Here is a 94,939-nt window from a genome sequence, read left to right as displayed (position 1 = left end):
ATGGGTCGAATTTCCCGTGGGGGGGCTGTCGCAAGCGGGGGCGGCGGGCGGGGCGTGGACGATCTGCCTCGGGGTGCGACGCCAGGAGTTTGCGCCGTACGTGCCGGTGGGGACGAACGGGGCGCTGTACCAAAGCCTTCTCAAGGTTGAAGACACGGCGCAGAGCCTGCTGGTGCGGGTGCCGGTGACGGCGGAGAAGCCGGCCGGCCTGCTGGGGGCGGAGTTGGATGACCACCACGAAAGCGAAGGCCTGTGGGTGGGCGCGGCCGTCCTGGACCAGGTCAACGCCCCGGCCTACACGGGGACGAACCTGCTGCGGACCTCCGCGCCGCTGACGATGCGCCTGGTCGTGCACGTGGACGGCCTCGGCCAGGCGTGGTTGCTGCAGCAGGTGGTGCTGGCGTGGGACAGCAGCCTGACGAACGCGCCGCACACGAACGGGACGTACGCGTTGTTCGCGGACGCGGCGGACGTGCCGGGGGACGCGGAGGAGGCCAACCGGATCAGCGCGGCGGCCTTCCCGCTGATGCCGCCGCTGCTGCTGACCGGTGCCTTTTCGAATCGGCTGACGGGAACGGTCACGGTGAACTACGACGACCCGACCAATCCCTTCCTGCATCGCTATCACCCGATGCACGACAACAAGGACTGGGATTTCAACGCGTACACCAACGCGGTGGAGACCTACGCGGTGACGCGGGAGATCACGCTGGATTTCGAGGAGGCGCCGACGAACCTGGTGCATCACCCGTACTGGGGCGTGGACAGCGCGCTGGGGACGTACCGGGAGACGCTGACGGGCCTGCGGGCGCAGGCGATCCAGGTGGAGGGCGATTTCTATCTCGAGCGGATCAGCACGATCAACGAACTGCAATGAAGAGGGAGAGAGCCCGCGGATGACGCGGATAACGCGGATGGGAACGACCATCCGTGAAATCCGTGGTCAGTCCGGAGAGCGAAGAGAGGTGGCTATGAAAACGACCAGAACACGATTTCACGGGCGCGGTTTCGGCGGGATGATCATCCTGCTCTGTTCCGCGATCCTCGTTCCGCTTCCCGCGTTCTCCGGCGACGTGCCGTCGGCGATCAACTACCAGGGCAAGCTGACGGACAACCTGGGCAATCCCGTCACGGGCGGGTACTACCACATCACGTTTCGGATCTGGGACCACCCGACGCTGACCAATTCGGCGGACCTGATATGGGGCCGGACGTTTCCGCTGCACGTCATGGACGACGGGATCTTCAACATCCTGCTGACGGACGACGGCGGGACGGTGACGAACCCGGCGCCCCAGGTGCCCGACCTGCGCGACGCGTTCGCGGAGGAGGACCGGTACCTGGGCCTGATGATCACGCAGACACCCGCGGGGCCCGTGGGCAGCCCGACGGAGATCAGCCCGCGGCAGCGCCTGGTCAGCGCGCCGTACACCTTCCACGCCCAGCATGCGACGGACGCCTCGTCGGCGACGGAGGGGTTCACCGTGGACGACGGGCTGGTCATCAATTCGGGGGGGCTGAACGTGCACGGCCTGGCGGTGATGCACGACGGGCTGGTGGTGACCTCGGGCGTTTTCCAGGCCCACGGGGCCGCGGCCATGAGCGGGGGCCTGACGATTACCGCGGGCGGGCTGCAGGTCCATGACGCCGCCGTCTTTTGGGGGGCCACGACCATCAGCAACAGCCTGAAGGTTGCCGGGGCCATGACGGTCTCGGGCGCCGTGACGGTCAGTAACAACCTGGCGGTGGCCTCTCCCTCCGTGATCACGGGCTACGGCACAATTCCGATCGGGGGCATTGTCATCTGGTACGGTGCCACCAATGCGATACCCGACGGTTGGGCCCTTTGCGACGGGGGCACGTACTACGGCCATGCGACCCCCGACCTGCGCGACCGGTTCGTCGTGGGGGCGGGCCTGAATTACCCCGTCAATACCACCGGCGGCGAGGCGTTCCACCAGCTCACGCCGGGCGAGATGCCGAAGCATAGTCACACGCGCCGGGAGGGGAAATTCGAATCCTGGGGCGGACATGGCGCGTATTCCGACGTGTGGGTCAGCTATTCGGACAACACGTATTACACCGGCGACGCCGGCAACGACCAGCCCCATGAGAACCGGCCGCCGTACCACGCCCTGTGCTACATCATGCGGGTGAAGTAAAAGAACGCGAAACGAGGAACGAGGAACGATGAACGGAAGCGGCCAGCGGGAGCGCGGCAGGGCGGCGGCTCTTTCCCGCGTTCCGCGTTCCCTGTGCCTCGTTTTTGTCTGTTCCGCGTTCCTCGTTCCGCGTTCCTCGTTCTCTTCCGACTTCAACCTCGACACGGACTTCCGCAACCTCTGGCTGGAGCCCAATCCTTCCGGCGGGCCGTACTCGAATTACTTCGGGGTGTGGCCGTCGGAGGCGCGGACCAACGCCTCCACGGCGTTGTACCAGGGCCACGCGCTGGGCAACACGAACGCCGTGGCGCCGTCCAACTCGGCCTTCCAATTGATCTGGTCCTCGTTCGGCCAGACGGCGGAAGGCTTCAAGCCGGACGTGGCGCTGGGCGATATCATTGATCCCCCGCCGGGCGCCAACACGAACGTGCCGCCGGCGAACTTCGCGGCCGTGCGGGTGGGGGAGAACGCGGCGGCCTACTTCGAGTGCCAGGACCCCGTGGGCGGGGCGTTCTGGGTGCCCTCGACAAAGCAGGTGATCGCCGCGCAGCCGAACAATGTGGAGATCGACTGGATCATGACCAGCGGCGCGACCAACGGGATCGTGGTGTTCGTCGGCGCGGTGCCGACGGGCCGGCCCGTGCGGTTGTTCTGGACGGAATCGCCGTACGACGCGCCCGTGGTCAGCCTTCACGGCCTGTTCCCGGTGATCCACTACAGCAGCGAGGTGACCCGGCCGGTGTACCAGACGACGACCAACGTGTCCGGCGGCGTGACCAACTACTCGTCGAACGTGGTCAGCGGGGTCTGGGTGGACGACCAGAAGCAACTGCGCGCCCGGAACATCAAGGGCATGTTCATCCTCGAGTACTACGAGACCGGCACCTACAAGGAACAGATCCGGCCGAAGGGGATCGAGGTCGTCCAGGTGATGGAGCCGGACATCCTCTTCCAGACCGCGGACATCGGCGCGCGCCTCCTGCCGCAAGATTCGTACTGGAGCGAGGTCGAGGGCGACGCGGACCTCGACGCCGACATCACCGTTGGGATCAACGAGACGGCCTACCGGTTCGATCACGCGGGGCCGAAGCAGGGCTGGGCGTACGCCATCAAGAAGACCTCGGACGAGCCCTGGTCGCTCGAGATCTACTGGCGGCACACCGGCCTGATGGGTGTGCTGTGGCCCTTCGAGGTGGACTGGTACTCCTGCGACTGGCCGCGGCATCCCCAGTTGCGCGTGATTTCCGGCTCCACGCAGACCACCGCGGCCGTGCTGGTCCCGGCCGAGCTGACGGGCGAACTGATGGGCTACATGGAGCCGGCGCTCCACGCGGCGCTTTCGGCCAGCGGCAAGTCGCTGATGATGACCCAGCCGGGCTACTGCCTGATGAAGTACACAACCTACAACGACATCTGGTTCGAGGTGATCCAGTCCGTTTCGCATACCGACTCGACCTATTTCGACCTGGCCCCTACGCCGTGGGACATCGGCGAGGAACTGCGGCCCGCAGGCGAGGAGGCCCACGCCCTGAAGTTCGATGGGACCAACGATTACGTGGTCGCGGCCAAGAGCTGGCTGGACGGACTGGCCGACTGGACGCTGACCCTGTGGATCAATCCCTCCGAGACGTCCTTCGGAACGCTGTATGCCGAAGGCAACGAGGGCCCGACTCTTGTGCTGGAGCATTCCGGCGCGGGGCTCTGGTTTGCGGTGTGGAACAAGAACGTGCCCGGTCATTGGGTGGGCAGCACGATCCCCGCTGTCGTGGCGTCGAACCAGTGGCAGTACCTGGCGCTGACGCTCGAGGGCGGCGATGATACGTCGAACGGCACGCTCCGCGTTTACCTGGACGATCGGTCTTGGACCGTGACGAATTTCGTCCGTGAATATCACGGGGGCCAGGCCTACAGCTACCTGGGCGCGGATATTCATTGGCCGACCTATCAGCCGACGAACCTGTTCCACGGGCGGATGGACGAGGTGCGGATCTGGGGCCGGGCGCTGACGGAGGGCGAAATCCAGGCCAACCAGTACGAAACCCAGCAGGCTTCCCAGGCGGGCCTGATCGCAAACTACACGTTCGACGAGGGCACGGGGGATACCGTGCTGAACGAAGCCGGAGGCTACCACGGCGCGGTGCACGGCGGCGCGGTATGGTGTTACGGGCAGGTGGACCCGAACACGGACTACGCCGCCTTTCCCGGCTACATCTATGAGCCGTTGGGCAACCGGTACAACGTCAACCGGTACAACTACCCGACCGAGGAAAACCCGGAGGCCGAGTCCTATGTCTTTGCCGTCAACACGAACACGCTGGAGGTCTGGTGGGCCAATCCGAGCCGGCAGGACGGCATGCCGACGGTCTACTATCCTTCGTGGGTCAGCCAGTACGCCTGTGCGTGGCCGACGGGGATGCCCGAGATCGTGATCGCCAGCGGCCTGGGCAGCAACGGCGACCAGATCGAGGACACCGACGACGCGCTGGACTTCGACGGCGTCGCGGATGCCGTCGCGGTTCCCAACAGCCCGCTGTTCCAGCGTGAAAACGAGCTGACGGTCGAGGCGTGGTTCCGGCTCGACTCGATCGCCGGGCGCCGCGCCATCGTATCCATGGTCTCGACCGGCGTCGGCGCGGCCGGCTTCAGCCTGGGCACGTCGGACGATTCGCTCACCGCGGTATTCATGGACGCGGAGCACAACGCCCAGACGCTGACGTGGGGCACCCTGGTCACCGGGGAATGGATTCATGCGGCCGTGACCTACGAGGTGGGCGGCGTGATGGCCGGGTACCTCGGGGGCCGGTTGGCCGCCCAGCAGGCCGCCGGCACGCTCCCGCTCAACCCCTGCGACAGCAACCTTGTCATCGGCGCGGCGACGGCGATGAACGTGAACCACCTGGACGGGCGCGTGGCCGAGGTGCGGGTCTGGAGCGTCGCCCGGACGGCGGGCGATATCGGGGGCCTGTGGCTTTCCCGCCTGCAGGGGACCGAGGAGCACCTGGTGGCGTACTACCCGTTCGAGCGAGGCGTCGACGACGCGGTACTCCTGGACGGCGGCACCAATAACCTGGACGGCGCGGTCCTGGGGGCGGCCTGGGTCCAGCCCGGGCGGCCGGCGCCCGCGGATACGGTCACCGTGCTGGCTGACGACAGCATCTACTACCAGAACGATTCCTCGCGGCCCGGCTACAACCCGAACGAGGAGCACGCCCTGGTGCTCGGCGGCGTGGCCTACGCGCTGCGCGACGACCTGAACACGGCGGCCAGCTCGGCGCCGTTCGTGCTGGTGGACTACCTCGATCCCGACACCGCGCGGCCGAAGATGTCCCTGTTCGGCGTGGCGCGCACGAACCTGCAGTACCGGTTCGAGTATCCCCTCGAGGCCGGGCTGCCGATCCTGCCGCCCATGCCGCTGGCGGCCCTGCCGCCCTGCGCGAACACCTACAGCGACACCGAGCCGCCGGCCTGGCGCGACCGCAAGGACGAATGGTGGGCGCGCTCCGCGGGCGACGACGGCGGGACCGCCAACGCGCTCATGCATTTCTCCTACCAGATTCAGCCCGGCTTCTACTTCCCGGACCTCACCGCGTCGAACCAGCCCGCCGTGGGCGCCGTGCTGCCGTGGCTGCCGACGCCGTCGCAGTCCAACGGCACCACTGGCGTCCCCGTCACGGTGACCTACGCGATTTCCTGGCCGGCCGAGGTGCCCGAACTGAAGATCGCGCAGACGCTGACCACGCCGACGCACGGGCTGCCGGATATCTGGGATCAGTTGAGCGTCGAGGTGGTCTACCAGCAGTCCGTGCAGACCAACGCGGGCCCCTCGGTAACCCTGTTCGATCCCGTTGTGGAGCACGGCGCGAACTTGAGCAACCAGGTCGTGCAGACCATGATCGAAAGCGACGTGGCTGCGCGGGAACTGACGAGCAGCAAGGTGCGCTTCCCGGGCCTGCCGCCGTCGTTGTACGACCGGATCTACTATGACCCCGACGAGGGCTCGTACGGCCAGTTGATGATCGAGGGTCAGCTCGTGCAGCCGCTGACCGGCGACGCCTACCTGCTGCTGAACCTGCTGGAAGAATATGAACAGGCGCAGGCGCAGGGCGTCGCCGCGGGGCTGGATACCGACACGGTCCAGGCCTGGAATGCGGCGGTCAACGCCCTGCCGCAGGGTCTGACCTTGATCCAGCCGAACGGGCCGTACGTCAACGCGGCGCTCTACGCGGGGTTGAGCAACGGACTGGGCTACGTCACGCTGGCGTTCAACAACAGCACCAACGGCCAGCAGGTCCCGGAAGGCCTGCCGATCAGCCTGGAGATCATCCAGGTCGTGCCCGAACTGTACAGCGGGGCGATCGAGGTGCTCGAGCCCGAGGACGTGCTCGACGAGCAACTCACCCTGCGCGCCAGCCCGGACTTCGCGGGGCAACTGGAGGACTACGAGTTCCAGTGGCGCTGGGAGGAGCCCGAGGGCGGCCTGATCCCCAACACCAACTTCGCGACCTGGAACGCGTACGGCGCGGATGTCATTCCCGCGACCAACGAGGTGACGATCGCCGGGGCCAGCCCGTTCACGCTGGCGGACCACTACTTCGCCATGCGGTACCGGCGCATCGATCCGACCGGGCCGGCCGGCACGAACTGGAGCGACTGGACCTACAACCTCGCTCCCGGCTGGGTCCAGCGGGTGATGGACGGGATCAACCCGTTCGAGCAGTGCCTGGAAAACATGCTGGCGAACTCCGTGGACACGCGGGCGACGATGATCAGCCTGGCCGGCGCGCCGTACGAGGGGGACATCGCGCTCAACCTCCAGGCCGCCTGCGAGGCGGGGCTGATCCCTGTCTACCGGACCGTGCTCAACCGCGCCGAGGACTTCAGCATCCGGGCCGGGATCAGCGACAGCGGGGACAACGAAACGCTGCTGTTCGCCGCGAGCAAGCTGCTGGACCTGTACATGCTGCTGGGCAACGAGGCGTACGCCGACGCCCAGGACCCAACCATCGCCTTCCCGCGCGAGCTGTACGAGGACGAGCACGGCGCGGACGCCACGAGCCTCTTCTGCTTTATGAACCAGATGCCGAACCTGTTGCAGGAGGAACTGGCGCTGCTGCGCGGCCGGGACGACACGCTGGAGCCGTCGGTGGAGACCTCGCCGATCTACAACCGGCTGATCTGGAACTTCACCGCGGGGATCAACGGGGGCGAGGCGGCGTACGCCTACAGCTACAACATCCGCGGCTCGCCGACGAGCACGGTGGGCACGATCACGGCGGAGGACGCCAAGCGGCTGTACCCGCAGGGGCACGGCGACGCGTGGGGACATTACTTGAGCGCCTTGTCGGGTTACTACGAGCTGCTGTCGAACACCAACTTCGCATGGCACACGGAGCCGGGGGCGACGCTGCTGGGCAACGCGCCGGTGAGCACGGACTTCTTCGACGAGCAGAAGTTTGCGGAAGGGGCGGCGGCGAAGGCGCGGACGGGCGTGGAGATCGTGAACCGGGCCTACCGGATGGCGTACTCGGAGGATGAAACGGTCCGGTGGCCGGGTTACCGGGATTCGAACACGAACCGGGCGTGGGGCCTGGCGGGCTGGGCGAGCCGGGCGGGGCAGGGCGCGTTGTACGACTGGGCCGTGGCCAACTCGCTGCTGCTCGACCGGCTGACCAACATGACCCAGGTCGGCGGGGCGGACCAGCCGCCCGAGGGCATCCAGAAGATTGACCGGACCACGGTGCCCGAGCTCGACGAGATCGCCAATGGCCTCCACCAGGTCCAGGTACAGATGGACAACGCCGACCGGGGCATGAACCCGATGGGCGTCGCGCGGGACGTGGTGCCGTTCGACATCAGCCCGACGGATATTGACGAGGGCCAGACGCACTTCGAGCAGATCTACGACCGGGCTATGCAGGCGCTGTACAACGCCTGCGTCGCCTTCGACTATGCGCGCAACACGACGCTGAAAATGCGGGAGCAGTTCGACTCCGTGTACGAGCTGCAGGAGCAGCTCGCGGAGAACGAAACCGAGTTCCACAACCGGCTGATCGAGATTTACGGCTATCCGTACCCCGATGACATCGGGCCCTCCGGGACCTATCCCCAGGGCTATTCAGGGCCCGACTTGATCAATTGGCAAATCCTTGATCTCGAGAGCCTGGTTCACAGCGCGCCCACCGGCCAGCCGATGCAGGTGACACTCTATGACTACCAGTTCACGGCCGGCGTCTCGTGGACCGGGGTGAATTACGAGGATTATCTCATCCTGACGAACCATGACCCGAACACGTACGCCGTGGCCGGCACCACAACGGTCTACATCAGCGACAGCGGCCTGAAGGTCAAGCCGGCGTCCTGGACCGGCCGCCGGCCCGCGCAGGGCGAGTTGCAGATGGCCCTCTCGGAGATGATCCAGGGCTGGTACGCCCTGGAGGCCAAGCTGGCCGAGTACAACCAGACGCTATACGAGTTGGAAGTCGAGATGGAACACCGCCAGGCGGATTACAGCCGGTTCCCGAACGAATGGTCGAACGCCGTGGCGAATATCGCGGGCCAGAAGAAGACGGCCCAAGTCATTGCCGGCCTGAAGATCGCGTCCGAGATCGCGAATGTAGTGGCGGAAATAGTGGAGGCCAACGCGAAGGGCGCCGCGTCGTTCTCTCCGACCGTGTTCGATGGATGGGTGGGCGTGGAGGATCTTCTTGGAACGATGTCGGCGCCTCGCGAGATCGCATACGCCTGGGCGGATGCGGCGAAGTGGGCCAAGGTGCTCGTCAACCTGGGCAAGGAGACCGGCATTGACTCCCGCGAGCTGCAGCAGGCGCAGTGGGACGCCGATCTCGAGACGCTGCTCAAGAACAACGAGTACCAGGACATCCTGCACTGGGGGACGATGGAGACCCTCGCCAAGCTCAAGGAGCAGTACGTCAAGCAGGCGGAGCTCATGGAGCAGGTCCAGGCCCTGGCGCAGCAGGTCGAGCAGGTGCGAAAACTTCTCGCCGAGGGCGAACTGCTGCTGGTCCAGCGGGCGCAGGTGCGCGCGCGGGCGGCGCAGCGCATCCAGATGAACCGCTACCAGGACCTCGCCTTCCGCATCTTCCGCGACGACGGCCTGCGGCGGTACAAGGATTCCTTCGATCTCGCCGCGCGCTACGTCTACCTGGCCGCCAAGGCCTACGACTACGAGACGGGCCTGCTGGACTCCGATGCGCAGCTGACGCCCGGCAGCGAGTTCCTGGAGGACATCGTCAAGGCGCGGCTGCCCGGCCGGTTCTACGTGTGGCTGGGCGAGCCGGAGACGGGTATTGACGAAGGCGAGCCGGGCCTGGCGGACATCATGGCACGGATGAAGGCGGACTGGGACGTGGTCAAGGGCCGCTTCGGCTTCAACAACCCGGACACGGAGACCAGCCGGTTTTCCCTGCGGCAGGAGTGTTTCCGTATTTCGCCCTCGGCTGCCAGCGACGGGACGTGGGCCCAGGTGCTGGAGGATCACGTCAAAGAGGATCTGCGCACCGTGCCGGAGTTCAAGCGGTACTGCATCCCGTTCAGCGATTCCACGAACGCGGAGCCGGCCCTGGTGATCCCGTTCTCGACGTTCATCGTGGCGGGGAAGAACTACTTTGGTCATGACCTCGCGGGCGGGGACAACGCCTACGACCCGACGCACCAGGCCACGAAGATCCGGTCCGCCGGTATCTGGTTCACCGGGTACAACGTCACCTTTAACACCAACACCACGGGCGGGGGCCTGGCCAACGAGCCGCGGGTCTACCTGGTCCCGGTGGGGCAGGACGTCATGCGCTCGCCGACGCGGGAGGGGCTGGAGACGCGGAACTGGAAGGTGCTGGACCAGGCGATGCCGCTGCCGTACGACGTGGGCGGCATGGACATCGACAACCCGGACTACCAGCCGATCATGGACTCGCTGGCCGAGCCGCTGGCCTGTATCCGCCGGTTTGCCTCGCTTCGCGCGTACCACGACAAGGGCCAGTTCGACGAGGACGAGACGCACAACAACGGGCGGCTGGTCGGCCGGTCGGTGTGGAACACGCGGTGGCTGCTGATCATTCCCGGCCGGACGCTGCTGGCCGACCCCGATTTGGCGATCGAGCGGTTCATCCACGGCGACGGCTCGGGCAACGGGATCAAGGACATCAAGATCTTCTTCCAGACGTACTCGATAGCAGGTGAATGAAGGGAACGCGGAACAGGGAACGAGGAACGATGAACGGGGAAGAGGAGAAGCCAAGAGATCTGAAGAAGCGTATGCGGCAGTACTCGTTGGACATCATTGAGATGTACTGCGCGTTGCCGCAAAACGATCGTGTAGCTCAAGTCCTTGGAAGACAAGTGCTGAACAGCGGAACCTCGCCTGGCGCTCACCATCGGGAAGCTTCCCGCGCGAGATCGGATGCCGAGTTCATCAGTAAGATGGAAGGCGGCCTGCAGGAACTCGAGGAGACGGACTACTGGATGGACTTGCTGGTGGGCAGCGGCCGTGTTGTCCAAGAGCGAATGCGCGGTTTAATTGAGGAGACGAACGAGCTGATGGCCATCTTCGTGTCCTCGGTTAATACGGTGAAGAGAAGGAAGAAGCGGAAGGAGTAGGGTTGTGAGCCTTAGCAAGATTTCATGGAACAGGTTCTCCCGGCTTTTCGTTCCGCGTTCCGCGTTCCTTGTCCTTCTTTGTTCCTCGTTCCTCGTTCCTCGTTCCTCGTTTTCCGGCATGCCCCAGCCGATGGTCGTCTATTACGGCCAGGCGCTGGACGATTTCGGATGGCCGTACATGCGGGACGCGACGGTGCTGTTGCGGCGGGGGACGAACGACATCGCGGAGCAGGAGATCAACGGATCGCTGTCGCCGGGGGTGAACTTCGCGCTGTACGCGCCGCTGGACGACGGGCGGGACACGAACCGGTACGTGGGGACGGCGGTGCGGACGGGGGAGGTCGTCACCATCGTGGTCCAGGATTCCTGGGGGGAACGGACGCTGCTGGAGACCAATTCGATCCCGGCGGTGACGAAGCCGGGGGACCTGATCCTGGTGAACGTGACGGCGGGGACGGACTCGGACGGGGACGGGCTGCCGGACGAGTGGGAGCAGTGGCTGGTGGACCTCTCGACGAACCCGGCGATCGCGTCGGTGGCGGACATCCACGCGGAGGACGACTTCGACGGGGACGGCGTGCCGAACGGGGACGAGTACCGGGCGGGGACGTTCGCGTTCCTGGACTACGACTATTTCTTCCTCGAGCGGTCGCGCCTCTCGGCCCAGGGCTGGTGGCTGATTCAATTCTTGAGCGTGCCCGGCAAGGTATACCGGCTCTACGAGGCCTACCAGGTCCCGACGTATCCGGGCGATACCTGGTCGCCGGGTGTCTATTCGACCTCCGACGGCGGCGCCCTGGGCACGGGCGTCGTCGAGGGCGACGGGGGCTGGACCTCGCTGTATATCCCCATGACCAATTCGCCCCGCGCGTACAAGATGCACGTGGAATGACGCCCACCGCCCACAGGATCGCCTTCCTGCTGGCCGCGCTGTCGCTGGCCGCGGGCACGGCACGGGCCGACCCGGTGGCGTCCGACAACGCGGACAACGATCCCTATCCGTCCGGATGGAATCCGGGCGACAACCCGGGCCTGGGGTTCACGGAGTGGGTCAACCTGGAAGTCGGTTCGCCCGGCTCCATGTACGTCGAAAACCTGGCGCCGCTGGACGGGCTCTATTCCTGGGGCTTGAGCGGCACGTATGCCGTCGGGCGCGGCCTCTCCAACAGCCTGGCGGTCGGCCAGTGGACGTTCCTGGCCAACCACGGCTCCGGGATCGGTTCCTTCTGCGGCTTCAACCTGCGCACCTCGACCGATGACTCCTCGTTCGACACGGACGAAATCCTCCGCTTCGGCGTCGACTACGGGGAGGAGTTCGACGCCACCCGGATATACTTTTCCACCAACGCCGGCGCGGACTATGCCTACATTGACCTGGGCGACGACGACCTGCGAGACTCCGACCTGGAGTACAGCGTCTCGTGGTCCACGGTCAGCGGCTCGTTTACGCTGGGCGTTTATAATTCCGACGCCGACACCTACGGGGAAATCACCGCCGACCTGGCCTCCGGGTCCTCCGTGGCGATGTTCGGGGCCGGGATTTTCGAGGCCACGCTCGACGAGCAGATGACCTTCGACGACTACCAAGCCGGCGTCGTGCCCGAGCCCGGCGTGCTGGTGGCCCTGGTCCTGGGATGCGGCTTCCTTCAATGGTTCATGTACCGGCGGCTGCGAAAGGCGGCGCGCCTGCTTCCTTTCTAGTCTTTTTTTGCTTCATCCTGCCGCCTCCATCGTTCATCCTTGCCCCATGTCGCGGTTCATCATCCACGGCCAGAGGAAACTGGCCGGCGAGTATCGGCCGGTGGGCAACAAGAACGCCGTCCTGCCCATGCTGGCCGCCTGCCTGCTGACCGACGAGCCCGTGACGCTGCGCAACGTCCCCGACATCCGCGACGTCGAGGTCATGCTGGCCCTGCTCGAAGGCGTGGGCGTCGGGGTGGCCCGCGAGCGCGACCGGGTTACGCTCCAGGCCGGATCGATCCGCCGCCGGCGGCTGGACCCTGAACTCTGCCGCCGGGTGCGCGCCTCCATTCTCCTCGCCGCGCCCCTCGCGGCGCGGCATGGGAGCTGCGTGCTGCCGCCGCCGGGTGGCGACATCATCGGGCGTCGCCGGCTGGACACGCACTTCAACGGCCTGCGCGCGCTGGGCATCGCCGTCGAGGGCGGCACGAGCTATACCCTGCGCCGCCGTCAGCTCCGCGGCGCGGACTTCCTGCTCGACGAGGCCAGCGTCACGGCGACGGAGAACCTGCTGATGGCGGCCACGCTCGCGGAGGGCGAGACCACCCTCTTCAACGCCGCCTGCGAGCCGCACGTGACGGACCTCGGCGCGCTGCTGGTCCGGATGGGCGCGCGGATCGAGGGGCTGGGCACCAATTGCCTGCAAATCCAGGGCGTCAAAACGCTCCGCGGCGCGGAACACACGGTAGGCCCCGACCTGATCGAGGTTGGCAGCTTCCTCGCCGCCGCCGCGGCCACCCGTGGCGAGTTGCGCGTGTCCGCGCCGGGCAACCTCCGCGACCTGGAAGTGATTCTCCGGGTATTTGCCCGGCTTGGCGTGGAGACGGAGGCGAAGGCCGGCGACCTTCATTTGCCCGCGAGGCAGAAACGGCGCGTGCAGCGGGACCTGGGCCGCGCCATCCCGAAGATCGAGGACGGGCCCTGGCCGCAGTTCCCTTCCGATCTCATGAGCGTGGCCATTGTCCTTGCGACGCAGGCGAAGGGCACGGTCCTGTTTTTCGAGAAGATGTTCGAGAGCCGCATGTACTTCGTGGACCGCCTGATCGAGATGGGGGCGGACATCATTCCCTGCGACCCGCACCGGGTCGTCGTCAGCGGGCCCTGCCCGCTGCACGGCACCCACCTGACCACGCCCGACATCCGCGCGGGCATGTCCCTGCTCATCGCCGCCCTCTGCGCGAAGGGCCGGAGCGTCATTGACCAGGCCGAGGTCATCGACCGCGGCTACGAGCGCATCGATGAGCGCCTCCGCGCCCTCGGCGCGGATATCGTCCGCGAAGGATGATCCCGCGATGAGCAAGGATCTGGTTCCCGTCGAGCGCGTTGAGCAGAAGATTTTGCTGCTGCGGGGACAAAAGGTGATGTTGAGCGGCGACCTGGCTGATTTGTACGGAGTCCTGCCCAAGGTATTGATGCAAGCCGTCAAGAGAAACGCGGAAAGATTCCCGGCTGACTTTATGTTTCAGCTTGCACGGCAAGAGGTTGCAATCTTGAAGTCACAGTTTGTGACTTCAAGTTGGGGTGGAGTTCGGCGGGCCAGACCGTATGCCTTCACCGAACAGGGCGTGGCCATGCTCTCGTCCGTGCTTCACAGCCCACGCGCCATCCAGGTGAACATCGCGATCATGCGCGCGTTTGTCCGGCTGCGGCAGATGCTGTCCGCGCACGCGGACCTCGCCCGGAAATTGGAGGACCTGGAAAGGAAATACGACAAGCAGTTCCGCGCGGTCTTCGACGCGCTGCGGGAACTGATGAATCCCCCGGCCCCGCCGCGCAAGCCGATCGGTTTTCATATTCGGGATGCTCGCGCTGCGTACACGGCGCGCAACAGAAGGAGATAACCCCGTGTTGGATCAAGTCATTGTGGTGGCGTACCTGGTGGTCGTGCTGGTGGTCGGTTTGTGGGCCGGGCGGGGGATCCGGACCCTGCAGGACTACTCGGTGGTGCATCGAAGCTACTCCTCGTGGGTCATCTTCGCCACGCTGGCGGCGTCGTTCATCGGCGGCGGGTTCTCCAGCGGCAACGCGGCCAAGGTGTTCCTTTTCGGCATCGCCAACATCGTGGCCTTGTGGGGCTTCAGCTTCAAGGAACTGCTCATCGCGGCCTACGTCGCGCCGCGCAGCGGGGCGTTCCGGGACTGCATCTCCGTCGGCGGCATCATGCGCCGCCAGTACGGGAAGACCGGCCAGGTGATCACCGGCGTGCTGGGCGTGCTGGTCTGCGCCGGGATCACGGGGGCCCAGGTGGGCGCCATGGGCGCGGTCTTCAATACCTTCCTGGGCGTCTCGCGCGAAGCCGGGATCGCCATCGGCTGCGGCATCGTGATCGCCTACTCGACCGTCGGGGGCATGCGCGCCGTGGTCTTGACGGACGTGCTGCAGTTCGTCCTGCTCGGCGTGGGCATGCCGCTGGCCCTGTGGATCGGCATTCGGCACGTGGGCGGGTTCACGGCCCTGGAAGCGGCCGTCCCTGCCGGTCACTTGAGCCTGTTCAACGGACACATGACGCCCATCGCGCTGGTCTCGCTATTTCTCTCTTTCATGCTGGGCGAAACCCTGGTGCCGCCCTATGTCCAGCGGCTCCTGATCGGCAAGAACGCCCGGGCCACGGCGGAGGGCTCGCTCTACGCGGGCCTGTTTTCCATCCCCTTTTTCGCCATCACCGGCCTGCTCGGGCTCGTGGCCGTGGCGATCAAGCCGGACCTGGATTCCAACCAGGCCCTGCCGTTCGTCGTGAACACGCTGCTCCCGGTCGGGCTGAAGGGCCTGGTCATTGCCGGCGTGATCTCCATCGTGATGTCATCCGCAGACTCTTTTCTCAATGCCGCGTCGGTGGCCCTGATCGGTGACGTCATCAATCCCCTGCGCAAAACCGAGTTATCGGACCGCCACGGCATGCACGTGGCGAAAATCACGACGCTCCTCGTGGGGTTGGGCGCCGTGGTCTTCGCGATGAAGATAGACAACGTGCTCGACATCCTCCTGTTCACGTACAACTTCTGGGCGCCGGTGGTCCTGGTGCCGCTGGTCGCGACCATCCTCGGGGTGAAAGCCAACCGGAAGACCTTCCTGGTCGGGGCCTTCTGCGGTGTGGCGGCGCTCGCGATATGGCACTGGCTGCTCAAGGACCCGCAGGGGATCGACGGGCTGGTGATCGGCGTCGTCGCCAACCTGGTCGCGTTCAGCGCGATGCACCGGATCGACGTGCTGACGGGGCCGGAGGATTGACGGCCCGCCGGCCGGCTCATTCGCGGAAGCGCGGACGCAGCAGGGACAAACTGTTGCCCCGGAAATCGAGGAGCGAGACCGGTTCCGCCAGGTCGGGATCGAGGAACGCGATGCCGTCAAACCAATTACCCCGGCGCTCATCCCACAGCCAACTGTAACCGAGAAAGAAGGAGCTGTAGGGGTCCACGTCGCAGCCGCTGGACAGCATGGTCTCGCCGTTGCGGTCCTGTATGTCGTAGCGTCTCAACACGTCGCCGGCCGGGGTGTGGAGGGAGGTGCGGCTGGCGTCCTCCGCGAAGGCCGTCACCAGGATGTTCCCGCCGCGCGGGTCCACAGTCACGGAGGCGGTGGCCGGCGCGCTCGAACCCGGCCCGACGCTTAATACGGTCCCCGGCGCGTCCAGGGACAGGCGGGCCCAATGATCATAGCCGGCCAGCACCAGCGTGTTGTCCTGCGTATCCACGGCCAGCCCGATGGGCGTGTCCGCGCAGACGGTGGCGGAGGCCACCGGCAGGCCCGCGGAGGTGTAGAACCGCACGACGGCCTGCGTGTCGCCGCAGGAGACCGCCACCAGGCCGTCCGCGCGCACGACCTCGACATCGGTCAAGTCCGGGATGAACAGTTCCGCGGCGACCCGGCCGTCCAGCGTCAGTTTTGTGAGCCGGCCGATGGTGGGCTGCCAGGAGGGCTGGCGCGTTTCGGCCACCCAGCACGATCCGTCCCGCGGGTCCACGGACAATTCCACGTTCTGCCAGACATCCTGCGCGGGGTCAAAGCCCGAGAAGCGCTGGAGTTCGCGGCCCTGGCCGTCCACCGCGATGACCTGGCCGGTGGCGTTAAGAAAGCTGTTTGAAAACGTGGCGATCCACGCGCCGCCGTTGAACGGGTTGGCGCGGCAGAGGATCCCGTGAAGGTTGCTGTGGACCTGCATGATGTCTCCGCGCCCGTGGTCCACGTACAGGGCGGCCAGGCCCCGGTGTCCCATGGCCCAGCCCATGACCGGCTGGCGGGCGGGGCCACCGTACAGGCCCATGTCATTGCGCGTGCCGTCGAAATTTCGGTAGGGCGCGCTGGGCTCGCCGGCCTGCAGGCAGGGCGAGGCGGGCCCCGGATGGTAGTTGCCCGCCAGGTCGCCCGTGTTGGCGATGAGTTCCGGGTCCACCGAGATGTTCCCCTGCCGTCCGAGGGCGTTCGCGGCCAGCCCGCCGAAATGGCCGCCGGCGTTCTGGAAGAAGTCGTTATAGGCCAGCGCGCCGCGGAAAGGGCGGCCCTGGACCGCGAATCCTTGTCCCTCGTTGAAGGCGACGATGTTGTTCAGCACTTTGAGGTTCCGCGCGCCCCGCCAGGGCGTCAGCCGGATGCCCGCGCTGCTGTTCCGGAGCGCGGCATTGTTCGCCGCTTCCCCGGCCAGCGCGCTGTTCTTGAGCCGGCCCTCGATCAGCCACAAGCCGATGGTGTTGCCCATCAACAGATTGTTCGCCAGTTGCAGCGACCGGGCCTCGTGGATCACGGCGCCGTACGGCCGGTTGCCCTGGACCCGGTTGCGAAGCACCTCCAGGCGGCCGGGCGGGGAGGCGATCCAGAGCCCGGCGTACGCGTGGCCCGTCACGTCGTTGTCATGGATCCGGCAGGCGAGATCCGGGAAGGCCTGCCGGCCTGGCAGGGCCAGGAGGCCGATCCGGTTTTTCTCGATGCGGTTGTGCTGCAGGAGCCAGTCGCCGCGATGATTCCACGTTGTGCAGATCCCGTACAGCGCGTTACTCCGGATGTCATTGTTGAAGAGGCGTGTGTCCCGCGCCCCCTTGTTTTTCGCGGCATCAAATCCCAGGCCTGTCCCGCACCCCTCAATGAGGCAATCGCGGATCAGAAGGTTCCGGGTGTTGGAGGCCCATACGCCGACGCCGCCCTTGTTCCGGATGCATAAACCGATGAGGGCGATGTTGGATGAGTTGGCGAGCGTCACCGCCGGCCGGCGCCGGTCGCGCGGCCGGATGATCGGCCGGATGTAGCCCCCGTCCGCCTCGCGGTTCCAGGACAGCGTGACCGGCTTGGTCACCAGGATATTCTCCTCGTAGATGACCGGGTCATGCCAATCGTCCTCGGGGCCGAGGACCAGGATGGTATCGCCCGGCGCGGCGGCGTTCACGGCAGCCTGGATGCCCGGGAAATCTTGCGGCACCCGCCAGGTGGCGGCTTCGGCGCGACCGGAACCAAGTCCACAGAGCGCCATCCAGCCCACACCCGAAACCAGGCGAATCACCTCGGCCGCGGTTCTGCGCGCAGGATTGCTGTTCATGGCCCCTCCTGATGGCTTAAGCGTTTGAGTATTCGGCCGCGCAATTAGTATTGAGGAATCCTCCGGTCCTCGTCCAGTCTTTTTATTGTGTTCCGTTGCCAAGCGGGAAGGCGCCTCCGCGATATTGACATTATAATGATGGAGATGTAATATTTACATCATGATTAAGACGCAGGTCCAGTTGCCGGACGAGTTGTATCGGGTCGCCAAGGAGTTGGCGCGGAAGAAGGAATGGTCCCTTGCCGAGTTGGTGCGCCGGGCACTGGAGGCGGTGATTTGTTGCTTCCCTGATGTCGAGAGCGATCCGGGCCCATGGCGTTTGCCGGATCCGCGTCCGCTGGGAGGGGATGCCTTCTTCGAAAATCCCGACTGGCGGTATGACCTCCATGAGGCGCGCGGAATGGTTCGTGAGGCGCGCGGCAGGTACAAGTCGTCTCCAAGAAAGAAGCATCCATCGTGATTTCCTGCGACACGAACATCCTTTTCATGGCGTTGGATTCCGAGTCCCGCGGGCACATCGAGGTCCGGCAGTATCTCGCGTCGGTGGTGGAATCAGCGGACTTTGCGTTGTGCGAGCTGGTGTTGCTTGAATTGTACGGCTTGCTGCGTAATCCGGTGGTGTGCCGACAGCCCTACTCGGCCGCCGAGGCGGCGCAGGTGATCCAGCACCTCCGCGGCCATCGGCGCTGGGCTATCCTGGATTACCCGGGCCCGCAGGCCGGCCTCATGAAGAAAATCTGGGAGGCAGCCGCGCAGACGGCATTTCCCTACAAACGGATTTACGATCTCCGCCTGGCGCTCACCCTGCGCCATCACGGCGTCACGGACTTCGCCACGCGCAACGTGAAGGACTTCGAGGGCTTCGGCTTCCGGCGGGTCTGGGACCCGATGAAGGACGCGTAGGGGCGCCGCTCGCCGGCGCCCACACGGAGAGCGTTATTATACCAAATCCGGGTGAAGGCGGGTAGATTTCGGGCTCGCAGGAGCTCGCCCCTCCATGATTCCTGCAACTGGAGGGCGGAGCTCTGCGACGCCGTTCGTACCGCCTCTCACCCGTACATGGTATTATTCAGCGGCGCAGGTATCTTTGGCCCCAGGCAGGTGCAGCCGGAATACGCTGCCGCGGCTGGGGGCGCTGTCGACGGATACCCGGCCGCCGTGCCGCTCGATGATTTTCCGGACCAGGCTCAACCCCAGGCCCGTGCCCTCGGTCTCGCCCGCGGATTTGAGGCGGGTGAACGGCTGGAACAGCCGCTTCTGCTCTTCCGGTTCGATGCCCGGCCCGTCGTCCCGTACCTCGAAGAAGGCCTCGCTGTCCCGGAGTCCCGTCGCCACCTCGATGTGCCCGCCCGCCGGCGTGTACTTGACCGCGTTGGCCACGAGGTTGCCCATGGCCTGCCGGAGCAGCACGGGATCGCCCTGCGCGGTCGGGATGACGGCGGCCGGGCAGAACTCCAGTCGTTGGGAACGGCTCGCGGCGATCTCGCGGAGCGGCTGGACCGCCTCCTCGGCCAAGGCGTTCAGGTCCACGGGCTGCAAGGCCAGCTCGCCTTCCTCGGTCATGCGCTCGTAGTCCAGGATGCCGCTCACCAGGTCGCGCATCCGCATCAGCGCCTTGCGGACCTCCTCGAGCAGGGCGAGATGATCCTGCGGCAGGGCGGGGGAACTGGTGAGGGCAAGGTCGAGAAACCCTATGGCCGGGCTCAAGGGTTGGCGCAGGTCGTGGGCGGCCAGGCGCCGCAAGGCGTCCTTGAATTCATTCAGTTCCCGCAGCGAGGCCATCAGGCGCGAGTTCTGGATGGCGATGGCCGCCATGCCGGCGAGTTCCTGCATCCACTCCACTTCCTCGTCCGAGAAACCGCGCGGCCGGCGCGAGAGGACGTACAGCACGCCCAGGATCTCGTCGCCCTGCCGGATGGGCACGCCCGCGTAGGCCCCGATCCCGTTCTCGGGGATGATGGGGTTGGCCGTGAACGGGTCCTTCCGGGTGTCGGGCACGACGCAGGGCTCGCCGTGGTCCACGATCCAGCGGGTGGCGCCCCCGCTCTGCCGCACGCGCGCCGCCACGGTGTCGCCGATGCGCGTCGTGGAGGCGCCGGTCTCGAACTGCCTGCGCCGGGCGTCCCAGAGGACCAGGCTGGCGTCCTCGCAATCCAGGAGCAGGCGGGTGTGCCGGATCACGCCCGCGAGGACCTCGTTCAGTTCCAGCCGCGCGTTGATGTCCAGGCTGACGCGCAGCAGCGCCTCGTAGATGTTCTCCGGCCTGTCCGGTCCCGTCATATCCCGCTCCCGCGGACCGGCGGCCCGAGGGCCGCCGGAATCAGGCTTTGCCCTTGGCGAAGAACGCGTACTGCTGGGGATCGCCCATGAAGCACAGGCCCATGGTCTCGCCCTTGACGTCGTCGTAGCGGAGGCCCCGCAGTTCGAGCGCGACCTTCTCCGCCGTCAACGGCAACGACTTGATCCGCAACCCCGTGGCGTCCTCGATCGCGTTGGCGACGATTGGAGCGGACGGGATCATCGTGTGCTCGCCCACGCCGCGCGCCCCGAACGGGCCGTCCGGTTGCGGGGTCTCGATGATGATCGGCACGATCCGGTCCGGCAGGTCCAGCGCGGTCGGGATCTTGTAGTCCGTGAAGTTCGGGTTCAGCAGCTTGCCGGCCGGCGAGTAGCGGATGTCCTCGTAGAGCGCCGTCGCCAGCCCCTGCAGCATCCCGCCGACGACCTGGCCCTTGACCAGGTCGGGGTTGATCGCCTGGCCCACGTCCACGGCCAGCACGACCTTCAGGACGCGCATCTTGCCGGTTTCCTTGTCCACCTCCAGCACGAGGCCCGCCGCGCCGACGGTGTAATGGACGTTCGGGTGGCCGCCCTGGCTGGTCTCCGGGTCGCCCGTCGCGGAAGTGAACTCCGGCATGAACATCCCGCTGGACAGGATCGGTCCTCCGAGGAAATTGCCGCGCGGCGTCTGGATGCCGTTGATGACGAAATCCTTGAACGCCAGCGCGAAGTCCGGCTTCGTGCGGCACTTCACGCGCTCGTCCTCGAGGTAGAGGTCCTCCTTCGCGAACCCGTGGACGCGGTGGACGACCTCGATCATCTTCGCCCGCGCCTCCTCGGCCGCCGCCTTGACCGCGTTGCCGCAGCCCCAGGTCACGTGCGAGCCGACGGTCTGCCACTCGTAGGCGTTGCGGTCGGTGTCCGGCGTCTCGACGCGGATCTTCTCCGGCGGCACGGTGAGCACCTCGGCGGCGATCTGCGCCATGACCGTCAGGTAGCCCTGGCCGATCTCCATGCCGGAGACGCTGATGTTGAGCGAGCCGTCCTCGCTGAACTTCAGGAACGCCGCCGAGGCCGCGTTGGGCGGCATGGCGGGCGCCTTCCAGAAGCACGCGAAGCCCTTGCCGATAACCTTGTTCGGCGAGGCGGATTCCTCCTGCTTGCCCCACTCGATCTCCGCGGCGGTCTTGTCGATGGCCTCGACCAGCGCGCACGGGTTCATGTGCGCGCCGTAGGGCAGGGTGTCGCCCTCGCGGATCGCGTTGCGACGCCGGAACTCGACGGGGTCCAGCTCGATCATCTTGGCGATCCGGTTGATGTGCGACTCGAGCCCGAACATGAACTCGGAGTAGCCGAACCCGCGGTACGGCCCGCCCGGCGGCAGGTTGGTGTACACGCAGACGGAATCGATCTTCACGTTCGGCACGCGGTAGGGGCCGGTGGCGGAGAGCCCGACGGCGTTGACCACGTTCGCCCCGTACTCGACGTACGCGCCCGCGTCCCAGTGCAGCGTGTGCTCGATCGCGGTGATCGAGCCGTCCTTCTTCACGCCCATCTTGATGCGCGCGATCACGCCCTGCCGCTGGTAGGTGTTGTAGAATTCCTGCTCGCGTGTCCAGCGGACCTTGACCGGCGCGCCCTTGACCGCGAGCGCCAGCGCGGCGGCGATGATCTCCATGGAGACGCCCGCCTTGCCGCCGAACCCGCCGCCGACGTACGGCGTGATGACGCGGATGTCCTGGTGCTTCAGCCCGAGCGGCGCCAGCGCGGCCGCGAAGACGTGCCGCTGGGTGTGCGGCGACTGCGAACTCGACCAGAGGGTCAGGCGGCCGGAGAGGTCGCACTGGCCGACGATGCAGTGCGTCTCGATCGCGCAGTGCGCGTAGCGCGGCACGGTGTAGGTGTCTTCGAGCACCACGTCCGCCTCGCGGAACCCCGCGTCCATGTCGCCCTTCCGGGTCTTGCGCCAGTGGGCGATGTTCGTGTCCGGCACCGGGAAGAACCACGCGCAGTGGCCGTAGTTTTTCAGCTCCGGGTGGACGAGCAGCGCGTCCTCCTTCAACGCCTCCTTCAGGTCCAGGACGAAGGGCAGGGGCTCGTAGGTGACCTTGACCAGCCGGGCGGCGCGCTTGGCCGTCACCGGGTCGCGCGCGATCACGGCGGCGACCTGCTCGCCGACGAACCGCACGCGGTCGCGGGCGAAGATGAACCGGTCCTGCATGTACAGGCCGAACGTGTACGGGAAGTCCTTGCCCGTCACGACCTTGACGACGCCGGGCACCTTCTTCGCGCGCGAGACATCAATGCGCTTGATCAGGGCATGGGCGTGAGGGCTCTCGACCACCTCGGCGTGGAGGAGGCCCGGACCGAAATCCAGGTCGTCCAGGAACCGGGCCGCGCCCGTGACTTTTTCCCGCTCGTCGATTCGCGTGGCGGATTGTCCGACAAATTTCATGGCGGTCATGATGGGCCTCCAAAACTTTTTCGATCTCAACGCTCAACAATCAACGTTCAACGCTCAACGCCCAACAACTACGTTGATTCCGAATCTGCCGGATAGGTTTGGGGTGGAGCTTCCCTAAGGACTTTCTTTTCAGCCGTTCGAATGCTGGAAAAGAATATCTTTATGAGTTCCTCCGTCTCCTTGATCAGCGGATCAACTGTTGACGGCGGACGAGCAAGGGGAACTTTCTGCGTGAGTCGTAGCGCACGTCTGGTTTCCCGCAGTTCTTTTAAGCAAACGCCCATCTTGTGTACGAAATCCCTGGCGGACTCGGCAGCGCTTGCCTCGCCATGATTGAATAGCGGCGAGGTTCCTGACCGCAGAAGTTGACCGGCCACATGATTGCCAGCTCGTGTTTTATCCATTCCTTCCGTCAAGCGGATGATATCCGCCGAGTAATCCAACAGCCGCTCTTCCAGGTCGTACTTACTGTCCATGCCCATTTCTCCCTGATGTTCATTGTTGGACGTTGGACGTTGAACGTTGAGCGTTGAACGTTCGTCCTTTCTGTCTCACTCCATCCTTCTTCCGTCTGCCCTGGCGCCCCGCTTCCACCACCGACTCGATGATCGCCTCGTAGCCGGTGCACCGGCACAGGTTCCCGGAGATCGCCTCCTGGACCTCGTGCGCCGTGGGCTTCGGATTCTTCTCCAGCAGGGCGGTGGCGGCCAGGACGATCCCGGGCGCGCAGTAGCCGCACTGGAAGGCGTTGTGCCGGATGAAGGACTCCTGCAAGGGGGTCGGGCCGCTCCGCCCGATGCCCTCCAGCGTCGTGATCTCCTGGCCCTCGACCTCGACGGCGAGGATCAGGCAGCTGCGCACGGGCTTGCCGTCCAGCAGGATCGTGCACGCGCCGCAGTCGCCGCGCTCGCAGCCGGCCTTCGGGCTCTTGACGCCGAGCTTGTCGCGCAGGACGTCGAGCAGCACCTCGTGCGGCGCCGCGGCCACGGTCCGGGATTCGCCGTTCAGCGTGAAGGTGATCTTTTTCATCGCGCGTCCTCCTCCATCACGTTCACCCCGTACACCGGGCCCTTGCCGGCCAGCCGGGCGGCGGCGGTCTTCAAGCCCCGGCGGACCATGACCTCGACCATCAGCGACCGGTACTCCTTCGTCGAGCGGATGTCCGTGATCGGGACGACCTCCTCGACGGCCAGCTTGCCGGCCTCTTCCAGGAGGTCCGCCGAAAGCTTTCGCCCCTTCAGCAGGGCCTCGGTCCGGGGGCCGCGCACGGCGATGGGCGCCACGGCGCCGAACGCCAGCCGGTACTCGCCGCCCGAGAGCGCCAGCACGGCCACGCTGGCCTGGGCGAGGTCCTCGCCCCGGTAGCGCTTGAGTTTCACGAAGCAGCCGGCGGCCTTCTTCGCGGGGAGGGGGGCCGTCACCGACGTGACGATCTCGCCCGGCCGGATCGCCGTCTTGCGCGGGCCGACGAACCATTGGCCGATCGGCACCTTGCGCTTGCCGTTCGGGCCGCGGAGGTGGACGACGGCGTTGTAGACCTGGAGGACCGGCCCGGCGTCGCAGCAGGGGACGGCGGAGCAGATGTTGCCGGTCACCGTGGCCCGGTTGCGGACTCCGTTCGAGGCGACCATCCCGGCCATTTCGCGCAGCAGCGGGAACTTCTGCGCCACGAGGTCGGACTCCAGGACGTCCGAGAACGTCGCCAGCGCGCCGATGACCAGCGAGCGGTCCTTCAGCCCGATACCCTTCAGCTCTTCGAACCCCTTGATGTCCACCAGCAGGTCCGGGGCGACGAGCGAATCGCGGAGCCAGCCGACGAGGTCCGTGCCGCCGGCCAGCACGCGAGTCTGCCGCCCGCGCTTGGCCAGCAGCTTGATCGCCTTCGACAGCGTCTTCGGCTTCCGGTAGTCGAATTCACAGGCTATGGACATACAGCCTCCTTACTTCTGCGCTTTCTTGTAGGGGCGTCGCTTGCGACGCCCGTGAGCGCCGGCGAGCGGCGCCCCTACGTTCGTTATTTCGGCGGCGCGAGCGCGATGATCCGGCACTGCGCCGACTCCATCTCGATGCCCTTGATCGGGTAGCAGTTGATCCACACCCGCTGGTTGCTGATCTTGTCGATCTCGCCGCCCAGGTTCTCCGCGTGGACCAGCTTCTTGGGGAACAGCTTGAGGTGCATGATCTGGTAGTACTTCTTCGGCGGGAACAGCTCGTCCCAGGCCTTGCCGTAGGTGTCCTTGAGCTTCTGCTCCGCCTCGGCGAAGCGGGCGGGGTGCCAGGTGCGGATGATGGTGTTCATCGGGTGGTCCGCGCTGCCGCAGTCCACGCCGATCCACTTGATTTTCATCTTGAGCGCCCACTCCGCGAAGCCGGGGCCGGGGCCGGGGTGGCAGACGAAATAGCGCAGCTCGTCGGATTGCGGCTGGTCCCACGCGTAGCGATGGTAGCCGGTGTTGATGATCAGGATGTCCCCCTTGCGGATGTCCGCGCGCTTCATCAGCAGCTCGGGCGAGTAGAGGTCGTAGTCGCCGACGTCCTTCGAGATGTCCACGACCGCCGCCGGCCCGCACCACTCCTGGATCGGCACGGCGCCGATGGACCGCCCGCTGGCGTGGAAATGGATCTCGCCGTCCATGTGCGTGCCGACGTGGTTGCTCATGGTGATGATCTGGCCGTTGGCGCCCTGGCCCATGTGGGCGCCCGCGATGCGCTTGAAGTACTGGATGCCCAGCGGCATGTAGCTGGGCCAGGGAGGCGTATGGATGCTCAAGCGCTGGGTCAGGTCGTAGACCCGGGCGGTGTTCATCAGCTTGAAGAAGGCATCGGTAGTCATCGGGTGGGTCCTCCGTGGGTGGTCTGTTGGCCGATCATGGTTATTATTCAACTCCCTTGCGCCGAAATAGTAAACACCGGAATTGAGTCGCGACAGCCGGAAAAGGGGCGGGAGTCGTTCGACTCCCGCCCCTATTTCTCCTTGAACGGCAACGGAATGCGCTACGGAATCTTCTGCAGGCGGTCGGTGGGCAGGGGCGGCTCCTTCGGAATCACCGCCTGCATCGTATTGTTCAGGAACACGTTGGGCGAGGTGGTCCAGTTCCCGTTCTGAATGGCCAGGATCCGGCACCCCTTGCCGCCGTTGTTGTAGACCACCTGCTTGATGTCGTTCGCCGCGAGAAGGTCCTCCACGATGATGACATATTCGAAAGTGAGTCCTGGCGCGCTGTACACGTCGGTGACCCAGGCTTCGGCGCTCCAGATCTCGGCGTTCCCGTCAAAACGGACAAACTGGGCCTCTATTCGCTGCGAGGTCTTCCAGCCGTCCGTCGAATACCGGAGGCCCGCGACATGCCAGGGGCCCTTGTTGGACACCTTGAACTCCAGTTGCAGGATATTGTCCTGGTTGCCCCAGCCCCAGTGAGGAACCAGCACGGCTTTCTGCCGGAGGAAATCGACGGAGACGAGCGTCTCCGCCGCCTTCAGCAGGGAGGGCTGGATGAGCATTACGAATGCCGCAAGGATGAGCCATGTCTTCTTCATGATCTTCCCTTCATTGTTATGGGCTGCCCGAACGCCGGCGTCAGACCGGCCCGCGCGGGCAACCTTTCAACAGGTGAACCCCCGGCCGGACGTTTTTATTGCCGGCCCCGCTAAATCATTGACTGTTTTACGCTCCCGGAGGACGCTGGGATCAAACGGGGAGGGTGGCCATGGGCCGAAACGGTTGTGTGCTGATGCTTGCCGGCCTGCTCTGTTCCGCCGGCGCGGTCTTTCCGGATGCGGTCCGGGACGTCCAACTCGTGCGGATTGGGCGCGGGTTTGCCACGACCACCGAACTGCGCCCCGGCGATACCGTCCGCATCCGCGTGAAGGAAAAGGGCAACGGGATGAAGGACGCCGTCGTGCTGTCCGCCTTCACTCCCGCCCAGATCAAGCTGACGCGCGGCCCGGAGGCCGGCGCGGAACTCAAGCGCTGGTCCAAAGCCGAGGTCGAGGCGGGCCAGGTCCTGGTCTACACCGTCGAGGCGCCGGCCCATGTCGGCCTGGAACTGCAGGGCTCGACCAACAGCCGCATGGAAGTGGCCCGGCGCGGCGACGTCTTCGAGATGACCTTTTCCTCCATCACCGAGCGCTGGGTGCTGGAGGTGAAATTCACCGCGCCCGAATTCTAAAACGGGCCGGCCGCGCCTATCCGAGGGTGACGGCGCGCTTCCCCAGTTTCGCGACCCAGGGCGTGGTCGTGCGCTCGGCGGTGACCAGGAGCCCGTCGCAGGCCAGGGCCAGGGTGATGAAGGCCGCGTCATAGGCGGTGGCGTTGAACTCCAGGGCCGTGGCCAGGAGTTCGGCCCGCGGCGGCTCCATGACTTCCAGGGGCGCTTCCAGGTGCAGAGCGTAGAGTTCGGCGGCCAGGCCCGGGTTTAGCTCCCGCCGCAGAACGTACGTGCGCAGCACGTTGGCGAACTCCAGGTAGTGCAGGGCGGGGACCGCCGCGTGAACCCGGCCGGACAGGATCTTCTCCTGCCACTGGCGCGCCGGCCCGGAGCACGACTCGTTCAGGTACCAGGCGATCGCGACGCTGGTGTCGAGGATCACGTTCATGATGCACGGTCCCGGTCCGCGCGGATCAGTTCCCGCGAGGAGGTTTTGATGGGGGCTTCGGCGAGGCGCCGCCGGACCCCGGCCAGGCGGTCCCGGTAGGATTCGAGCTTCTGCTGCCGGGCCTTGACGCTTACGTAGGTCGCCAGCGCCTCCTGCACCACCGCCCGCTTGCTTCGGGCGCCGGAGTACTTCATGGCCGCCGCCAGCAATTCGTCATCGAGCACGATATTCGTTCTCATGTGTATAATAATGCACCTTACACAATCATGGTGTCAAATCCCGGGCTGATGGGCACTGGAGGGCGGCAGACCCTTGCCGCCGTGCCCGGCGCTTTTTCCAAACCCTGGAAAAAATTGCGCCGGATTTTCCAATGATTGGAAACCAGCGTTACAGCGTCCGCGCGAAGCCCTCGAAGGCCTTCCTGAAGGGCTCCAGCGGGGCGTTGAGGACGCCCGCGCCGACCTGGCCGACCCCCGCTTCCTTGTGGGCCACGCCGGTGTCGATGAACGGCAGGATGTTCTTCTCGACCACCTTGACCACGTCGATGCCGGTCGGCGTGCCGCGGAAGTTGAGCGAGGGAACCTGGTAGACGTTGTTCTCCGCCGCCGTGATCTCGTACATCTGCCGCGTGTAGTTCAGCGCGTCGTTCGCCGTGCCGCCGACGAACTGCACGATCGCCGGCGCGGCCGCGATGGCGAAGCCGCCCAGCCCGTTGGTCTCCGTGATCGCGCTGTCGCCGATGTCCGGGTTGGCGTCCGCCTTGGTGTAGCCGGGGAAGTACAGCGCGTCGGGCACGTCCGCCGGGCCCGTGAACCACGCGTCGCCCGTGCCGGCGAGTTGCACGCCGAAGTCCGTGCCGTTGCGCGCCATGACCACCGCGACGCTGCTGCCGGGGACGTTCCGCGCGGCGTCGAGGCCCGCCTTGCTCGCGGGCATGGACAGGTTCAGGAAGAAGTGGTCGTTCTTGTTGATGAACTCCAGCACGTCGGCCGTGGTCTGCGGGTCGCCCCCCGTGGTCACGATGGCCGGCGCGAGGGCGCGGTAGAGCAGCGAGGTCGCCGCGCGGTTGCGGTTGTGCACCTCGTCGCCCATGTGCAGGGCCTGCGCGATCAGGTTCTTCAGGTCCACCCGGCCGAGTTTCGCGACGGCTTTCTTCAGCGCCGGGTAGAGCACCTGCTCCATCCACTTCAACCGCTTGATCACGTCCTCGCCGTAGGCCCCGTAGCGCAGGACCTTGCCGAGGCCCTCGTTCAGCGTGCAGTAGGCCGTGTTGCCGTGCTCCTCGTTCTTGACAAGGAAGACCGGCATGGAGGCCGACACGATGCCGGCCATCGGGCCGACGGCGCTGTGCTCGTGGCACGGCGCGTACTCGATCTCGCCCGAGGCGGCGAGCTTCTCCGCTTCGGCCGGGGTCTTGGCCCGGCCCTCGTACATCAAGGCGCACATGATCCCGCCCCGCATCGGGCCGCACATGCGGTCCCACGTGATCGGCGGGCCGGAATGCAGGATCAGGTTGGGCTTCATGCCGGGAATAACGTCCAGCGCCTTCTCGAGCCCGACGAGGACGGGCTGGGCGGCCAGGATCTTCGCCGTGACTTTCCGGTTGGCCTCCTCGATCCGCGCGCGGTTCGCGCGGACGGTCCGGAGCAGCGCCGGCTCGACGTCCACCGGCGGCTTCCAATCCACCTGCACCGCCGGCACGCCGACGGAGTCCAGGGCCTCCTTGAACGAGGCCAGGCCGAGGTTCACGACTTTCAGGTCACTACGGAACAATTCGTTTATTTTCATGGGAACTCCGGAGGGAACTACGAAAACACGCGAAAGGCGCGAAAGGGGTTGGTTGACGAACGCTCGTGTTCGATTTCGGGGTAATGGCCGAAGTTCACCAGTATGCCCAACTGTTTGCCTGTGGATTTGAGGTAGTTGATGGTTTGGGCCCGATGTTCGTCTGTCAGCATTTTTACAGCTTTGATCTCAAGTATAATCTCGTCAAAGCACAGGAAATCCGGCTCATAGGCTTGTTTCAGTTTCCTGCCCTTGTAGGTAAGGCCCAGTCGGGGCTGCTCAACAAAGGGAATCTCCTGATCCGCGAACTCCATCGACAGGCATTCCTGGTATGCCGCTTCCAGAAAGCCATTCCCCTTCTCTTTGTAAACTTCAAAGCACGCGCCGATGATCTTGTAGCTTTCCTCCTTGAACAGAATCCGTGTAGTCATTTTCGCGCCTTTCGCGTGTTTCGTAGTTCCCTCTTCTCCTTTAGAGGTTGGAAACGAAGAACCCCGCCATGAAACACGCGGCGGCGTTGCTGGGCAGGACGATGGCCCCGGCCTGCTCCAGCGCCTCGATGACCTTCGGCCGGTTCTGCGGGTCGCGGTCCGTGCCCGTCACGGAACAGACGACGGCGACCTTCTTCGCGGCCTTCGCGACCACCGGGGTCAGTTCCAGGGCCGGATCCATGTTCGCGCCGAAGCCCAGTACGACGTCGAGCAGGATCACCGCCGTCGCGGGGTCGTTCGCCTCGGCCTGGATGCGCTTGTTGCGCAGCGAGAAATCGATCATGGGGTGGGGGCGGCCGACGGTGAACTCGTCCTCACCGTAATCCACCATGGCGTGGCCCTCGCTTTTCAGCGAATCCTTCAGCTTCGCCGCGCCGGCGGTCGGCGCATTGGAGAAGACGTCCTTCAGGCCGAGCTTGCGGAAGATCACCTGCGCCTCGGCGCAGAATGTGCCGCCGCTGAACAGCCCGCGCACGTACTTCCGGCCCTTCAGCCGCTCGGCCAGTTTCTTCGCCGCCTTCTTCATCTCCAGGTCGCGGGCCTCGACCTTGCGCCGGGCATCGTCGTACGACTCTCCCTTCGCGCGCGCGAGGACCGTCAGGGCCGCCTCCTCGAGCGTGTGCGGGCCCGTCGAGGTTTCGTCGCCCAGGAACATCGAGACCACGGGTTTCTTGATCCCCGCGACGACCGCTTCGATGGCCGCCAGCACATCGGGGTGGGGTGGCTTGGAGACCAGCAGGATGGCCTTGGTCTGGTCGTCGGCCGCCAGGGCCTTGATTCCCTCGATGAACATGAGGCCGCCGACGTCTTTCTTCACGTCGCGCCCGCCGGTGCCGAGGGCCTGGGAGATCCCGCCGCCCTCGTTGGCGATCAGGCAGGTCACCTCCTGCAGGCCGGTGCCCGCGGCGGCGACGAGGCCGATCGGGCCGCGCGGCACGATGTTGGCGAAGGCCAGCGGCGCGCCGTTGAGGATCGCCGTGCCGCAGTCCGGGCCCATGACGAGCAGGCCGTGGTCCCGCCCATATTTCTTCAGCGCTACTTCGGTCTCCAGCGACACATTGTCGGAAAACAGCATCACGTGCAGGCCGCGCTCGAGGGCCTCCATCGCCACGTCGCCGGCGTACCGGCCGGCGACGGAGATGATCGCCAGGTTCGCCCCGGGCAGGGCCTCGACCGCCCCCTCGAGGCTGGAGGGACGAGCCGCCTCGCCGCCGGCCGATTTCTTCTTCGTCGCCTCCTTCAGTTCCTCCTCGACCGCGGCCATGGCCTGCTCGACGACAGCCTCCGCCTCCGCCTTGACCGCGATCAGCAGGTCGGTGTCGCCCGAGGCGTCGAAGTCGGAGAGGTAGAGCCCCGACGCGCCGAGGATGCCCTTGTTGGTCTGCGTGCCCATGACCACGGCGGCGTCCGTGACGCCGTCGAGCGCGGCCACGGCCTTGCCGACGCGCATCAGGGTGATGGAGTCGTAATAACTCCCCTTCTTGATTTTACCTCTCACCATCATGGGTCTCTCCTGTTGGGCGTTGGGAGTTGAACGTTGGCTGTTGGAAGTTGAATCCTTTGTGCACCGCCAGCACCAATCCTGTCAAGATATCCGCGCCGGAAGTTTCGCCGTGGGCCAGGACGCGGTCGGCGCAGGATGGCATGGCTTCCGTGTCGGCGCCGACCAGGGCGGCGAGGAGTTGCTTCACGGGTTCGTTCACGCGCCCCTCGGCGGCGAGGGCAAGGAAGGCGTCGGAGAGGAGCGTGCCGCTCGAACCAGTCATCCCGAGCGCAGCGAGGGATCTCCATAACGAGCCGGGCGCCGGTGAGGGGAATCCCTTGCCACGTTCGGGATGACGGGTGGGGCCGGCGAGATGCGAAGCGATCAGCGCGCCCGCCAGCAGGTCGTCCCCGGCCGGCGTCAGGCCGAAACCGCAGCCGCGAAGCAGGCGGGCGCCTTGCGCCGGATCCGCGCCCAGCAGCAGCCGTGCGCCGTCGCGGATTTGCTTCGCCATGTTCTGTTCAAACCCGGGGCGGAAGTTCGCGGCGCGGGATTCGTCCAGCAGGAAGGCGAGGCTCTTCGGGTGGGCCGCGGCGCGCAGGTGCCGGGTCAGGGCCTCGACCATCGCCGGAGCCGGCGGGCCTTCCGGAAGGGCGGAGTCATAGCGCGGGCCGAGGGGAGAGCGCCGGCCATCAAGCATCAGGACGTCGGATTCAAGGACAACCGAGTCGGCCTCGGGGAACTCGCCTTCCACAACAACGTTGATCGGCCCGGATCCGACGGCGGGGGTGACGAGGCAGAGCACAGCGGGACGGGGGCGTCCCGCCTCCAATCGATAATTGGTGACCGTCTTGAACCGGGAGTGGAGGCGGTATGCGCCCGCCTCCACCCGGTCCCCGACGCTCACGACCTTCATGCGGCGTAGAAGACCATGCCGAGGTTCTTGCCGAACTCGCTCGAGCGTACGGTCTCCACGTTCACCCGGACCGCCATGCCGGATTTCGGCTTGGGGATCTTCACCTGGCCGGTGACCCGGATGCCGTTCTCGAGTTCCACAATGCCCAGGGTCAGTTGCGCGACGTTGAAGTCCGCGGGCAGGGTGGAGAGGTCGGTATAGGTCAGCAGCTTGCCTTTCTTCGGCAGGGGCACGGGATCGAACCCGTGCGGCTCGTTGGCCTTGCACTTCTTGCAGACCATGCGGAAGGGGTAGTGAAGCTGGCCGCACTTCCGGCACTGGTACCCGTAGATCTGGAGTTCCATGGCTTACTCCTCCCTCTTGAAGACGAGGCTGACGACGTTGTTGCCGAAGCCGCCGAAGTTGACCGTGAGGCCGATCTTCGCGTCCTTGACCTGCCGCTTCTTCGCCTCGCCGCGCAGTTGCGTGACGATTTCGTGCGCCTGGCCGATGCCGGTCGCGCCGACGGGATGGCCCTTGCCCTTGAGGCCGCCGGACGGGTTGATCGGGATCTTCCCGCCGAGCGCCGTCTCGCCGCGCTCGAGCGCGAGGTGGCCCTCGCCTTTCTTGAAGAAACCGACCTCCTCGCTCTCGACGATCTCGAGGATCGTGAAGGCGTCGTGGAGTTCGGCGACGCTCACGTCGGCGGGCTGGATCCCGGCCATCTTCATGGCCTGCGCGGCGGCGCCGCGGACGGCCAGCAGGTCGGTCGGGTTCTCGCGCTCGTGGACGCAGTGCGTGTCCGTCGCCTGGCCGACGCCGGCGAGCCGGACGAGCGGCCGCTTCACCTTGCGCGCGACCTCCTCGGAGGCGAGGATGACGCACGCGCCGCCGTCGGAGACGGGGCAGAAGTCGAAGAACCGCAGCGGGTCGGAGACGAAGGGATTGTTGGTCATGGCCTCCGGTGAATCGAGGATCGCGTCCACGGTGATCGGCTGGTGCAGGTGCGCGAACGGGTTGAGCATGGCGTTGCCGTGGTTCTTGACCGCGACCATGGCCAGGTGGCGGCTGGTGACGCCGTATTTCTCCATGTAGAGGCGGGTAAACATCCCGGCGAGCGACGGCAGGGTGACGCCGTAGATGTATTCCGCCAGCGGGTGGGTCAGCGTGGCCACGAAGTCCGTGGCCTCGAGGTTGTTCACCTCGCGCATGCGTTCCGCGCCCGTGACCATGACCGTGTCGCACAATCCCGACGCGACGGCCATGAACCCGGTCTTGATGGCGGACGAGCCCGAGGCCGGGCCGTTCTCGATGGTCTCCGCGCCGATGGGCGTGAGGCTCAACGTGTCCACCACCGCGCTGGCGAGGGCGGTCTGGCCGTTGACGCGGCCGCCGCCCATGTTGGCGACGTAGAGGTGGTCGATCTTCGGGTTCCCCGCGTCCTTGAGCGCCATCATGGCCGGGTAGGCCGCGATCTCGGAAAGGGGGTATTCCAGCCGGGAGAAGCTGGTGATGCCGACGCCGATGACGTAGACGTTGCGCATGGTCACACCTTCCCTTCCGGCTCGCCCAGTTCGGCCAGCTTTTGACGGCTCAATAGGAGCGAGGTGCCCGTGGGATCGTTCTTGGACCGCGTGGCGCCCATCAGGTCCGCGGGCGGCTTGGGCGGGTTGGACGGCGGCAGGATGGCCGCCTGCGCCTTCTTCAGCAGCGCCTCCGGCACGGGGCGGCGGCCGACGACGAGCGTGTCGCGCGCGGCGTCGAACAGCGGCTTGGTCAGCGCCCACGACGGCACGCCGCCGAGCTCGTGCGCCACGTTGAACCGCTTCTCGAGGTGGTACTCGATCATCCACCGCCGGAACCCGATAGGCGACTCGGCGACGATGAGAACCTCCTTATGGCCGAGGATGTCCATGTGGTATTCCATCTTCGCCGCGAAGGCGTGCGCGCCGACGCGCAGGCCGCGCCGCAGGGCGAGGGTGTGGTAGGACACGCCGACGTCCTTGTTGAGGGAACGGCCGTTGACGATGGCCGCCAACTCGCCGTTGATCTGGGCGACCAGGACGTACTCGTCCTGCACGCGGTGCCGGTAGTAGCCGAGCAACTCCGCGTACACGCGGACGGCGACGATGTCGTAGTAATCGCGCTCGACGTGGATCAGCGGCTCGACGTGTGGCAGGAGGTCCGGAACCTCCTCGCGGCTGATCTGGCGGACGACCATGTCCTCTCCGCTGGCCACCTTCATATACTTGGGCGGGAAGGGAGGGACCGGGGTGTCCACGGGACGCAGGATTTTTTCCAGTTCTATCGCCATATTTCCTCCGGGTATGCGGGCGGCATTTTATCCGCCCTTGTCGAGGCACCTTAACGCCGCCCGGGTTCGGGGTGCAAGAACGAAGGAGGATCCCGGATCCGCGAGGACAGGAAGAGCGCTCGTGAGTGCGCCCCACGGTTCGCGCCACTCCCTTCGACTCGCGTGGACGCTCGTCCTCCTTGTCGTATTCTCCGTGAAGCGGAGAGGCTCCGCACGTGGAAGGCAAGCCTCTAACGAGCCGCAACTCGCCGCCGCGAGGAATAAACAATCTCACGAAATGTCCATGAACAACTTCCACACCTTGCAACGTGTGAAATCTTGTATTTTGTATCATGCTGCTAATACGCATAATAGATAACATTTGAAGTGCGTGTGAAAGTTCCACACCTTGCAAGGTGTGGAAGTAATGCGGAGGGATCGCGGAGCGGCGCGGAGGCTTCGCAGGCGGTGTCTCTCCTTTCCCCTTATGCCCGGGCTCAAAAGCATGTTGAATTGCCCGGCCACGGGGTGTAGGGCTTGTTTCCTTTCTGACCAAGGAGCGGACATGAGCGGGCAGGATTGGATGTTACTGGCGTTCCGGGTCATCGGCGGCATGAGCCTGTTTATCTTCGGCATGCACGTGATGACCCAGGGCTTGAGGGCGGCCGCGGGCGAGGCGCTGCGCGTGATCCTGGGGCGCACCGCGCGCCGCCGCGTGCAGGGCTTGGTGCTCGGGACGCTGGTGGGCTTCCTGGCCCACAGCGGCGCGGCAACCACCATGATCGCCGGCTTCGTCAACGCCGGCCTGATGGGCCTGGCGGAGTCCGTACCGCCCATGCTCGGGGCCAACGTCGGCACGGCGCTTTCGATGCAGTTGATTTCCTTCCACATCGGACACTACTCCTGGATGGCGATCGGCATCGGGTTCATCGTGAGCGCGGCCGCGCCGGGCTCCCGCGTACGGGAGTCGGGCCGCGCCCTGCTGGGCTTCGGGCTGCTGTTCCTGGGCATGACGACGATCAGCGAGGCCATCGCCCCCCACAAGGACATGCTGGCGCCCTGGCTGGCGCGCATCCACGGAGAGACCTGGAGCGGGCGCCTGTACGGGGTGGGCCTCTCGGCGCTGCTGACGGCGCTGGTTACCAGCAGCGGGGCGGTGATCGGCCTGTGCTTTGCCCTGATCACCGCCGGCGTGTTCACCCAGTTCGAGCAGGTCTTCCCCATCGTGCTGGGCGCGCACATCGGGACGTGCATCGTGGCGCTGACGGCCAGCGCGGCGATGAACGTCGAGGCCCGGCGCTCGGCCCTGGGACACCTGGTGTTCAACCTGTTCAACGTGGTGCTGGCGCTGCTCGCGTATCCCGCCGTGCGCGCGCTGATGCTGTGGAGTTCGTCCGACCTGTCGCGCCAGACCGCCAATCTCCATCTCTTCGTGATGACGGCCGCCGCGCTGCTCGTGCTGCCGGCCAGCAGGCCGGTCGCGGGCCTGCTCCGGGTGCTGTGGCCGTCGCGCGAACCGCCCCCGGAACCCAGCCACCTGGATGCCGACCTGCTGGATAAACCCGAACAGGCCCTGTGCGCCGCCATCCGGGAGCTTCGCCGCATGGCCCACCTGTGCGTGCGCTGCATGGATACCAACGGCACGGTCATGCTCAAGGGCTGCCGCGCCAGCCTGCGCCGCCTGTACGCCGACGAGGAGGTCATCAACGAGGTGAAGCAGGCCATGTATCATTACCTGGGCCACCTCACGAGCCGCTACCTGTCCCGCCGCCAGACGCTGTTTCTGCAGCACCTGGGGCGGTGCATGAAAGACCTGGAGCGCATCGGCGACCACCTGACCGCCCTGGGGGACATCTCCATCGAGCGCCTGAAGCACCCGGAGGCCATCGTGCCCGAACCGCTGTTCCGCGTGTGGTTCGATCTCTTCTGCGCCGCCAAGCAGGTCCTGGTCTTGACGGAACAGTCGCTGGACCCGGACCTGGACGACTTCCAGGGCCGCGCGCTCACGATTCTCCAGGCCCGCGATCGCTACATGATCATGAGCATGGACGCCAAGGCGGACTTCGCCGGGGCGGCCGAGGAAAAAACCATCACCCCCCTGGGCGGCTATTACCTGAACCGCTACATCGCCGATCTCGACCGTCTCGTGCGCCACGCCAAGTCCATCGCCTTCGCCGAGCGCCAGCCGGACTTCCGCGTCAAGCGGACCAAGCTCGACCGGGTGGCCCAGCCCGCCGCGCCCTATACTCCGCCGCCCCAGGTGGACGCGGATTCGTACCTGGCCCAGCTCCGGCGGTCCGATTGGCTGGACGATAACGAACCCGCCCTGCCGGATAACAAGACGCCGCTACCGTAGCGGCAGGACGCATTCAAACAGGGCGCGCGGCGCGCCGGGATTGACCAGGGACAACCGCCCGCCGTGGACGGCGGCGATGTCCGCGGCCAGCGCCAGTCCGAGGCCGGCCTGGCCCGGCCGGCCGCTGGGCACGCTCGTGAACCGGTCGAAGATGCGGGCGGCAAATTCCGTGGGGATGCCCGGGCCGTCATCCTGGACCGCCAGCACGGCATGAGAATCCCGCCGGCCGGTCTTCAGCTGGATCGTTCCGCCCGGCGGACTGTGGCGGATGGCGTTGTCCAGCAGGTTGCCGAGCAGTTCCACCAGGAGTTCCTCGCTGCCCGTGGTGCGCAATCCCGGCTCGACGCGGACTTCGAGGGCGACGCCCCGCTCCTGGCAGAGCGGCAGGTAGATGCCCTTCACTTTTTCGGCGGTGTCGGCAAGGTCGACCGGCGCGAACTGCGCGCGCAGGGCGCCGGACTCGAGCCGCGAGAGCTGCAGCAACTGGTCCACGATCCGGGTAAGGCGCTCCAATTCGGCCAGCATGGTCTCGACGGTATCCCGGTAGTGGCCGGGGTCGCGCGGCTGGGTCAGGGCCACCTCGCCCAGGCTGCGGATCGCGGCGATCGGGGTGCGCAGCTGGTGCGAGGCGTCGCCGCTGAACCGGCGCAGGCGCTGCACCACGGCCTCGTAGCGGTTGAACGCGGCGTTGATCGTGTCCGCCAGGTTGTGCATCTCGTCGTCGGGCATGAGATCCGTTTCGATGCGCTCGGAAAACCGGCCGGCCCGGATGCGGTCCGCCGTCGCGGCGATCGTCCGCACCGGGGCGATGACCCAGCCCGATATCCACCAGGCCAGCAGGACCAGCGGGAGAAGCAGGAACAGGTCCAGGCTCGTGGCCTTCAGGACCTCGTGCATGCCTTCGCTCAACGCCTCGCCCGGGTTGTTCCGCCAGCCGATGTATTCGACGATCGCGTAGATGACGGCCTGGGCGGCGATGAAGAAGAAGAGCAGCCCGAGGAGATAGAGGAACACCCGGCTGCGCAGGCGCAGTTTCACGGCGCGCCCCCCGCCAGCACAAAGCCGACGCCGCGCACGGTGCGGATCAGCTTCTCCTCGCGGCCCCGGTCGATCTTCTCGCGGAGATGGGACAGGTGGACGTCGATGACATTGTCCAACGGCGTCAGGCGCCGGTTGACCTTCCAGACGTCCCGCGCGAGCATGTCCCGGGACACGGGATGCCCGGCCCACTGGGCCAGGCAGGCCAGCATGTCGAACTCCCGCGCGGTCAGTTCCACCAGGCGCCCGGCGCGCCGCACCTCGCGGTGCCGGCGGTCCACTTCCAGGTCCGCCACGCGCAGGATGTCGGCGGGCGCCTCCCGCGCCGCGCTGCGCAGCCTCGCCCGGATGCGGGCCAGCAGTTCGGCGAACGAGAAGGGCTTGGCGAGGTAGTCGTCCGCGCCCTCCTCCAGCCCGGTCACGCGATCCGCGACGGCGTCGCGTGCGGTCAGGATGATCACGGGCTGGCGGTGGCCTTCGCGGCGGCATCGCCGGAGCCACTGCAGGCCGTCGCCGTCCGGGAGGGACAGGTCCAGCACCAGCAGGGCGGGCGGGGCGGCGGCCATGGCCGCGCTCGCCTCGGCCAGGCGTCCCGCGATGCGCACTTCAAACCCGGCCTCGCGCAAGCCCCGCGCCAGGCTGCCGGCCACCCGTGGATCGTCCTCGATCACGAGCAGGCCGGCCGGCGCGGGTTCGGCGCTGGATTTCTCACGCTCCATCTTAAGCAATCTTAAGGCAAATCCGGTGGAATGCCAGCGACATCCGGCGGAGAGTGTTGTCCAACCTGGACATGAACACCATGCTTCGCACCTGGGAAAAACTGTTCGAGACCGGCCGCATCCTGCGCCGCTCGCTGCGCGAGCAGCAGGAGTGCATCCGCGAGGTCTACGCGCGGCTGGCGCCGTACCTGGCCTCGCCGGACGGCACGCCCGCAGAGTACGCCGTGCGGCCCGGCGCCGTGCCCTCCTCGTTTTATGCCTGGCGGAAGAACCTGTTCTCGACCCTGTTCCACTCCGCGTACCACCTCCTCGGCATCGAGGCGCCGCGCCGGATGCTGTACGGGCGGCTGATCCACCTCTTCCGCATCTGGGTGACCTCCGCCGACAACCTGCTGGACGACGAGGACAAGGTCGTCGTGCCGCTGGAGATGCCGGGCTCTTCGCGTGTCATGCGGCAGGTGGTCGTCGTGATGGCCGCCGACCGGGTCCTCGCGGAAATGCTGGCCGAGGCGGCCGCGTCGGGGTTGATCGCGCCGGAGCAGGGCGCGCTCCTGGCGCGGGCATCGCTGCGCCGGCTGCTGCCCAGCGCGGCGCAGGAGGCGACGGAGGAGGGCGGCATTCGCGAACGCCCCGACCCCGAGTACGTGCTCCAGGTGATCCACCGGCTCAAGACGGGGCTGTTGTTCAACGTCGCGTTCACGGGCCCGGACCTCCTGGAGGCGGACCTGGCCGCGGCCCGGCGGCAGGGCCTGAAGGACGCGCTCATGCAGTTCGGGCTGGGTTGCCAGTTGCTCGACGACGTGCGCGACATGGCCCGCGACCTGCTCGAGGGCCGGCACAACTATGTCCTTTCCGTTCTCGCGCACTCCGATCCCGCCGCGCTCGACCACCTGCGCGGCGCGGCGCGCGACGTATACGACCGGCTGTACCTGCGCGTTCCGCACGCCGCGCTGCCGGCCGCCCGGCGCGGGCTGGGCCTGATGCGCGACGGCCTTCGGACGCTGGGCGAGGCCGGGCTCGGCTTCGGCGGCGCCCAGGCGGAATCGATGGCCCGCTCGATGCTGGCCGTCCTGGACCTGGAGGGCATTCCGTATGCGTAGAAAGAAATTGCACCCGCGCTCCGCGGTCGCCCGGCGCACGGCCGGCGTCACGCTGGACCACGCCGCGCCGTGGTACGACTGGCTGGCCCCGCTGATGACGCTCGGGACGGAAGCGCGGCTCCATCGGCGCGTGCTGGAGCGCCTGCGCCTCGATCGTCCGCTGGCGGCGCTGGACGTGGGCTGCGGCACCGGCGTGCTGACGCGCCAGCTTCATGCCGCGATCCCGGCGGGGCCGGATCGCCGGGTGGTCGGGTTGGACGCGGCCGAGGCGATGATCGCCGTGGCCCGGCGCAAGACGGGCGGCCGCGAGGGGCTCGAATTCGACGCGGCCCTGGCGGAGGAACTGCCCCATGCCGACGCGGCATTCGACCGCGCGATCTCGACGTTCTTCTTCCATCACCTGGACTACGGCTTGAAATGCCGAGCGCTGACCGAGCTGTGGCGGGTCCTGCGGCCGGGCGGGCTGGCCGCCATCCTGGACGTGGACGTCCCGTACTCCTGGTTCGGGAGCCTGTGCGCGTACTCGGGCTACTGGCTGTTCCGCCAGCCGCAAATCAAGGAGAACATCGCCGGCCGCCTGCGCGACGCGCTGGACGCCGGCCCGTTCCGCGGGCACTGGCGCATCGCCTCGCGGCATTCCGGCTACTTGAGCCTGTTCGAGCTTCGCAAACCCGAAACCGCAAAGGAGAAAGCAAGATGAGGAGATACCTGGTTCCGCTGGTTGTGGTCCTGCTGGCCGCGTCGCGCCTGGGCGCCACGCCAACCCCGCCGTCCGATCCGATCGGCGCCGCGGCGGAGAAGTACTTTGCCGGCCTCTTCGCCGGGCTGAAGGCCGTGGCCGACCAGAAGCCCACGGTGGACACGTTGCGCCAGGTCATGAAGCCCCTCGCGAAGAACACGGAGGGCTTCTTCGGCGGCACGCTGATCGACACGGACTTCGTGATCCGCGAGGTCTATAACAAGCGCGATTTCCTGGCGCGCGGTTTCGACCTGAAGAAGGTCGAGCAACTGGACTACTTCTGGGACCTGATGCGCAAGGCGCCGGCGCCGCAGTTGAGCGAGCCCGCGCACGGCAACATCATGCAGCCGCGCCTGATCGCCATGCGCTATCCCGTGCTCACGGACGGCCGGCTCGAATCGGTGGTCAGCATCATGGTCCGCACCGAGGCGTTCCTGGAGGCGACCGGGCTCGACCGCTGCCGCGGCTACCGGATCTTCTGCCGCGGCGTGCTGGCCGAGGAGGAGGACGGCGACCGGAAGGGCGACTGGAAGTCCGTGTCGCTGGCCCTGCCGTCCACGGAATGGCGGATCGAGTACCTGCCCTGAACGGAGGCTGGGAATGAAGATGCTGATTGCCGGGGCGGGCGGTGTGCTCGGGAAGGAACTCGTGCGCCAGGCCCTGGCGCGGGGCAACGAGGTCCGTGCGCTGGTCCTTTCCCGCCGGGAACTGGCCGGGCTCGATCATCCGCTCCTCGAAATCCGGGAGGCGGACGTCACCCGGCCCGAGACGCTTCGGGGTGTCTGCGACGGGTTTGACCGGGTGATCTCATGCGTCGGCATCACCCGGCTCAAGGGCCGCCTGACGCACGACGACGTGGATTTTCGCGGAAACCTGAACCTGCTGCGCGAGGCCGAGAAGAGCCGCGTCGGCAAGTTCGGCTTCATCTCGCCCGCGGGCACGCCGGAGGGGCGCCGGGAGGCGCCGTTGCTGGCCGCGAAGCACCGGTTCGAGACGGCCCTGCGCGCGTCCGCGGTGCCGTGGGTGATCTTCCGGTCGGGCGGCTTTTTCTCCGACCTGGCGGAGATGAAAAAGATGGCCGCGCGCGGACCGCTGTTCGTCATCGGGCGCGGCGTGGAAAAAAGCACGCCCATCCACGTCGTAGACCTGGCGGCCATCATGTTGGCCGATATGGAAACGGTGATCTATGAGGTCGTCGAGGCGGGCGGCCCGGAGCACTTGAGCTGGCTGGATATCTGCCGTACCTGCTTCGAGGTGCAGAACCGGCCGCCGCGGATCGTCCGCGTACCGGCGGGGGTTTGCCGGGCGACGCTGGCCGTGCTTCGGCCTTTCTCCCCGCGGCACCATGCCATGGGGCGGCTGCTGTTGTTCATGTCCACGCGCGACGTGTGTTCGCCGCCGCGCGGCCGCGTGACGCTGCGCGAGTACCTGCAAGGCGCGGACGGCCGCGCCCAGGCTTAAGAAATCTTAAGAATTACGCCATGGCGGGCGCCGGGTGTGCTGTCCTACGCTGGTCTTCGGAATCGGCGTGGTTTAGCCTGCATGGATGACGCGTCTTCTTCACAGCCTGCGGCCCTGGAAACGGGGCCTGGTGTTCCTGCTCCTGGGGGCGACCGGAATGCCCGGAACGGGCGTTGCGGCTCATCCCGAGCCTGGCCCGGCCGAGGCGGCCGTGGACCGGCCCGGGCCGGTGGTCGCAATGGCCCAAGGAAAAGAAGGTGGAACTGCTCAACACGGCCGTCATCGGCGGGATGGCCCTGTACGGCCTGCTCTTCTGGGGATACGGCGGGCACGCATTTCAGTTCGTCAACGAGGGCTGGTTTCAGCAGGACAGCATCCACGGCGGGGCCGACAAGCTGGGCCACGCGTTCAGCACGTATGTGGGCACCATGAGCTACGGCGCGGTATACGAGAAGTGGGGCTACGACCGCCACGTGGCCTCTCGGCTCGGAGCCCTGTCCGGCTTCGCCACGTTTTTCATGATCGAGTTCGGGGATGCCTTCAGCAACCACGGCTTTTCCCTGGAAGACCTCGCGGCGGACGCGGTGGGCGCCCTGTGGGGATATCTGCGGCGGGAGCATCCGGCCCTGCGGGGGTTGGTGGATTTCCGGGTTTCGTACTTCCCGTCCTGGGGCTCCCTCAACGGCCATACCACGGATTACATCAGCGACTACTCCGGCTTCACGTATCTGCTGGCCTTCAAGGGCCGCGGGGTGGAGGCCCTGTCCTCGACCTGGCTGAAGTATCTCGAATTCCATGCCGGGTACTACACGCGAGGCTACGAACCGCAGGATTGGTGCCACTACGGCGATCCGCACCGCGTCCTGTACGCCGGGATCGCCTTGAACCTGTCGGACCTGGTGCGGAAGACCGGGTGGCGCAAGACGGCGACTTTCCTGGAGTTCTACCAGCCGCCCTGGACCGAGCTTTCAACGAGTTACAACATGGACCGGTGATGTACGACGCCCCTCCAGTTTGCCAGCCGGGGCGGCCGATCCGCCGCCTGCTCGTCTTTTTCACCCTGCTGTTCCTGGCGATCTATGGCTCCGGGTGCATGACGTTTCAGCACCCCAAGGACCATTGGATCGCGCCCGACAAGGCCGGGCATTTCATCAGCTTCGGCCTGATGGGCGCGGCGGCGGCCGCCGCCGCTGAACACAACGGCCGGTCGGATGCGCAAACCTTCTTCATCGGCGTGGGAACCGCCACGGGCCTGGGTGCGGTCAAGGAATGGGTGGATGAAAAGCCGCTGGGGAAATACTTCAGCGGGAAGGACCTCGTCTTCGATTTTCTCGGGGGCGTGGTGGGCAGCCTGATCGTACTCGGGGCCGAGTAACACGCATGAAAGATCCTGTCATGACCCGTCCCGCCTTCGTCCACCTACTTCTTGTCGCCGCCTTCCTCTGGGTCGGCGAGATGGTCCGCCGCGACCTGTGGACGCCGGACGAGGTGCGCTACGCGTATGTCGCGGACGAGATGCGCGCCGGCGGCCACTGGCTGGTCCCGCACCGGAACGGCGAGGTCTACGTGGACAAGCCCCCGCTGCTCTTCTGGCTGAACAACGCGTTTTCCCGGCTCACCGGCCTGCCCATTGGCCGCGTGACCTCGCGCCTGCCCGGCTTCCTCGCGGGCCTGGCGACGCTCTGGATGGTCGCGCGCCTGGCCGAACGCTGGCGCGGCCCGGCGGCCGCCTGGCCCGCCGTGCTGGTGCTGTGCACGAACTACCTCTTCTGGCATGAAATCGGGTTCGGCCGGATCGACGGCCTTCTGCTGGGCCTGACTACCGCGGCGATCTACCTGCTGGTCCGCAACGACGACGCCCCGGGCCTCTGGCGGCCGGCCCTGGCCTATGCCTGCATGGGCCTGGCTATCCTGGCGAAGGGGCCCGTCGGGTTTTTCGTCCCTGCCGGCGCCTACGCGGCCCTGCGCTGGGCGGCCGGAGAGGGGCGATGCCTGAAGAAATGGCACTGGCTGTGGGGTCCGCTGATCACCCTGACTTTCCCGGCGGCCTGGCTGGGCCTGGTCTGGTGGCAGGGTGCGCCGGAGGGATACTTCCGCGCCGTGCTCTACCAGCAGAACATCGCGCGCGCTGCCGGCGAACTGGGCCACGAGCAGCCCTGGTACTATTTCCTGGCCACCTTGCCCGCGGACCTGTTCCCGTGGACCTTGCTCCTTCCGGCCGCGTGCCTGGCCGTGGCCCGCGACCCCGAGACCCGGGGATCCCGCCGTCGACTCGCCGGCTGGATCCTGTTCGTGATCGTCTTCTTCACGTTGAGCCACAGCAAGCGTCACATCTATATCCTGGGAGCGTTTCCCGCTGTGGCGATTCTTCTGGGCGGCGCGTGGGCGGACATGGCGCGCTCGCCCGGGGGATGGATCAAGTTCGGCGTCTACGCCTTCCTGGGCGTGTACCTGGTCGCCGGCATCGGTTGCCTGGCCGCCGGCCTTTTCCCGCGACTTCCCATCCCGGCGGCTTCCCTCTGGCCCGTGGGCCTCGCGGCCCTGGGCGGCGCGGCCTGGATGATCGCGGAACTGCGCCGGCGCGGGATTTCCCTCCGCGTGTTCTACGCGATCGCCGCGACCATGTTCCTCGTCCAGTGGGGCGTCGGAACATGGATTTATCCTGCTATTAACCCACTCAAGACCCCAACAATCCTGGTCCACGAGGCGCAGGCGAAAATCCCGCCGGGCCATCCCCTGCTGATCTACCAGTACAACGGGGAAATTTTCGCCTACTATGCCCGGCGGCCCGGGCGCGTGTGCCGGTCCGTCGAGGAACTCGAGGCCGCCATGCGCCGCGAGGGGCGCGGCATAGCCGTCTTCCTGGAGAAGGACTGGGACGCGGTCCACCAGAACCTGCGCGTCCCGGGAACCGCCCGCCCGTTCAAAACAGGCGGCAAGGAACTGATTCAATACGACTACGATGCCGGGCCCGCGGGCGCTTGACGCGGCGCGGATATCTGTAAAACTCAATCCCGGTCACGGAGAATACAACATGAAATCATTCATCGCCGAGCTGTCCCACCCCATGGTGATCCTGGGCTACCTGGGCCAGGCGCTTTTCTTTTCCCGTTTCCTGGTGCAGTGGATCGCCTCCGAGCGCAAGGGGCAGTCCACCGTGCCCGTTGTTTTCTGGTATCTCTCCATCGGCGGCGGGGCGCTGCTGTTGTTCTACGCGCTGTGGCGGAAGGATCAGGTGATTATCCTCGGCCAACTGGTCGGGGTGTTCGTCTATGTCCGGAATCTCATGCTGATCCGGCGTCACAAGGCCGCGGCCGCGGGCCCCGCCGCGGGGTAGGGACAGGTTAGTCCCCCGTCGCTTCTTTCCCGCCTTCCCGGAACCGCACGAAGGCGCCGACGAGCGTGGCGAGGGGGAGGACCTCCGTGAAGGGGATCGTGCAATAGATCCCCGCGGCCAGCGCGCAGAGCCAGGCGTGCTTCCGCTCCAGTCCGAGCGCCGTGCCCATCCAGTACCCCGCCGCGCCGCCGAGCGGGATCCCGAGGACCAGCCCGATCGGCCCGAACGTGGCCAGGTCCACGAGGTCGATGACGATCCCCGCCAGGATCGGCCCGAACGCGCGGTTCAGCCGCCGGGCCAGCGGCGCGCGCGCATTCTGTTCCACGGGCAGGTTCATGGAAGAACGATAGCACAAGGAAACAGTGGAATGCACGAATGTAGGGGCGCCGCTTGCCGGCGCCCGGAATGGGCATTTAATTCAACGAGGCTTCGCAAGCGAAGCCCCTACGCAGGTAAAGCCCCTCCGTGGTTAATCCTTCCGCACCCGGAAGTACGCCCGGGGCGCGTCGCCCGTCGCGGGAATCTGGAGCACCGGCTCCGTCGCCGCGCTGGTCGAGAGATTGATCCACTCCGGAGGCGCGAGCTCGAGCGTGCGCTGCAGGATGTAATAATGTCCCGCTTCGCCCTGCACCCGGATCGTCCAGTCGGCCGGATCGGCGCCGACGCCCTGTAATTCCGGCGCGGGCCCCGACGGGGTCTCGCTCATGACCGCCTGGATCGCCGCCGCGTCGAGCGCGACGTTGTAGATGCGGACGTCGTCCAGTAGGCCCCGCAGCGGTGAATAGGCATTCGGCGGATTGGCCCCGAGCCAGATTTCGACCGCCGGGCCGGCGGTCAGTTCGCCGGTCTTGGCCGCGCTGCCGACCTCCGCGCCGTCCAGGAACAGGCGCAGCGTGCTGCCATTGTACGTCATCGCCGCGTGGTGCCAGGCATCCAGCGCGAGGTTCCCGCTCGACGCGATCAGCGTCGTGGTGCTCCCGCCGGCCTTCAGCCGCGCGCGAAGGCGGCGGTCCGCGCCGACCGTGGTCAGGGACAGCATCCAATAATGGTCCTGCTCCGCGCCGCCGACGGCCTTGGACACGAGCCGCGCGTCGGTCTCCGCGAGCGCCGGGTCCAGCTTGACCCACGCGCAGATCGTCAGCGCCGTGCCCGCGATGTCCCACGCGCCCGCGTTGACCCGGTCGTCCGCGCCGTCGAAGGACAGGGCATTGTCCTTTGTCCCCGCCGTCCACGCCGCGCCGGAGACCAGGCCCGTGTGGCCGCTCCCGCTGGAGTCCGCGGCAATCGTCCCGAACCGTTCGTCCAGCCGCCAGTGCGCCACCGCGCCGAATTGCAGCAGGACGAACGACGCCTCCGCGACCGCGCTCGGCGTCAGCCCGCCGCGGAACGCCCGCGCCTTGACGGTCGCGGAATTCGTCAGCTCGATCGCCCCGCCGTAGGCCGCGTCCGATTCGTCCGGGTCGGAGCCGTCGAGCGTGTGCCGGATCACCACGCCCGTCGTCGCGCAGGCAAGGGTCACGGCCTGCGTGCCCATGAACGAGCCGCCGGGCGGCGCGATTGTCGGGGCCAGCGCCTGCGGCCCGAAGAACGCTGCCGAGGCCACCGCGCTGGGCGCGTAATCGACCTTGAATCCGCGCGCCTTGAGCGTCACGGAGGTCGTCACCGCCAGCGCGTTGGAATAGAGAACCGACGGGCCGGGCTGGTTCGTCGGCGTCGAGCCGTCCGCCGTGTACCAGATCTCCGCGCCGGCGGTGGCGCAGGTGAGCGTGATGGAAAGCGGCTCGTCGAACACGCCGCCGTTCGGCGCGATCACGGGCCGGGCGACGGTCGGCTCGCCGGAGGGCGAGTCGTTCCGCCAGACGTGCAGCTTTGTGTAGTCGTCGTAGGCGATGCTGACGAGGTCCGGGTCGCCGTCGGCATCGAGATCGAAGGCCCGCGCGCCGAGATGGCTCTCGCGGCCGGAGCCGACCTCGTGGACGGTGAACGCGCCCGCGCCGTCATTTTCCCACAACTGGATCTTTTCCGTGCCGCGGTGCTCGGCGAGGGACAGGTCCATGTCGCCGTCCCGGTCGAAGTCCGCGGCGTCCAGGCTGTTCATCGTGTATTGCGTCGCGATCGTGCGGCGCGTCCAGCCGGCGTTGGTCGGGCCGGCGGCGGGCTGCTCCCACCAGCAGGCCAAGGCGTCCGCTGCCGCGCCGGAGTTCTCTTCCGTGGCGACGATGTCCGGCCGGCCGTCCCCGTTGAGGTCCGCGATCGCGCAGCGGTCGGGCCAGTCGGCCTCCGCGAACGAGCCGATGGTGAACACGGGCCAGTTCCCCGACCCGTCGCCGGGATTCCGCGCCCACAGAACCGTCTTGCCGCCGCCGCTGGTGAAGGCGACGTCGAGATCCGTGTCGCCGTCCAGGTCCGCGACGCCGATGCCCTCGTCGGAATCGTTCGCGCAGACGAGGGTGCGCGGCCAGGAGCCCGCGCCGGGCGAGGCCGGAATTTCGAAGGTGTACACGCCCTGCATGGTTGAGAGCACGATCTCCTCGCGGCCGCCGGCGACGACCTGCGCGAGCCGGTAGCCCTGGAAGCCCTCGGCGTGGTCGCTGCGCGGCACGTCGCCGAACAGGACCGGCGCCGCCCAGCCCGTCGCGCCCGCGTCCGTGGCCTCGATCCAGTAGAGATCGATCCGGCTGCCGCCCGCGTTGTCCTGCAGGCCCAGCAGGTCGGCCCGGTCGTCGCCGTCCACGTCCGCGGCCATGAACAGGTGCCCGCCGCTGAAGGCCGTCGGGCGCGTCCACGCGCCGGTCATCGCGCCGCCGGGATTCCGGTAGAAGTACGGCCCGCTGACGAGGTCCAGGTCGCCGTCGCCGTCCGCGTCCGCTGCGTCGAGGCCGAACGTGCGGACGTGGTCGGCGCCCGCCTCGATGTAATACCAGAAGTCCAGGCTCGGCGGGCCGCCGGCGTTGTTGCGGTAGATCCAGGTCGGGGCCGAGTCCCAGTTGTAGATGCCGACGATGTCCGGGTCGCCGTCGTTGTCGATGTCGCCCATCTCCGCGCTGTAGCTGCCGTCGGACTGGATGACGTGCTCGCTCCACGCCAGGCCCGCGCCGTCGTTGAGCATCAGCTTCAGCCCGCGATGCGTGGAACTGGCCATGCCGCCGACGAGCAGATCGTCGTCGCCGTCGAGGTCCCAGTCCGCGGCCTGCAGGTTGTGGCAGTAATCCACCGTGACCACCGCGCGACCCGTCCACGTGCCGTCCACAAGCGGGGTGGGCGAGCGGTACCACGTCACCGCGTAGCCCGCGCGCTCGGACTGGGAGAAGGCGACGTCGTTCGAGCCGTCGCCGTTGAAGTCGCCCACGACCACCTTGCACGAGTTGGCCGTCCAGTCGCCGGTCTGCGTGAACCAGGCGGCATCCACGGTCTTGTTCGTGTAGTACGCCGCGACGCGGCAGGCGGCGGGGGAGTTCGGCGTGGGGAACCAGAATCCGTTCAGGATGATGTCCGGATCGCCGTCGTTGTCCAGGTCGCCGGCCTCCATGCCCTCGTGCGCGGCATGGCTGATCAGCACCTCGGTCCACGTCCCGCCCGCCTCCTGCAGCCAGAGCTGGGTCCGGCTGTCCATGCGCATCGCGACGTCCTTGAGATCGTCGCGGTCGAAATCCGCGACGACGATATCCTTGACGTACTCGAGGCTGTTGCCGATGAGACGCTGGGTCCAGTTGGAGCCGCCGCCGAGATTCTCGTACCAGACGGCGATGCCGGCCCCGTCGGAGGATGGGCTGTCGCCGAGCCGCGTGATCACGTCGAGGTCGTCGTCGTTGTCCAGGTCCGCGACCTTGAAATCGTCCGCGCGGGGATAGGTGTACGTGCCGGTGATGGAAACGAGCACGGTGCGCGCCCAGTCCGGGGCCATGAACACCTGGATGCTGGTCTGGCCCTCCTGGACGCCGATCACGTCGTTGAGCCCGTCGCCGTTGACGTCGCCGACGTCGCGCTCGTAGGCGAAGTAGGTGTCGTCCAGGATCACCTCCTGGAAATTCAGCTCCGCCCAGGCCGCGTTCCCGGCCAGCAGGGTGGCGATGAAGGCCGTCAACCGTTTCATGGCGAACAAGATACACCGACGGCCCCGGAGCGGCTAGGCGGTGAGAAAAAAAATATCGGCCCGTCCGGCAATTCCGGAAAAAGGGCGTAAGGTATTGATAATGAAGAAGGCCACCTATTACCCGGGTATCATCAACGCCGTGCAGGAGCCGATCATCGTCATTGACCGGCGGATGCGGATCGTGGATTCGAATGCCGCGGCGCAGAAGGCCTTCGGCAAGGATGCGGCGGCTTTACTTGACTGTCCCTGTCACCAGGTGGCGCACGGCCTGACGCATCCGTGCTCCGAAAACGGATTGGACTGTCCCGTGCGCGAGGTGTTCGAAACAGGCCGCTTCGTACGCGCCGTGCATCGGCACCCGCGGGCCGACGGAACGGCGGTGTGGGAGGAAATCCTGGCCTCGCCGCTGCGCAACGAGCAGGGCGAGATCGTGGCCGTCGTCGAGGAACTGCGCGACCTGACCGAGGTGCTTCGGCATCGAAACCTGGTCAAGGAATTGCAGGCGCAGGTCCGCCGGCTCGAGGGCATCCTGCCCATCTGCGGCCACTGCAAAAAGATCCGGAACAAGTCCGGCGCCTGGGAAGAAGTCGAGGTCTACGTCAAGGACCGGACCGACGCCGACTTCTCGCACAGCATCTGCCCCGACTGCATGGCGAAGCACTACGCGGAATTCAAGGCCTAGATCCTCCGCCCGTGCCGCCACCAGAGCCCCGTGCATTCGGGCAGGATAACGCCGCGCCCATCCTCGACGATCTTCGACGCGGTCTCGTTGCCGAAGAAAAACCGGGCCAGCCGCTCGCCCTCGGCGCGGTCCCGGAACCGGTAGTCGGTCCGGATCCAGGCTTGTTGGAATCCCTTTTTAGTAAGGTGCGAGAAATAGGTGGCCAGCTTGTCCGGTGGATGCGGCTCCGTGAAGCCGGTCCCGAGGGTCTCGATGAGGATCACGGTTCCGCCCGGCTGCCGCACGCGTTCCATCTCCGCCAGCGCGCGGCGCAGTTCCGGTTCCGGATTCTTCGTCGCGATGTAGCAGAGGCTCCAGCCCGCGATCGCGACATCGGCCGACGCGGTTTCGGCCGGGACACAACGCGAGTCCGCCGCGGCCACGCTCCAGTTCTTCAAGCCCATCCCGCGCAGCCGGGCGACCGCCACTTCGAGCATGTGGGCCGAAAGATCGTAGGCCCGGATGGATTTCACGAGCGGCGCCAGCAGGCCGGTCAGGCGGCCGGTTCCCGCGCCGAAATCCACCACGTCCAGGCCGCGGAACGGGACGATCTTTTCCAGCGCCGGCAGGAGGTTCCCCTGGTAATCCTCCCGGGACACCAGTTCCTCGTATTCGGCGGCGTGCCGGCGATAGATTTCCTCGTGGTCGGGCATGGGGGCGCATCGTAGGGACGACACGGTGCAACGTCCAGCCGTGAGCACTGGAGGCGGGGGCGCCCCGCCTCCCATGTTTACCTCCTCCGGTGGCGCGAATAATCCTCTGGCCGCCGCACCGCGTTGAGGCGTAAAGTCCAAGCTTGTCGCGCCGGATGGGCCCATAGCTCAGTTGGTCAGAGCAGGGGACTCATAATCCTCTGGTCGTAGGTTCGAGTCCTACTGGGCCCACCCGGCGTGATCCTGCTATGGGGCGGGCTCGCGGAGTTCGCTCCTCCAAAGACCGATACGAAGATGGAGGGCGGAGCTCCCGCGACGTCGGTCCTGTAGTTCCGCCGCTCTGTCGGCGGAAGCTCCGGCGGCGGAGCGCCGGAGCTACAGGGCGTCGCTCTCCACCCGGTTCCGTTGCACACCGAGGCCCTCGATGGCGACCTCGACCTCGTCGCCGGGCCGCAGCAGGACCGGGGGCTTGCGCGCGGAACCGATGCCGCCCGGCGTGCCGGTGGAGAGCACGTCGCCGGGTTCGAGCGTCATGGCGGCGCTTGCGTAGGCGATCAAATACGCGAGCTTGAAGATCATGTCCGATGCGCGGGCGTCCTGTAGGAGCTGCCCGCGGATCTTCGAGGTCAGCCGCAACACGTACGGGTCGGGCACCTCGTCCGCGGTGACGAGGAACGGGCCGAGCGGGCAGAACGTGTCCCGGCTCTTCGCGCGGAACCACTGGCCGTCGGCGCGCTGCGCCGCGCGGTCGGTGACATCGTCGAGGATCGTGTAGCCCGCGACGCAGGACATCGCGTCGCCTTCAGAAAGGTTCCGCGCCGTCTTTCCGATGACGGCGGCGAGTTCGACCTCGACGTCCGCTTCGGCGTCGGCGGGTAGGCGAATGGCGTCGTACGGCCCGACGAGCGCGGTCGCGGCCTTGGCGAAGAGGATCGGGCGGTCGGGCGTCTTCGAATCGAACTCCGCGATGTGATCGCGGTAGTTCTTGCCGAGGCAGATGATCTTGCCGGGGCGCGCGACGGGCGGGCCGAGGCGGACGCCTTCCGCGGGAACGATCTTCCGGTTCTTTTCCGCGAGCAGGCCGCGCAGGCGCTCCAGGCCCCAGCGCGAGAAGAAGTGCGCGTCGTAGTCCTCAATGTCGAAGGCCATGGCTCGGACATCGAGGATGCCGGGGGTGTCGTCCAGCCACACGCCGGGGCGCTCCTGTCCGGGCGGACCGAATCGCACGAGCTTCATGAGGGTTCCTCCCGGCGCGGCTTGGAGACCGCCTGACCTTCGGGCCCGAGCGCGGCGCGCGACGAGCCGGCCTCCGCGAGGACCTGGTCGGCCGTGCGGAAGTGGCACTTCGCGACGTCGAGCAGGAGTGGCGGCCCCTTCGACTTCACGAGCTGGACGGCGACGGCGCGGACGGCGTCGGACGCGCCCTTGGGGATGGTGACGTTGTACTGCTTGCCGATCTGCTGGAGCGCGCGGACGAAGCCGGCGCGCGCGACGATGGAGGCGGCGGCGACGGCGGGATCGGACTCCGCGCGCGGCCGCTGCTCGAGTTTTATTTTCCGGCCCTTCTTCATCAGGGCCTGCTCGATCTGGCGCTTCGGGCCGAACTGGTCGGCGACGGCGCGGGGGCAATCGGGCACGCGCTCCAGGACATTTTCGATGGCGCGGGCGTGGCCCCAGGCGAGGATCCGGTTGACGTTGCCCATACTCGCGTAGAGGCGGTTGTAGGCGCGGGGCCCGATGGCGATGAGGGCGAAGCGGCCGGCGACGGCCCTGCGGATGGCCTCGTCGAGGTCGAGCGCCTTGCGCTCGCTGGTGATGGTCTTGCTGTCGCGGACGTTCATGTCGCGGAAGAGGCGGACCAGGCGCTCGTCCACATAAACGGCGGAGATGACGAGGGGGCCGAAGAAGTCGCCCTTGCCGCTCTCGTCCACGCCGATATGGGGCTGGAAGACCTCCGGCTGGCGGACCTCCTCGTAGCCCAGCCGGGCCTCTCCGAGCACCTGGGGCTCGAGTACGAATTCGACCCACTCCCGGGCGCCCTTGCCCTGGACTAGGCATTTCCCGCTCTTGTACAAGGAGATACGGCAATCCTGTCCCTCGGCGGCCACCGTGGCGTGGGGGATGGTCAGGGGAGCGTAATTCCCGGCGCGGAGCAGGCGCGTCAGCACTTCCTGTTGCGCCGGGGTCAGCAGGATGGTAAAAGAGGTCTGTGGCGTCATGGGTGGCACTCTATCAGAGGACGACCGGCCCTGGCAACAGGGTGGCGGGGTGTAAAAAAAGCGCTTCTATGGCAAATATACCTGTTGACGGTTTGGGGAGGGGTAGGGTAGGTTTCTGTCATACGTGAGTTTCCAGAAGCCATGAAGAAGGAGAGTCTCGCTTTTCGGGATAAGGGTATTTACGTATCAAGACCAAGCTGGAGGAAGGGCGAATGAAAAAAATCGGAATGACCGTGTTGGTGGCGGTGGTGGGTCTGGCCATGCTGGCCCCGACGGGTATGGCCGCGGAGAAGAAGGCGAAGAAGGCGAAGAAAGCGGACAAGCCGGCCGCCGAAGCTCCGGCGGTGGCCCAGGTAACCCAAGCCGAGTTGGCCCAGATGATGGTCAAGATTCTCGGCCTGGCGCGCTTCCTCCCGGTGGCGCCGAGCGACCAGCAATGCTACGCCATCCTGCTGGACAACAGCATCTCGCCGGCCGAGGGCTGGGCGGGCGACAAGGTGGTGACGAAGGCCGACCTGGCACGCGTGATCGTGCAGGCGCTCAAGAAGCAGGGCGAGATCGAGAATCCCGACGACCCGAAGGAATGGATCGACTACCTGAAGAGCCTCGGCGTCCCGATGGATTCCGTCGGCGAGGCGGTCTCCTATCTCGAGCCCCTGCCCGAGCCGGTCGCGACGCACGTGGCCGCGGCGAACGTGGACCCGCTGGTCAAGCGGCACCGTTTCAATCCTGTGGACGAAATGCAGTACGGCGTGGACATGGAATACGTCGTTCGCGTGTTCAGCCAGTTTGAATTCATCAACGGCGAGTTCCGTCCGCTGACGCCCGATTGAAGCCGGCGGCGCAAGGCAACCATTCCTTATTATGAGGAGGCGAGCGAGCATGAAACGAACAGCGTGGGTATTCGTGGCGGTGGGCATCCTGATGGTTCTGGGTGAAGTGGCGGGGGCCCTGGAAGGCGTCAAGCCGTACCAGATCATCAACCGTTTGCGCCTGGAGTACGACGACAACATCTACCAGGAAGAAACGGACAAGAACGACAGCGTCAAGATCATCGAGGAAATCGAGATCATGCTGAACTACCGGCTGGAGCAGACGTTCATGAGTCTGCGCTACCGGCCTTCGTTCGTGTGGTGGAGCGACCGGGAGCCGGATGACACCGATCTGAACCACGAGTTCGACCTGGTCCTGAACCACGTGTTCACCCCTCGCCTGGCCTTGAGCGCCATCGATACCTTTCGCCGCGGCGAGCAGCCCGAGCTGACGGATCGGGACGTCGTGGTGCGGGAGAAGGATGACTTCATCTACAACACGGCCAACGGCACGTTGAGCTACATGTTCCGTCCCCAGACCCGCCTGGACGTCGCCGGCCGCTACATCCTGATGCGGTACGACGACAGCACGGTCTCGGACACGGACGATTTCGACCTGCTGGTCGGCGGGCTCACGCTGCGGCACCAGCTCGTGCCCGAGACGGCCCTGCTCGGCGAGCTGCGCATGGAGGATGTGGATTACGAGGGTCCGGATCGCGGCTCGCAGACGCTGTCGGCCGGCGCGGGCGCGGAGCACACCTTCAGCCCGAACCTCATTGCCATCCTGCACGGCGGGTTCCAGGAGAAGTCGTATAACGACGACGACTTGGGCGACGATTCCGCGCCGTACGTGGACGCGGCCCTGACCTTCGTGCCTTCGCCGGCCACGCGGCTCTCGCTGGGCGGCGGCTACTCGCTGTTTGAAACCGACGTGTTCCCGTATGCGAACCAGACCCGCGCCCGCGTCTACGCGAGCCTGGCGCACGACTTCACGGCGAAGATCTCGTTCTACTTGAGCGGCTCCTACTCGGACGGCGAGTATGATGCCGACGATTCCATCGAGCCCGGCCAGGTCACGGACGGAAACGAGCAGATTCTGCTGGTCAGTGCCCGGGCCACGTACCAGCTGAATCGGTCCAACTGGCTGGAAGCCGGGTGGCAGTACCAGGACTTCGAATCGGACCTGGAAGACAGCACGGGCGCCACGTTGCGTCAATCGTACGACCGCAACCGGTTGAGCCTGGGCTGGAAGATTCAATTCTGATTGGCCGGGCGCTCGGCGCCCGGGTAGAGGGTCGTCAAGGATTCAAGGCGCTGGCAGGGCGAGGGGCCTTGCCGGCGCCCTTTTTCAGAGAGTACGCTCATGGAACAGCCGAAGGAAGAGCAACTGCATTTTCTTGACTACTGGCGCGTCATCCGGTCGCGCAAGGAAATCATCCTCGCCGTGACGCTGCTGGTGGTTCTCACCGGCGTGGCGTTCACGCTGATCCTTCCCAAGAAGTACATGGCCGACGCGCGCATCCTGGTGCGCGAGGACACCATGGACGTCGACGTGTTCGAGAGGCAGTATATTCCCCAGTACAATCCCTTCTTCCTGCGCACCCAGTATGAAATGATCCAGTCGCGCCAGATCCTGTACCTGGTCATGAACAACCTGAACCTGCAGCAGGTGTGGGGCGAACAGCTCAACGAAGACGGCTCGCCCCTGGACCGCGAGACCACCTACATGCAATTGAGCCGCAGCATCAAGGTGGAGCAATTCCGGGACACGAGCCTGATCACCGTCCAGGCGTACCGCGAGAGCCCGGAGGAAGCCGCCCAGATCGCGAACGAAATCGCCGCGGTGTACCGTGACCAGCGCCTTTCCAACAAGCGACGGGAGGTCAAGCGCGCGGTGGAGGCCCTCGAGCAGGAACTGAAAAAGCAGCAGGACAAGGTGGACGAGGCGGAACAGGAAGTGGAGCGCATCCGCACGGAGCTGGGCCTGTCGATCATCGGGCAGGGTATCGCGAGCTTCAGGGCGGACAAGCTGCGCCTGCAGCAACTCGAGGCGGACCGCATCGCCTCCCGGGTGGATATGTTGCAGCGGAAAGCGCGGTTGGACCAGCTGGAGGCCCTGTCGGGCGAGGAGCTGATGTCGGCCTCGGCCTACATCGTGCAGGACCAGGTGCTGACCACCATCCGGGCGCAGCTGATCGATTCCGAGGTCAGCCTGAAAGTCATGCTGGAGAGCTACGGGCCCAACCATCCCGAGGTCAAGCGGCTCCAGGCGGGGGTGGACGAGCTGAACAAGAAGTTGACCAGCGCCTTGAGCGGGCTCAAGAAGGGCGTGCGCGCGGAGTACGAGGTGGCTCTTTCCCGCGTCAACGCCCTGGAAACCGAGTTGCAGCAGGCCCGGGCGGCGGACATCGAGACCGAGCGCGAGAGTTACCTGCCGTTCCAGCGGGCCGAACGGGAAATGCTGGTCCAGCGTGAAATCCTCAACGCCTTGCGCGCCCGGGTGGCGCAGCAGGGCATCGAGATGGAAGTGCCGCGCACGCCCGTGGAACTGATCGATCCGGCCGAGCCGCCCTCGCGGCCGGTCAGCCCCAACCTGATCCTGAACCTGATCTTGAGCATCATCCTCGGCTTGGGCGCCGGGGTCGGCCTGGCTTACTTCATCGAGTACCTGGACACGTCCGTGAAGACCGTGGACGACGTCGAGCACTACTTGAGCCTCCCCGTCCTGGGCGTCATCCCGCAGAAGGTGCGCCCGCTGACGGAAGAGGGCCCGGACAGCCCCCACGCGGAGGTCTACCGCGTGCTCAAGACCAACATGCAGTTTGCCAACAAGGGCGTCTCCGGCGGGGCCTACGCGATGGTCAGCGGCGGCGTCGGCGAGGGCAAGTCCACCACGCTCTTCAACCTCGCGTACGTCTGCGCGCAGTTGGGCGAGAAGGTGCTGATCGTGGACTCCGACCTCCGGCGGCCCGTGCAGCACACCTTCCTCAAGGCGTCCAACCGCTTCGGCCTCACGAACGTGCTCATGCGGGACGTGCCGATCGAGGAAACCATCAAGACGACCAGCGTGCCGAACCTGCACTTCCTGCCCAGCGGCAAGCTGCCGCGCTCGTCGTTCGGCCTGCTGGACTCCCAGCGGATGCGCGAGCTGATCAAGAACCTCAAGGCCCGTTACGATTACGTCTTCTTCGACTCGCCCCCGATCATGGGCGTCACGGACGCCTCCATCCTGGCCAGCGAGGTCGACGGGGTCATGCTGGTGGTGCAGTACCGCAAGTATCCGCGCCAGATTTCCCTGCGGGCCAAGCGCATGCTGGAGAACGTCGGCGGCAACGTGCTGGGCGTGATCCTGAACAACATCAATATCTTGCGGGATGATTATTATTACTATTATCATTCCTACTACTCACATTACGAGCCGTCGGAAGAGGCGCGGGCGGAGGAATCCGGGACCCCGTCGTCTTCCAAGAAAGACGTGCTCTAAACAGGAAACCGGACCGTGAAACGCTTGAACCTTCTCCTCGCCCTGTTCCTGGTGGTGGCCGCCGGCGGATGCACCCGCCTCAAGACGAAGCCCGGGGAAATCGTCCTGCCGTCGGGCGCCCGCATGCCGCCGGCCGCGGCCCCGGCGTCTCCGGCCGCAGTGGACCCCGCGGCCACCGCCACGGGCGCGGTGGCGTCCGCGAACGTGGCGGCCCCGTCCGCGGAGGAACCGCGCCGCTCCTGGTGGCAAAGAAAGCCCAGGGCGTCCTCGGATGCTCCGGCCGCGGTTCAAACCCCGCCCCCCGAGCCCGCCCCGGCGGCCGCCGAGACGCGCCGTCCGTGGTGGAAGAAGGCCCCCAAGGAACCCGCGGTGTCGGGCGTGGCGACGACCAAGCCCGTCCGGGTGTATCGCATGAAGACGGGGGACCCCATCGTCATCGCCCTGCGCGGCATCCCCGGGTATCCCGGTGGCCAGCAGAACATCGAGGGCATCCTTGACGAGAACGGGTGCATCAACCTTCCGTTCCTCAACGTGGTGCAGGCCGCGGGCAAAACCCCCTCCGAGCTCGAGCGCGAAATCCGCGACCGGTATATCAACGAGGGCTATTACCGCGATCTCGGGGTCAACATCATCATCCCGAGCCAGGGGTACTTCGTGAGGGGCGAGGTCCGCGGGCCCGGCCGCTTCCAGCTCGTGGGCGGGACGACGATTCTCCAGGCCATCGCCGCCGCGGGAGGCTATACCGAGTTCGCCAATTCGCGCCGCGTGGAACTGTTGCGCGGCGAGCAGCGCTTCGTGGTCAACATGCGCGAGATCGAGAAGAATCCCGCGCGAGACAAGGAACTCGAATCGGGAGATGTGATCATTGTGCCCCGAAGCGCGTTCTGACCGGGTTCCCTTCCGCGATGACGGAGGCGGGGAGCGGCGCCGCCGGCGCACGGCGCTTCCCATTTCGCGGCGCCAATCCTTGTACGAGTGGACCGCGCTGGCTTTCCTGATGGCGGGCCCGTTGCTGGGCGCGGTGCTGTTCGGCGCCGTGCGCCTCTGGTCCATCGGGCCCCTCCTGATGCTGGCCTGGCTGGGCATCGCCCTGTTCCTGGCCCGGCCGCTGCTGCGGCCCGAGTTGCAGTTGCTCCAGGTGCCGCCCGGCGGCGTGATGGGAATCCTCTTCTTCCTGTACTCGCTGGCCATCCTTCCTTTCTCGGCGGTGCCGTACGAGGCCCGCATCGAAATGCTGAAGGTCGGCGGCTACGTCGGGGCGTACTGGGCCTGGACCGAGTTGGCGGCCCGGCGCAGCCGCTGGCGCCTGATCATCGGGATCACCCTCTTCGTGGTCACCCTGATCGGCTGGTACGCGGTGATCCAGTATGCCCATGACTCGCGGATGGTGCTCAACCTGGAGCGGCCGGAGCAGTACGGCCTGCGCGCGAGCGGCACGTACTTCTGCCCGAACCATTTCGCCAACCTGGTCGCCATCGTCCTGCCGTTCGCCCTGGCGCTGGCGGCGCTTCCCGCGGCCGGCCTGCCGCTCCGCCTGCTGGCGGGCTACACGCTGCTCCTGCTGCTGCCCGTGCTGTACCTGACCGAGTCGCGTAGCGGCTGGCTCGGCGCCGCCGCCGGCCTGGGCCTGGCCGCGGCGCTGATCGCCCTGCGCCGCAGCGTGAAGCGGTTCGTCACGATGCTGGTGGTGTTGCCGGTGCTAGCCCTCGCCTTGGGGGCGGCGTTGTGGAGCGTATCGCCTATGGTGCGCGAACGCGTCAAGGGTGCCATGGTCCACGATCCCGACAGCGCGGTGCAGGCGCGGTTCGACGTCTGGCGCGACACGCTGCCGATGATCCGCGAGAAGCCGTGGCTGGGCCACGGCCCGGGCAGCTACCGCTGGGTGTATCCCCGCTTCCGCTCGCACAACTTCGCCCTGCTCATCAACTACGCGCACAACGAGTACCTCCATTTCGCGTCCGACTACGGCCTCGTCGGCCTCGCCTTCATGCTGGCCGTGGCGGGGACCGGCCTGGCCGGGTTCCTCCGCCTCCTGCGCCGCGTCGAACGCGACAAGGACGCCTACTTCATCGCCGCGCTCTGCGGCAGCGTCGCCGCCGCCGCCGTGCACGCCGTCTTCGACTTCAACCTCCACATCTATTCCAACAACCAGGTGCTGGTCCTGCTTGCCGGCGTCACCGCGTCCGGCTTGTATGCCTCCGGCGCCCTGCGGCCCCGGGCGATCCGCGGTGCCGGCGCCCGCGCGGTCTGGGGCGGCGGCCTGGCGGTCGTGCTGGTCCTCTTCCTCGTGACGTTCCGGACGGCGCTCTCCTACGGGCTGCACCATTTCGGGGAACAGCGCCGGGAGCGGCTCGAGATGGAACCCGCCCGGCGCCTGCTGGAACAGGCCCGGGCCGTGGATCGGGCCAACTGGCGGCCCTGGTTGAGCCTGGGCCACCTCCATCGGACCGGCGCCTTCTGGGCCCTCGACGGCGAGGAGAAGAAGCGCCAGGCCGGCCTGGCCCTCGAGTGCTATGACAAGGCGCGCGTCCGGAATCCGCTGGACATGATGGTCCTCTTCGGGCTCGCCCGCACGGACGACGCGCAGGGCCGGAAGGAAGAAGCCCTGGCCCGCCTGATCGAGATCAACCGGATGGACCGGAACAACATGTTCTTCCTGCCGCAGCTCGGTCTTCAACTCCGGAACATGGGCCGCGACGAGGAGGCCCTGTCGGTCTTCCGCGAGGCCGCAAGCCGGTGGTCGGACGAGATGATTCTGATCAACATCCGGCTGCTCGAACGGCGCCTGGCCAAGCGCGCCGCGGCCCCCCTTTCGCCCTGACCGTCCTCGCCCGCGGCGGGCCGGCGGAATCCCCGCCGGTTTTTTTGATAGCGCCGGGCCTGCTCTTTCTCCATCATGGCGGCATCGACATGGCGGCGCGGGATCCATATGCCGGGACGGAGGTGCATCGTTTTCACGCCACCCGGCGGCGCATGAGCAAGATCGGGCTGGTCCTGTTGATGCTGGGGTGGCTCTGCCTGGTCCTGGGCGCCGGCGTGCTGGCTTATGCCTTCGCCGTGAGCCGTTCCGCCTCGCGCGCCCGCCTGATCACGATGGCCGAAGTCTACCTTGGGGCCGGCGTGGTGTGCTTCTTCGGCCGCTTGCTGCTTGAATCGATCCGCGAACGGCACTTCCGCCACCGGCGCCCCTCCGGGCGGGGGGGAGCGGTCCTGATCCTCGTGTTGCTGGTCCTGGTCCTGGTTTCCGCCCTGGTCATGGAAGCCCAGGTCTCCGCCCGCCGCGCGCTGCGGCGGGAGGAGCAGGCCCTGCTCCAGGCGCGGCTCGATCTCGTGGCCGTCGATGCCGCCCGCCAGGCCCTCCAGCGCCTGGCCGACGACCCCGACCTGGGCATGGACGCCACCAACGAAAACTGGGCGGCCTCGATCGAAATCACCGACCCCGCCGGCTTGACCACGCGGACCTGGGTGCAGGACGAGAACCGCTGGTTCGATCTCAACAACCTCGCCCTGCCCGCGCGGCCCTCCTGGCGCCCGGCCGCGGAAATCGTCATGGACCTGCTGACCCTGTGCGGCGACTTCGAGCCGGTCAGCAAGGTGGATGCCCTCGGGGATTGGGTCGATGACAACGCCGAGGGCCCCTGGGAAAGCCCGTTCTACCGGGGCCTCGAACCGCCGTATGCCGCCGCCGACCGGGTGCTCCTGTCCTGGTCCGAGCTGCTGGCCGTGCGCGGATTCCGGAGGGACCTGTTCGACCGGAAGCCCCGCTACGAACGCCGGGCCGCGTTCCAGGCCGACGTGCTCGACCAGGTCACGGTCATCCCGGCCGCGCGCGACACCCCGGTGCCCGTCAACATCAATACCGCCGGCGAGGACGTGCTGCGGGGCGTGCTGGGCCTGCAGCGCGATGAACTGGTGCGCCAACTCCTGGTCCGCCGCGCGCGCGCCCCCCTGCGTTCCGTCGATTCCGTGCTGGCCGTGCTCGACCCCGAGACGCGCCGGGCCGTGGAGCCCTATCTCGACGTGCGCAGCCGCTTTTTCAGGGTGGAAGTGCGGGCGGACGCGGAGGACCAGACCGTCCGGCTCCGGGTCATTGCGGTCCGTCAGAAGGACGGGCGCGTCGACGTCGTGCAATGGTGGTCGGGGAGGGCGGCGGGATGAGCGGCCCCGTCCTTCCCGTCCGCGCGGTTCTCGCGGCCGACCTGTCGGGCGGCGCCGTGCGCGTGGGCGGCTCCGAGGCGGGCCGCCGCGGGATCCGGCACGAGGCCCTCCTGGACGTGGCGGCGGACGACCCGGCCGCGGCGCGCGGGCGCCTGGCCGAAGCGATCGCGGGCCGCGGCGCGGTCTGGGCGGCCGCCCTGCCGATCCACGAAGGCCTGACGCGCTGGCTGCGGGCGCCGCTCGCGTCCGAGGCGAAGGCGCGGAAGGTGCTGCCCTCGTTGCTGGATATTCAATTGCCGTTTTCCATCGAGGACTGCGTTCATCTCTTCCCGAGGATCGGGCGGACGGCGCAGGGCGAGGTGGAGGCCCTGGCGGTCGCGGCCCGGTTGTCCGATCTCCGGCGCCGGCTGGAAGCCCTGGCGGTCCTCGGGATCGACCCGGTGTTCCTGGACCACGAGGGCCTGGCCCTCTGGAGTCAAAGCCTGGCCGAAAAGCCGCCTCGCGGCGCCGGCCGCCGCGTGGTCGCCGCCCTCTACCCGGACCACCTGGCCCTCGTGCTGGGGGATACGGCCGCCGGCCGGCCGGAGGAGAGCCGCTTCATCAGCGCGCACAGCCTCCGCCCCGTGGAGGCCCTGTGGCGGGCGGCCGGACCCGCCACGGCGGAGCCGGGCGTTCAGCGCATCCTCGGCCGGGTCCGCCAGATCCTCCAGGCGCAGGCGGCCGGGGCGTCGGCGTCCATCGAATGGATATGGACCGGGCCGGGCGCGGCGGACGCGGCGCTGACGGCGGAACTCCAGCACCACGTGGCCGGACTCGGTTCCTTCGACTTTGCCGCGCACGACCGGCCCGAATCCTTCCTGCGGCGCGCGCTGGGCGCCCGCGCCCTGCGGGGCGCGGCCTGGCCGTGCAACTTCCGGGCCGGTCCCCTGGCGCATCCGGCCGCCGAGCAGCACCGCGCCCGGCAATCGCGGCGCACCTCGGTGGCGCTCGCGGCGGCCGGCCTGGTCCTGTGCGGGGCCGGCCTGGCCTGGCCGTCCCTCCTCGAGACGCGCAAGCGCGGCGTGCAGGCCGCCGTGGAATCCCTTGCGCGCCGGCTCGCGCCGGACTCGCGTTTGCTGTACGGGCAGGAGTTGCGCACCACCCGCCAGGCCGTGCAGGATCGCGCGGCCCTCTACCGGCCGTTCCTGGAGGCCCTTCAACCCTCCGCGCCCGCGCTGCTGGCCGAAGTGCTCCAGGAGGCCCGCGCCCAGGGGCTGACCCTCGACTCGCTCGGTTTCTCGGCGGATTCGGTCTCGGCGCGCGGCACGGCCCCGGATTGGGACCGGTGCGAGAAACTGGCCGAGCCCTTCCGCCGGCGCGGCCTGCACGTCGTGGTCGAGCGCCAGGACGCCGGCCTCGACGAAAAGGTCCACTTCACCCTGAAGGGAGGGCGCAACCCGTGAAGCGCGAAGCCGTCGTTCGCGGCGCCTCGGCGGCGCTCTTCCTCCTCGGCCTCCTGCTCGCCGCGCGCGCGGCCTGGCAGACGCGGCCCGTGGCGGAACAGATTCGCGCCAAGCTCTCCGATCTCGACCAACTGCGCGCGCTGCAGGCCGGCCGCGCCCGCGAGGAGCAGGCCGTGTCCTTCTTCGAGAATATGTCGGGCCACGCCCCCGTGCCGCTGCGCGAAACCGTCGGCCGGCTGCTCCCCGGCTTCCCGTCGGCCGTCCGCGTCGGCGAGGACAGGCCCGCCGCCTCGGGGTGGGTCGTACGCCAGGCGGAGATCGGTCTCGACCCGGTGCCGTTCACCGAGATCGGCCGCCTGCTGGCCGAGCTGCAGGGCGATGGAACCCGACCGCCCTGGCGGCTGGTCGAATGCCAGATCAAGGCCGCGGAGCAAGGCGCCGGCCAGGGGCGCGTGACCCTGGGCATGCAGGCCCTGGAAAAATGAAAAGGCGTGTGCATTCGAGTCCCCGCCCCCCCACGGGCTTGTCCCGTATGCTGTTTTGCAACGCCCAACGCCCAACGCTCAACGTTGAACGTCCAAGGATTGAACGTTGGACGTTGGACGTTGATTGTTGGACGTTGAGGTCTCATCGCTGCGCCCATCCGGCCCCTTGGGCCGGCGGCCCCACTGACCCCTGACCCCATGCCTCCCCGAAAAAAACGAGCCGGCTCCACCTCCGATGTGGTCATTCTCATCGTGGCGGTCGTGGCCATCGTGGTGCTGGGTTTTCTTTTTTGGAAGGGCGTCGACCGCGCCCGGCGCGGCGAGGAGCCATCACGGATCCCGGCGGACCAGCTCCCGCCCGGTACCCGCGTGGTGCCCGGCGCGAAACGGCCGGCGGCCTCGCCGGCCCGGCCCCTTCCGGCGGGCGCGCCGCGCCCCACGGTGAAGATGGACTTCTCGAAGCCCGCGCCGGCGCTCCCGGCTCCGACGGCGGCGCCGCCCGCCGCGGTGGAAATTCCACTCGAAATGGAGACCGGCGCGCTCCCGGCCGCCCTGTCGGTTCCGCCCGCGCCCGCGATCCCGCCCGCGGCCGCAGGCGGGCAAACCGCGCGTCTTCTTCCGCTGGCGGATACGTGCATCCAGGCCCACCTGGGCACCTCGCCCGATCGCAACGCGGGCCGCCTGGGCGAACTCCCCGTGAAGGGCAACGAGAGCTTTGTCCTGGCCCGGTACGATCTCTCCGCGATCCGCGGCTGGACGGTGCGCCGGGCCTCGTGGCGCGCGCGTATCCGCAGTGGCCAGCCGCACACGCTCGGCTTCACCGCCCTGCGCGCGCCGTGGGAGGAGGGCGCCCATACGCCCTCCGAGCCGCCCTCGCGCGGCGCGACGTTCCGGTGGGCCGATTTCAACCGGACGCCCTGGCGGGCGGACCGGCCGCCGTTTACGCACTTGCTCCGGGGCCAGCCCGGCTATCTCTTTTCCGTCGCCCGGCCGGTCCGGCCCTCCACGGCCGAGGATCCCTGGATCGAAGTCCCGCTCAACCCGGTCCTGGTCCAGGCGCTGGTCAGCGGGGCGGCCGACAGCCTGGCGGTCAGCGACGAAAAAGGACAGCTCGCCGGCGCCTTCGCGATCGCCAGCCGCGAAATGCCCGACGAGTCGCACTTCATCGAAGTCGAGGGCGCGCCGCTGGATTTCGTGCCGCCCGCGGCGCCCGGTTCCTTCGTCGCCCACGCCCACGCCGCCTTGAGCCATCCGAAAACCGTCGGGATGGTCCTGCGCTGGACGGCGCCGGGCGACGACGGAAACACCGGGCGGGCCTTCCGCTACGACGTGCGCTTCGCCCCCGCGCCCGCCGCTTTCGAGAAGGCCGCCGCCGCGCCGCCGAACGCGGCGCCGTGGCCCGCCGAGCCCGGCACGGCCGAGCAGATGGTGATCGAGGGGCTCAAGCCGGACACGGTGTACACGTTTTTCCTCGGCGCGCTCGACGAGGCCGGGACCGCGGGCCCGGTGACCCAGATCGTGGCCCGGACCGCCCCCGCGCTCGCGCTGCCGACCGTCGATAAGCCGCCGCCTTTCGAGGCCGGCTCCATCGAGATTGCCGGCGGCGCCGCGGCGCTCCGCATCCTGTCCGAGTTCGACGGCCTCGATCCGGGCAGCGGCGCGGTCCTGGACGGCCCTCCGGAGCACGCCGGCGCGCGGCCGGCTCAAACCCTCCTCTGGGACCGCGGCAGCCGCACGATTCACCTCCAGGCCGCCGCCGGGGAAACCGTGGGATTCCAGGCGATGTTGAGCCGGCTGAAAGAGAAGTTCCCGCCCCTTTCGGTGCGCTCCGCTCCGTTCGAAACCTCCGCGGGGCCGGCGCTTTCCCTGGTGTTCCGGTTCTATGAAGCGGGGAGCGCGCACCATCCCACCCGGCGCTCGCCGCTGGCCTGGCACGTGGACGAGATGCTTCCCCTCGAGGGGCGGCTGGATCCGGAAAAATCCGTCCTGGCCGGGCGCATGCCGGACCAGGCCCACCACGTGGTCTACGCGGAATTGGCGGTGCCGCCCGGCGCCGCGCCCGGCCTCTACCGCGGCGGGCTGGCGTTCTCCGACGGGAAGGCCCCCGAGATCAACGTGCTCGTGTTGCTGAAGGTGCTGCCGGTTTCGATGCCCGCCGTGCCTCGCTTCACGGTCGAACTCCAGGCGCCGCCCATTCTCGCCCGCCAGCACCACGGGAAGGAACTCACGTCCCGCCCGCAGGCGCTGGAAATCGAGAACCGGTACCATCGCCTCGCGAACGAGCACCGGGCCGTGCTGGCCGTGCGGCCCTACCTGACCCAGGGCGCGGCCGCGCCCTGGCTCTGCCCCGCGCTGTCCGGATCCGGCACGGGCCTGGCCGTCCAGGGCTGGGCCGCGTGGGATGCCCAGTACGCGGCGCTGCTGTCCGGCCGCCTCTTTGCCGCCTCGAACGCGCCCGCCGTCCCGCTGGCGCACGTCTGGCTTCCGGTTTTCGAAAGCTGGCCCACGCCGCTGGCGAACGGCCTGGCCTGCGACGACGCGTTGACCGCGCGCCCGGACGGCCTCCCGGTCTTCTCCGGCGATCCCCGCCAACTCGAGGGCTGCCTTTCGCCCGGGTACCGCGCGGCGTGGGCGGGCGTGCTCGGCCAGTACGCGGCGCACTTTCGCGAGCGGCGCGTGGATCGGACCGCGGCGCACGTCTGGCTGGTCAACGTCCCGACCAACACCTACCGCGGCCAGCCGCCGCCCTGGTCCCTGGGGCAGCCCTTCTTCCGCGACGATTTCCTCGCGCTCGAAGCGTACGCGAAGATGGTGCCTCCCTCCGCCGCGCCGCCCGTCGTGTTCCGCGTGACCGTACCCGACGCCGCGGCCCTGGCGGGATACGGCTGGAACCCGTTCCGGCTGCTGTCCGTCAGCGACCGCAACACCGCGGCGTGGGAGCTGCTCCGCCGGCGCGCGGCCTCGTCGGGCGCGCGGCTCTGGATTCAGAACGACTTCATGCCCCTCAACGAAACCCCGCTGGCCACCGCGGCGGGCGTCCTGCGTTCGTTCCTCAAGGGCGCGGACGGCTGGGCCATACGGGAGGCCACGGCGCCCGCGCAGGAACCGGGCGCCGGGTCGCCGCAGGCGCTGATCCGGAACGGACGGGCCTGCGGGCTCGATGCACCGCTGGCGTCGCTGCGCCTGAAGGCGGTGCGCCGCCTGCAGCAGGATATCGAGTACCTGCTCCTGCTCCAGGACCGCATGGGCTGGACCCGCGAGCAGCTCGCCGATTTCGTCCAGGCGGCGGAGCCGGACATCGGCGATCCGTACAAGATGACCGGCGAGCACCTCGCCCGCCTGCGCCGGGCCGTGCAGGGGAGGTTGGAAAAGAGTGAATAGTGAAGGGTGAGTGGTGAATAGCGGGAGCTTCGCGTCCATGAGTAATCATTCAGTATTGACCATTCACCATTCACTATTCACTATTCACCCATCACTCCTCCATTCCCCATGACCCCCGCTCCGCCATCCGCCCGCCGCGTGCTCATCGTGGACGACCATGCCATCGTGCGGCACGGACTGGCGGCGCTGATCTCCGGCGAGCCGGACTTGGCCGTGTGCGGCGAGGCCGCGACCGTCGCCGAGGCGCTGGCGGCCTTGGAGAGCCTCCGGCCCGACGCCGCGATCGTGGACATCACGTTGAAGGACGAGAACGGCCTGGACTTCATCCGCGAGGCGCGCCGGCGGGGGCACGCGATACCGATGGTGGTGTTGTCCATGCACGACGAGGCCACGCATGCGGAAAAGGCCCTGCGCGCCGGCGCCCAGGGCTACGTGATGAAGGAGCAGGGCGACGAGTCCCTCCTCTCCGCCCTGCGGGTCGTGCTGCAAGGCGAGACCTATCTCTCCGAGGCCGCGCGCGCGCGCATGCTCCAGGACTACCTGCGGAAGGATGTCGAGTCCAAGCCCGAGAGCGGCATCGGGAGCCTCACCGAGCGCGAGCGTGAAATCTTCGAATGCCTCGGCCGCGGCATGACCACGCGCCGGATCGCGGAGAAGTACTCCTTGAGCGAGCGCACCGTGGAAGTGCACCGCGCGCACATCAAGCGGAAACTGGGTTGCGAGGACGCCGCCCAGCTTCTTCGCGAAGCCGTGCGCTGGGTGGAAGGCAAGGAGATGTAGATCGCTCTATTTTCCGGCCTGATTTATGCGTATCACATTGCGGATAAGCAAGTAACAATAAATCAATTATTTTATATATACGTATTGACACGTATGCGGCCTGCGGGTAATCTCTTATCCAGAAAGGTGGAAAGGATTTTTGAGAGTGCAGATCCGGAGAAAAGTTAACGTTGCCGTGCTTTTTTTCTGGACAGGCGTTGTGAATCAGACATAATCGGCAACAATTGGAGACAGATATGAAGAAGCTGCTCATTGTAATGCTGGCGATCGCAAGTGTCGCCGCCGTGGCTTTCGGCCAGCAGGTGTTGAGCCGAAACGCCGTCGGGTATCAGCAGATCACGCTGACGAAGGGCGTGTTCTCGATGGTCAGGCATGATTTTGAGGATTTGGACACACCCTTGGCTATCTCGAATGTGTTCGCGTCCTTGCCCACTTCCTCGAAGGTGTACCTGTGGAAGACGGATCAAAGCGGATACAACACGATCACGAAGGCCGCGCTAGGGGGCTGGGGGGCTGGTGGCACCAACATTCTGTATCGTGGTAGCGGCGTGTGGGTACTAGTTCCGGCGAGTGCCGTGTCCAATGAGTATCAGGTCTTCCTGATGGGTGAGGTGCCGGATCGCTTCACCGCTCCTTCCAGCACCGTCGGGGTGGCTGCGGGATTCACGCTTTCTGGTTATTCCTATCCCGTCGTGCAGTCCTGGACGAATCTTTCGATCGCAAAGCAGGCCCCGGTGGGATCCAAGTTATATATTTGGACCGGAGCGGGCTATGATACCTATACTCGCGCGGCCCTCGGCGGATGGGGTGCGGCGGGTAATGCTTTGCTGATCAATCCCGGGCAGGGCTTCTGGCTTAAGTGGGCGAACGCGACAAATTGGAGTGAACTCAAGCCCTATACGTGGCCATAACAGATGTAGTAAAGCTGGACAGTTAGTCTCAATTCGGCAGAGGAGAATAACATGAAAAAATATGCGAAGGTGGGCGGAGTGGTGCTGTGCGCATTGTTGGCGTGCAGCGTGGCGAATGCGGATATCAGCGTCGAGCTGAACACCGCTGTTGGGGCCTTAATGGTGCATGGAGGCACAACGTTTGACGCTGATGCCTTGCCGGCGGGCAGCATGATTCAGTTGGTGTGGAGTACGTTGAATGCGTATTCTCCCAGCTATACGCCCTACCTGCAAAGTGACGCGCAGGGGAACAACATCGTGCAGCCTGGCGTTGGGGTGAATTACTGGATTCTGTGGACGGGGTATACGCCTGTCTCTGCTACCCCGGGCACTATCGAATCGGCGGCCGATATCGATGGCAACTTTGACTATCTCAACAGTCATGTGGGTGGTAACAACGTCAACGCCGGATATATCTATGCCCGCATCTTTGATGCGGCCGCTCCTATTGTAGGCACATGGTATGCCAGTAGTGTCATTTTTGACACCAGCACCTTTGCCGTTCGTCCCCCGGCTCCTGGTGATCCTACTCCGGCACCCAGTGCGATGGATGTGGTGAATGGCGCCCCCAGCACCTTTGAAGGAACGGGCGACTATGAGGGCGTGTTCTTCAATCCTGCGGATCACGGCCAGGTCGTTCCCGAGCCGAGCACGATCATGCTGGCGCTGGCGGGCGTGGGCCTGCTGGTGTATCGCCGGCTACGTAAATAACCGATCGGTATAACCGAAACCGCACGCGCCCCGGGATGACATCCCGGGGCGTCGTGTTTTCCGCGTGTGACACGGCCGTCCCGGCCGTGCGCCCGGGCCGACAGGCCCGCCGCTTGGCTTGCTTTCCGCCGTCTCATTTTCTATCCTCCCGCCCATGCAAGATCTTCACGAAAAATGGCTGGAGCGCGGCTCGCGCTGGTTCGGACCCGCGCTGTTCGTTCTGTCCTTCGCGGTCTATCTCTGGACCCTCTGCCCGGGCGCCTTCCCGGGCGACCCGGCGCACCAGGTGGCGATGCACTCGGGGCTGGATCCGTTTCCCCCCATGGCCAATCCCGTCTGGGGCCGCGTGGTCAAGTTTCTCGGGCTGTTCCCGTTCGCGGGGTTGCTTCGCCGCCTGAATCTCTTCAGCGCCCTCTGCGGCGCCGGCTCGGTCTGGTTGCTCTACAGCCTCCTCTCGCGGGTCCGGCACGATCGGACCGCCGAGGAGTGGGAGGCCCGGGTGCCCCCCGCGGCGCCGCAGGCGTTCTCCGGGCTGGTCGCCGCCCTGGCGCTGGCCTTCTCGGCCCCGTTCTGGTTCGTGTCCACGCGGGCGCACCCGGCGGCCTTCGACGTGTTCCTGCTGCTGTTCGGCGTCTGGGTGCTGCTCCGCTTCAGCGTCGATAAAACCCCGGCGCTGATGTACCTCTTCGCCTTCCTGTACGGGCTCGGCATCACCGAGTTCGCGACCTTCATCGTGTGGGCCCCGGTCTTCGGGCTGTGGCTGCTGGTGGCGATGTGGCGCGCGGGGCAGCTCCGCGGGGGGCCCGTGCTGCGCATGGCCGGCTGCTGGGCGGCGGGATTGCTGATGTACGGCGTCGCCGCGGCGGAATACCGCCTGCACCCGGCCTACGAGTGGCGCGCGTTCACCTCGATCTTCCAGGTGCTCTGGTTCATGTGGCGGGACCAGTACCTGGCCATCCGTTACAGCGTGCCCCAGGTCGGCTGGATGCTGATCTTCATGACGATGCTGTTCCCCGCCCTCGTGGTGGCCCTGCCGAAGAAGGCCATGACGCGCACCGCGGTGTGGAGTTCCAATCTGCTCCACCTGCTGTTCAGCCTCGTCGGCCTGCTGGTCCTGTTCAACATCCGCGTGTCGCCCTGGGCGATGTTCAGCGCCCGGCCCCTCCTGGTGACGCCCTACGTGCTGATGGCCCTCTGGTTCGGCTACCTGGGCGGGTACTGGCTGATCTACTTTTCCCCGTACAGCTCGTTCGCCTCGCACCGCTCCATCCTGCGGCGCCTGGGGCGATTCCTCATGGTGCCCCTGGTCCTGGGGCTGTTGGCCGCCGCCGCGTTCCGGAACGTGCGCGAGGCCGACGGCCGCGCCGGCGCGGCCGTCCGGCGGCTGGCCGACGAGGTGGTGGATCGCCTGGACGGCCGCCGCTGGATCGTCTCGAACGGATTCCTGGACGACATGCTGCGAATTGCCGCGCGGGAGCGCGGTATTCCGCTGAAGATGCTGAACCTGGGCTGGGGGCGCCAGAGCGCCTACTTGCGGTACACGGCGTCCCTGTTCCACGATCCGCGCCTCCAGAGCCTCGCGCTGGTGGGTTCGTCGCCCCTGATGCAGGAGTGGCTGGCCCAGTCCGCCGGAGGCGCCTCCGAGGTGGCCATCCTGGCGGCGCCGGACGTCTGGACCCTGGCCGGCATGACGCCCGTGCCGGACGGCCTGGTCTATGAAGGGATCTCCGATATCGCGGAGCTCGAGGCGGAGGCGTACTTCCAGGCGCAGGCGGCTTTCTGGCAATCGTATGGCCAGGCCCTCAAGGTCGATGTCGCGGAGGGGAATTCCGTCCTGTTGCCATGGGCCAACTGGTCCCTGGCGCACTTGAGCAAGCTGGCCAACAACGCGGGCGTGCTGCTGGAGGATCTGGGGAAGACCCGGGAGGCGTTCGCGGCCTACCAGGCCTCGCTGGAATTGAGCACCAACAATATCAGCGCGCTGCTGAACAGCGCGGCGCTGGCGCAGCGGGAAGGCCTTCCCGAGGCCGGGGAATTGGAAGGCGCCCTGTACAAGATCGCGCGCCGGATGAAGCGGCGCCCCCCCCTGTGGTCCCTTTCCTCCGCGTTCGGCACCGTCCGCACTCCCGAGGTTTTTGCGAAGCGCGGCATGGCCTGGGCCATGAGCGGCAAGCCCGACCTGGCCGTCGCCGAGCTGCAGAAGGCTGCCGCCGCCGGCGCGCCCCGGGCGCAGATTGAGCTGGGCCTGGCCCAGATCGCCGCCCTGCAGCGGCAAGGCGAGCAGAGCGAGACGCACTTCGAGGCGGTGCTGGCCGAGCATCCGGGAAGCGTGCCGGCCTTGATGGGCATGGCCCGGCTGGCCCTGGGCCGGAACGATTTTGAAGCCGCGGCCGGGTTCCTGAAGCGGGCGAGGGAGAACAACGCCCCGGACGAGCTCCTGCTGCCCGAGGAAGCGCTCCTGGACGCCCTGGCGGGGCGCGCCGCCGAGGCGAAAGGCAAGCTCTTGACCCTGGCCAAGCAGGACAAGGCGCCCCCGCTGGCATGGATGCTTCTCGCGTTCATGGCCATGGATGATGGCGACGAGGAATTGCTGAAGCGCGCAAAAACCGCCCTCCAAATAGCCTCCCGCCAGATGCCGAACATCCGGCTGGCCCTGGCCCAGATCGCCCTGCTCCAGCGGGATCCCGCGACGGCCCGGACCTACCTCGAGGAGTTGCTGCGCTACGAGAAAGGGTCGGTCCCCGCGCTGGAATCGCTCATTCAGCTGGACCTGCGCGAAGGCCGGCGTCCGGAAATGGAGGCGCGCGTCGACGAGTTGCTGATCGTCGACTCCCGCAACCCGCTGGGCAACCACATGCTGGGCCTGATCCAGTATGCCCGCGGGCAGTACGACATGGCGGAAACCTCGTTCCGCACCAGCCTGGCCGGCCGAAGATCGGATAGCGTGCTGAACGACCTTGCCTGGATCCTCCAGATGCGGGGCCGGCACGAGGAATCCCTGAAACTGGCCCGCGAGGCGGCGGACCTGAATCCCCGGAACGCGGCGAGCTGGGACACGATCGGCGTGGTGCTGCTCCACATGCAGAAGCCCGAGGAGGCGCAGGAGGCGCTCCAGCGGGCGCTGGCGCTGCAGCCGACCCATCCCCACATGATCCTGCACATGGCGGAGGTTTACGAGCGGCGCGGGATGGTGACCGAGGCCATGCAGCTGGCCGAACCCCTGACGGCCCGGGCGGCGGAAATGAGCGCCGACGCCTTCGAGCAGCTCCGGCGCCTGATGGCTCGTCTCCGCGGCACCAGCAGCGAAGGGTAGGGCCGGGTCGGTTCCGGCCAGGATGGCGTACTCCCGCATTCCGAATGAAACTGCGCGGCCTCCACCCGCCCCGGCCCGCAGGCGGGCCGCCCCTCCCGGGAGGGGGAAAAGTCCTTCATCATGAATGGATTTCTCCCCTCCTTCGGAGGGGGCGGGGGTGGGTAGGAATCGCGCAGCATCAAACGTGAATTGATTTAAAGCCGGCGCTACCTGTTCCAGAAGCCCGGCCGGAAGGCCAGTTTCCGGCCCCGGCACGACAGCGTCTTGGCGGCCTGCAGCCGCCGCAGCAGCCGGGAAAGCGTCTCGGGCGTGGCCCCGATGGCCGCGGCCAGCGCCTTCCTCGGGATCGCGAGCTCGATGCGCTCCGAGGGGCCGTACTGCTCCCGCAGGAACTGGAGGAAACGCTCCTCCACCGACTCCGTGGCCAGTTGCCGGATGCGCTCGGCGAGGTAACGCTGTTTCCGCATGAGCATGGCGATGAAGTCGGCCCGGAAATCGGCGTCCGCCAGCAGGCGCAGCACGTCGCGGCGCAGGATCTTCAGCAGCAAGGCGTCGGTCAGCGCGACCGCGGTCACGGGATAGCGGGCCTCCTCGAACAGGATCACCTCGGCAAACGTCTCGCCCGGCTGGACGACCTTGATGACGATCTCGCGGCCGTCCGGCGCGGTCTTGTGCAACTGCACGCGGCCGCGGGCCGCCACGTAGAAGGCGTCGCCCTTCCGGCCCTCTTCGAACAGGACCGTCCGGCGCGTCACCTCGACCGGCAGGCTGACCTCCGCCAGCGCCCGGCGGTGGCTGGCCGCCAGGGCCCCGAACAGCGATGTCTGGGCCAGGAGGAAGCGCGGGTTCATGCGACGGGCTTTCCGGAGGACGGTCTCGCGGGAGCTCGACCCTCCATGAAATGACCCGCCGGTTCGTCCTGGAGGGCGGAGCGCCCGCGACGCCGCAAGCCCATTCTGATGGTTCGTGCCATCTAATTCAAAAGCCCCAGGCTCAACGCGGGCACGTAGGTGATCAGCAGGAGCACCGCCAGCAGCACGGCCAGGAACGGCAGGGAGGCGAGGGCCAGCTTCAGCAGCGGCTTCTCGAACCGTATCGCCGCGATGAACAGGTTCATGCCGACCGGCGGGGTGCTGTAGCCGATCGCCAGGTTGGCCAGGAAGATGACGCCGAGATGGACCGGGTTCACCCCGAACCGAAGCCCCAGCGGGATGAGCATGGGCACGAAGACGATGATCGCGGTGTACACGTCCATCAGGCAGCCGACGATGAGCAGGAACACGTTAAGGGCCATGAGGAAGAAGACGGGATGATGGAAGGTCCGGCCGGCCCACTCGACCAGCCGCGACGGCATTTCCTGGTCCACCAGGAAATTGGTGATGGCCATGCCCAGCCCCAGGATCACCAGGACGCCGCCCACGAGCATGGTGCTGTCGCGGATCACCCCGGCCAGCCGTTGGAGAGACACCTCGCGCTGGATGATGGTTTCGACGATCAGGGTATAGGCGGCGGTCAGGACGGCGGCCTCGCTGACCGCGACCTTGCCGCTGTAGATGCCGCCCAGCACGACCACCGGCAGCGGGGCTTCCCATCGCGCGGCCCACAGCGCCCGGACCAGGGCGCGTCCGCTGAAGGGTTGGCGCGGGACGCCCGCGCGCCGGCCCGCGAACATCCCGTAGGCGCCCAGCGCGGCCAGGGTGATCACCCCGGGCCACAGCGCGGCCAGGAAAAGGCGGTCGATGGTGACCTCGGAGGCGATGGGGTTGGCGATCACGGCGAAGAGGATCAGCGGCAGGCTGGGCGCGAAGAGCACGCCCATGTTCCCGCCGCTGGTGACCAGCCCCAGCGAGAATCTTTCGCCGTATCCTTCGGATTGCAGGGCCGGCAGCAGGAGCCCGCCCAGGGCGACGATGGTCACGCCCGAGGCCCCGGTGAAGGCCGTGAGCAGGGTGCAGGCGATCAGGCTGACCAGGGCCAGGCCGCCCGGCATCCAACCGAACGCGGCGCGCGAAAGGTTCAGCAGGCGTTCCGAGGCGCGGCTCGCCGCGAGGACGTAGCCGGCCAGCGCGAACATCGGCAAGGCGCGCAGCAGCGGCATGGTGGCCAGCCGGGCCAGTTCGGAAATGACGATGGAGGCGTCGAGCTGAATCGAATGATAGGCCCCCAGCGCCAGCGCTCCGAAGATGGCGAACAGGGGCGCGCCGAGCAGGGCCGCCGCGGCGATGATCCATCCGGTCATGACGGCGTCTCCCGGGGAGGCCGATCGCCGGGGCCCAGGGCCTGGAGGGCGAAGCGAAGGGCCATCAGGCCGAACGCGACGGGGATGATCAGGTAATAGACCCAGACCGGAACCTGGAGGATGACGTTGGTTTCCATTTCCTTCTGGAACAGGCAGAACCGCGCGGCGGCCACGGCCAGGAAGCCGCAGACCACGGCGGCGAACAGCGCGGTCAGCCGGCCGATCGCCCGGCGGAGCCGCGGCGGGGCGAAGTGGCCCACCAGGTCGATGACGATATGGCGTCGCGCGCCGGTCGCCGCCAGCGCGCCGAGCATGGTCAGCCACAGGAGGCCCATGCCGAGCAGCGGGTCGGCCCACAGGAAGCCCGCCTGCATGAAGTTGCGCAGGAGGATCTGCGCCGCGGCGAGCAGCACCATGCCGGCGACCAGGACAGCCAGGAGGACGGTCTCGGCGGCGGCGATGGCGGCGCCGGCTCGTTCCCAGGCGTGCGCCAGCTTACGGGGCATGCGCCTCCGCCCCGGCGCGGAAGTCCTCCAGGCGGCGCCGGACCTGGTCGGCGGCCTCCCTGGAGAAGAGGCGCCCTTCGACTTTCTTCATGCCTTCCCGGGCGACCGATTGAAATTCCTGCAGGGCCGCCGGAGGCGAAGTGAGCGTCTCGATGCCCTGGCCGGCCAGCACGCGCAGGGCCTCGACGTCGCTGCGCCGGACTTGCTCGGTGAGCTCGCGGGTCCGCCGCCGGAAGATGTCCCGGATGGGCTCCTGGTGCGCCTCCGGGATGCTCTTCCAGGCGCGCTCGGCCAGGAAAACGCCGCCGAACGAGTAGACCAGGCGGAGGTCGTTCCGGCAGCGGACGCGCGTATGCCATTGCATGGCCACGGCGGCGAGGGGAGGGGAGTAAATCGTTTGGATCAGGCCGGTCTGCAGGGCCGTGAGCACGTCGGCGACGGTTACGGGGATGCCGTTCACGCGGCCGGCCGCGAAGAGCTCGCTAAGCATTTCCTCGCCGGGGGTCAGCCAGGGCTTGGCCCCGCGCAGGTCGTCCAGCGTCCGGACGGGTTTTGTGCTGAACAGGTAGCTGAACCCGACCTCGGTCCAGCCGAGGGCGACATAGCCGTTTCCCAGGCATTGTTTTTCGAGGTGAGGAAGGAGCGCGGCAAAAACGGCGTCCACCTCCTCGTAGGTGTTGAAGATCAGCGGGAACATCAGCGCGCGGGCGTCGGGGCAGATCCGGCCGATGCCGAATCCGATGAAGGCGCCGCCGTCCACCTGGCCCACCTTGATCTTGAACAGCACGTCCTTTTCCTCGCCCAGCACGCCGGCGGGGAAGACCTTGAGGGCCACTTCGCCGCCGGTGGCCTCCAGCACGTCCTGCCGGGCCTTGTCGAAGGCCTGCATCCAGGCGCTGCCTTCGGGCGCGAGCGTCGCGAATTTGAGCGTGACCTTGGGCTGGGCCATGGCGGAAACGGCCAGGCCTGCGGCGAGTATCGTCAGGAGCGGGGCGCGGATGTTCATGTCAGAAAAACTCCTCCACGCGATCCAGCAGGGCTTGGGCCCGCAGGCGCGCGACGGCATTCATCAGGCGGTAATCGGGCGGATCCTCCCGCGGGGCCAACACGTCCCGGAGGGTATTTTCGAACAATTCCCGGTCGAACCGGTAGCGGGCGTAGTACTCGGCATAGGTTACGCGGGCCAGCAGGTAGTCCGGGCCCGCCAGTTCGAACACGCGCTGGAAATGCCGCTGCGCCTTTTCCATGTCGCGCCCGGCCCCGAGCGGCTGGACCGCGTAGTAGAGGCCGAAGAAGAGGTGGGCGCTGCCCTGCCGGTAATCCGGTTCGAGTTCCAGGACTCGCTGCATCAGGGCGACCGCGCGGCCCAACTGGGCCAGGGCCTCCACGGAATCGGAACTGGCCAGGATCCAGTTGATCCAGGCGGTGCCGGTGGTGAACAGGGCGGACACATCACGCTTGCGGAAGGTATGAACAGCGGCCTCGTAGTCCATGAGCGGCGCGCGCTCCGCGGCGCGGAACGTCCGGTTGCGGCGCAGCACGTCCAATCCGTAGTCGCGGGCCCGGGCGTGGAAAGCCCGGGCCCGGGCGCGATCCGTCTGGTCCAAAAACGCCATCGCGTAGGCCGTATTGGCCTCGGCGGCGGCGATCAGCATTTCAGGTTGGGGGTTGCCGGATTGCGCCAGGCCGTCCAGCAGCAGGATATAGGCCGGGGCCCCCTCCCGGACCAGCTCGACATCGGACTGCCTCTGGAGCGAGGCGGCCAGATCCTTCGCCATGGGCGCCAGGGCCCGGCCGACCCCGCCGCGGACCATCGCGCAGCCCTGGCCGAGCGCCGCCGCCGTCAGCAGGAGGGGAATCGCGAGCTTGCTCATGGAGGAATACCATAGCGCATCCCCCCGGGCCCGCAAGGCGAAACGGGACCCGCGGAGGGGCCCGGAACGGCGCGGACGGAAAAAGGCCGATTCTTGACCTGGATCAAGATTCCGTCGGCGCGGCGGGGTTATAGTGGGGGCGTAAAAAGGTCAATCAAAGGGAGAAGCAGACATGTTTTGCTATCAATGCGAGCAGACGGCCAAGGGTACGGGATGCACGGCGTTCGGGGTATGCGGCAAGGATCCGGATACCGCCGCCTTGTTGGATCTGCTGATCCACGCCCAGAAGGGGATCAGCCAGTATGCCCATCGCGCCCGGCAACTGGGCGGCCGGGATCACGACGTGGATGTCTTTGCGCTGGAGTCCCTGTTCACGACGGTGACCAACGTGAATTTTGACCCGAGGCGCATCGAGGTTCTGCTGCGCCGGGCCGCGGCGCTCCGGGAGAAGGCCAGGGCGCTGTACGAGAAGGCCTGCGCGGACCGGGGCGCGCCAGTGGAGAACCTCTCCGGCCCGGCCGCCTGGCGCCCGGCCGCCGACCTGGACGAGCTGATCCGGCAGGGGGAGCAAGTGTCCGTGGAGGGCCGGATGGCGAACCTGGGGCCGGACATTACCGGCCTGCAGGAGTTGCTGATGTACGGGCTGAAGGGCACGGCGGCGTATGCCGACCACGCGTTGATCCTCGGCAAGGAAGACGAGGCCGTGTACGCGTTCATGCACGAGGCCTTGGATTTCCTCACGCAGCCGGCGCCCACGGTGGACCAATTGCTCGCCATGAATCTGCGCTGCGGCGAGGTGAACCTGGCCGTCATGGGCCTGCTGGACAGCGCCAATACGGGCGCGTACGGGCACCCCGTGCCGACGCCGGTGCGGATCACGCCGGTCCAGGGCAAGGCTATCCTGGTTTCCGGCCACGATCTCAAGGACTTGGAAGAGTTGCTGAAGCAGACCGAGGGGGCCGGGATCAACATTTACACGCACGGCGAGATGTTGCCGGCCCACGGCTATCCGGGATTGAAGAAGTACAAACACCTGGCCGGCAACTACGGGGGCGCCTGGCAGGACCAGCGCAAGGAATTCGATGCGTTCCCCGGCGCCATCCTCATGACCACGAACTGCATCCAGAAACCCAAGGAGAGCTACACGGGCCGGATTTTCACGAGCGGCCTGGTGGCCTGGCCGGGGGTTCGGCACATCGCGAATCGGGACTTCAAGCCGGTCATCGAGGCGGCCCTGGCGGCGCCCGGGTTCATGGCGGACGAACCGGAGAAGACGATCCTGGTCGGCTTCGGGCACCACGCGGTGCTCGGGGTGGCCGGCCAGGTCATCGAGGCGGTGAAGAAAGGCGATATCCGCCATTTCTTCCTGATCGGGGGATGTGACGGCGCGAAGCCGGGCCGGGACTACTACACCGAGTTCGCGCAGGCCGTGCCGCAGGATTGCGTGATCCTGACCCTGGCGTGCGGCAAGTACCGCTTCAACAAGCTCGATTTCGGGACCGTGGCGGGCCTGCCGCGCCTCCTGGACGTCGGGCAATGCAACGACGCCTACTCGGCCATCAAGATCGCCTCGGCGCTGGCCGGGGCCTTTGGGTGCGGGGTCAATGATTTGCCGCTCTCGCTGATCCTGTCGTGGTACGAGCAGAAGGCGGTGTGCATCCTACTGACCCTGCTGCATCTCGGCATTCGGAATATACGGATCGGACCTAGCCTGCCGGCCTTCCTGACGCCCCCGGTGGTCAAGGTGCTGGTGGAGAAGTTCAACATCCAGCCTGTCGGGTCGGTCGAGAAGGACCTGGCCGCGGCGCTGGGCTCCGCGGCCTGAAGCCATGAAGCGTAAAATCATTACGATCGACGAAAACCTTTGCAACGGCTGCGGGGAATGCGTGACGGCCTGCGCCGAAGGCGCGCTGCAGATCGTGGCCGGCAAGGCGAAGCTGGTCCGGGAGCAGTACTGCGACGGGTTCGGCGACTGCGTGGGGGAATGTCCCACCCGCGCGCTGAACATCATCGAAGTCGACGCGCCCGACTACGATCCGGCGGCGGCCCGGGAGCACGTGGCGCGGACGGGCGGGGCGGCGGCGGTTCGTGCCTTTGACGAGGCGGCGAGTCGGCACGGCGGCGTCGCGGGAATTCCGCGGGCGGGAGGATGTCCCGGCATGGCCGTGCGCGAGTTTTCAGGGACCGGGCCGGCCGAGCCCGTGCCCGCGGGCCGGGCCGGACTGCCGCCTCGCGTCCAGACTTCCGAGTTGCGCCAATGGCCGATCCAGATTCACCTGGTGCCGCCGGGCGCGCCGTATTTCAAGGGCAAGGAACTGGTCGTCATGAGCACGTGCGCGCCCCTGGCCTCCGCCGACGTCCATTGGCGGTTCCTGCGCGGCCGTTCGGTGGTCGTCGGCTGTCCCAAGCTGGATCGGACCGATGGCTACATGGAAAAGCTGGCGGCCATCCTGTCCGAGCCGACTCTGCCGCGGGTGATCGTGGTGCGCATGGAGGTTCCTTGCTGCGGGGGACTGACGGCCCTGGTGCGCGCGGCGGCGCAGGCCTCCGGGCGCCGGGACCTGGTCGTGGAGGAGGTCACGATAGCTTTGAATGGAGACGTTCGGGCATAACGAGATCCTTGTACGCCGCGGGCTTGTCCTGCCAGCGAGCGAGGCCGGGAACCATGCTGGACGCGGGCGTTCCGGCATGCGCTCCCGCGAGGCAAACCGGCCAAGGGCGGATGCCTTCCCCGAGTGCTTCATGGACATCCCCCCCTAGGCCATACTTCGCAAAGTATGGCCTAGGTAAACACGATGAAGAAAAGACGGCGGAATAAGCCATAACATATTGAAATGAAATATATTGTGGTCTACTTGTAATAGATTGCGCTAGGCCATACTTTGCAAAGTATGGCCTAGCCATGGGGGCGGGGTATCCGGATGAAGGGGGCCGATCCGCGGCTAGGGCTTCTTTCGCATGAAACTGAAATTGGAGAACCGAAGAGCCAGTTGGCCGTCCTCCTGCCGGATCAGGTGATCCTGTGCGGTCAGGGAGAGCATGACGTGCGTCCCCTTGAGATTCAGGTCTTCGAAGCCGGCCCGGGTCAGTTCGGCCCGCGCCCGGTCGAGAAGCTCCGCGAATTCCTCCGCGTCGATCAGGCCGTCTTCCAGCGCCCGAAGCAAATCCATGCCCCGGCAGTGCTCGGTGTCCCGGGAGGCCAGTAACTCGTCCGATCCATTCCAGAATCCCCACACGGTAATGTAGTTGTGATCCGTGCGCAGGACCGGGAACCCCTCGGGCGTCCGGAGCCCCTGGTGGGACACGTAGCGGCTGGGGTCCAGGGTGTAGGCCTCGGGCGCCGCTTCCTGGCCGGTCATGTAGATGGCGCGGGGATACACCGTGGCTACTCCCCGCCGCCCCAGTTCCAGCGCCATAGCGAATTCCTCGAACGGACTGTTGTATCCGTGTTCCGCTATGCGGACCCGCGCTTCCGAGGAGGCTTCCGGATCCGGCCGCTCGCCCACCCGGGACACTTTCCAGACCAGGTGGATCAAGTCCTTTGTGCGCGTGTAGTGGGTCTGCCCGGTCTTGGACAGCGCGCGGCGCGGCGTGCGCCGCCAGCGCTCGGGGAGAAAGTAGTCGAACAGCGAAGGATCGCGCCCGACCACCCACAACTGTCCCTGGGTGCTCTCGGAATGGCCGTACACGTAGTCCACGCCGAACACCCGCGAGGGCGTCAGGTGCGTCGGAAAGTCCTTGTCCCCCGATCCCGCAAAGCGGTCCTTTTGATGCTGAAGGTACGCGGCGCGGCGAGAGGCCGTGACTTCCTGCTCCCGCTCCGGCGTCCGTTCGAGCAACTCGAAATCCACCAGGGCATAGGGGATGGTCCCGTCGCGGGAACGTAGGATGCCGCCTTCGGGCCGCGGCCGGACAATGAAGTGCTCGGGCTTGGAATCCAGCACCCGAAAGCCCTTGCGGTGCAGATCCTCCGCGACGCGGTCGGTGAAGGCAATCAGCTCCTGCCGCCGCTCCCGGGGATCGGGCAGGAGCCGGTCAAAGGCCTCCGACGCGCTGACGCCCTTGATCCACTCGTAGATCAGGATGTACTGGCGGAAGACGTCCAGTTCGACGTCGCGGTTCTTGGCCTTTTTCTGCTCCATGCGGGAGAGCGACCGTCCGGTCTGCCACAGTTTCAGTTTCTTTGCCGGGACGTAAATGCCCAGCGGCTTGTGCGTGCGCACGATGCCCTGCGCGGTGCGGGCCCGCATCTCCATGACCAGCGAGAACTCCTCGTACGGGCTGTTGAATTCCGCCTCGACGAACTTGCTCAACGTGAAGGTGTCCATCGGCACCTCCTCGCCGACGCGGCACCACTTGACCACCAGTTCCTTGGAGAAGCCCCGCTGCGGCCGGGTCCGCACGCGATAGACCGTTCCGGTGCCGATCAGTTTCTCGCGGTTCTGTTCAAACCAGGACGTGTCGTACCAGTTCTCGGGCCGCAGGTGTTCCCGGAAAGGCACCCCGTGGGGCGTCAGGTACAGGTCGCCGCCGTCCGCGGTCTTGACGTGGAGGTAGTCCACGCCCAGCAGGGTCAGCCGGGCGGCCTCGGGAGGGGCGGCGGTCATGGCGTCAGCGCGACGAACTCCTTGGGTACGAAATTGGTCGCGAAGGTCCACACCGTGGCCCGGCATTCGGTCACGCGGAAGACGCCGAGCAGGTCGTAGCCGTACTTCTCGATCCAGGGCTTCATGAAATCGCGGGCGGCGACGATCTCTTCCTTGAGCGCCCGGTCCCCGACGACCCGCGCGCGCCCTCGAACCCGCACCTGGATTCCGGCCGCCAGGTCGTTGAAGCAGAGCTCGACGGCCGGCTGGGCCTGGATCTGCCGGTACAGGTCCTTGCCCGTGCCCGTGTGGAAGAGGATGCCGGATTCGTCCGCCCGGTACATCATCATCCCCCGCACGCGCGGCTCCCCGTCCTCCACGGTCGCCAGGTGACAGGTCTGCGTTTTGTTCAGGAACTCCAGGATCTGCTGCCGGTTCATAACGGTTCTCCTCTCTGCACTTTGCCAGAGGCGGGGACTTCTTTCCAGCCGTAAGCGGCCACGGCGCGGCGGACGGGAGGTCGGGCCTGCGCGCCCGCACTTACAGATCGGCGAGCGCGGCGAGGGCGGCTTCCACGGTGGGCTGGATCCGCGTCGGTTCGCCGGCGGCCTTGCGCGCGGCCCCGGCGTCTTTCAAGCCGTTCCCCGTGATGAGGCACACGACCTTTTCCTCGGCGCGGAGGCGGCCCGTCTGGGCCAGCTTCCGGGTGACCGCCCAGGCGCAGGCGGCGGCGGGCTCGGCGAACACGCCGGCGCCGCGCGCGAGGTCCGGGATCGCAGCGAGGATCTCCTCGTCCGGCACCGTGCAGGCTTCGCCGCCCGACTCCACCACGGCCCGCACCGCGGCCAGGCCGTCCCGCGGCGCGTCCACGCTGATGGAATCGGCCAGGGTCGTGGCCTTGACCGGCTCCACCGTGACGTGGCGCCAGTCCACGCCGGCCGTCCCGCCGGGGTGGTCCGCCCGCACCTTTTCCACGGCCCGCGTGACGGCGTCGCTCTTCTCGGATTGGGCGCAGTCGATCTTCGGCAGGCGGTCGATCAGGCCGACGGCGTACAGGTCCTTCATGCCCTTCCATATCCCGCTGATGATGTTCCCGTCGCCGGTGGCCACGACGACGCGATCCGGGGCGTGCCAGCCGAGCTGCTCGCAGATCTCGAAGCTGCACGTCTTCTTGCCTTCGCGCGTGAAGGGGTTATGACCGGTGTTCCGGTTGAACCAGCCGCGCTCGGCGCAGACCTTCATGCAGAGATCGAACGCGTCATCGTAGGTGCCGCGGACGGCCAGCACGCGCGCGCCGAAGACCAGCAACTGGGCGATCTTGGCCGGCGGGGCCTTCTCCGGGACGAAGATGACGCACGGCATGCCGACGCTGGCCGAAAGGCAGGCCATGGAACTGCCCGCGTTGCCCGTGCTCGCGCCCGCGATGACCTTGGCGCCGGTCTCGCGCGCCCGGACCAGGGCGACCGCGCCGGCGCGATCCTTGAACGAGGCGCTGGGATTAAGACCGTCGTCCTTCAGGTACAGGTGCTTCAAGCCGAGGGGCGCGCCGAGGCGCGGCGCGGGGTAAAGCGGGGTCCAGCCGACGCGCAGCGGCGAGGCCAGGCCGGGCCGGTCGAGCGGCAGCAGGGGCGCGTAGCGGAACAGGTCGGGCCGGCCGAACGTGACCAGCCGCTCCTTGCCGACGCGGTTCTTGAGCCCGTCGTAGTCGTAGGTGATGTTCAGGTTCCCGCCGCAGGCCGGGCAGGTGAATCCGCGGAAATCGGCCGCCTGCCGCGCGGCGCAGGCCACGCACTCGAACCCGGTGAAGAACATGGGCTCCCTCCGATCAGGGCACGATTCGCGTGCCGGTTTTGCCGTGGATGGCGTCTTCGAGAAGATGCGGCTGCGTAATGATGACTTCCTTGCCGCCGTTTTCAAGGTAGGCGATGGCGGCCTCGATCTTCGGTCCCATGCTGCCGGCGGGGAACTGCCCCTCCCGCAGGTACTGCTTCGCCTGGGCCACGGTGATGCGGTCGAGGAAGCGTTGCGTGGGCTTGCCGTAGTCGAGGGCCACCTGGTCCACGCCGGTGGAGATGACGAAAAGGTCGGCCTTCAGGTGGCGCGCCAGGAGGCTGGAGGCCGCGTCCTTGTCGATTACCGCCGCGCAGCCCTGCAGGTCTCCGTTCGGAAGCCGGACGACGGGGATGCCCCCGCCGCCGACCGCCACCACGAGCACGTCGTGGTTCAGCAGCGTGCGGATGACATCCTCTTCGACAATCTCCAGGGGCTTCGGCGAGGGGACCACCCGGCGCCAGCCGCGGCCGGCGTCTTCCTTGACCGCCCATCCGTCCTTGTCCTGGTGCAGCAGCGCGTCCTCCTTCGTGAAGAACGGGCCGATCGGCTTGGTCGGATTCTTGAAGGCGGGGTCGTCCTTGTCCACGACCACCTGGGTGACCACCGCCACGATGGATTGTTGGAGCCCCTGCCGCCGGAGCTCGTTCATCAGCGTCTGCTCCACCTGGTAGCCGATGGCGCCCTGCGTGTCCGCCACGCAGCTTTCGAGCGGGACCTGATGGAGCTGGGTCCGCGCGATCTCCGAGCGCATCAGGATGAAGCCGACCTGCGGCCCGTTCCCGTGCGTGATGACCACCCTGTAGCCCTCGTTGACCAGCGCGGCGATGTGGTGGCTGGTCTCGCCGGCGGCAAGGTACTGGTCCAGCACCGTCATGTGCTTGGCGTCCTTGATCAGCGAGTTCCCGCCGATGGCGATGACGACCAGGGGCTTGGACATGGCGAATTCCTACGCGATGAGGCGAAGTCGGTTGCCTTTCGCCAGTTTCTCCAGAACATCCGCCGGATCCTTGAATCGCGAGGTCAGCATCATGGCGGCGATGGCAAACGGTTTCCAGCCGGCCTCCTTGTAGGTTTGGATGCGGTAGCGGTCGAAGACGCTGTCCTGCACCTCGCCCTGCTTGCAGGACACGCCGGAGATGTCGGCCGGCAGGCAGTGCATGTAGAGCGCCGCACCGTTCTTCGTGCCCTTCATCTTCTGCTCCGTGCACTCCCAGTCGGTGAACCGCGCGTTGTTGGCCAGGCACTCCTTCTCAAGCTGCTTGAGGCCGTCCCGGTCGTTGGCGCGCAGGAGTTCCGTGCGGCGGCCCATGACGCGGTAGGGGGCCCAGGATTTCGGATAGACGATGTCCGCTTCGCGGAAGGCCTCGTCCATCGAGGCTCCCGTGGTGAAGGTTCCGCCCGTGGCCTCCGCGTTCTTGCGCGCCAGGTCCACGACCTCCGGGATCAGGTCATAGCCCTCGGGATGGGCCAGCGACACGTGCATGCCGAAGCGGGTCATCAGGCCGATGATGCCCTGCGGCACGGAGAGCGGCTTGCCGTAGCTGGGCGAGTAGGCCCAGGTCATCGCGATCTTGCGGCCGCGCAGGCTCTCCAGCGAGCCGAAGTACTCCTTGAGCCACATCAGGTCCGCCATGGCCTGGGTGGGGTGGTCCACGTCGCACTGAAGGTTGACGATGGCCGGGCGCTGGTGCAGCACGCCGTTCTTGAAGCCGTCGTCCAGCGCCGCCGCCACCTCGAGCATGTAGGTGTGGCCGGCGCCGAGGAACATGTCGTCGCGGATGCCGATGACCTCGGTGAGGAAGGAGATCATGTTGGCGGTTTCGCGCACGGTCTCGCCGTGGGCGATCTGGGACTTGCCCTCGTCCAGGTCCTGCACGGTCAGGCCGAGCAGGTTGGAGGCGGAGGCGAAGGAGAAGCGCGTGCGCGTGGACTGGTCGCGGAAGAGGGAGACGGCCAGGCCCGAGTCGAAGCAGCGGGCGGAGAGGTTCTGGCGGTACAGGCCGCGCAGGGCTTCCGCGACGGCCATGATCAGCTCCAGTTCGGCGACGGACTTGTCCCAGGTCAGGAGGAAGTCCTTCCCGTAAAGGCTGGCGTTCAGGCGTCGGAGGATCTCGATTTGCTTGGATACATCGCTCATGGGTTCTCCCTTTCCGCGCGGGGGGCCGTGCCCCCGGGCTGTTTCATGCGGTGGTTCATGCTAGCAGAACGGGGCGCGAGTTCAAGCCCTCCTCAAAAGCAGAAGAGATGGCGGCGGGGCCGCCATCTCTTCCTGCACGATCCGTTATCGGCGGATGTTACTTGCCGAGAATCGCGACCTTCGCCGCCTTGGCGACGCGGAACTTCACGACCTTCTTGGCCGGGATCTGGATCTGCTCGCCCGTGGCCGGGTTGCGGCCGATGCGCGCGGCGCGGTTGACCAGCACGAGTTTCCCGATGCCGGGAATCGTGAACGAGTTCTTCGCTTCCTTGTACGCCAGCTTCGCCAGCTCTTCAAAGAACGCGCCGACCTGCTTCTTCGCCAGACCCGTCTTCGCCGCCAACGCCGCCTGGATCGCCGATTTCGTCAGTGCCATTTCGATCTCCTCTGTTGATGTTGTTGTTCTACCGTCCCCACATATTCGCGGTGCATTGTGTACCGCTTTGTGTGGAAAACAAGCGTTTTTTTCGATTATTCGCAGATTAATTTCCCTTTACATCGCCAGTCCGGTCCGGACCGCCGCGACCTTGGACTCGCCGTCCACCTGGCGGATCAGCTCCAGGGCCAGGGCGAAGCAGGTCCCCGCCGCGCGGCTGGTCGTGATCACTCCGTCCACGACCACCGGCTGGTTTACATGCCGCGCGCGGGTGAGCCGCGGCGCCACGTCGGGATGGCAGGTTGCCTGCCGCCCGTCCAGGAGTCCTGCCTGCTGCAGCACCAGCGGCCCGGCGCAGACCGCGGCGATCCGTTTCCCCGCGGCGTGAAACGCTTTTGCGGCGGCCAGCACGCGCTCGTCCCGGGCTAGGCGCTGGGTGCCCGGCCCCCCGCCGGGAATGACGAGCAGGTCGAACGTTTCGGACCGTATTTCATCCCAGGCGGCATCGGGCACCAGGACGACGCCGCGGGAGCACCGGACGGGACCCGGCTCCATGCCGGCGGCCGTGACCTCCCAGCCGGCGCGCCGAAGGATGTCGATCAGGATCACGGCCTCCATCTCCTCGCAGCCCTCCGCCAGCGGAATCAGCACCTTGGTCATGGCTTTTCTCCTTCCTCTCATTATGATATCCAATAATGAATTAGTCGTAACCATAAACCATCGGACCCATGCGAGCCCGCGACACATTTGACGTCGGTTGCAGTCTCCTGGCGGGGGCGGCCGATGCCCTGGCTTTTTTCGCCGGCTTCCTCCTGGCGGTCTGGATCCGATTCGACAGCGGCTGGATTCCGCTGATCGGGGAGGGCATGCCGCCGCGGCGGATGTATTTCTACGGGGGCGGGGTGGCCACGCTTCTGTGCCTGTTCATTTTCCGCTCCCTGGAGCTGTACCGGCGGCCGCAATCCGGGCGGTTCGAGGACAAGATCCCCCGGCTCGTCCGGGCGAGCGGGTGGGCTATCCTGCTGGCCACGGCCTTGGCGTTCATCATCCGCACCGAACCGCCGTTTTCCCGCGCCGTGACCGTGCTGGCCTTCTTCACGGCGACCTTCCTCGTGCTCGTCGAGCGCTACCTCCTGTTCCGTCTGGAACTGCACTGGGCGCGCCACCGAGACGAGATCAACCGCGTGCTCGTAATCGGGACGGACGAAGTGGCCTCCCGGCTCAAGCAGGCCCTCAAGCGCGAGCCGCGCCTGCGGTGCCGCGTGACCGGGTTCCTGACGACAGGCGACGCGCCGCCGGACCCGGCCATCCCGCCGGACCTGATCCTGGGCGGGGTGGAGGATCTCGAGAAGTTTATCGAGCGTGGCGAGGTGGACCAGGTGATCCTGGCCGACACGTCGCTTTCGCACCGGCGCATGACGGAGATCATCCTGCATTGCGAGCGGGGGCTGGTGCATTTCCAGCTCGTGCCCGACCTCTTCGCCGTGCTCACCAGCCGCGTCCAGGTCCAGCACGTGGGCGACGTGCCGCTGTTGAGCGTGCGCAAGTGGCCGCTCGACTACTTCTGGAACCGGGCCCTCAAGCGCCTGGCGGACGTCGCGGGCAGCGCCGTGGGGCTGGTGCTGTCCGCCCCGATCCTGGCCGTGGCGGCGGTCGCCATCCGGCGCACGTCGCCCGGCCCCGTCTTCTACCGCCAGGACCGCTGCGGCGAGGGCGGCCGGTGCTTCACCCTCTACAAGCTCCGCACCATGCGCGTGGACGCCGAGGAGGAGACCGGCCCGGTGTGGACGCGCGAGGACGACCCCCGGCGGACGGAAGTCGGGGCCTTCCTGCGGCGATGGAACCTCGACGAGCTGCCGCAGTTCTGGAACGTGTTGAAGGGCGACATGAGCCTCGTGGGGCCCCGGCCGGAGCGGCCCATGTTCGTCGAACAGTTCAAGGAGGACGTGGGGCGCTACATGTGGCGCCACGTGCACAAGCCCGGCCTGACCGGCTGGGCGCAGGTGAACGGGCTCCGCGGCAATACCAGCATCCAGGACCGCATCCAGTACGACCTGTTCTACCTGGAGAACTGGTCGCTGGCGCTGGACTTCAAGATCCTCCTCAAGACCTTCGCCGCGCGGAAAAACGCGTATTGAGCCGTCGTGATGCCCCGCGGGGCGAGGGCGCCCCACCTCCAGCGCTGGAGGCGCCGCGCCCTCGCGGCGGTTCCCGCATCAGAAAATTTTGTCCAGCGTCACGGGCCGGCCGTCGAGGAGGAAGGCGTCGTCCTGCGTGGCCTTGGACATCAGCACCACGTTGTCCGCGAGCGCGTGGGCCGCCGCGAACTTCACGTGCTGCGAGCGCAGGCCGCCCAGCCAGCCGCGGGCATCGGTCAGGTAGACGAGGTCGCCTTCCCGGGCCTTCATGCGCTCCATGGCCGCGGGGGACACGGCGACCTGCTGGAACGGGATGGACTCGTCGAGGCGGACGGGCAGGCGCTTGACCGGCCGGCCCGGGATGGGATTGGGCTTGCCGCCCTTGTACAGCTCCATCGCCTCGTCCAGCGTCTCCACCGTCAGGCCGGTGATGTCCTTGCGCGTGTCGGGCGCGGTCAGGAGGGTGAGGACGACGCCCACGACGGCGGTGACGAGCATGCCGAACAGGGCGGGCATGTAGATGTCCGAGGCGTTGCCGACGACGAACCACGCCAGCGGCTTCACCAGGCCGGGCCACCAGTTGGTGGCCATGATGAAGACGATGCCGACGAGCATGGAGACGCACGCCGCCAGCGCGTTGAACCGCTTCCAGAAAGCGCCGAGGAAGATGGTCGTCACGATCGGCGGGATGATCAGCATGATGCCCTTGTAATGGATGGCCATCAGGCTGCCGGACTGCTTGTTGAACCAGATCACGAGCAGCAGGCCCAGGGCCGTGGCGAAGGCCGAGGCCCAGCGCGCGGCCTTGAGGTAGTGCTTGTCGTCGGCATTCGGCTTCACGAGCGGCTTGTAGATGTCGTAGATGCCGATCGCGGCGCAGGCGTTGATGAGGGTGTCGATGGTGGACATCAGCGCGGCGGTCAGGGCGGCCACGACGAAGCCGAACAGCCACGAGTTGCGCTTCAGGGTTTCCCAGCAGACGATGATGAAGGTATGGGCGGCCTTGTCGATGTGGATCGGCTCGATGCCCGCGAGGGCTCCGCCCGTCGCCGCCTGCTTGGTGACGAGGGCGCGGGCGAGCCAGCCCACGGCCCCGACGACGACGGCGGAGAGGGGGAGCGTGACCAGGACGTTGAAGAGCGCCGCCTTCCGGCCCTCGTGCACGCTACGGATGGTCAGGTAGCGCATGATGAAGCCCTGGTTCATGAACGTGAAGGCGATGCTGCCCGCGAGCGCCTCGCCCCAGAACAGGCCGGAGGCGTTGTACTTCGGGTCCGCGAGCAGGTCCACGAACGGCAGCCGGTGGGAGACGGGCAGCCAGCCCCAGAACTCGCCGACGCCCCCGAGGGCCCACAGGCCCGCGACGATCGCCAGGCCCCCGGCGACGTACAGCATGATGCCCTGGAGCAGGTCGGTGAAGATCACGGCGGTCTGCCCGCCGAACGTGACGTAGAGGCCCAGGAACAGGGCGATCACCGGCACGGACCAGATCTGCCGGATGCCGAACATCCCCTCGATGGCCACGCCCATGGTGAAGAGGTTGTAGCCGATGTAGAAGAACATGTAGGCGAGGATGATCACGACCGCGATGTAGCGCGCCGTGCGGTTGAAGCGCCGCTCGAAGTACTCCGGGATCGAGCGCACGCGCGCGAAGTAAATGATCGGGAGCCAGCCGAACATGAAGAAGGGCACGATGAACCAATCGTTCATGTACGTCATCGTGCTGCTCATGCCGGTGTTGTAGCCCTGCTCGGAATACTTCAGGTAGCTGTAAGACCCGATTCCCGTGGCCACCATGCTCGCCGCCGCCAGCCACCACGCGAACCGCTGGCCGCTGTAGAAGTAGTCGTTCAGGTTCTTGCTGAACTTCGAGAAGTACGTCCCGAACGCCGTGATCAGGATGAAGTAGGTGAAGGCCACGACGCCCACGATCCAGGTCGCGTGCGTGGAGATGTCTATGCCGAAGCCGTGATGCACGTCAGCCCCCTCCCTTGAAGGGGATGTACAGCGCGGCCAGGATCCAGGCGGCATGGAGCCCCGCGACCAGGGCGTAGCCCGCGAGCAGGACCCCGAGCCAGAACGAGTCCCGCCCCCGGCCGGGCTGGCAGGCCCGAGATTTCAGGATGATCCGCAGGCCGATCAGGAACGTCACCAGGCCCAGCCCGTACAGGTACAGGTACGGGGTCCACGGGCTCGACTCGCCCAGCCAGCGGATCACGGCGCGGGGAAAGAAATAGACAAAGGCCAACACCCCGGCCGCGGTCAGTGGAATTTGCAGCTTACTCGCATTCATGTCAAACGCCTGCGTCATCATCGGGGAAATGAGAGGACCTGTCAATAGCGCGACCGGAACCCAAATCCGCAAAGACAGCGGCGTGCGCAGGGAATGCCCGAGCGACCGCCATCCCTACGCGCGGATTTGGGCAGAAAGCAATCGGATGGGGACGAAGCCGCCGACGCGATCAGCGGGGGGCGAGGAGGTGCTCCAGCTCCGCGACGCGGGCCTCGAGGTCCGCGACACGGCGGCTCAAATCCGATTCGTCGCGGGCCACGCCGGTGAACTGGTTGGTCTCGTACAGCCGGCCGGCCAGGTACAGGTTGCCGTCGCTGTCGAGTCGCAGCTTGGGGGTCACCGGTCCGCCGGAGAAATCATCCTCGTCGTAAATGCTTAGCAGATAGTATCCCGCCGTCCATAGGGCGATGGTGACGTCGCTGATGAACAGGCCCGCGCTTTCTCCGTAGGGCAGGGCGCTTTCCAGAAAAAGACCTTCCGTGCCGAAAGCGGGGGTGAACGCGGGGGCCTGGCCGTAGAGGCCGTTGGTCCCGATGTGGAACGCCGTCTGGGTCCGGTTCAGGACCGTGGTGCGGCCGAGGCCTTCCGCGAGCAGGGCATAGCCGGCGGCGGCGACCGGCTCGCGGGGAAGCAGGGCGGTGCCGTCCACGGAAACCTGAAGGTAAACTCCGGGCCGGGCGAGCGCGTCCAGCAGCGCGGCGGCGGGCGGATCGCTCTCCAGGACGGTGGAGTACAACCCGTCCACGACGGACACGGAGGCATTGGTGCTGCCGAACAGGACGGCCTCTCCGGCCACCGGCGAGGCGTTGGAATAAAGTTGCAGGGCGATCGGCACGGTGCCGTTGAAGAGATTGGTGCCGTGGACCAGGCGGCCCTGGTAATGAATCCGGGCCGGCACCTGGGCGCCCGCCCCGGCGGCGGCCAGCCAGAACAGGGCGGCCATCATCCGTTTTTTCATGACTCTTCCTTCCCGTCTCCGGTCAGGGCGTGCCCGAGAAATCCGACGGGACCTGGCCCATCGCAAGGTTCATGGCTTCCTGGGCGGCATTGATCAGCAAGGGATCCGTGGCGTTCTGCGCGATGGCGGACAGCGTCGCCTCCACGCTGTCCAGGGGAAAATGCCCCAGTGCACGGGTGGCCGCGATCCGCGCCTCCGGGGAGGTGCCCGGCGAATGGCCCTCGGCCAGGGCGGTCAGCGTCGGCAGGGCTTCCGGCGCCACCACGCGCCCCAGGGCGGCCGCCGGCAGGGTGGGATCCTGCCCGGTCCGGCTCGCCGCATTGACCATCTCGGCCAGGTACGTGATGGATTCCTGCGTGCCGATGAGCCCCAGGGTGTTCAAGGCGGCCATAACGAGCGGGTCGGTGGGGTCTCCCGCGAGCTGCTCTGCCACAGAAACCAGTGCCGCCACGTGCGAGGACTGACGACCCTGGCGCAGGACGCCCAGCAACCGGTCCTGCTGCGCGGGATCCTCGGTGCCGCGGTACAGCGCCACGGTCAACCAGACCACGCCCTCGTTGGTCATGCTGCCCAGGCTCATTTGCGCCGACTGAACCAGCTCCGGGTCGCCCGAGACCCGCACGGTTTCGAACAGCAGGGCCGTCGTCGCCGGGTTCTCGATCCGGGTGGCGGCGACCAGGGCTTCCCGACGTTCCAGCCCGTCGGGCAGGTTGTTGATCAGGCGTATGAGTTCCAGGTAGGCCGCCGGCGTGCCCTCGTCCGCCAGGGCCTTGGCCCGCGCGGTGGGGCTGATGGCTGGATCGTAGCCGAGCGCCTCTTCCGGAGGGGCCGAAGTGGAGGAAGGGTCCGCTGACGGCGCCGGGGTCTTTGCCGGTTCACCCGCCGCCGTAGTAACAGATTCCCTTTCCCGGATGGGGCGGTCGGGTGGCGGAAGGCCGGCTGGCGATGGCGCGGTCGCGGGGCCGGGTAAGATCGGAGCCGGCTGCTCCGCGGCCGCCGGCTGGGCGGGAGGCGGTTCCTGCGGCGGAGGTTCCGCGCGCCGGCATCCCGACCACGGGACGCCGGCGATGCACAACACGAGAAAAGAAAGCGCCCCGCCACGGAAGAAAGACCGGCGGCGAGGCGCAATCATGACGGCCCTTTTCAGTACGTGTACGACTTGGTGGATTGGTTGTTGCCTTCGCTGGACTCGGCCACGCTGCCGCGGCTGTCCACGAACCCGCGGAACACGTGCCGCGTCCCGTTCGTCGGCGCCGGCAGGCCGCTGAACACCAACTGACGGCTCTCGCCGCCCGCCAGGTCCCCGACCGCCTGCCACGCGTCCCCCGTCTCCCCCACCACCGCCGACGTGCTCTTGCTCACCCATACGTCCAGATATCCCGCGTCCGAGGCCACCGCCGCCTGGTTCTTCACCGTCACGTACGCCGCGAACGTCCCGCCCGCCACCGGTTCCGGCGGGCTGAAGCTGATCCCCGTGATCAGGAAGTCCGGCTTCGCCACGTACCCGCCCGAGCCGATCGAGTACGTCACCGACTTCTGGTTGTTCCCCTCGCTGGCTTCCGCCACGGCCCCGTCCGCGTCCACGAACGCGCGGAACTTGTACGTCCCGTTCGCCGCCGGCGTCCGCAGGTTCGTGAACGTGAACTGCTTCGTCTCGCCCACCCCCAGCACGCCCGCCGCCTGCGTCTCGTCGCCCGCCTCGCCCGGCACCGGCGTCGTCGCCTTGTGCGCCCACACGTTCAGCGCCCCCGCGTCCCCCGCCACCGAGCTGTTGTTCGCCACCGTCACCACCGCCGTGAAGCTGATGTCCGCCGTCAGTACCGGCGGATCGAAGGCCACGCTCTGCACCGAGAAGTCCGGCTTCGCCACGTACCCGCCCGTGTACGAGTAGCTCACCGCCTTCTGGTTGTTCCCCTCGCTGTTCTCCGCGACGGCATCGTCCGCGTCCACGAACGCCCGGAACTTGTACGAGCCGTTCGCCGCCGGCGTCCGCAGGTTCGTGAACGTGAACTGCCTCGTCTCGCCCACCCCCAGCACCCCCGCCGCCTGCGTCTCGTCGCCCGCCTCGCCCGGCACCGGCGTCGTCGCCTTGTGCGCCCACACGTTCAGCGCCCCCGCGTCCCCCGCCACCGAGCTGTTGTTCGCCACCGTCACCACCGCCGTGAAGCTGATGTCCGCCGTCAGCACCGGCGGGTCGAACACCACCGTCTGCACCGAGAAGTCCGGCTTCGATACCGAGCCGGCCGAGAACGAATAGGAAACCGCCTTCTGGTTGTTCCCCTCGCTCGCCTCCGCCACGTCTCCGTCCGCGTCCACGAACGCCCGGAACTTGTACGTCCCGTTCGCCGCCGGCGTCCGCAGCCCCGTGAACGTGAACTGCTTCGTCTCCCCCACCCCCAGCAGACCCACGATGTCCGTCGCCTCGCCGGCGTCTCCCGGTTCCGGCGCCGCGTCCCGGTGCGACCATACGTTCAGCCGGCGCGCGTTCCCCGCCACCGCCCCGTTGTTCGCCACCGTCACCGTCGCCGTGAAATCGATATCCGCCGTCAGCACCGGCGGGTCGAACACCACCCCCTGGATCGAGAAGTCCGGCTGCCCCGGCTTCCCGCCCGGCACCGACACCAGCCCGATCGCCGACGCCTGGTCATCCTCGCCCACGACGTGGTTCCCCGGCGTCGAGTCCGGATCCGACGAGTCGCACGCCGAGACCTCCGCCACGTTCGTCCCCATCTCCAGCCCGTTCAGCGCCACCGCCAGCTCCAACGTCGCGCTCTCGCCCACGCCCAGGTCGCCCACCGCCCACGTCGGCTCGCTGTACGACCCCTGCGTCGCCAGCGCCCGCACCAGCGTGAAGCTCGGGGCCAGCACGTCCTCCACCGCCACGTTCAGCGCCGGGTCCGGCCCGGCGTTCGCCACCGTGATCGTGAAGATCGTGTCCGCCGGCAGCGCCTTGCGCGCAAACCACCCCTCCACCGTGAAGTCGCCCGTGTTCAGCTGGATCGTCGGGTCGTTCGCCACCTCGATCTTGTCGTCCTTCCCGTCGAACGCGTAGCCCCCGTTCGCCGAGCCCCAGCCCGTCCGCTGCGCCCCCATCACCACCCCGTCGTTCCCGTGCGCCGTCGAGTCCAGCACGTCCCCCGACGCCTCCTCCAGGTGCTGCACCATCATGAACCCGTCGTCCCACACCGCGCTGGCCGGGTACGCCGGCGCCGGCGGCGTCGCGTTCCCGTACTGCACGTAGATCGTCGTGTCCGCGCCCGCGCTCACCAGCGGCGCCTTCACCCACGCCACCAGCCGGCCCGAAGGCTGCTCAAACAGCTCGATCTCCCGCGCCAGCTCCGTCCCGTCCGCCAGCGTGAACAGCAGGTCCGACCCGTCCGCGTTCGACACCCCGTCCGCCAGCCACTCCTCCGTCAAATTCACCAGCACCGGGAAGTCCGCCAGGTCCTCGCCGACCAGCGCGCTGTTGATCGTCAGCGCACGCCGATGCGCGTAGCCCGGCACGCTCCCCGCCTCTTCCGCGCCCACCGTCAGGAACGCCCCCGGCGCCGCCTGCTGCGCGTACGTCGCCTGCAGCCACGCGTCGCTCCGCAGCCCCCGCGACAGCCGCACCTCGTCCATCAGCCCCGCGTAGAACGCGCTGTTCCCCAGGTACGCCCCC

The 94,939-nt window shown here is 67.1% G+C and carries 79 protein-coding genes and 1 tRNA gene; 39 read left to right on the top strand and 41 right to left on the bottom strand.

Features of this window, described 5'->3' with window-relative positions; genetic code table 11:
* The 9 genes from KA248_05810 to KA248_05770 form a co-directional block, all read left to right on the top strand.
* Window positions 1-877: hypothetical protein (locus tag KA248_05810; protein ID MBP7829413.1), on the top strand; the 877-nt coding region annotated here is incomplete at its 5' end.
* Between the two features lie 94 nt (window positions 878-971).
* Complete coding sequence (locus KA248_05805; protein MBP7829412.1) at window positions 972-2,162, top strand: hypothetical protein; 1,191 nt, start codon at window positions 972-974, stop codon at window positions 2,160-2,162.
* A 28-nt stretch (window positions 2,163-2,190) separates the two neighbouring features.
* A complete protein-coding gene (locus KA248_05800; GenBank protein MBP7829411.1) occupies window positions 2,191-10,362 on the top strand; it encodes a hypothetical protein in 8,172 nt (2,723 codons plus the stop codon).
* 29 nt (window positions 10,363-10,391) lie between these two features.
* Window positions 10,392-10,775, top strand: a complete 384-nt coding sequence (locus KA248_05795) for a four helix bundle protein (GenBank protein ID MBP7829410.1) — start codon at window positions 10,392-10,394, stop codon at window positions 10,773-10,775.
* 118 nt (window positions 10,776-10,893) lie between these two features.
* Window positions 10,894-11,667 (top strand): hypothetical protein, encoded by a 774-nt coding sequence (locus tag KA248_05790; GenBank protein ID MBP7829409.1) that lies wholly within the window; start codon window positions 10,894-10,896, stop codon window positions 11,665-11,667.
* Window positions 11,664-12,476 (top strand): hypothetical protein, encoded by an 813-nt coding sequence (locus tag KA248_05785; GenBank protein MBP7829408.1) that lies wholly within the window; start codon window positions 11,664-11,666, stop codon window positions 12,474-12,476. Before KA248_05790 ends, KA248_05785 begins: the two co-directional genes overlap by 4 nt.
* Before the next feature lie 46 nt (window positions 12,477-12,522).
* Window positions 12,523-13,800: a UDP-N-acetylglucosamine 1-carboxyvinyltransferase gene (gene murA, locus KA248_05780; protein ID MBP7829407.1), complete on the top strand. Its 1,278-nt coding sequence runs from the start codon at window positions 12,523-12,525 to the stop codon at window positions 13,798-13,800.
* Window positions 13,801-13,807: 7 nt separating this feature from the next.
* Window positions 13,808-14,356, top strand: a complete 549-nt coding sequence (locus KA248_05775) for an ORF6N domain-containing protein (GenBank protein MBP7829406.1) — start codon at window positions 13,808-13,810, stop codon at window positions 14,354-14,356.
* A gap of 7 nt (window positions 14,357-14,363) precedes the next feature.
* On the top strand, window positions 14,364-15,743 hold the full coding sequence (locus KA248_05770) for a sodium:solute symporter family protein (GenBank protein MBP7829405.1): 1,380 nt from the start codon (window positions 14,364-14,366) through the stop codon (window positions 15,741-15,743).
* A gap of 16 nt (window positions 15,744-15,759) precedes the next feature.
* Here KA248_05770 and KA248_05765 read toward each other — a convergent pair whose 3' ends face one another.
* Entirely contained in the window at window positions 15,760-18,039 is a 2,280-nt protein-coding gene (locus KA248_05765) for a right-handed parallel beta-helix repeat-containing protein (GenBank protein MBP7829404.1), read from the bottom strand.
* Between the two features lie 160 nt (window positions 18,040-18,199).
* On the opposite strand from KA248_05765, the gene KA248_05760 reads away from it, so the two are divergent.
* Together KA248_05760 and KA248_05755 are read left to right on the top strand one after the other, a co-directional pair.
* A complete protein-coding gene (locus KA248_05760) occupies window positions 18,200-18,499 on the top strand; it encodes an antitoxin (protein MBP7829403.1) in 300 nt (99 codons plus the stop codon).
* Complete coding sequence (locus KA248_05755; protein ID MBP7829402.1) at window positions 18,496-18,942, top strand: PIN domain-containing protein; 447 nt, start codon at window positions 18,496-18,498, stop codon at window positions 18,940-18,942. Before KA248_05760 ends, KA248_05755 begins: the two co-directional genes overlap by 4 nt.
* Window positions 18,943-19,104: 162 nt before the next feature.
* Here KA248_05755 and KA248_05750 read toward each other — a convergent pair whose 3' ends face one another.
* The 7 genes from KA248_05750 to KA248_05720 all read right to left on the bottom strand — a co-directional run bounded on the left by KA248_05750 (window position 19,105) and on the right by KA248_05720 (window position 26,320).
* A complete protein-coding gene (locus KA248_05750; GenBank protein MBP7829401.1) occupies window positions 19,105-20,319 on the bottom strand; it encodes a GAF domain-containing sensor histidine kinase in 1,215 nt (404 codons plus the stop codon).
* A 40-nt stretch (window positions 20,320-20,359) separates the two neighbouring features.
* Window positions 20,360-22,783: a xanthine dehydrogenase family protein molybdopterin-binding subunit gene (locus KA248_05745; protein MBP7829400.1), complete on the bottom strand. Its 2,424-nt coding sequence runs from the start codon at window positions 22,781-22,783 to the stop codon at window positions 20,360-20,362.
* Window positions 22,784-22,851: 68 nt separating this feature from the next.
* Window positions 22,852-23,265 (bottom strand): four helix bundle protein, encoded by a 414-nt coding sequence (locus KA248_05740; GenBank protein ID MBP7829399.1) that lies wholly within the window; start codon window positions 23,263-23,265, stop codon window positions 22,852-22,854.
* 13 nt (window positions 23,266-23,278) lie between these two features.
* Entirely contained in the window at window positions 23,279-23,812 is a 534-nt protein-coding gene (locus KA248_05735; protein ID MBP7829398.1) for a (2Fe-2S)-binding protein, read from the bottom strand.
* Window positions 23,809-24,714 (bottom strand): xanthine dehydrogenase family protein subunit M, encoded by a 906-nt coding sequence (locus KA248_05730; GenBank protein MBP7829397.1) that lies wholly within the window; start codon window positions 24,712-24,714, stop codon window positions 23,809-23,811. The genes KA248_05735 and KA248_05730 overlap by 4 nt, the downstream gene beginning before the upstream one ends.
* Before the next feature lie 83 nt (window positions 24,715-24,797).
* Window positions 24,798-25,616 (bottom strand): cyclase family protein, encoded by an 819-nt coding sequence (locus tag KA248_05725; GenBank protein MBP7829396.1) that lies wholly within the window; start codon window positions 25,614-25,616, stop codon window positions 24,798-24,800.
* 161 nt (window positions 25,617-25,777) lie between these two features.
* A complete protein-coding gene (locus tag KA248_05720) occupies window positions 25,778-26,320 on the bottom strand; it encodes a hypothetical protein (GenBank protein ID MBP7829395.1) in 543 nt (180 codons plus the stop codon).
* Between the two features lie 170 nt (window positions 26,321-26,490).
* Here KA248_05720 and KA248_05715 point away from each other — a divergent pair, with 170 nt between their 5' ends.
* Window positions 26,491-26,952 (top strand): hypothetical protein, encoded by a 462-nt coding sequence (locus KA248_05715; GenBank protein ID MBP7829394.1) that lies wholly within the window; start codon window positions 26,491-26,493, stop codon window positions 26,950-26,952.
* Window positions 26,953-26,968: 16 nt separating this feature from the next.
* Here KA248_05715 and KA248_05710 read toward each other — a convergent pair whose 3' ends face one another.
* The 9 genes from KA248_05710 to KA248_05670 all read right to left on the bottom strand — a co-directional run bounded on the left by KA248_05710 (window position 26,969) and on the right by KA248_05670 (window position 34,347).
* Window positions 26,969-27,379 carry a type II toxin-antitoxin system VapC family toxin gene (locus tag KA248_05710; protein MBP7829393.1) on the bottom strand — a complete coding sequence of 137 codons (411 nt, stop codon included), beginning with the start codon at window positions 27,377-27,379 and terminating at the stop codon, window positions 26,969-26,971.
* Entirely contained in the window at window positions 27,376-27,618 is a 243-nt protein-coding gene (locus KA248_05705) for a type II toxin-antitoxin system VapB family antitoxin (GenBank protein MBP7829392.1), read from the bottom strand. Before KA248_05705 ends, KA248_05710 begins: the two co-directional genes overlap by 4 nt.
* A 148-nt stretch (window positions 27,619-27,766) precedes the next feature.
* Window positions 27,767-29,167, bottom strand: coding sequence for a DUF1116 domain-containing protein (locus tag KA248_05700; protein ID MBP7829391.1), 1,401 nt, complete (start codon window positions 29,165-29,167; stop codon window positions 27,767-27,769).
* A gap of 17 nt (window positions 29,168-29,184) precedes the next feature.
* Complete coding sequence (locus tag KA248_05695; protein ID MBP7829390.1) at window positions 29,185-29,595, bottom strand: GxxExxY protein; 411 nt, start codon at window positions 29,593-29,595, stop codon at window positions 29,185-29,187.
* 40 nt (window positions 29,596-29,635) lie between these two features.
* Window positions 29,636-31,159, bottom strand: a complete 1,524-nt coding sequence (fdrA, locus tag KA248_05690; GenBank protein ID MBP7829389.1) for an acyl-CoA synthetase FdrA — start codon at window positions 31,157-31,159, stop codon at window positions 29,636-29,638.
* The gene (locus tag KA248_05685; GenBank protein ID MBP7829388.1) at window positions 31,143-32,054 is read right to left on the bottom strand and encodes a DUF2877 domain-containing protein; all 912 of its coding nucleotides are present in this window, start codon (window positions 32,052-32,054) and stop codon (window positions 31,143-31,145) included. The genes fdrA and KA248_05685 overlap by 17 nt, the downstream gene beginning before the upstream one ends.
* Window positions 32,051-32,398, bottom strand: a complete 348-nt coding sequence (locus KA248_05680; protein MBP7829387.1) for a hypothetical protein — start codon at window positions 32,396-32,398, stop codon at window positions 32,051-32,053. Before KA248_05680 ends, KA248_05685 begins: the two co-directional genes overlap by 4 nt.
* 3 nt (window positions 32,399-32,401) lie before the next feature.
* Window positions 32,402-33,577: an acetyl-CoA acetyltransferase gene (locus KA248_05675; GenBank protein MBP7829386.1), complete on the bottom strand. Its 1,176-nt coding sequence runs from the start codon at window positions 33,575-33,577 to the stop codon at window positions 32,402-32,404.
* Between the two features lie 2 nt (window positions 33,578-33,579).
* Window positions 33,580-34,347 carry a hypothetical protein gene (locus tag KA248_05670; protein ID MBP7829385.1) on the bottom strand — a complete coding sequence of 256 codons (768 nt, stop codon included), beginning with the start codon at window positions 34,345-34,347 and terminating at the stop codon, window positions 33,580-33,582.
* Window positions 34,348-34,891: 544 nt separating this feature from the next.
* Between KA248_05670 and KA248_05665 the strand changes: the two genes are divergently transcribed.
* Entirely contained in the window at window positions 34,892-36,682 is a 1,791-nt protein-coding gene (locus KA248_05665; GenBank protein MBP7829384.1) for a Na/Pi cotransporter family protein, read from the top strand.
* Here the strand turns inward: KA248_05665 and KA248_05660 are convergent.
* Together KA248_05660 and KA248_05655 are read right to left on the bottom strand one after the other, a co-directional pair.
* Window positions 36,674-37,720 carry a HAMP domain-containing protein gene (locus tag KA248_05660; protein MBP7829383.1) on the bottom strand — a complete coding sequence of 349 codons (1,047 nt, stop codon included), beginning with the start codon at window positions 37,718-37,720 and terminating at the stop codon, window positions 36,674-36,676. The two genes, KA248_05665 and KA248_05660, sit on opposite strands and share 9 nt — an antisense overlap.
* The gene (locus KA248_05655; protein MBP7829382.1) at window positions 37,717-38,439 is read right to left on the bottom strand and encodes a response regulator transcription factor; all 723 of its coding nucleotides are present in this window, start codon (window positions 38,437-38,439) and stop codon (window positions 37,717-37,719) included. The genes KA248_05660 and KA248_05655 overlap by 4 nt, the downstream gene beginning before the upstream one ends.
* A gap of 71 nt (window positions 38,440-38,510) precedes the next feature.
* Here KA248_05655 and KA248_05650 point away from each other — a divergent pair, with 71 nt between their 5' ends.
* From KA248_05650 to KA248_05615, 8 genes are all read left to right on the top strand, one after another.
* Window positions 38,511-39,539 (top strand): hypothetical protein, encoded by a 1,029-nt coding sequence (locus tag KA248_05650; protein MBP7829381.1) that lies wholly within the window; start codon window positions 38,511-38,513, stop codon window positions 39,537-39,539.
* Window positions 39,532-40,239, top strand: coding sequence for a methyltransferase domain-containing protein (locus tag KA248_05645; GenBank protein ID MBP7829380.1), 708 nt, complete (start codon window positions 39,532-39,534; stop codon window positions 40,237-40,239). The genes KA248_05650 and KA248_05645 overlap by 8 nt, the downstream gene beginning before the upstream one ends.
* Window positions 40,236-40,865 carry a hypothetical protein gene (locus KA248_05640; protein MBP7829379.1) on the top strand — a complete coding sequence of 210 codons (630 nt, stop codon included), beginning with the start codon at window positions 40,236-40,238 and terminating at the stop codon, window positions 40,863-40,865. The genes KA248_05645 and KA248_05640 overlap by 4 nt, the downstream gene beginning before the upstream one ends.
* Before the next feature lie 13 nt (window positions 40,866-40,878).
* Window positions 40,879-41,739: an NAD(P)H-binding protein gene (locus KA248_05635; protein MBP7829378.1), complete on the top strand. Its 861-nt coding sequence runs from the start codon at window positions 40,879-40,881 to the stop codon at window positions 41,737-41,739.
* Between the two features lie 173 nt (window positions 41,740-41,912).
* A complete protein-coding gene (locus KA248_05630; GenBank protein ID MBP7829377.1) occupies window positions 41,913-42,734 on the top strand; it encodes a DUF2279 domain-containing protein in 822 nt (273 codons plus the stop codon).
* The gene (locus KA248_05625) at window positions 42,731-43,114 is read left to right on the top strand and encodes a hypothetical protein (GenBank protein MBP7829376.1); all 384 of its coding nucleotides are present in this window, start codon (window positions 42,731-42,733) and stop codon (window positions 43,112-43,114) included. Before KA248_05630 ends, KA248_05625 begins: the two co-directional genes overlap by 4 nt.
* A 5-nt stretch (window positions 43,115-43,119) precedes the next feature.
* Window positions 43,120-44,724: a glycosyltransferase family 39 protein gene (locus tag KA248_05620; protein ID MBP7829375.1), complete on the top strand. Its 1,605-nt coding sequence runs from the start codon at window positions 43,120-43,122 to the stop codon at window positions 44,722-44,724.
* 49 nt (window positions 44,725-44,773) lie between these two features.
* Window positions 44,774-45,076, top strand: a complete 303-nt coding sequence (locus KA248_05615; GenBank protein ID MBP7829374.1) for a lipid-A-disaccharide synthase N-terminal domain-containing protein — start codon at window positions 44,774-44,776, stop codon at window positions 45,074-45,076.
* Between the two features lie 7 nt (window positions 45,077-45,083).
* On the opposite strand, the gene KA248_05610 is transcribed toward KA248_05615, so the two are convergent.
* Window positions 45,084-45,401 (bottom strand): hypothetical protein, encoded by a 318-nt coding sequence (locus KA248_05610; protein ID MBP7829373.1) that lies wholly within the window; start codon window positions 45,399-45,401, stop codon window positions 45,084-45,086.
* Between the two features lie 144 nt (window positions 45,402-45,545).
* Window positions 45,546-49,169: a VCBS repeat-containing protein gene (locus KA248_05605; GenBank protein MBP7829372.1), complete on the bottom strand. Its 3,624-nt coding sequence runs from the start codon at window positions 49,167-49,169 to the stop codon at window positions 45,546-45,548.
* A 100-nt stretch (window positions 49,170-49,269) separates the two neighbouring features.
* Between KA248_05605 and KA248_05600 the strand changes: the two genes are divergently transcribed.
* Entirely contained in the window at window positions 49,270-49,851 is a 582-nt protein-coding gene (locus tag KA248_05600) for a PAS domain-containing protein (protein MBP7829371.1), read from the top strand.
* On the opposite strand, the gene KA248_05595 is transcribed toward KA248_05600, so the two are convergent.
* Window positions 49,848-50,543, bottom strand: coding sequence for a methyltransferase domain-containing protein (locus tag KA248_05595; GenBank protein ID MBP7829370.1), 696 nt, complete (start codon window positions 50,541-50,543; stop codon window positions 49,848-49,850). The two genes, KA248_05600 and KA248_05595, sit on opposite strands and share 4 nt — an antisense overlap.
* A 157-nt stretch (window positions 50,544-50,700) precedes the next feature.
* Between KA248_05595 and KA248_05590 the strand changes: the two genes are divergently transcribed.
* A tRNA-Ile gene (locus KA248_05590) sits at window positions 50,701-50,774 on the top strand.
* A 144-nt stretch (window positions 50,775-50,918) separates the two neighbouring features.
* On the opposite strand, the gene KA248_05585 is transcribed toward KA248_05590, so the two are convergent.
* Together KA248_05585 and KA248_05580 are read right to left on the bottom strand one after the other, a co-directional pair.
* Complete coding sequence (locus KA248_05585) at window positions 50,919-51,779, bottom strand: fumarylacetoacetate hydrolase family protein (protein MBP7829369.1); 861 nt, start codon at window positions 51,777-51,779, stop codon at window positions 50,919-50,921.
* On the bottom strand, window positions 51,776-52,762 hold the full coding sequence (locus KA248_05580; GenBank protein ID MBP7829368.1) for a ribonuclease HIII: 987 nt from the start codon (window positions 52,760-52,762) through the stop codon (window positions 51,776-51,778). The genes KA248_05585 and KA248_05580 overlap by 4 nt, the downstream gene beginning before the upstream one ends.
* 212 nt (window positions 52,763-52,974) lie before the next feature.
* Between KA248_05580 and KA248_05575 the strand changes: the two genes are divergently transcribed.
* The 13 genes from KA248_05575 to KA248_05515 all read left to right on the top strand — a co-directional run bounded on the left by KA248_05575 (window position 52,975) and on the right by KA248_05515 (window position 72,278).
* Complete coding sequence (locus tag KA248_05575) at window positions 52,975-53,595, top strand: hypothetical protein (GenBank protein MBP7829367.1); 621 nt, start codon at window positions 52,975-52,977, stop codon at window positions 53,593-53,595.
* A gap of 49 nt (window positions 53,596-53,644) precedes the next feature.
* Window positions 53,645-54,838: an outer membrane beta-barrel protein gene (locus tag KA248_05570; protein ID MBP7829366.1), complete on the top strand. Its 1,194-nt coding sequence runs from the start codon at window positions 53,645-53,647 to the stop codon at window positions 54,836-54,838.
* Between the two features lie 99 nt (window positions 54,839-54,937).
* Window positions 54,938-57,058: a polysaccharide biosynthesis tyrosine autokinase gene (locus KA248_05565; GenBank protein ID MBP7829365.1), complete on the top strand. Its 2,121-nt coding sequence runs from the start codon at window positions 54,938-54,940 to the stop codon at window positions 57,056-57,058.
* Between the two features lie 15 nt (window positions 57,059-57,073).
* Complete coding sequence (locus KA248_05560) at window positions 57,074-57,946, top strand: polysaccharide export protein (GenBank protein ID MBP7829364.1); 873 nt, start codon at window positions 57,074-57,076, stop codon at window positions 57,944-57,946.
* 79 nt (window positions 57,947-58,025) lie between these two features.
* Window positions 58,026-59,879, top strand: coding sequence for an O-antigen ligase family protein (locus KA248_05555; GenBank protein MBP7829363.1), 1,854 nt, complete (start codon window positions 58,026-58,028; stop codon window positions 59,877-59,879).
* Between the two features lie 89 nt (window positions 59,880-59,968).
* Window positions 59,969-61,216, top strand: a complete 1,248-nt coding sequence (locus KA248_05550) for a general secretion pathway protein GspK (GenBank protein MBP7829362.1) — start codon at window positions 59,969-59,971, stop codon at window positions 61,214-61,216.
* Window positions 61,213-62,658 (top strand): hypothetical protein, encoded by a 1,446-nt coding sequence (locus KA248_05545; GenBank protein ID MBP7829361.1) that lies wholly within the window; start codon window positions 61,213-61,215, stop codon window positions 62,656-62,658. The genes KA248_05550 and KA248_05545 overlap by 4 nt, the downstream gene beginning before the upstream one ends.
* Window positions 62,655-63,143, top strand: coding sequence for a hypothetical protein (locus KA248_05540; GenBank protein MBP7829360.1), 489 nt, complete (start codon window positions 62,655-62,657; stop codon window positions 63,141-63,143). The genes KA248_05545 and KA248_05540 overlap by 4 nt, the downstream gene beginning before the upstream one ends.
* A 198-nt stretch (window positions 63,144-63,341) precedes the next feature.
* Window positions 63,342-66,524, top strand: coding sequence for a fibronectin type III domain-containing protein (locus KA248_05535; GenBank protein MBP7829359.1), 3,183 nt, complete (start codon window positions 63,342-63,344; stop codon window positions 66,522-66,524).
* Window positions 66,525-66,632: 108 nt separating this feature from the next.
* Complete coding sequence (locus KA248_05530) at window positions 66,633-67,304, top strand: response regulator transcription factor (GenBank protein ID MBP7829358.1); 672 nt, start codon at window positions 66,633-66,635, stop codon at window positions 67,302-67,304.
* Between the two features lie 236 nt (window positions 67,305-67,540).
* Window positions 67,541-68,215, top strand: a complete 675-nt coding sequence (locus tag KA248_05525) for a hypothetical protein (protein ID MBP7829357.1) — start codon at window positions 67,541-67,543, stop codon at window positions 68,213-68,215.
* Window positions 68,216-68,266: 51 nt separating this feature from the next.
* On the top strand, window positions 68,267-68,965 hold the full coding sequence (locus tag KA248_05520) for a PEP-CTERM sorting domain-containing protein (GenBank protein MBP7829356.1): 699 nt from the start codon (window positions 68,267-68,269) through the stop codon (window positions 68,963-68,965).
* 154 nt (window positions 68,966-69,119) lie between these two features.
* Window positions 69,120-72,278, top strand: a complete 3,159-nt coding sequence (locus tag KA248_05515; GenBank protein MBP7829355.1) for a tetratricopeptide repeat protein — start codon at window positions 69,120-69,122, stop codon at window positions 72,276-72,278.
* A 206-nt stretch (window positions 72,279-72,484) separates the two neighbouring features.
* Here the strand turns inward: KA248_05515 and KA248_05510 are convergent, their stop codons facing one another.
* The 5 genes from KA248_05510 to KA248_05490 form a co-directional block, all read right to left on the bottom strand.
* Complete coding sequence (locus KA248_05510; GenBank protein MBP7829354.1) at window positions 72,485-73,129, bottom strand: Crp/Fnr family transcriptional regulator; 645 nt, start codon at window positions 73,127-73,129, stop codon at window positions 72,485-72,487.
* A gap of 122 nt (window positions 73,130-73,251) precedes the next feature.
* On the bottom strand, window positions 73,252-74,517 hold the full coding sequence (locus KA248_05505; protein ID MBP7829353.1) for a TRAP transporter large permease subunit: 1,266 nt from the start codon (window positions 74,515-74,517) through the stop codon (window positions 73,252-73,254).
* A complete protein-coding gene (locus tag KA248_05500; protein ID MBP7829352.1) occupies window positions 74,514-75,023 on the bottom strand; it encodes a TRAP transporter small permease in 510 nt (169 codons plus the stop codon). Before KA248_05500 ends, KA248_05505 begins: the two co-directional genes overlap by 4 nt.
* The gene (dctP, locus tag KA248_05495) at window positions 75,013-76,029 is read right to left on the bottom strand and encodes a TRAP transporter substrate-binding protein DctP (GenBank protein MBP7829351.1); all 1,017 of its coding nucleotides are present in this window, start codon (window positions 76,027-76,029) and stop codon (window positions 75,013-75,015) included. Before dctP ends, KA248_05500 begins: the two co-directional genes overlap by 11 nt.
* 1 nt (window position 76,030) lies before the next feature.
* Window positions 76,031-76,897: a hypothetical protein gene (locus KA248_05490; protein MBP7829350.1), complete on the bottom strand. Its 867-nt coding sequence runs from the start codon at window positions 76,895-76,897 to the stop codon at window positions 76,031-76,033.
* 172 nt (window positions 76,898-77,069) lie between these two features.
* On the opposite strand from KA248_05490, the gene hcp reads away from it, so the two are divergent.
* Window positions 77,070-78,722: a hydroxylamine reductase gene (hcp, locus tag KA248_05485; protein MBP7829349.1), complete on the top strand. Its 1,653-nt coding sequence runs from the start codon at window positions 77,070-77,072 to the stop codon at window positions 78,720-78,722.
* A 4-nt stretch (window positions 78,723-78,726) separates the two neighbouring features.
* The gene (locus KA248_05480; GenBank protein MBP7829348.1) at window positions 78,727-79,509 is read left to right on the top strand and encodes a 4Fe-4S binding protein; all 783 of its coding nucleotides are present in this window, start codon (window positions 78,727-78,729) and stop codon (window positions 79,507-79,509) included.
* A 330-nt stretch (window positions 79,510-79,839) separates the two neighbouring features.
* Here the strand turns inward: KA248_05480 and KA248_05475 are convergent, their stop codons facing one another.
* The 7 genes from KA248_05475 to KA248_05445 form a co-directional block, all read right to left on the bottom strand.
* Window positions 79,840-81,504 carry a hypothetical protein gene (locus KA248_05475; protein ID MBP7829347.1) on the bottom strand — a complete coding sequence of 555 codons (1,665 nt, stop codon included), beginning with the start codon at window positions 81,502-81,504 and terminating at the stop codon, window positions 79,840-79,842.
* Window positions 81,501-81,923, bottom strand: a complete 423-nt coding sequence (locus tag KA248_05470) for a pyridoxamine 5'-phosphate oxidase family protein (GenBank protein ID MBP7829346.1) — start codon at window positions 81,921-81,923, stop codon at window positions 81,501-81,503. The genes KA248_05475 and KA248_05470 overlap by 4 nt, the downstream gene beginning before the upstream one ends.
* A 100-nt stretch (window positions 81,924-82,023) precedes the next feature.
* Window positions 82,024-83,295, bottom strand: a complete 1,272-nt coding sequence (gene thrC, locus KA248_05465) for a threonine synthase (protein ID MBP7829345.1) — start codon at window positions 83,293-83,295, stop codon at window positions 82,024-82,026.
* 13 nt (window positions 83,296-83,308) lie between these two features.
* On the bottom strand, window positions 83,309-84,253 hold the full coding sequence (gene arcC, locus KA248_05460) for a carbamate kinase (GenBank protein ID MBP7829344.1): 945 nt from the start codon (window positions 84,251-84,253) through the stop codon (window positions 83,309-83,311).
* A gap of 9 nt (window positions 84,254-84,262) precedes the next feature.
* Window positions 84,263-85,453, bottom strand: a complete 1,191-nt coding sequence (gene ygeW / locus KA248_05455; protein MBP7829343.1) for a knotted carbamoyltransferase YgeW — start codon at window positions 85,451-85,453, stop codon at window positions 84,263-84,265.
* Window positions 85,454-85,610: 157 nt separating this feature from the next.
* Window positions 85,611-85,889 (bottom strand): HU family DNA-binding protein, encoded by a 279-nt coding sequence (locus KA248_05450; protein ID MBP7829342.1) that lies wholly within the window; start codon window positions 85,887-85,889, stop codon window positions 85,611-85,613.
* Between the two features lie 117 nt (window positions 85,890-86,006).
* Window positions 86,007-86,549: a DJ-1/PfpI family protein gene (locus tag KA248_05445; protein MBP7829341.1), complete on the bottom strand. Its 543-nt coding sequence runs from the start codon at window positions 86,547-86,549 to the stop codon at window positions 86,007-86,009.
* Window positions 86,550-86,617: 68 nt separating this feature from the next.
* Here KA248_05445 and KA248_05440 point away from each other — a divergent pair, with 68 nt between their 5' ends.
* Window positions 86,618-88,027: an undecaprenyl-phosphate glucose phosphotransferase gene (locus tag KA248_05440; protein MBP7829340.1), complete on the top strand. Its 1,410-nt coding sequence runs from the start codon at window positions 86,618-86,620 to the stop codon at window positions 88,025-88,027.
* Window positions 88,028-88,105: 78 nt separating this feature from the next.
* Here KA248_05440 and KA248_05435 read toward each other — a convergent pair whose 3' ends face one another.
* The 5 genes from KA248_05435 to KA248_05415 form a co-directional block, all read right to left on the bottom strand.
* Window positions 88,106-90,004 carry a sodium/solute symporter gene (locus KA248_05435; protein ID MBP7829339.1) on the bottom strand — a complete coding sequence of 633 codons (1,899 nt, stop codon included), beginning with the start codon at window positions 90,002-90,004 and terminating at the stop codon, window positions 88,106-88,108.
* A gap of 1 nt (window position 90,005) precedes the next feature.
* On the bottom strand, window positions 90,006-90,320 hold the full coding sequence (locus KA248_05430; GenBank protein MBP7829338.1) for a hypothetical protein: 315 nt from the start codon (window positions 90,318-90,320) through the stop codon (window positions 90,006-90,008).
* 169 nt (window positions 90,321-90,489) lie between these two features.
* Window positions 90,490-91,278 (bottom strand): hypothetical protein, encoded by a 789-nt coding sequence (locus KA248_05425; protein ID MBP7829337.1) that lies wholly within the window; start codon window positions 91,276-91,278, stop codon window positions 90,490-90,492.
* Window positions 91,279-91,300: 22 nt separating this feature from the next.
* Window positions 91,301-92,410 (bottom strand): hypothetical protein, encoded by a 1,110-nt coding sequence (locus KA248_05420; GenBank protein MBP7829336.1) that lies wholly within the window; start codon window positions 92,408-92,410, stop codon window positions 91,301-91,303.
* Window positions 92,411-92,421: 11 nt separating this feature from the next.
* The coding region (locus KA248_05415) for a DUF2341 domain-containing protein (GenBank protein ID MBP7829335.1) at window positions 92,422-94,939 on the bottom strand (2,518 nt) is incomplete at its 5' end.

Source organism: Kiritimatiellia bacterium, from assembly GCA_018001225.1.
In the GTDB taxonomy this organism is placed as follows: Bacteria; Verrucomicrobiota; Kiritimatiellia; order CAIQIC01; family JAGNIJ01; genus JAGNIJ01.
The sequence above is the reverse complement of the archived record's forward strand: the minus strand, read 5'-3'. Positions and strand labels throughout refer to the sequence as shown.

Excerpts from the sequence above, each read along its gene's own strand:
- KA248_05805 (MBP7829412.1), top strand. The coding sequence starts at position 972 with ATGAAAACGACCAGAACACGATTTCACGGGCGCGGTTTCGGCGGGATG.
- KA248_05800 (MBP7829411.1), top strand. The coding sequence starts at position 2,191 with ATGAACGGAAGCGGCCAGCGGGAGCGCGGCAGGGCGGCGGCTCTTTCC.
- KA248_05795 (MBP7829410.1), top strand. The coding sequence starts at position 10,392 with ATGAACGGGGAAGAGGAGAAGCCAAGAGATCTGAAGAAGCGTATGCGG.
- KA248_05790 (MBP7829409.1), top strand. The coding sequence starts at position 10,894 with ATGCCCCAGCCGATGGTCGTCTATTACGGCCAGGCGCTGGACGATTTC.
- KA248_05785 (MBP7829408.1), top strand. The coding sequence starts at position 11,664 with ATGACGCCCACCGCCCACAGGATCGCCTTCCTGCTGGCCGCGCTGTCG.
- murA (MBP7829407.1), top strand. The coding sequence starts at position 12,523 with ATGTCGCGGTTCATCATCCACGGCCAGAGGAAACTGGCCGGCGAGTAT.
- KA248_05775 (MBP7829406.1), top strand. The coding sequence starts at position 13,808 with ATGAGCAAGGATCTGGTTCCCGTCGAGCGCGTTGAGCAGAAGATTTTG.
- KA248_05765 (MBP7829404.1), bottom strand. The coding sequence starts at position 18,039 with ATGAACAGCAATCCTGCGCGCAGAACCGCGGCCGAGGTGATTCGCCTG.
- KA248_05760 (MBP7829403.1), top strand. The coding sequence starts at position 18,200 with ATGATTAAGACGCAGGTCCAGTTGCCGGACGAGTTGTATCGGGTCGCC.
- KA248_05750 (MBP7829401.1), bottom strand. The coding sequence starts at position 20,319 with ATGACGGGACCGGACAGGCCGGAGAACATCTACGAGGCGCTGCTGCGC.
- KA248_05745 (MBP7829400.1), bottom strand. The coding sequence starts at position 22,783 with ATGACCGCCATGAAATTTGTCGGACAATCCGCCACGCGAATCGACGAG.
- KA248_05740 (MBP7829399.1), bottom strand. The coding sequence starts at position 23,265 with ATGGGCATGGACAGTAAGTACGACCTGGAAGAGCGGCTGTTGGATTAC.
- KA248_05735 (MBP7829398.1), bottom strand. The coding sequence starts at position 23,812 with ATGAAAAAGATCACCTTCACGCTGAACGGCGAATCCCGGACCGTGGCC.
- KA248_05730 (MBP7829397.1), bottom strand. The coding sequence starts at position 24,714 with ATGTCCATAGCCTGTGAATTCGACTACCGGAAGCCGAAGACGCTGTCG.
- KA248_05725 (MBP7829396.1), bottom strand. The coding sequence starts at position 25,616 with ATGACTACCGATGCCTTCTTCAAGCTGATGAACACCGCCCGGGTCTAC.
- KA248_05720 (MBP7829395.1), bottom strand. The coding sequence starts at position 26,320 with ATGAAGAAGACATGGCTCATCCTTGCGGCATTCGTAATGCTCATCCAG.
- KA248_05715 (MBP7829394.1), top strand. The coding sequence starts at position 26,491 with ATGGGCCGAAACGGTTGTGTGCTGATGCTTGCCGGCCTGCTCTGTTCC.
- KA248_05710 (MBP7829393.1), bottom strand. The coding sequence starts at position 27,379 with ATGAACGTGATCCTCGACACCAGCGTCGCGATCGCCTGGTACCTGAAC.
- KA248_05705 (MBP7829392.1), bottom strand. The coding sequence starts at position 27,618 with ATGAGAACGAATATCGTGCTCGATGACGAATTGCTGGCGGCGGCCATG.
- KA248_05700 (MBP7829391.1), bottom strand. The coding sequence starts at position 29,167 with ATGAAAATAAACGAATTGTTCCGTAGTGACCTGAAAGTCGTGAACCTC.
- KA248_05695 (MBP7829390.1), bottom strand. The coding sequence starts at position 29,595 with ATGACTACACGGATTCTGTTCAAGGAGGAAAGCTACAAGATCATCGGC.
- fdrA (MBP7829389.1), bottom strand. The coding sequence starts at position 31,159 with ATGATGGTGAGAGGTAAAATCAAGAAGGGGAGTTATTACGACTCCATC.
- KA248_05685 (MBP7829388.1), bottom strand. The coding sequence starts at position 32,054 with ATGAAGGTCGTGAGCGTCGGGGACCGGGTGGAGGCGGGCGCATACCGC.
- KA248_05680 (MBP7829387.1), bottom strand. The coding sequence starts at position 32,398 with ATGGAACTCCAGATCTACGGGTACCAGTGCCGGAAGTGCGGCCAGCTT.
- KA248_05675 (MBP7829386.1), bottom strand. The coding sequence starts at position 33,577 with ATGCGCAACGTCTACGTCATCGGCGTCGGCATCACCAGCTTCTCCCGG.
- KA248_05670 (MBP7829385.1), bottom strand. The coding sequence starts at position 34,347 with ATGGCGATAGAACTGGAAAAAATCCTGCGTCCCGTGGACACCCCGGTC.
- KA248_05665 (MBP7829384.1), top strand. The coding sequence starts at position 34,892 with ATGAGCGGGCAGGATTGGATGTTACTGGCGTTCCGGGTCATCGGCGGC.
- KA248_05655 (MBP7829382.1), bottom strand. The coding sequence starts at position 38,439 with ATGGAGCGTGAGAAATCCAGCGCCGAACCCGCGCCGGCCGGCCTGCTC.
- KA248_05650 (MBP7829381.1), top strand. The coding sequence starts at position 38,511 with ATGAACACCATGCTTCGCACCTGGGAAAAACTGTTCGAGACCGGCCGC.
- KA248_05645 (MBP7829380.1), top strand. The coding sequence starts at position 39,532 with ATGCGTAGAAAGAAATTGCACCCGCGCTCCGCGGTCGCCCGGCGCACG.
- KA248_05640 (MBP7829379.1), top strand. The coding sequence starts at position 40,236 with ATGAGGAGATACCTGGTTCCGCTGGTTGTGGTCCTGCTGGCCGCGTCG.
- KA248_05635 (MBP7829378.1), top strand. The coding sequence starts at position 40,879 with ATGAAGATGCTGATTGCCGGGGCGGGCGGTGTGCTCGGGAAGGAACTC.
- KA248_05620 (MBP7829375.1), top strand. The coding sequence starts at position 43,120 with ATGAAAGATCCTGTCATGACCCGTCCCGCCTTCGTCCACCTACTTCTT.
- KA248_05615 (MBP7829374.1), top strand. The coding sequence starts at position 44,774 with ATGAAATCATTCATCGCCGAGCTGTCCCACCCCATGGTGATCCTGGGC.
- KA248_05605 (MBP7829372.1), bottom strand. The coding sequence starts at position 49,169 with ATGAAACGGTTGACGGCCTTCATCGCCACCCTGCTGGCCGGGAACGCG.
- KA248_05600 (MBP7829371.1), top strand. The coding sequence starts at position 49,270 with ATGAAGAAGGCCACCTATTACCCGGGTATCATCAACGCCGTGCAGGAG.
- KA248_05595 (MBP7829370.1), bottom strand. The coding sequence starts at position 50,543 with ATGCCCGACCACGAGGAAATCTATCGCCGGCACGCCGCCGAATACGAG.
- KA248_05585 (MBP7829369.1), bottom strand. The coding sequence starts at position 51,779 with ATGAAGCTCGTGCGATTCGGTCCGCCCGGACAGGAGCGCCCCGGCGTG.
- KA248_05580 (MBP7829368.1), bottom strand. The coding sequence starts at position 52,762 with ATGACGCCACAGACCTCTTTTACCATCCTGCTGACCCCGGCGCAACAG.
- KA248_05575 (MBP7829367.1), top strand. The coding sequence starts at position 52,975 with ATGAAAAAAATCGGAATGACCGTGTTGGTGGCGGTGGTGGGTCTGGCC.
- KA248_05570 (MBP7829366.1), top strand. The coding sequence starts at position 53,645 with ATGAAACGAACAGCGTGGGTATTCGTGGCGGTGGGCATCCTGATGGTT.
- KA248_05565 (MBP7829365.1), top strand. The coding sequence starts at position 54,938 with ATGGAACAGCCGAAGGAAGAGCAACTGCATTTTCTTGACTACTGGCGC.
- KA248_05550 (MBP7829362.1), top strand. The coding sequence starts at position 59,969 with ATGGCGGCGCGGGATCCATATGCCGGGACGGAGGTGCATCGTTTTCAC.
- KA248_05545 (MBP7829361.1), top strand. The coding sequence starts at position 61,213 with ATGAGCGGCCCCGTCCTTCCCGTCCGCGCGGTTCTCGCGGCCGACCTG.
- KA248_05535 (MBP7829359.1), top strand. The coding sequence starts at position 63,342 with ATGCCTCCCCGAAAAAAACGAGCCGGCTCCACCTCCGATGTGGTCATT.
- KA248_05530 (MBP7829358.1), top strand. The coding sequence starts at position 66,633 with ATGACCCCCGCTCCGCCATCCGCCCGCCGCGTGCTCATCGTGGACGAC.
- KA248_05525 (MBP7829357.1), top strand. The coding sequence starts at position 67,541 with ATGAAGAAGCTGCTCATTGTAATGCTGGCGATCGCAAGTGTCGCCGCC.
- KA248_05520 (MBP7829356.1), top strand. The coding sequence starts at position 68,267 with ATGAAAAAATATGCGAAGGTGGGCGGAGTGGTGCTGTGCGCATTGTTG.
- KA248_05515 (MBP7829355.1), top strand. The coding sequence starts at position 69,120 with ATGCAAGATCTTCACGAAAAATGGCTGGAGCGCGGCTCGCGCTGGTTC.
- KA248_05510 (MBP7829354.1), bottom strand. The coding sequence starts at position 73,129 with ATGAACCCGCGCTTCCTCCTGGCCCAGACATCGCTGTTCGGGGCCCTG.
- KA248_05505 (MBP7829353.1), bottom strand. The coding sequence starts at position 74,517 with ATGACCGGATGGATCATCGCCGCGGCGGCCCTGCTCGGCGCGCCCCTG.
- KA248_05500 (MBP7829352.1), bottom strand. The coding sequence starts at position 75,023 with ATGCCCCGTAAGCTGGCGCACGCCTGGGAACGAGCCGGCGCCGCCATC.
- dctP (MBP7829351.1), bottom strand. The coding sequence starts at position 76,029 with ATGAACATCCGCGCCCCGCTCCTGACGATACTCGCCGCAGGCCTGGCC.
- KA248_05490 (MBP7829350.1), bottom strand. The coding sequence starts at position 76,897 with ATGAGCAAGCTCGCGATTCCCCTCCTGCTGACGGCGGCGGCGCTCGGC.
- hcp (MBP7829349.1), top strand. The coding sequence starts at position 77,070 with ATGTTTTGCTATCAATGCGAGCAGACGGCCAAGGGTACGGGATGCACG.
- KA248_05480 (MBP7829348.1), top strand. The coding sequence starts at position 78,727 with ATGAAGCGTAAAATCATTACGATCGACGAAAACCTTTGCAACGGCTGC.
- KA248_05475 (MBP7829347.1), bottom strand. The coding sequence starts at position 81,504 with ATGACCGCCGCCCCTCCCGAGGCCGCCCGGCTGACCCTGCTGGGCGTG.
- KA248_05470 (MBP7829346.1), bottom strand. The coding sequence starts at position 81,923 with ATGAACCGGCAGCAGATCCTGGAGTTCCTGAACAAAACGCAGACCTGT.
- thrC (MBP7829345.1), bottom strand. The coding sequence starts at position 83,295 with ATGTTCTTCACCGGGTTCGAGTGCGTGGCCTGCGCCGCGCGGCAGGCG.
- arcC (MBP7829344.1), bottom strand. The coding sequence starts at position 84,253 with ATGTCCAAGCCCCTGGTCGTCATCGCCATCGGCGGGAACTCGCTGATC.
- ygeW (MBP7829343.1), bottom strand. The coding sequence starts at position 85,453 with ATGAGCGATGTATCCAAGCAAATCGAGATCCTCCGACGCCTGAACGCC.
- KA248_05450 (MBP7829342.1), bottom strand. The coding sequence starts at position 85,889 with ATGGCACTGACGAAATCGGCGATCCAGGCGGCGTTGGCGGCGAAGACG.
- KA248_05445 (MBP7829341.1), bottom strand. The coding sequence starts at position 86,549 with ATGACCAAGGTGCTGATTCCGCTGGCGGAGGGCTGCGAGGAGATGGAG.
- KA248_05440 (MBP7829340.1), top strand. The coding sequence starts at position 86,618 with ATGCGAGCCCGCGACACATTTGACGTCGGTTGCAGTCTCCTGGCGGGG.
- KA248_05430 (MBP7829338.1), bottom strand. The coding sequence starts at position 90,320 with ATGAATGCGAGTAAGCTGCAAATTCCACTGACCGCGGCCGGGGTGTTG.
- KA248_05425 (MBP7829337.1), bottom strand. The coding sequence starts at position 91,278 with ATGAAAAAACGGATGATGGCCGCCCTGTTCTGGCTGGCCGCCGCCGGG.
- KA248_05420 (MBP7829336.1), bottom strand. The coding sequence starts at position 92,410 with ATGATTGCGCCTCGCCGCCGGTCTTTCTTCCGTGGCGGGGCGCTTTCT.